116 protein-coding genes (1 of these 116 cut by a window edge) are annotated in these 107,605 nt (G+C 71.4%); 54 read left to right on the forward strand and 62 right to left on the reverse strand.

Annotated features, from left to right (window positions below; translation table 11 throughout):
- Positions 1-266: 266 nt before the first annotated feature.
- Positions 267-806, reverse strand: coding sequence for an SMI1/KNR4 family protein (locus HTZ77_RS40280; protein ID WP_175595053.1), 540 nt, complete (start codon positions 804-806; stop codon positions 267-269).
- 84 nt (positions 807-890) lie between these two features.
- Positions 891-1,085, reverse strand: coding sequence for a hypothetical protein (locus HTZ77_RS40285; protein ID WP_175595054.1), 195 nt, complete (start codon positions 1,083-1,085; stop codon positions 891-893).
- Between the two features lie 242 nt (positions 1,086-1,327).
- Between HTZ77_RS40285 and HTZ77_RS40290 the strand changes: the two genes are divergently transcribed.
- Together HTZ77_RS40290 and HTZ77_RS40295 are read left to right on the forward strand one after the other, a co-directional pair.
- Positions 1,328-1,918 carry a hypothetical protein gene (locus HTZ77_RS40290; protein WP_175595055.1) on the forward strand — a complete coding sequence of 197 codons (591 nt, stop codon included), beginning with the start codon at positions 1,328-1,330 and terminating at the stop codon, positions 1,916-1,918.
- A gap of 86 nt (positions 1,919-2,004) precedes the next feature.
- On the forward strand, positions 2,005-2,667 hold the full coding sequence (locus HTZ77_RS40295; protein WP_205304571.1) for a histidine phosphatase family protein: 663 nt from the start codon (positions 2,005-2,007) through the stop codon (positions 2,665-2,667).
- Between the two features lie 18 nt (positions 2,668-2,685).
- Here the strand turns inward: HTZ77_RS40295 and HTZ77_RS40300 are convergent, their stop codons facing one another.
- Both HTZ77_RS40300 and HTZ77_RS40305 read right to left on the reverse strand, forming a co-directional pair.
- Complete coding sequence (locus HTZ77_RS40300; RefSeq protein ID WP_175595056.1) at positions 2,686-3,273, reverse strand: hypothetical protein; 588 nt, start codon at positions 3,271-3,273, stop codon at positions 2,686-2,688.
- A 117-nt stretch (positions 3,274-3,390) separates the two neighbouring features.
- Entirely contained in the window at positions 3,391-3,942 is a 552-nt protein-coding gene (locus tag HTZ77_RS40305) for a winged helix-turn-helix transcriptional regulator (protein WP_205304572.1), read from the reverse strand.
- Between the two features lie 73 nt (positions 3,943-4,015).
- On the opposite strand from HTZ77_RS40305, the gene HTZ77_RS40310 reads away from it, so the two are divergent.
- Positions 4,016-5,365: a M20/M25/M40 family metallo-hydrolase gene (locus tag HTZ77_RS40310; RefSeq protein ID WP_175595057.1), complete on the forward strand. Its 1,350-nt coding sequence runs from the start codon at positions 4,016-4,018 to the stop codon at positions 5,363-5,365.
- Positions 5,362-6,648, forward strand: a complete 1,287-nt coding sequence (locus tag HTZ77_RS40315) for an MFS transporter (RefSeq protein WP_175595058.1) — start codon at positions 5,362-5,364, stop codon at positions 6,646-6,648. The genes HTZ77_RS40310 and HTZ77_RS40315 overlap by 4 nt, the downstream gene beginning before the upstream one ends.
- On the opposite strand, the gene HTZ77_RS40320 is transcribed toward HTZ77_RS40315, so the two are convergent.
- Both HTZ77_RS40320 and HTZ77_RS40325 read right to left on the reverse strand, forming a co-directional pair.
- Positions 6,617-7,096: a MerR family transcriptional regulator gene (locus HTZ77_RS40320; RefSeq protein ID WP_175595059.1), complete on the reverse strand. Its 480-nt coding sequence runs from the start codon at positions 7,094-7,096 to the stop codon at positions 6,617-6,619. The two genes, HTZ77_RS40315 and HTZ77_RS40320, sit on opposite strands and share 32 nt — an antisense overlap.
- 9 nt (positions 7,097-7,105) lie before the next feature.
- On the reverse strand, positions 7,106-7,882 hold the full coding sequence (locus HTZ77_RS40325; RefSeq protein WP_205304573.1) for an SDR family NAD(P)-dependent oxidoreductase: 777 nt from the start codon (positions 7,880-7,882) through the stop codon (positions 7,106-7,108).
- A gap of 125 nt (positions 7,883-8,007) precedes the next feature.
- Between HTZ77_RS40325 and HTZ77_RS40330 the strand changes: the two genes are divergently transcribed.
- Complete coding sequence (locus tag HTZ77_RS40330; protein WP_175595060.1) at positions 8,008-8,703, forward strand: class I SAM-dependent methyltransferase; 696 nt, start codon at positions 8,008-8,010, stop codon at positions 8,701-8,703.
- On the opposite strand, the gene HTZ77_RS40335 is transcribed toward HTZ77_RS40330, so the two are convergent.
- On the reverse strand, positions 8,658-9,935 hold the full coding sequence (locus HTZ77_RS40335) for an MFS transporter (protein WP_175595061.1): 1,278 nt from the start codon (positions 9,933-9,935) through the stop codon (positions 8,658-8,660). The genes HTZ77_RS40330 and HTZ77_RS40335 overlap by 46 nt on opposite strands.
- A gap of 123 nt (positions 9,936-10,058) precedes the next feature.
- Between HTZ77_RS40335 and HTZ77_RS40340 the strand changes: the two genes are divergently transcribed.
- Entirely contained in the window at positions 10,059-11,048 is a 990-nt protein-coding gene (locus tag HTZ77_RS40340; RefSeq protein WP_175595062.1) for a LysR family transcriptional regulator, read from the forward strand.
- A gap of 440 nt (positions 11,049-11,488) precedes the next feature.
- Here HTZ77_RS40340 and HTZ77_RS40345 read toward each other — a convergent pair whose 3' ends face one another.
- Positions 11,489-12,037 carry a GNAT family N-acetyltransferase gene (locus HTZ77_RS40345; protein ID WP_175595063.1) on the reverse strand — a complete coding sequence of 183 codons (549 nt, stop codon included), beginning with the start codon at positions 12,035-12,037 and terminating at the stop codon, positions 11,489-11,491.
- Positions 12,038-12,101: 64 nt separating this feature from the next.
- Between HTZ77_RS40345 and HTZ77_RS40350 the strand changes: the two genes are divergently transcribed.
- Positions 12,102-12,728 carry a DNA topoisomerase subunit B gene (locus HTZ77_RS40350; RefSeq protein WP_175595064.1) on the forward strand — a complete coding sequence of 209 codons (627 nt, stop codon included), beginning with the start codon at positions 12,102-12,104 and terminating at the stop codon, positions 12,726-12,728.
- A 44-nt stretch (positions 12,729-12,772) separates the two neighbouring features.
- Positions 12,773-13,324: a 2'-5' RNA ligase family protein gene (locus tag HTZ77_RS40355; protein ID WP_175595065.1), complete on the forward strand. Its 552-nt coding sequence runs from the start codon at positions 12,773-12,775 to the stop codon at positions 13,322-13,324.
- A gap of 33 nt (positions 13,325-13,357) precedes the next feature.
- Here HTZ77_RS40355 and HTZ77_RS40360 read toward each other — a convergent pair whose 3' ends face one another.
- The 5 genes from HTZ77_RS40360 to HTZ77_RS40380 form a co-directional block, all read right to left on the reverse strand.
- The gene (locus tag HTZ77_RS40360) at positions 13,358-13,864 is read right to left on the reverse strand and encodes a pyridoxamine 5'-phosphate oxidase family protein (RefSeq protein WP_175595066.1); all 507 of its coding nucleotides are present in this window, start codon (positions 13,862-13,864) and stop codon (positions 13,358-13,360) included.
- 95 nt (positions 13,865-13,959) lie between these two features.
- Positions 13,960-14,799, reverse strand: a complete 840-nt coding sequence (gene nadE / locus HTZ77_RS40365; RefSeq protein ID WP_175595067.1) for an ammonia-dependent NAD(+) synthetase — start codon at positions 14,797-14,799, stop codon at positions 13,960-13,962.
- A gap of 185 nt (positions 14,800-14,984) precedes the next feature.
- The gene (locus HTZ77_RS40370) at positions 14,985-15,530 is read right to left on the reverse strand and encodes a dihydrofolate reductase family protein (RefSeq protein WP_175595068.1); all 546 of its coding nucleotides are present in this window, start codon (positions 15,528-15,530) and stop codon (positions 14,985-14,987) included.
- Positions 15,531-15,585: 55 nt separating this feature from the next.
- Positions 15,586-16,290, reverse strand: coding sequence for a helix-turn-helix domain-containing protein (locus HTZ77_RS40375; RefSeq protein WP_175595069.1), 705 nt, complete (start codon positions 16,288-16,290; stop codon positions 15,586-15,588).
- Positions 16,291-16,304: 14 nt separating this feature from the next.
- On the reverse strand, positions 16,305-17,105 hold the full coding sequence (locus tag HTZ77_RS40380; RefSeq protein WP_175595070.1) for an alpha/beta fold hydrolase: 801 nt from the start codon (positions 17,103-17,105) through the stop codon (positions 16,305-16,307).
- Between the two features lie 281 nt (positions 17,106-17,386).
- On the opposite strand from HTZ77_RS40380, the gene HTZ77_RS40385 reads away from it, so the two are divergent.
- On the forward strand, positions 17,387-18,769 hold the full coding sequence (locus HTZ77_RS40385) for an alpha/beta fold hydrolase (RefSeq protein WP_175595071.1): 1,383 nt from the start codon (positions 17,387-17,389) through the stop codon (positions 18,767-18,769).
- Positions 18,770-18,837: 68 nt separating this feature from the next.
- Here HTZ77_RS40385 and HTZ77_RS48890 read toward each other — a convergent pair whose 3' ends face one another.
- Complete coding sequence (locus HTZ77_RS48890) at positions 18,838-19,092, reverse strand: MOSC domain-containing protein (protein WP_175595072.1); 255 nt, start codon at positions 19,090-19,092, stop codon at positions 18,838-18,840.
- Positions 19,093-19,512: 420 nt separating this feature from the next.
- Positions 19,513-21,129, reverse strand: coding sequence for an ADP-ribosyltransferase domain-containing protein (locus tag HTZ77_RS40395; protein WP_175595073.1), 1,617 nt, complete (start codon positions 21,127-21,129; stop codon positions 19,513-19,515).
- A 500-nt stretch (positions 21,130-21,629) separates the two neighbouring features.
- Here HTZ77_RS40395 and HTZ77_RS40400 point away from each other — a divergent pair, with 500 nt between their 5' ends.
- The 3 genes from HTZ77_RS40400 (at position 21,630) to HTZ77_RS40410 (ending at position 23,908) form a co-directional block, all read left to right on the forward strand.
- On the forward strand, positions 21,630-22,307 hold the full coding sequence (locus tag HTZ77_RS40400; protein WP_175595074.1) for a macro domain-containing protein: 678 nt from the start codon (positions 21,630-21,632) through the stop codon (positions 22,305-22,307).
- 570 nt (positions 22,308-22,877) lie between these two features.
- A complete protein-coding gene (locus HTZ77_RS40405; RefSeq protein WP_175595075.1) occupies positions 22,878-23,384 on the forward strand; it encodes a hypothetical protein in 507 nt (168 codons plus the stop codon).
- Between the two features lie 122 nt (positions 23,385-23,506).
- The gene (locus tag HTZ77_RS40410; RefSeq protein WP_175595076.1) at positions 23,507-23,908 is read left to right on the forward strand and encodes a hypothetical protein; all 402 of its coding nucleotides are present in this window, start codon (positions 23,507-23,509) and stop codon (positions 23,906-23,908) included.
- A 212-nt stretch (positions 23,909-24,120) separates the two neighbouring features.
- On the opposite strand, the gene HTZ77_RS47060 is transcribed toward HTZ77_RS40410, so the two are convergent.
- Together HTZ77_RS47060 and HTZ77_RS40420 are read right to left on the reverse strand one after the other, a co-directional pair.
- Complete coding sequence (locus tag HTZ77_RS47060) at positions 24,121-24,534, reverse strand: VOC family protein (protein WP_328809059.1); 414 nt, start codon at positions 24,532-24,534, stop codon at positions 24,121-24,123.
- A 122-nt stretch (positions 24,535-24,656) separates the two neighbouring features.
- On the reverse strand, positions 24,657-25,127 hold the full coding sequence (locus HTZ77_RS40420; protein ID WP_175595078.1) for a GNAT family N-acetyltransferase: 471 nt from the start codon (positions 25,125-25,127) through the stop codon (positions 24,657-24,659).
- Positions 25,128-25,237: 110 nt separating this feature from the next.
- Between HTZ77_RS40420 and HTZ77_RS40425 the strand changes: the two genes are divergently transcribed.
- Both HTZ77_RS40425 and HTZ77_RS40430 read left to right on the forward strand, forming a co-directional pair.
- Positions 25,238-25,942, forward strand: a complete 705-nt coding sequence (locus tag HTZ77_RS40425) for a hypothetical protein (protein ID WP_175595079.1) — start codon at positions 25,238-25,240, stop codon at positions 25,940-25,942.
- Positions 25,936-26,562: a shikimate kinase gene (locus HTZ77_RS40430; protein WP_175595080.1), complete on the forward strand. Its 627-nt coding sequence runs from the start codon at positions 25,936-25,938 to the stop codon at positions 26,560-26,562. Before HTZ77_RS40425 ends, HTZ77_RS40430 begins: the two co-directional genes overlap by 7 nt.
- Positions 26,563-26,746: 184 nt before the next feature.
- On the opposite strand, the gene HTZ77_RS40435 is transcribed toward HTZ77_RS40430, so the two are convergent.
- From HTZ77_RS40435 to HTZ77_RS40445, 3 genes are all read right to left on the reverse strand, one after another.
- On the reverse strand, positions 26,747-26,905 hold the full coding sequence (locus tag HTZ77_RS40435; protein WP_175595081.1) for a hypothetical protein: 159 nt from the start codon (positions 26,903-26,905) through the stop codon (positions 26,747-26,749).
- 71 nt (positions 26,906-26,976) lie between these two features.
- Positions 26,977-27,507 (reverse strand): GNAT family N-acetyltransferase, encoded by a 531-nt coding sequence (locus HTZ77_RS40440; protein WP_205304576.1) that lies wholly within the window; start codon positions 27,505-27,507, stop codon positions 26,977-26,979.
- Positions 27,508-27,551: 44 nt separating this feature from the next.
- Entirely contained in the window at positions 27,552-28,091 is a 540-nt protein-coding gene (locus HTZ77_RS40445) for a DinB family protein (RefSeq protein WP_175595082.1), read from the reverse strand.
- 71 nt (positions 28,092-28,162) lie between these two features.
- Here HTZ77_RS40445 and HTZ77_RS40450 point away from each other — a divergent pair, with 71 nt between their 5' ends.
- From HTZ77_RS40450 to HTZ77_RS40485, 8 genes are all read left to right on the forward strand, one after another.
- Entirely contained in the window at positions 28,163-29,074 is a 912-nt protein-coding gene (locus HTZ77_RS40450; RefSeq protein ID WP_175595083.1) for a helix-turn-helix transcriptional regulator, read from the forward strand.
- A 10-nt stretch (positions 29,075-29,084) separates the two neighbouring features.
- The gene (locus HTZ77_RS40455; RefSeq protein ID WP_175595084.1) at positions 29,085-29,606 is read left to right on the forward strand and encodes a GNAT family N-acetyltransferase; all 522 of its coding nucleotides are present in this window, start codon (positions 29,085-29,087) and stop codon (positions 29,604-29,606) included.
- Between the two features lie 234 nt (positions 29,607-29,840).
- A complete protein-coding gene (locus HTZ77_RS40460) occupies positions 29,841-31,223 on the forward strand; it encodes an APC family permease (RefSeq protein ID WP_175595085.1) in 1,383 nt (460 codons plus the stop codon).
- Positions 31,220-31,858, forward strand: coding sequence for a GOLPH3/VPS74 family protein (locus tag HTZ77_RS40465; protein ID WP_175595086.1), 639 nt, complete (start codon positions 31,220-31,222; stop codon positions 31,856-31,858). The genes HTZ77_RS40460 and HTZ77_RS40465 overlap by 4 nt, the downstream gene beginning before the upstream one ends.
- A gap of 321 nt (positions 31,859-32,179) precedes the next feature.
- Positions 32,180-32,452: a hypothetical protein gene (locus HTZ77_RS40470; RefSeq protein ID WP_175595087.1), complete on the forward strand. Its 273-nt coding sequence runs from the start codon at positions 32,180-32,182 to the stop codon at positions 32,450-32,452.
- Between the two features lie 33 nt (positions 32,453-32,485).
- A complete protein-coding gene (locus HTZ77_RS40475; protein ID WP_175595088.1) occupies positions 32,486-33,517 on the forward strand; it encodes a MerR family transcriptional regulator in 1,032 nt (343 codons plus the stop codon).
- Between the two features lie 122 nt (positions 33,518-33,639).
- The gene (locus tag HTZ77_RS40480; protein ID WP_175595089.1) at positions 33,640-34,011 is read left to right on the forward strand and encodes a DUF6247 family protein; all 372 of its coding nucleotides are present in this window, start codon (positions 33,640-33,642) and stop codon (positions 34,009-34,011) included.
- The gene (locus HTZ77_RS40485) at positions 34,012-34,266 is read left to right on the forward strand and encodes a hypothetical protein (RefSeq protein WP_175595052.1); all 255 of its coding nucleotides are present in this window, start codon (positions 34,012-34,014) and stop codon (positions 34,264-34,266) included. It abuts the gene before it with no gap.
- Between the two features lie 14 nt (positions 34,267-34,280).
- Here the strand turns inward: HTZ77_RS40485 and HTZ77_RS40490 are convergent, their stop codons facing one another.
- Positions 34,281-35,489 (reverse strand): MFS transporter, encoded by a 1,209-nt coding sequence (locus HTZ77_RS40490; RefSeq protein ID WP_175595090.1) that lies wholly within the window; start codon positions 35,487-35,489, stop codon positions 34,281-34,283.
- 65 nt (positions 35,490-35,554) lie between these two features.
- Between HTZ77_RS40490 and HTZ77_RS40495 the strand changes: the two genes are divergently transcribed.
- The 5 genes from HTZ77_RS40495 (at position 35,555) to HTZ77_RS40515 (ending at position 41,393) form a co-directional block, all read left to right on the forward strand.
- Positions 35,555-35,953 carry a MerR family transcriptional regulator gene (locus HTZ77_RS40495; RefSeq protein WP_175595091.1) on the forward strand — a complete coding sequence of 133 codons (399 nt, stop codon included), beginning with the start codon at positions 35,555-35,557 and terminating at the stop codon, positions 35,951-35,953.
- Positions 35,953-37,557 (forward strand): serine/threonine-protein kinase, encoded by a 1,605-nt coding sequence (locus tag HTZ77_RS40500; RefSeq protein ID WP_175595092.1) that lies wholly within the window; start codon positions 35,953-35,955, stop codon positions 37,555-37,557. Before HTZ77_RS40495 ends, HTZ77_RS40500 begins: the two co-directional genes overlap by 1 nt.
- Before the next feature lie 35 nt (positions 37,558-37,592).
- Entirely contained in the window at positions 37,593-40,076 is a 2,484-nt protein-coding gene (locus HTZ77_RS40505) for a molybdopterin oxidoreductase family protein (protein WP_175595093.1), read from the forward strand.
- The gene (locus HTZ77_RS40510; protein ID WP_175595094.1) at positions 40,073-40,555 is read left to right on the forward strand and encodes a hypothetical protein; all 483 of its coding nucleotides are present in this window, start codon (positions 40,073-40,075) and stop codon (positions 40,553-40,555) included. Before HTZ77_RS40505 ends, HTZ77_RS40510 begins: the two co-directional genes overlap by 4 nt.
- Positions 40,556-40,622: 67 nt before the next feature.
- Positions 40,623-41,393: an alpha/beta fold hydrolase gene (locus HTZ77_RS40515; protein WP_175595095.1), complete on the forward strand. Its 771-nt coding sequence runs from the start codon at positions 40,623-40,625 to the stop codon at positions 41,391-41,393.
- Here the strand turns inward: HTZ77_RS40515 and HTZ77_RS40520 are convergent.
- From HTZ77_RS40520 to HTZ77_RS40530, 3 genes are read right to left on the reverse strand one after another with little or no spacing between them, the layout of a single operon-like run.
- Positions 41,359-42,177: an FAD:protein FMN transferase gene (locus HTZ77_RS40520; protein WP_328809060.1), complete on the reverse strand. Its 819-nt coding sequence runs from the start codon at positions 42,175-42,177 to the stop codon at positions 41,359-41,361. The two genes, HTZ77_RS40515 and HTZ77_RS40520, sit on opposite strands and share 35 nt — an antisense overlap.
- Positions 42,174-42,611, reverse strand: a complete 438-nt coding sequence (locus HTZ77_RS40525; RefSeq protein ID WP_175595096.1) for an FMN-binding protein — start codon at positions 42,609-42,611, stop codon at positions 42,174-42,176. The genes HTZ77_RS40520 and HTZ77_RS40525 overlap by 4 nt, the downstream gene beginning before the upstream one ends.
- A gap of 29 nt (positions 42,612-42,640) precedes the next feature.
- Positions 42,641-44,002, reverse strand: coding sequence for a ferredoxin reductase family protein (locus HTZ77_RS40530; protein ID WP_175595097.1), 1,362 nt, complete (start codon positions 44,000-44,002; stop codon positions 42,641-42,643).
- Positions 44,003-44,136: 134 nt separating this feature from the next.
- Between HTZ77_RS40530 and HTZ77_RS40535 the strand changes: the two genes are divergently transcribed.
- The 3 genes from HTZ77_RS40535 (at position 44,137) to HTZ77_RS40545 (ending at position 47,431) form a co-directional block, all read left to right on the forward strand.
- Positions 44,137-44,856 (forward strand): response regulator transcription factor, encoded by a 720-nt coding sequence (locus tag HTZ77_RS40535; protein ID WP_328809061.1) that lies wholly within the window; start codon positions 44,137-44,139, stop codon positions 44,854-44,856.
- Positions 44,857-44,890: 34 nt separating this feature from the next.
- Positions 44,891-46,348: a sensor histidine kinase gene (locus HTZ77_RS40540; RefSeq protein ID WP_175595098.1), complete on the forward strand. Its 1,458-nt coding sequence runs from the start codon at positions 44,891-44,893 to the stop codon at positions 46,346-46,348.
- Between the two features lie 69 nt (positions 46,349-46,417).
- Entirely contained in the window at positions 46,418-47,431 is a 1,014-nt protein-coding gene (locus HTZ77_RS40545) for a zinc-binding alcohol dehydrogenase family protein (RefSeq protein WP_235995899.1), read from the forward strand.
- 9 nt (positions 47,432-47,440) lie between these two features.
- On the opposite strand, the gene HTZ77_RS40550 is transcribed toward HTZ77_RS40545, so the two are convergent.
- The 4 genes from HTZ77_RS40550 to HTZ77_RS40565 form a co-directional block, all read right to left on the reverse strand.
- The gene (locus HTZ77_RS40550) at positions 47,441-47,650 is read right to left on the reverse strand and encodes a DUF1918 domain-containing protein (protein ID WP_175595099.1); all 210 of its coding nucleotides are present in this window, start codon (positions 47,648-47,650) and stop codon (positions 47,441-47,443) included.
- Positions 47,647-48,522, reverse strand: a complete 876-nt coding sequence (locus tag HTZ77_RS40555; protein WP_235995900.1) for a universal stress protein — start codon at positions 48,520-48,522, stop codon at positions 47,647-47,649. Before HTZ77_RS40555 ends, HTZ77_RS40550 begins: the two co-directional genes overlap by 4 nt.
- 93 nt (positions 48,523-48,615) lie before the next feature.
- Positions 48,616-49,710, reverse strand: coding sequence for a carboxylate-amine ligase (locus tag HTZ77_RS40560; protein WP_175595100.1), 1,095 nt, complete (start codon positions 49,708-49,710; stop codon positions 48,616-48,618).
- Between the two features lie 112 nt (positions 49,711-49,822).
- Positions 49,823-51,283 carry an aminotransferase class I/II-fold pyridoxal phosphate-dependent enzyme gene (locus HTZ77_RS40565; RefSeq protein WP_175595101.1) on the reverse strand — a complete coding sequence of 487 codons (1,461 nt, stop codon included), beginning with the start codon at positions 51,281-51,283 and terminating at the stop codon, positions 49,823-49,825.
- Positions 51,284-51,494: 211 nt separating this feature from the next.
- On the opposite strand from HTZ77_RS40565, the gene HTZ77_RS40570 reads away from it, so the two are divergent.
- The gene (locus tag HTZ77_RS40570; protein ID WP_175595102.1) at positions 51,495-53,165 is read left to right on the forward strand and encodes a protein kinase domain-containing protein; all 1,671 of its coding nucleotides are present in this window, start codon (positions 51,495-51,497) and stop codon (positions 53,163-53,165) included.
- A 79-nt stretch (positions 53,166-53,244) separates the two neighbouring features.
- Here the strand turns inward: HTZ77_RS40570 and HTZ77_RS40575 are convergent, their stop codons facing one another.
- A complete protein-coding gene (locus HTZ77_RS40575; protein WP_175595103.1) occupies positions 53,245-53,856 on the reverse strand; it encodes a DUF305 domain-containing protein in 612 nt (203 codons plus the stop codon).
- Between the two features lie 183 nt (positions 53,857-54,039).
- Here HTZ77_RS40575 and HTZ77_RS40580 point away from each other — a divergent pair, with 183 nt between their 5' ends.
- A complete protein-coding gene (locus HTZ77_RS40580) occupies positions 54,040-55,710 on the forward strand; it encodes a VanW family protein (protein WP_175595104.1) in 1,671 nt (556 codons plus the stop codon).
- Between the two features lie 80 nt (positions 55,711-55,790).
- Here HTZ77_RS40580 and HTZ77_RS40585 read toward each other — a convergent pair whose 3' ends face one another.
- From HTZ77_RS40585 to HTZ77_RS40600, 4 genes are read right to left on the reverse strand one after another with little or no spacing between them, the layout of a single operon-like run.
- Entirely contained in the window at positions 55,791-58,064 is a 2,274-nt protein-coding gene (locus HTZ77_RS40585) for a heavy metal translocating P-type ATPase (protein ID WP_175595105.1), read from the reverse strand.
- 27 nt (positions 58,065-58,091) lie between these two features.
- Complete coding sequence (locus HTZ77_RS40590; RefSeq protein ID WP_175595106.1) at positions 58,092-59,117, reverse strand: hypothetical protein; 1,026 nt, start codon at positions 59,115-59,117, stop codon at positions 58,092-58,094.
- Positions 59,114-59,329 carry a heavy-metal-associated domain-containing protein gene (locus HTZ77_RS40595; protein WP_175595107.1) on the reverse strand — a complete coding sequence of 72 codons (216 nt, stop codon included), beginning with the start codon at positions 59,327-59,329 and terminating at the stop codon, positions 59,114-59,116. Before HTZ77_RS40595 ends, HTZ77_RS40590 begins: the two co-directional genes overlap by 4 nt.
- Before the next feature lie 50 nt (positions 59,330-59,379).
- Positions 59,380-59,661 (reverse strand): metal-sensitive transcriptional regulator, encoded by a 282-nt coding sequence (locus HTZ77_RS40600; RefSeq protein WP_175595108.1) that lies wholly within the window; start codon positions 59,659-59,661, stop codon positions 59,380-59,382.
- Between the two features lie 175 nt (positions 59,662-59,836).
- Here HTZ77_RS40600 and HTZ77_RS40605 point away from each other — a divergent pair, with 175 nt between their 5' ends.
- From HTZ77_RS40605 to crcB, 3 genes are read left to right on the forward strand one after another with little or no spacing between them, the layout of a single operon-like run.
- Positions 59,837-60,343: a fluoride efflux transporter FluC gene (locus tag HTZ77_RS40605; RefSeq protein WP_175595109.1), complete on the forward strand. Its 507-nt coding sequence runs from the start codon at positions 59,837-59,839 to the stop codon at positions 60,341-60,343.
- A complete protein-coding gene (locus HTZ77_RS47880; protein WP_175595110.1) occupies positions 60,340-60,804 on the forward strand; it encodes a DUF190 domain-containing protein in 465 nt (154 codons plus the stop codon). The genes HTZ77_RS40605 and HTZ77_RS47880 overlap by 4 nt, the downstream gene beginning before the upstream one ends.
- Positions 60,801-61,163, forward strand: a complete 363-nt coding sequence (gene crcB, locus HTZ77_RS40615; RefSeq protein ID WP_175595111.1) for a fluoride efflux transporter CrcB — start codon at positions 60,801-60,803, stop codon at positions 61,161-61,163. Before HTZ77_RS47880 ends, crcB begins: the two co-directional genes overlap by 4 nt.
- Before the next feature lie 21 nt (positions 61,164-61,184).
- On the opposite strand, the gene HTZ77_RS40620 is transcribed toward crcB, so the two are convergent.
- From HTZ77_RS40620 to HTZ77_RS40630, 3 genes are all read right to left on the reverse strand, one after another.
- Positions 61,185-61,610, reverse strand: a complete 426-nt coding sequence (locus HTZ77_RS40620) for a hypothetical protein (RefSeq protein WP_235995902.1) — start codon at positions 61,608-61,610, stop codon at positions 61,185-61,187.
- 135 nt (positions 61,611-61,745) lie between these two features.
- Entirely contained in the window at positions 61,746-62,342 is a 597-nt protein-coding gene (locus HTZ77_RS48565) for a TetR/AcrR family transcriptional regulator (RefSeq protein ID WP_175595112.1), read from the reverse strand.
- A gap of 1 nt (position 62,343) precedes the next feature.
- Complete coding sequence (locus HTZ77_RS40630) at positions 62,344-63,159, reverse strand: oxidoreductase (RefSeq protein WP_175595113.1); 816 nt, start codon at positions 63,157-63,159, stop codon at positions 62,344-62,346.
- Positions 63,160-63,229: 70 nt separating this feature from the next.
- Here HTZ77_RS40630 and rph point away from each other — a divergent pair, with 70 nt between their 5' ends.
- Entirely contained in the window at positions 63,230-65,893 is a 2,664-nt protein-coding gene (gene rph, locus HTZ77_RS40635; RefSeq protein WP_175595114.1) for a rifamycin-inactivating phosphotransferase, read from the forward strand.
- A gap of 111 nt (positions 65,894-66,004) precedes the next feature.
- On the opposite strand, the gene HTZ77_RS40640 is transcribed toward rph, so the two are convergent.
- Positions 66,005-66,919 carry a hypothetical protein gene (locus HTZ77_RS40640; protein ID WP_175595115.1) on the reverse strand — a complete coding sequence of 305 codons (915 nt, stop codon included), beginning with the start codon at positions 66,917-66,919 and terminating at the stop codon, positions 66,005-66,007.
- A gap of 18 nt (positions 66,920-66,937) precedes the next feature.
- Positions 66,938-67,282 carry a hypothetical protein gene (locus HTZ77_RS40645; RefSeq protein ID WP_175595116.1) on the reverse strand — a complete coding sequence of 115 codons (345 nt, stop codon included), beginning with the start codon at positions 67,280-67,282 and terminating at the stop codon, positions 66,938-66,940.
- Positions 67,283-67,962: 680 nt separating this feature from the next.
- Between HTZ77_RS40645 and HTZ77_RS40650 the strand changes: the two genes are divergently transcribed.
- Entirely contained in the window at positions 67,963-68,910 is a 948-nt protein-coding gene (locus HTZ77_RS40650) for a DNA polymerase domain-containing protein (RefSeq protein WP_175595117.1), read from the forward strand.
- Between the two features lie 58 nt (positions 68,911-68,968).
- Here HTZ77_RS40650 and HTZ77_RS40655 read toward each other — a convergent pair whose 3' ends face one another.
- From HTZ77_RS40655 to HTZ77_RS40680, 6 genes are all read right to left on the reverse strand, one after another.
- Positions 68,969-70,108, reverse strand: coding sequence for a hypothetical protein (locus tag HTZ77_RS40655; RefSeq protein WP_175595118.1), 1,140 nt, complete (start codon positions 70,106-70,108; stop codon positions 68,969-68,971).
- Positions 70,109-70,270: 162 nt separating this feature from the next.
- The gene (locus HTZ77_RS40660) at positions 70,271-71,503 is read right to left on the reverse strand and encodes an RNA polymerase sigma factor (protein WP_175595119.1); all 1,233 of its coding nucleotides are present in this window, start codon (positions 71,501-71,503) and stop codon (positions 70,271-70,273) included.
- On the reverse strand, positions 71,500-71,823 hold the full coding sequence (locus HTZ77_RS40665; protein ID WP_175595120.1) for a YciI family protein: 324 nt from the start codon (positions 71,821-71,823) through the stop codon (positions 71,500-71,502). Before HTZ77_RS40665 ends, HTZ77_RS40660 begins: the two co-directional genes overlap by 4 nt.
- 52 nt (positions 71,824-71,875) lie before the next feature.
- On the reverse strand, positions 71,876-72,496 hold the full coding sequence (locus HTZ77_RS40670) for a dihydrofolate reductase family protein (RefSeq protein WP_175595121.1): 621 nt from the start codon (positions 72,494-72,496) through the stop codon (positions 71,876-71,878).
- A gap of 142 nt (positions 72,497-72,638) precedes the next feature.
- Positions 72,639-73,043, reverse strand: coding sequence for a hypothetical protein (locus HTZ77_RS40675; RefSeq protein ID WP_175595122.1), 405 nt, complete (start codon positions 73,041-73,043; stop codon positions 72,639-72,641).
- A gap of 157 nt (positions 73,044-73,200) precedes the next feature.
- The gene (locus HTZ77_RS40680) at positions 73,201-74,109 is read right to left on the reverse strand and encodes a hypothetical protein (protein ID WP_175595123.1); all 909 of its coding nucleotides are present in this window, start codon (positions 74,107-74,109) and stop codon (positions 73,201-73,203) included.
- A 236-nt stretch (positions 74,110-74,345) separates the two neighbouring features.
- Here HTZ77_RS40680 and HTZ77_RS40685 point away from each other — a divergent pair, with 236 nt between their 5' ends.
- On the forward strand, positions 74,346-74,741 hold the full coding sequence (locus HTZ77_RS40685; protein ID WP_175595124.1) for a hypothetical protein: 396 nt from the start codon (positions 74,346-74,348) through the stop codon (positions 74,739-74,741).
- Positions 74,742-74,747: 6 nt separating this feature from the next.
- On the opposite strand, the gene HTZ77_RS40690 is transcribed toward HTZ77_RS40685, so the two are convergent.
- Positions 74,748-76,547 carry an alkyl/aryl-sulfatase gene (locus HTZ77_RS40690; RefSeq protein ID WP_175595125.1) on the reverse strand — a complete coding sequence of 600 codons (1,800 nt, stop codon included), beginning with the start codon at positions 76,545-76,547 and terminating at the stop codon, positions 74,748-74,750.
- 148 nt (positions 76,548-76,695) lie between these two features.
- Here HTZ77_RS40690 and HTZ77_RS40695 point away from each other — a divergent pair, with 148 nt between their 5' ends.
- Positions 76,696-77,325 carry an HAD family hydrolase gene (locus HTZ77_RS40695; RefSeq protein ID WP_175595126.1) on the forward strand — a complete coding sequence of 210 codons (630 nt, stop codon included), beginning with the start codon at positions 76,696-76,698 and terminating at the stop codon, positions 77,323-77,325.
- A gap of 106 nt (positions 77,326-77,431) precedes the next feature.
- Here HTZ77_RS40695 and HTZ77_RS40700 read toward each other — a convergent pair whose 3' ends face one another.
- On the reverse strand, positions 77,432-78,034 hold the full coding sequence (locus HTZ77_RS40700; protein ID WP_175595127.1) for a TetR/AcrR family transcriptional regulator: 603 nt from the start codon (positions 78,032-78,034) through the stop codon (positions 77,432-77,434).
- A 103-nt stretch (positions 78,035-78,137) separates the two neighbouring features.
- Between HTZ77_RS40700 and HTZ77_RS40705 the strand changes: the two genes are divergently transcribed.
- The 3 genes from HTZ77_RS40705 to HTZ77_RS40715 all read left to right on the forward strand — a co-directional run bounded on the left by HTZ77_RS40705 (position 78,138) and on the right by HTZ77_RS40715 (position 80,712).
- On the forward strand, positions 78,138-79,088 hold the full coding sequence (locus HTZ77_RS40705; protein ID WP_175595128.1) for an NAD-dependent epimerase/dehydratase family protein: 951 nt from the start codon (positions 78,138-78,140) through the stop codon (positions 79,086-79,088).
- A 111-nt stretch (positions 79,089-79,199) separates the two neighbouring features.
- Positions 79,200-79,703: a GNAT family N-acetyltransferase gene (locus HTZ77_RS40710; RefSeq protein WP_175595129.1), complete on the forward strand. Its 504-nt coding sequence runs from the start codon at positions 79,200-79,202 to the stop codon at positions 79,701-79,703.
- A 73-nt stretch (positions 79,704-79,776) separates the two neighbouring features.
- Positions 79,777-80,712 carry a ribose-phosphate diphosphokinase gene (locus tag HTZ77_RS40715; RefSeq protein WP_175595130.1) on the forward strand — a complete coding sequence of 312 codons (936 nt, stop codon included), beginning with the start codon at positions 79,777-79,779 and terminating at the stop codon, positions 80,710-80,712.
- Positions 80,713-80,739: 27 nt separating this feature from the next.
- Here the strand turns inward: HTZ77_RS40715 and add are convergent, their stop codons facing one another.
- Positions 80,740-81,714, reverse strand: coding sequence for an adenosine deaminase (gene add, locus HTZ77_RS40720; RefSeq protein ID WP_175595131.1), 975 nt, complete (start codon positions 81,712-81,714; stop codon positions 80,740-80,742).
- A complete protein-coding gene (locus HTZ77_RS40725; RefSeq protein ID WP_175595132.1) occupies positions 81,711-82,685 on the reverse strand; it encodes a nucleoside hydrolase in 975 nt (324 codons plus the stop codon). The genes add and HTZ77_RS40725 overlap by 4 nt, the downstream gene beginning before the upstream one ends.
- Before the next feature lie 78 nt (positions 82,686-82,763).
- On the opposite strand from HTZ77_RS40725, the gene HTZ77_RS40730 reads away from it, so the two are divergent.
- Positions 82,764-83,762 (forward strand): LacI family DNA-binding transcriptional regulator, encoded by a 999-nt coding sequence (locus HTZ77_RS40730; RefSeq protein WP_175595133.1) that lies wholly within the window; start codon positions 82,764-82,766, stop codon positions 83,760-83,762.
- Between the two features lie 24 nt (positions 83,763-83,786).
- Here HTZ77_RS40730 and HTZ77_RS40735 read toward each other — a convergent pair whose 3' ends face one another.
- The gene (locus tag HTZ77_RS40735; protein ID WP_175595134.1) at positions 83,787-85,211 is read right to left on the reverse strand and encodes a wax ester/triacylglycerol synthase family O-acyltransferase; all 1,425 of its coding nucleotides are present in this window, start codon (positions 85,209-85,211) and stop codon (positions 83,787-83,789) included.
- A 163-nt stretch (positions 85,212-85,374) separates the two neighbouring features.
- Here HTZ77_RS40735 and HTZ77_RS40740 point away from each other — a divergent pair, with 163 nt between their 5' ends.
- Entirely contained in the window at positions 85,375-86,154 is a 780-nt protein-coding gene (locus HTZ77_RS40740; RefSeq protein WP_175595135.1) for an SDR family NAD(P)-dependent oxidoreductase, read from the forward strand.
- 12 nt (positions 86,155-86,166) lie between these two features.
- On the opposite strand, the gene HTZ77_RS40745 is transcribed toward HTZ77_RS40740, so the two are convergent.
- Positions 86,167-86,535 carry a hypothetical protein gene (locus tag HTZ77_RS40745; RefSeq protein ID WP_328809062.1) on the reverse strand — a complete coding sequence of 123 codons (369 nt, stop codon included), beginning with the start codon at positions 86,533-86,535 and terminating at the stop codon, positions 86,167-86,169.
- A 192-nt stretch (positions 86,536-86,727) separates the two neighbouring features.
- Here HTZ77_RS40745 and sigJ point away from each other — a divergent pair, with 192 nt between their 5' ends.
- A complete protein-coding gene (gene sigJ, locus HTZ77_RS40750; protein WP_175595136.1) occupies positions 86,728-87,657 on the forward strand; it encodes an RNA polymerase sigma factor SigJ in 930 nt (309 codons plus the stop codon).
- Positions 87,658-87,667: 10 nt separating this feature from the next.
- Here the strand turns inward: sigJ and HTZ77_RS40755 are convergent, their stop codons facing one another.
- The gene (locus HTZ77_RS40755; RefSeq protein WP_175595137.1) at positions 87,668-88,213 is read right to left on the reverse strand and encodes a TetR/AcrR family transcriptional regulator; all 546 of its coding nucleotides are present in this window, start codon (positions 88,211-88,213) and stop codon (positions 87,668-87,670) included.
- A 71-nt stretch (positions 88,214-88,284) separates the two neighbouring features.
- On the opposite strand from HTZ77_RS40755, the gene HTZ77_RS40760 reads away from it, so the two are divergent.
- From HTZ77_RS40760 to HTZ77_RS40770, 3 genes are read left to right on the forward strand one after another with little or no spacing between them, the layout of a single operon-like run.
- Positions 88,285-88,938 carry an FMN-dependent NADH-azoreductase gene (locus tag HTZ77_RS40760; protein WP_175595138.1) on the forward strand — a complete coding sequence of 218 codons (654 nt, stop codon included), beginning with the start codon at positions 88,285-88,287 and terminating at the stop codon, positions 88,936-88,938.
- On the forward strand, positions 88,935-89,249 hold the full coding sequence (locus tag HTZ77_RS40765) for a DMT family transporter (RefSeq protein ID WP_175595139.1): 315 nt from the start codon (positions 88,935-88,937) through the stop codon (positions 89,247-89,249). The genes HTZ77_RS40760 and HTZ77_RS40765 overlap by 4 nt, the downstream gene beginning before the upstream one ends.
- 20 nt (positions 89,250-89,269) lie before the next feature.
- Positions 89,270-89,929: a maleylpyruvate isomerase N-terminal domain-containing protein gene (locus HTZ77_RS40770; RefSeq protein ID WP_175595140.1), complete on the forward strand. Its 660-nt coding sequence runs from the start codon at positions 89,270-89,272 to the stop codon at positions 89,927-89,929.
- 117 nt (positions 89,930-90,046) lie between these two features.
- On the opposite strand, the gene HTZ77_RS40775 is transcribed toward HTZ77_RS40770, so the two are convergent.
- A complete protein-coding gene (locus HTZ77_RS40775; protein WP_175595141.1) occupies positions 90,047-90,901 on the reverse strand; it encodes an alpha/beta fold hydrolase in 855 nt (284 codons plus the stop codon).
- Between the two features lie 71 nt (positions 90,902-90,972).
- Between HTZ77_RS40775 and HTZ77_RS40780 the strand changes: the two genes are divergently transcribed.
- The 4 genes from HTZ77_RS40780 to HTZ77_RS40795 all read left to right on the forward strand — a co-directional run bounded on the left by HTZ77_RS40780 (position 90,973) and on the right by HTZ77_RS40795 (position 94,740).
- Positions 90,973-91,938, forward strand: coding sequence for an ArsR/SmtB family transcription factor (locus HTZ77_RS40780; RefSeq protein WP_175595142.1), 966 nt, complete (start codon positions 90,973-90,975; stop codon positions 91,936-91,938).
- A gap of 68 nt (positions 91,939-92,006) precedes the next feature.
- Positions 92,007-92,549, forward strand: coding sequence for an NUDIX domain-containing protein (locus HTZ77_RS40785; RefSeq protein WP_175595143.1), 543 nt, complete (start codon positions 92,007-92,009; stop codon positions 92,547-92,549).
- Positions 92,550-92,824: 275 nt separating this feature from the next.
- Entirely contained in the window at positions 92,825-94,138 is a 1,314-nt protein-coding gene (locus HTZ77_RS40790) for an AAA family ATPase (RefSeq protein ID WP_175595144.1), read from the forward strand.
- Complete coding sequence (locus tag HTZ77_RS40795; protein ID WP_175595145.1) at positions 94,135-94,740, forward strand: RloB family protein; 606 nt, start codon at positions 94,135-94,137, stop codon at positions 94,738-94,740. Before HTZ77_RS40790 ends, HTZ77_RS40795 begins: the two co-directional genes overlap by 4 nt.
- A gap of 224 nt (positions 94,741-94,964) precedes the next feature.
- Here the strand turns inward: HTZ77_RS40795 and HTZ77_RS40800 are convergent, their stop codons facing one another.
- The 4 genes from HTZ77_RS40800 to HTZ77_RS40815 form a co-directional block, all read right to left on the reverse strand.
- Positions 94,965-95,357: a hypothetical protein gene (locus HTZ77_RS40800; RefSeq protein WP_175595146.1), complete on the reverse strand. Its 393-nt coding sequence runs from the start codon at positions 95,355-95,357 to the stop codon at positions 94,965-94,967.
- A 19-nt stretch (positions 95,358-95,376) separates the two neighbouring features.
- The gene (locus HTZ77_RS40805; protein WP_175595147.1) at positions 95,377-96,774 is read right to left on the reverse strand and encodes a hypothetical protein; all 1,398 of its coding nucleotides are present in this window, start codon (positions 96,772-96,774) and stop codon (positions 95,377-95,379) included.
- Complete coding sequence (locus tag HTZ77_RS40810; protein WP_328809063.1) at positions 96,771-97,835, reverse strand: hypothetical protein; 1,065 nt, start codon at positions 97,833-97,835, stop codon at positions 96,771-96,773. The genes HTZ77_RS40805 and HTZ77_RS40810 overlap by 4 nt, the downstream gene beginning before the upstream one ends.
- 774 nt (positions 97,836-98,609) lie before the next feature.
- Positions 98,610-99,176 (reverse strand): TetR/AcrR family transcriptional regulator, encoded by a 567-nt coding sequence (locus tag HTZ77_RS40815; protein ID WP_175595148.1) that lies wholly within the window; start codon positions 99,174-99,176, stop codon positions 98,610-98,612.
- Positions 99,177-99,249: 73 nt separating this feature from the next.
- Here HTZ77_RS40815 and HTZ77_RS40820 point away from each other — a divergent pair, with 73 nt between their 5' ends.
- Together HTZ77_RS40820 and HTZ77_RS40825 are read left to right on the forward strand one after the other, a co-directional pair.
- Entirely contained in the window at positions 99,250-100,443 is a 1,194-nt protein-coding gene (locus tag HTZ77_RS40820) for an FAD-dependent monooxygenase (protein ID WP_175595149.1), read from the forward strand.
- Between the two features lie 66 nt (positions 100,444-100,509).
- Positions 100,510-101,370 (forward strand): NmrA family NAD(P)-binding protein, encoded by an 861-nt coding sequence (locus tag HTZ77_RS40825; RefSeq protein ID WP_175595150.1) that lies wholly within the window; start codon positions 100,510-100,512, stop codon positions 101,368-101,370.
- Positions 101,371-101,379: 9 nt separating this feature from the next.
- Here the strand turns inward: HTZ77_RS40825 and HTZ77_RS40830 are convergent, their stop codons facing one another.
- The 6 genes from HTZ77_RS40830 to HTZ77_RS40855 form a co-directional block, all read right to left on the reverse strand.
- A complete protein-coding gene (locus tag HTZ77_RS40830) occupies positions 101,380-102,384 on the reverse strand; it encodes an ABC transporter ATP-binding protein (protein ID WP_407940644.1) in 1,005 nt (334 codons plus the stop codon).
- Complete coding sequence (locus HTZ77_RS40835) at positions 102,381-103,379, reverse strand: ABC transporter ATP-binding protein (RefSeq protein WP_175595151.1); 999 nt, start codon at positions 103,377-103,379, stop codon at positions 102,381-102,383. Before HTZ77_RS40835 ends, HTZ77_RS40830 begins: the two co-directional genes overlap by 4 nt.
- The gene (locus HTZ77_RS40840; protein WP_175595152.1) at positions 103,379-104,275 is read right to left on the reverse strand and encodes an ABC transporter permease; all 897 of its coding nucleotides are present in this window, start codon (positions 104,273-104,275) and stop codon (positions 103,379-103,381) included. Before HTZ77_RS40840 ends, HTZ77_RS40835 begins: the two co-directional genes overlap by 1 nt.
- On the reverse strand, positions 104,272-105,330 hold the full coding sequence (locus tag HTZ77_RS40845; protein WP_175595153.1) for an ABC transporter permease: 1,059 nt from the start codon (positions 105,328-105,330) through the stop codon (positions 104,272-104,274). The genes HTZ77_RS40840 and HTZ77_RS40845 overlap by 4 nt, the downstream gene beginning before the upstream one ends.
- Positions 105,327-107,138 carry an ABC transporter substrate-binding protein gene (locus HTZ77_RS40850; protein WP_175595154.1) on the reverse strand — a complete coding sequence of 604 codons (1,812 nt, stop codon included), beginning with the start codon at positions 107,136-107,138 and terminating at the stop codon, positions 105,327-105,329. The genes HTZ77_RS40845 and HTZ77_RS40850 overlap by 4 nt, the downstream gene beginning before the upstream one ends.
- A 118-nt stretch (positions 107,139-107,256) precedes the next feature.
- Positions 107,257-107,605, reverse strand: the 3' portion of a protein-coding gene (locus HTZ77_RS40855) for an ABC-F family ATP-binding cassette domain-containing protein (protein ID WP_175595155.1). It continues 1,292 nt past the right edge of the window; the window shows 349 of its 1,641 coding nt (coding positions 1,293-1,641); its start codon lies beyond the right edge, outside the window; it ends in the stop codon at positions 107,257-107,259.

Here is a 107,605-nt window from a genome sequence, read left to right on the forward strand (position 1 = left end):
TAAGTGGGGCTCGATCAAGGACCATTCCTCGTCGGTGAGGTCTCCACGCGCCATGCCCGATGGCCTACCAGGACCGTCGGCCATACCGCAGGCAATCCCTCTGATCTCAACTCCGTACAGGCCCTAGGAGGGCCGTAGATGGCTGAGGTGGAAGCCTGCTCATTCTGCCCACCATCGACCCGGGACAAGCCGAGCAGACCCCAAGCCCACCCTACGGCTCATCGGCCAGGTATCGCAGCGGGGCCGGCATCGCGCAGGCATTGCCGCTAGTCCCGTGGCTCACAGATCAGGAGATGCTCCTCAGATTCGGGAGCGAACGCCCAGCTGCCGAACCGGTCTCCGGAAGCCCAGCCCACCAGCCACTCGGTCATGGTCTCCTGGACCGGCGCATCCTCGTCATGATGACGAGCGACGATCATGATTGGCCATTCCTCAGGCTTACCTACGGTCATCCAGCCCATGGCGTCACCGTCGATGGTGCTGCCCCACTGGAAGAAGCCGCCTGGCTCCGGCCACATCGCGAGCCGGAAGTCTTCAGGCGAGTCCTCCCGGAGATCTCGGTAGTAGTCCATCCACTCCGGGATACGAGCGAACTGCTCGTCAGTGAGTGTCCGAAAGTCGGAAACCCAGAGCCATCGGGCGAACTCGCAGTCTCCGTATCGTTCGATGAAGGCGATGTAATCGGGCGGAAGGCGGAGATCGAGAGCTCGGAAGACCTCATCCCAACCGCGGGTGCCGAAGATCGGTGAGGCGGGCGGGGGAACGAGGGAGCTGAGGCGATCGAGCGCTGTCGGGTCGTAGGCCATGGGACCGACGGTAACCACGTGCACTGTCAAAACTGTGCCTCCGTCAGTGGCGCTCCAGTGCCGGGATGATCATCGCGCCAGATGTCAGAGCCGTAGGCACCTGAGGCCCGCCGTCAACCCGGGACAAGCCGGGCCGATGGTGATCGAGCCGTCCTTCAGTTCGGTCGTGGTGCCGACGAGGCGGGGCGGTGCCGCCTCCAGGTCCACGTGCCGCCGCCGGAACGCGGCCGACTCGCCCCATCGCAGGCTCGCGAAAGCGGCGACCTCCACCTGTTGCACGCCTCCCCGAAAGGGTCCGGGCGGCCTGCTCGTGCGAGCGCCGACCACATCGCCGACGACCGGCGACACCTCCTGACCGAAGGCATGCAGGCGTACCAAGAACGGCGGTACCGTCACGGCTGCACGATATTGCGCACTGGCGATCTCGAGGCGTGGATCATGGTGTGGAGAAGTCGTGCAAGTGATGTGGAGGTGTGTCGGTAGAGCTGGTCGCGTCTCGCCTACGGCCACAAAATGCCTCCATGCGTCCCGCGGCGAAGAGCACCCACTGGGCCAAGTGGACAGTCATCATGGCATTACTCGGATGGCTTGTGCTGACCATCGTTTCCTACCTGTCGTTGCCGATGTTCCAGGCGATCTGGTGGTTCAGCAAGCTCGTGACCGCGGCGGCCTGGATATGGGCCGCTCTATGGTCCTTCACTGCGATGATGGCCTACCTTTCGCTCAAGGTTCATGTCCGGTCCTTCGCCGTAATGGTGATCATGGTTTTTCTGGGCGCGGTCATCTTCAGGATTGACTGGCAGACCCTCTACATCGACAGTCAGTTCTGGCTGCACCGGGATGAGTTCGCCGCTCTTGTGGCGGAGAACGCGAGCGGCCGGCCACTCACGGTGCCATGGTGGATGGAGTACCTGTCGATAGACGGCCAGGTGCGACAGCAAGGAGAAGTTCTCTACCTCCCTGTGTTCGAAGACTCCTGGCGTTCGGAGAGCGGCAGCGGAATCGCCCATCTACCGGCCCCGCCGACCTCCAGGACAATCGTCCAGACCGCCGCGGGTGACCTCGGCACCCCCGTACGAGAGCTGGGCAACGGCTGGTGGTGGGTGGAATAGAGCAGACGCGGCGGCAGCCTTGCGGATCTTGTTGCGAAGCTCAACGGATCAGTTCGGCCGGGCCGCGCGGGTCGCCTATCCCTGACATGATCCAGCACATGCGAACTCGGCTGTTCTTCGTGCGCCACGGGGATTCCTTCCACAAGGAAGAAGGCGTGATAGGCGGCCCGAAAGGGTGCCGCGGCCTTACCGATGCCGGACGCCGACAAGCCGCACGACTCGGCCGGCAGATCACCGCTGAGATCGGCAGCGACAAGACGACGATCTACTCCTCACCCCTGCCACGAGCCGTACAGACAGCCGCCGCAATATCTACGGCCAGCGGCCTGCCCTCATCACAAGACTGCGGGCTCTGCACATGGCACACGCCGCCAGAGGCGGACGGACTGACCCACGCGGAATTCCGCCGCCTCGACATCGAAGGCGGCGGCATCTACCGCCCTTTCCAGAAAGGCAACGAGAGCTGGGCCGAGATGGTGACGCGTACCAGTCGCACCATCACCGACCTCGCCCATCGTCACCGTGGCGAAACCGTCGTCATCGTCTGCCACGCGGAGACGGTCGAAATCTCGTTCAACGCCCTGGGACTGCTCCCGGTCTACCGATCCTTCGACCTTGAGGTGTTTCCCGCCTCGACAACAGAATGGGTCACCGACCAGGACCCGACACAGTGGCCGCCGCCCAGATGGACACTCGTTCGGTTCAACGAAACCCCGGCCACCGGCGGGGGCGCTTCGGCTGCGGGATGATCGCCGGCCTGCTACGGCTCATGAAAGGCTTCCCCGGACGGGGACGATCCGGTCCGGCTCGCCGAGGCCGGAGGTGTCGATCCAACCCCGGCCGACCACATACCCCGCTTCCACAAGACGGTTGCGTTGACCGGGCGGCGCCAGCTCACGGTTGTACATCCGCGACAGCTTCTCTCCCGTCTGCGAGAAGAGGTAAAGCGACGCATAGACCTGGCCGGCGTGCAGCCATTCATACCGCACGACAGGACAGCCGATGATGGCCTCGAACCAGTCCGCCGCCTTCCCCGCCAGCTCCTCAGGGTCACCTGATGCCTCCATCGCGAGACTGGTGGGAGTCTCAGGCAACGTGAAGTCCTGATGGTCAAGCCTGTCGCCACGAAGACGATCACCTTTGAGATGAACGCCCACGGTCATAAGTCCCAGATTTTCCTGAGGCGCATCAATCACGAGACAGGCGACGAACGGCAGGTCCAGTTCGGGCAACACCAAGCGACTATCGACTGGATCCGCCGCCCACGTCACCGCGCGTTCCCGCAGCACGGTGACAAAAGCATCCTGGACCTCGTCCAGTTCCTCGTCACATTCAAACCAGTCGTACTCTTCCACAGCACTCACCGTAGATCAGCATGTTCTGAACGCACGATCGTCCGCCTGGCGGTGGCTGGTGTGTGGGCTTGCCCTTCAGCGAGCCGACTCAAGAGAACGGAGCGTCACGCGCTCGCCCTACGGCGTGTCCCGCTGCTCGATCGCGTTCCACAGGACGGATATCGGCGGGGCGTCCGGTGTGGATCGGTTCTCGAATTCGTCGAGGAGGGCGTCGATCCGTCGGTCGAGTTCGGCGCGGGTCTCGGCGTCGAGGTGCAGGATCGCGCGCCGGGTGTGCCGGCTGGGGGTCGGGCCGCTCTCGACGAGTTCGGCACGGTGGGCGTCGACGATGGCCAGGTCGATCTGCGCGGTCAGTTGGTCCGCGTCCGTGCCGAGGTCGAGACGCCAGGTCGCGCCGGTGGCGCGATAGGGGCGTTCCCATGCTCCGTGTTCGCCCTGGCGGGGTGGATCGACGGTGAGGAAGCCGGCGTCGGTGAGGGCTCGTACGCGGCGCAGCAGGGTGGCCGGCGAGACGCCGAGCCGCTGTGCGAGCTGCTGGTTGGTCTGTGACCTCTCCAGGCAGAGGCGCAGAATACGCCAGCTCAGCGGGTGTGTCAGGGCGCGCAGATCCTGCGGGGTCGCCCGCCGGCGCGGTTCCGGTTCAGCCATCGACAGCGTTGGGTCAGCCATTGACAGCAGTATAACCGATGTTCATTATTAGGATCGATTTCACTTTGTGGAAGTGATCGCAAAGGACGGTGGCATGTCGATCGAGGACATCAAGGACTATGTGGCGCGTAACCGGGCGCGCCACGAACAGGAGTTGGCCGACTGGGTCGGGGTGCCGAGCGTCAGTGCCACCGGGGAGGGCATGCCGGAGGCGACCGCACACGCCAAGGGATTGCTGGCCGCGAGCGGGCTCGCGCCGCGCGTCGTCGAGACGGGCGGCTGGCCGTTGGTGACCGGTCACGCGGCGGGTCCCGAGGGCGGTCCGCACGTGGTGATCTACGGGCACTACGACGTACAGCCTCCTGGCCCGCTCGATCAGTGGGACAGCCCGCCGTTCGAGGCCGCGATCCGTGACGGCCGGATGTACGGGCGCGGCACAGGCGACAACAAGGGCCAGCATCTCGCGCAGTTGCTCGCCGTACGCGCGCTGCTCGCGAGCGATGAGGGGCTCCCCTGCTCGGTGACCGTGCTGCTCGACGGCGAGGAGGAGATCGGCAGCCCGCACCTCGCGGCCACGCTCGCGGGGATGCGCACGGACCTCGACGCGGACGTCGCCCTGTGGAGCGACGGGCCGGTTCACGACAGCTACGAGCCGACGGTGTTGCTCGGCGTGCGCGGGGTGGTGAGCTTCGAGATCACGGTACGGGGCGCGGACAGCCCGTTGCACTCGGGGAACTGGGGCAACGTCGCGGCCAACCCGGCGTGGGAGCTGGTGTGGCTGCTCTCGACGATGCGGGCACCCGATGGGCGCATCCTCATCGAGGGCCACGACGCCGGCACCACGGCGTTGACCACGGCCGAGCGTGCGGCACTCGACGCGCTGCCCATGGCCCCCCAGGAGCTGCTCGCCGGGGTCGGGCTCGACCGCATGGACGCGTACGGCGATGCCGAGGTCAACGAGCGGTTGGCGTTGCCCACCTTCGCCATCAACTCGCTCACGTGCCTGGACGATCAGGAGCACCTGCCGGTCATCCCGTCGGTCGCGATCGCCCGCTGCGACATGCGGCTCGCCTGCGGACAGCGGGCCGCCACGGTCGTCGACGCGGTGCGCGAGCACGTGGCGGCCCGGCTCCCGCACGCCGAGGTCGTCTTCGGTGCCGCGATGGAGCCCTCGCGCACCTTGCCGGACGCGCCCTACGCGCAGGCGGTGCTCGACGGGGTGAGCGCCACGGCGGACAAGCCGGCGCTGCTCGCGCCCGCGATGGGAGGCAGCCTGCCGATCGCGGGCATCACCGACGGGCTCGGACTACCCTGCTATGGCATTCCGCTGGCCAACGTCGACGAGCGCAACCACGCTCCCAACGAGAACTTCGAACTCTCCCGATTCCATGAAGGCATCGTGACCGCGGCCGCGGTCCTGCGCAGCATCGGTGGTACAAAATGACTGGCAAGTGGCGGCCCGTGGCCGCGGCATCGGTCGGGAACGCGCTGGAATGGCTCAGCTTCACCGCGTACACCCTGGCCGGCAGCACCATCGCGGAACAGTTCTTCCCCAGCAAGGACGAGAAGAGCTCACTGCTCCTGGCATTCGGCACCGTCGCGCTGGCCTATGTCATCCGCCCGGTCGGCGCGCTCGTGCTCGGCGCCTACGCCGACCGCGCGGGCCGGATGCCCGCGCTGATGGCCTCCATCCGCATCATGGTGCTCGCCACACTGATCATCACGTTCCTGCCCGGCTACGACACGATCGGTGTCGCCGCGCCGATCGCCATGGTGCTCGCGATGCTGCTGCAAGGCTTCTCCGCGGGCGGAGAGTTCGGCAGCGCCACGGGCTACCTCGTCGAGCAGAACGCCAACCGGCGCGGCTTCATGGCCAGTTGGCAGGGCGCCAGCCAGGCGTTCGCCACAGTTCTGGCCACCCTGCTGCTCGCGATCACCAGCAGCACCCTGACTGACGCGCAGTTCGCGGCGTGGGGCTGGCGCGTTCCCTTCGCGGTCGGTCTGCTGCTCGGCCCCGTCGGCTACTACATCCGCAAGAACCTCAGCGAGACACCGGAGTTCAGCCAGACGCGCGACACCCACCGGCTCAGGCAGCCGGTGGCGGAGACCCTGCGCTCGCACAAGACCAGGATGGCGCTCTGCATCGGGATCCTGGCCGTGTCCACCGCCTACTCCTATCTGATCACCTACATGCCGACGTACGCCATCCGGCAGTACGATCTGCCCGCCTCGGCCGGCTTCACCACGGTGATCATCACCGGCTCCATCATGGTCCTGATCGCTCCGCTCGCCGGCCACGTCTCCGACGTCATCGGCCGGACCAGGATGCTCGTCATCGCGGCGGTGGGCGTCGCCGTCTCCGGCATCCCGCTGTTCCTGCTCCTCCAGGCCGCGCCGAGTTTCACCACGATGGCCGTCGTCATGACGCTGATGGGGCTGATCAAGCCCTGGTACACCGGGCCCCTCGCCGCCCGCATGGCCGAGCTCTTCCCGACCTCGGCCCGGGGAACCGGCCTGTCGATCAGCTACAACGTGGGCGCCGTGATCTTCGGCGGTCTCACGCCGGTCGCCGTCACCTGGCTGCTCGCAGCCCTCGGCACGCCCCTCGCGCCGGCGTTCTGGCTCGTCGCGCTCGCCGCGCTCTCGCTCGTCTGCGTGCTGGTCAGTAACCGCTACGTCCAGAGGACGAGCCCGATCAATCCGACGAGTCAGCACGAGATGGCGTGAAGGTGGCGGCGCTGCCGGCTCCGGCCCGCGCCGCGCTCCCATCTCGCGCGGCGCGGGTGTAGGCAGGGTGGCGGGCGACGGTGCCGGGTGGCTGCGGCGTCGCGTCGCCGGTCAGGGCCCGTACGAGCCGGTCTCGTACGGCGCTCAGCTCGGCGATCCGCTCCTCCAGGACCGCGACCTTCCTGGTCACCGCTTCCACACTGGGCGGACAGACCGGCCCCAGTGAGACTTCGCCGTCGTCCAGGCAGGGCAGGAAGTCGCGTACGTCCTGAGCGGTGAAGCCGTTCGACAGCAGGAGCTGGATGTTACGGACCTTGGTCACCGCTCCGCCGTCGTACTGCCGATACCCGTTGGAGGCGCGTACCGGCTGCAGCAGGCCCTGCTGCTCGTAGTACCGCAAGGCGCGGACGGTGACGCCGCTCGCTCGCGCCAGCTCCCCGATCAGCACTGTCCGAGTTTATGCCTTCTGCCCCGCCGCCACGGAGAGGCCGCCGTCGACGCGAACCACCGTGCCGGTGAGGTACGCGGCCTCGGGGCGCGCCACGTTCACGATCCACCAGGCGATCTCGGCGGGCTGGGCGACACGTCCGAGCGGGATGCGTTCGACGAGTCCCTCGCCCGCGGCGGCGATCTGCTCCGGGGTGAACCCGGCGTGGGCCAGCACGGGTGTGGCGGTGATGCCGGGGGCCACGGACACGACCCGCACCCCCTTGGGGGCGAGCTCCACTGCCCAGGTGGCCGTCAGGAAGTCGAGGGCGACCTTGGTCGAGCCGTAGACCGAGTTGTCCGGCCAGCCGCCCCAGGGCGGATTGGAGGAAACGTTCACGATCGTCCCCCTCGCCGCGGCCAGGTGCGGCAGAGCGGCCTGGGCGAGGAAGAGGGGAGCGAGGAGATTGATGGCGATCTGTTCTTCGGCGCTGCGGCGATCGATCGTCCCGAGAGCGGCGGGCCGGGTGATCGCCGCGTTGTTGACCAGGACATCGATGCGGCCCAGCCGCCGCATCGCCGCCTCGACGATCCGTTCGGGTCCGTCGGCCGCCGCGCCGTCGGCGGGGAAGGCGCTGATCGAGGGGTGCGCGGCAGCGGTCTCCTCCAGGCGGGCGGGGGTGCGACCGGCGATGAGCACCCGCGCGCCCTCGGCGGCGAACTGGTGAGCCGCGGCACGGCCGATCCCCGTGCCGGCTCCGGTGATGACCACGCCCTTGCCTGCGAAGCTGCCCGAGATGCCGTTCATGAGTGTCCTCTCTCCGTAGGACTCCGTAGGTGAGTGGACGTGAGGCTAAAGGCTGACCTGGGCGTCAAGGTCAAAGGCGAGAAACTCGATGGCGATCCGCTGACGGTCGCCGACATGATGTCCCGATGCACAAGGCAACCGCCTACCACGACGCGCTCGGCGACCATTTCGCCCAGCACGCCGATACGAGCCCCTACAACGCCTACACCGACAGACCCGCGATGCTGGAACTCGCGGGCGATGTCTCCGGGACCAGGATTCTGGACGTCGGCTGCGGGGCAGGCCATTACGCCGCCGAACTCTCGGCCCGGGGCGCCCGAGTGGTCGGGATCGAGGGCAGCGCCACGCTGCTGCGTCACGCACAGGCGCGCGTGAACGGCCACGCGGAACTGCTCCTCCACGATCTGGAAACGCCACTCGACTTCGCCGACGACGCGTCGTTCGACGGTGTGGTCTGTGCGCTCGTGTACGAGCACGTCAGGGATCGGATGCGGCTGCTGGGCGAGTTGCGCCGCGTCCTGCGACCGGGTGGATGGCTCCTGATGTCGACCACTCACCCCACAGCCGACTGGCGCCACTTCGGAGGCTCGTACTTCAGCCACGACTGGCGAGACCTGCCTCTGGGAGACAGCGGGCTCTCGATCCATTATCAGCGCATGCCGTTGGAGACCTTCCTGGGCGAGCTGTTGACCGCGGGATTCGTCCTGGAGCGACTGGTCGAACCCCGCCCCGTCGCCGGCCTGCGGGAGATCGACGAAGCCGCCTACGACAAGCTTCACCGAGCGCCGTCCTTCCTCGCCGTGAGGCTGCGGCGTCCCTGATCACCGTCCGTCCTCACCACCGCCGGATCAGGCATGCGTGGTCCCTTGGGCAGCAGGAGCGGGGTGGCGAGCAAGAGGACGCCGGAGATGGTGATCGCCGTGAGCGGGCTGGTGAGTGTCGCGAGGACGCCCCAGATCGCCATGAGGGCGGCCTGGGCGAGTCTGCTGCTGATGCTCCATGCGGTGAGGACTCGCGCGGTGTGATCGGCGGGAGTGCGTTCCAGGCGCTCCGTCGCGTGGATGGGGTTGAAGACGCCCATGCAGGTGATCAGCAGGCCCTCGACGACGATGACCGTGAGCAGTCCGGGGACGCCCGGTTGGGTGAGGGCGAGGCCGAGCGGGAAGAGGGATCGCAGCCAGCCGGAAACCATCATGACGCGGTGCCGGCCGTGGCGGGCGGCCAGGCGCGCGGAGAGCCGGGCGCCGACGAAGCCGCCGACGGCCGGCACACCGAAGGCGAGGCCGTACTGCAAGGCCGAGAAGTGGTACTGGCCCAGCAGGAGGACGGCCAGGAGCGGGACGGTGGCCATGATCAGACCGCCGACGGTCACGGAGTTGAAGAACAGACCGCGCAGTACGCGGTCTTGGAGGATGAACCGCCAGCCGTCGAGCAGATCGGCCGCGCGCATCCGGGTGGCCGGGTCGCGAGGCGCCGCGACGTCGCCGCCACGGATGCGGAGCACTCCGAGCGCGGACAGCAGGTAGCTGAGGGCGTCCGCCGCGACCGTGACGATCGGGCCGAGCAGCCCGATGAGCGCCCCGCCGAGCGGCGGTCCCGCCGCGGTCGCCACCCACGCCGTGCCCTCGAACCTGCCGTTCGCGACGAGGAGCTGATCGCCGCGAACGAGGTGCTTCAGGTAGGCGCCGGAGGCGGCCGTGAAGGCGATGCCCGCGGTTCCGGTGATGATCGACACGACGAGCAGCTGGCCGTACGACAGCAAGCCGAGGAGGTACGTGATCGGGACGCTCGCCATGGCGACGAAGCGGACCAGGTCCATCGCGATCATCACCGGGCGTTTGGCCCGATGCTCGACCCACGGCCCGAGCGGGACGGCGACGACAGCCGCGACCGCGAGCCCGGCGGCTTCCAGGAACGAGACGGCGAATGCCGGCGCATGCAGAACCTGAACCGCGATGAGCGCGAACGCCCCGAAGGCGATCCACGTGCCGTATGTGCTGACGGCGTAGGCCGACCACAGCCAGCCGAAGCCGGACCCCAATCTCGCGCGCACGTGACTCCTTGGCGACAACCGAATGTTTGGCGGCTCGCATCACACCAGCCACCTGGCCCGCGGATCAAACAACCGATTCTCGGCAAGCCACAACGATCGGTTGGGTACGAATATGCTGGGGCGGTGGACACGGAAGCGGTGCGATCGTTCGTCCGGGCGGCCGAGGTCGGACAGTTCCAACACGCGGCCGACGAGCTGGGCGTGACCCAGCAGGCGATCTCGAAGCGGATCGCCGCTCTGGAGCGCGAACTGGAGGTCCGCCTGTTCACCCGTACCGCCCGAGGGGTCGAGCTGACGCTCGACGGCCAGGCGTTCCTCCCGCACGCACGGAGCATCGTCGCGGGCGTCGATCGCGCCATCACCGCGATCAGGCCGGACTCACGGGCTCTGCGGATCGACGTCCTCGGGTTCCGGAGCGGACAGGCGATCCTCCTCCACGACTATTGGCGGTCGCATCCCGACATCGACCTCGACGTGGTCACCGTGAAGGCCGCCGACCCTCAGGTGGCGGTCGCAGCCATCCGAGCGGGCGACATCGACGCCTCGTTCCGCACCGTCATCGACCCGGCCGGGCTGCCCCGTGACCTCGAGATGATCCATGTCCTCGACTTCCCGCTGGAGCTCCTGGTGGGCCCGAGACATCCGCTCGCCTCCGCGCGCACGCTGACACCGGCCCAGCTGCGCCGGCATCGGATCTGGGTGCCGGGCATCGCACCACGCAGCGAATGGGCCGATTTCTACGACCAGCTCGCCGGCGCCTTCGACCTTCGCATCGACGGGGCAGGCCCGCACTTCGGCGTCGAAGCGCTGCTCGACACCCTCGCGGAGTCCGCGGACGTGGCCACCCTCGTCAGCTCGCGCGACCGCCTCGTCTGGCCGGCGAGCTACGACCTGCGCCGTATCCCGGTCGTGGACCCGGTGATCGTGTACCCGCAGTCGCTCATCTTCCCCAGATCGAATCCGCACCCCGGACTCCGGGCGATCATCGACTACTTCCGGAGCCTGGCGACTGCGCCCGAGACGGCCTGGCTTCCCTCTTGGGCGACGCCGCGCCGCGACGATGGCGACCAGCGGTTCCAGCCGGGAAGCACCGGGTCGTCGCGGCTGTCGTAGTCGCTCGCGCCATGACATGATCCATTGCCGGCGGGCCGGATATGAAGGGGTCTGTTACATGAGTGCAAAGGCGTTGGCGTTCGCCGCTTTCCTGCTGATCGGCTCAGGCATTCTCACCGGCCTCCTCCCCGTCACCTCGGGCGGAAAGGCATGCGGATCGGCTTTCGTCGCGGTCATGCCCGACGAGGAACAGATCGGGACGGCCGGGTGTGACGACGTCCGGAACCTCGTGAGGATCCCGGCGATAGTCCTCATGGCGGCCGGTGGTGCCACTGTCTGCGCTGCGGGTGCGACACGTTGGCGCGTCAGTCTGACAAGAGGCTAGGGCATCCTTTCGCCATGAAAGGCGCATGCAAATCTTGGTCGACTGTTCCGCCTTGGCCGTCTGGATGGCAGTGACGAGGGCGTCAGGGTCGCATGGGACGGTGCGGCGCGGGAGCTCAGGCCAGGTCCGTGGGCAGTTTGGAATAGACGTACATGTCGCGGCGCTGGCCGCCGATCTCCTGCCAACTGCGCAGCAGTCCTTCGCGAACGAAGCCCGCCCGCTCCGCCGCCTTCCACGACGGCGCGTTCCACGGCTCGACATGCAGTTCCAGCCGCGGAATCCTCAGGTGCTCCAGCCCCCATGACGAGATCGTCCGCAACGCCGCGCAGGCGATGCCCCTGCCACGGGCCGAGCCGGCCACCCAGTAGCCCACCGAAGCGCGCCCGTGCGCCCCCGGCCACAGTCCGATCTGGCCCAGAGCACGATCGTCGCCGGCGTCCGCGATCGCGAACGAATACCCCACCCTTTCGACGGCCCTGCTCCACTGCCGGCGGACGAAGGCCGCGCCCTCCGTGTCCGAATAGCTCGACGGCACGCTGCTGATCAAGGGAATGTACGGATCCCCGGCGGCCTCTTCGACCGCCGCGATGTCCGCGAGCCGCCACGGACGAAGCACGAGCCCTTCACGAGCCGGAAGCCGCGGTACTACGAGCGCATGGTCCATGGCCACCCATCCTGCCAGGGAGGACGACCACATCCCCAGTCGTAGGTGGGCGTAGTCTGCCTCGGTGACCACACCAAGGGCCTCCTGGCGCAACACGACGCACGACTGGGCGAGCAGCGTGGACGTCGAGCACCTCTCGCGGATCCGCCGGAACCCGGCCGTGTACGCGCCGGGCGGCGTCCGGCACCTGCTCCTTGAGGTCCTCGCCTACGCGGCTGACGAAGCGGAGAGCAACGACGGGGGGCACTGCGTCGTCACCCTCCACCCCGACGGCTCGGTGTCCGTGGCGGATGACGGACGCGGCACCGACACCCGCGTCGACGATCACGGTCAGGTCGTGAAGAAGCCCGTGATGGCGTCGAAAGACCTGCGCTTCTTCGACACTCCCGACGCTCAGCCGCTGCCCGACGGCCATCCGCGCCGGGGCATGTCCGTCGTCGCGGCGTTGAGCGTCTGGCTCGTCCACACCAACCGGCGCCGAGGCGGGGCCTGGACCCAGCGCTACGAGCGCGGCATTCCCGTGACCGGTCTGACGCCGATCAGCGATGACGGCACGACCGGGACAGTCGTCCATTTCCTGCCCGACGAGCGTCTGGGCGCGTCGAGTGACGATCCGGCCGTCGAGCTGACCGAGATCGCCGGCCGGTGGGGGATGTTGTCGGTCGAGGTGGACGACCGCCGCGCCCGTTGACAAAAGGATGGCGACGCACCTGGGACGCCTGAGATCATCCGATCATGTCGGACGGCGCGTCAGGACGGTACCGAGCAGGAGAGACGGCCCTGCTGGCCGTCGTCAAGGAAGCCGAGCCACTGGTGGGACCCTGGCGGCAGCGTTTCGACTCCTTCGCCGCCTCCGGAGTCCCCGCGCACGTGACCGTGCTCGTGCCGTTCCTGGACGTCGATCGCATCGACGCCGCGGTGACGGACGAGCTCGGAGCACTGTTCGGCCGGCATGCCCCGTTCGCCGTCCGGTTCGACAGCTGCCGGCGATTCCCCGACGTGCTCTACCTCGCGCCCGCGCCCGACGCGCCGTTTCGCGCGCTGACCGAGGCCGTCGTGGCGCGATGGCCCGAGGCTCCGCCCTACGGCGGACAGTTCGCGGAGGTCGTCCCGCATCTGACCGTCGCCCACGGCCGGGAGGCGCACGTGCTCGACGAGGTGGAGGCGGCGCTGACAGCGGGGCTGCCGGTGACCGCCGACGTCACGTCCGTCAGCCTCTTCGCCACCGACGGCGACCGGTGGCATCAGCGCGCCGAATTCCCGCTGCTCGGCCCGACGCCGTTCTGACTCCGGCACTCCTGAACGGCCGGGCCGAGTGGCCTACGCGCGCTTGAGGCGGTGGAGCCCCTGGCCGGGGCGCCAAAGGTCGATGACCATGGCGGATCCCTCGATGTGCGTGAGCACGACCTCGCGGATGTCCGCCCGGAAGAAATGGGAGTCGCGGAAATCATCCGGGCCGAAGCCGCGCCCGGCCAGCATCGGCGCGATCCGGTCGCGGTCGGTGACCTCCACCGCGTACCCGGACAGCTTCGTGTCACCCGCCTTCGTGTCACCCGCAGGGGTGGCGGAGTCGTCGGCGCCGAGGAGCACCGGAGGGCCGTGCAGGGCGAAGCGGGGGTCACGCCGCAGGTCGCGGGCCTTCAAGGCGCCGGGCATCGATCCGAACCACAGGTCGTCGTCGACGATGTACGCCTCGATGCCGCTGACTCGCGGCGAACCGTCCTTGCGCAGGGTCGCGATGGTCTTGTGCTTGTGCGACTCGAACGACTCCCGGACGCGGTCGGCGAACTCCGGCGCCGATTCGGTGACTTCACGCCAGTCGGCCATACAGTCTCCTGCTTTACGGTCTCGGACAACCGGCTCAGCGTGTCATAGGGGACCGACGAAAAGCCGCGCCCGGCGCGCACTCCGGCCGGCGCCGGTCAGCGCCACCAGTCGTCGAGCGGGGTGACCGGGACGGTCCGCTTGTGCCGGGTCGCGAGGAAGACCGACTCCACCTTCGCCGCCAGCTCCGGTGTGACGTCCACACCCTCCAGATAGTCGTCGATCTGGGCGTACGTCAGCCCGAGAGCCACCTCGTCGGGCAGCGCGGGCCGGTCGTCCTCGAGGTCGGCGGTGGGCACCTTCTCCCAGACGCTCGGCGGTGCGCCCAGCTCCTGCAGCAGGGCGGCGCCTTGGCGCTTGGTCAGCCCGGTCAGCGGGGTGACGTCGGCGCCGCCGTCCCCGTACTTGGTGAAGAAGCCGGTCACGGCCTCGGCCGCATGGTCGGTGCCCACGACGAGCAGCCCGAGCTGCCCGGCGATCGAGTACTGGATCACCATGCGTTCACGGGCCTTGATGTTGCCGCGCACGAAGTCCCGCAGGTGGGGCTCGCCGCCCAGCAGCTCCCGCAGGCCGAGCGCCGTCTCGGCGCCGGCGGCATCGGCGCTCGGCTTGACGTTCACCGTGATCGACCGGTCGGGCCGGATGAACTCCAGCGCGATCTGCGCGTCGTGCTCGTCGGCCTGCACACCGTACGGCAGCCGCACCGCGACGAAGGTGGCCTCGTGTCCCTCCGCGCGCAGTTCCTCACTGGCGAGCTGGCACAACCTGCCGGTCAGCGTGCTGTCCTGACCGCCGCTGATCCCGAGCACATAGCCCTTGGACGGGGTCGATCGCAGGTAGTCCTTGAGGAAGTCGACACGTTGCCGGATCTCCTCCTTGGGGACGATGGTCGCCTTGACGCCAAGCTCGGCGAGGATCTGCTGCCGTAGGTTCGCCATCCACGTACTGTACTGACCGGAAAGCGGATGCTTCGGGCCGGGGCCCGCGTTGCGGCGTCAGCCGGTGGGCACGTCCACACCGCTCATCGGCGGGCGTTCCTCCGTTGCGCGTACCTGGATTTCATCCAGGACAGCCGCTCCACGCGCGCCAGCCTGTGGCGCCGCCTTCCGCAGCCGGCGGTCGGTCAGTCGGCGTCCGGGATGTAGGTCAGGTTGAGCACCCCCGTCTGGAACGTCTCGGACCTGACCAGCTTCAGCGGGTGGGTCGGAGTGTCCTCGAACAGCCGCCGGCCGCGCCCGACGGCGATCGGGTGGACGAGCAGGTTCAGCTCGTCGAGCAGCCCGTTGGCCAGCAGCCACCGCACGGTCGTCGCCGACCCGGACATCTGGATGTCGCCGTCGGTCTGCTTCTTGAGGTCACGCAGCCCGGCCGCGACGTCGCCGTTGATGACGGTGGTGTTGTTCCAGTCCGCCTTCTCCAGCGTGTTCGACACGACGTACTTGCGCATGTCGTTGAGTGACCGGGCGACGTCCTGGTCGTCCTCCGCCGTCGTCCAGTACGCGGCCCACTCGTCGTACAGCCTGCGTCCCATGAGCATCGCCGCCGCGCTCTGCATGCCCGCCTCGACCACGGCCCCCATCTCGTCGTTCCAGTACGGGAAGTGCCACTTGTCCGGTGACTCGACCACGCCGTCCACGGAAATGAAGAAGTTCGAAATGATCTTAGCCATCGCTCCGCTCCTCGCTCGTCGGGATGATGCTGAGAGGCTAGGCGGGACCGGACGGTCAGGTCTTGTACAGAAGCGACAGCGGCTCCGCCGCGTCGAGATCCTTCAACCGCGTGGCGGTACGGCCGATGTAGCGGGTCAACGACCTCGCCAGATGCGGCTGGTCGAAGTACCCGAGCCGATGGATCACGTCCTGGGTCGGCACGCCCTCCCGGATCAGGACAGCCGCCCGCCTGGCGCGGTCGATCTGCCGGATGGCGCCGCGGGTGAGCCCGGTCGCGGTCACGAAGCGCCGTTGGAGGGTGCGTTCGGACACGTCCGGCGGCGACGCGTCGTGAAGCGCGGCGGCGACGACCGGATCGCGTTCCACGATGCCCTCGCGCACCATTCGCCGTACGAACGCCTCGGCGTTCTCGTAGTCGGGGAGCCGCCAGGAGGAGCCCTTCAACCAGAACGACCTTGGCGTCACATCGGGGATCTCCGCGGAACCGTCGACGAGCCGGCTGATCGGAAGGTGCGGCATCGAGGTGCCGAGCGAGAAGAGGATGCCGAAGAACGTGGCGCCCTCGGGGACGAGGGCCTGGCTCGCCTTCGACTCGGGGCCCAGCACGGCCACGCTGACCTTGCCGCGGTGCTGCCAGAAGACGAGATCCCAGTGTGCCGCCGCGATCGACGTCATCCGGCTCACGTCGTGGCTGGTGCTGCGCCACACCCGTTCGACGTACGGCGAATCGGACGGTCGGCTCTCGACCTCCAGGCCCATCCGGGTCGTTCCCCTCAGCTCTGCCGGCTTTCGCCGACATTCTCATGATGCGCTCCGGCAGTCGAGCGATGCGCGCTCAGGTGGTTGAGAAGGAGCCGCAGGAGGGCCTCGGGTGCTTCCAGATGCGGATCGTGTCCCGTCGGCAGACACACTTCCCGTACCAGCCGCGACTCTCGGGTGACCTTCTCGAACTGCCGTCGCACCCAGGCGCAATAGGCGTTCCAGGCGGGAACGAGATGGTCGGGGAACACGGCCGCGAAAGCCGTGGCGTCACCGCTGACGACCAGGACCGGACAGCGCGCGGCACGATAGGCGGCGAACAGGTCCAGGGCGTCTATCTCGCGCATGACCTGTAGAAAGGACTCGGGAAGTCCTCGGCCCATCCGCTCCAGGAACGCGGTCATCTCCCGGCACGCCCGCGCCGCCGTGACGTCGTCCAGGCCGGAGAACTGGCCGGGCCGCGTCGGATTTCCGTGCCCGTCGAGGTTGACCGCGAGCGGGCACTCCGGATGTTCTCCGGCCCACAATGTGGCGACCATTCCGCCGAGGGAATGTCCGACGACCGCAGGGCGATGGAGGGCGAATGCCTCCGCGACCGCGGCGACGTCTTCCAGCGCTTTCCGCCATGACCACGGAGCTGCACCCGATTCGCCGTGGCCGCGAAGGTCCATCGACACCGGGCGGAACCCGTTGCCGGCGAGAAGCCCCGCCATGACGTCCCAGTCCCGGCGCGTCCGCCCGCCACCGTGCAGAAGGAGGACGTCCTGCCCCTGCCCTCCGTGGTCTTCCGCCACGATCGGCACGTCACCGATCACGAGCCTTCGGGCCGCTCGCACGTCCGCCCCCCTCACTCCACCGTCCGCTCTCCGTGACAGTGTGGACAGCGCGGCGGGATGCCCGCCACACCTTTCCCTCAAGTCCCTCAGGGTCCCTCAGGCGTTCGGAAGTCGCCGGGCTCGAAGGGCCGCATCGCCTCCGGCATGGGGGAAGCCCTGAGGAACGATCAGGATGACAACCCCAGGTCTGATATCCCACCCCGAGATATCAAACCGTGGTCCGACGCGCCACGCCGACCCCTTCCAGCATCGTGAACGGCATGTTGAAGTCACTCGCGATGGCCCTGGTCCTGGTGAGCTCCGGAGGCGGGACGCACGCCCAGCCCACCGCCGACACCCTCGAGTGGAGCGCCTGCCCCCATGACAAGATCGGCATGAAGTGCGCCGACCTCCAGGTCCCCGTCGACTGGAAGGACCCCGACGGTCGCAAGATCACCCTCAAGCTGGGCCGCCTGGCCGCCACCGGCACGTCGGAGGGCGTCGCCCTGGTCGCCTACGGCGGGCCGGGCGGCCCCGGCATCGCCCTCACCCAGTCGCTGTCGAGCTGGTGGACGGACCTGCGCAAACGCATGGACATCGTCACCTGGGACACCCGCGGCTACGGCGAGCAGTTCCGCGGCCTCAGCACCGGCCTCCCCTGCCTGTGGACCCGCACCCCGATCCCCGACTTCCCGCGCGACGACGCCGACCTCGGCCGGCTGTCCGACACCAACCGCGGTCAGGCGGAGGTCTGCCGCCAGGCCGATCCCGTGCTCTTCGCCACCATGAGCTCCGCCGACCACGCGCGCGACATGGAGGCCATCAGGAAGGCCCTCGGCGGCGCCCAGCTCAACTACTACGGCGCCTCCTACGCCGGCTTCTACGGCCAGGCCTACGCCCGCCTCTTCCCCGACCAGGTGCGCACCATGGTCCTCGACGGCACCTGGAACCACAGCCCGGCCGACTGGAACCACGAGCTGGACGAGATGGCCAAGAGCAACGAACGCTTCCTGACCCGCTTCTTCGACTGGTGCGCCACCAACGGCTGCAAGGACATCCCCGGCACCTGGCGGGCCCTGGTGGCCAGAGCCGATCGCACTCCCGTCCCCGCCACGAAGAACGTCGCCTACACGGGCCGCGACCTGCAAGCCCTCGCCATCGCGTCGGCCCGGCAGGGCAGGACCGCCTGGCCGGCGCTGGCCCAGGCCATCCGCAAGGCCCACGCCGGTGACGCCTCCGCCTTCGTCCCCGCCGGCGGCGCCCGCTATCCCGACCAGGCCACCGGCGTGACCGAGTGCGCCGACTGGCCCCGCCCCGCCGACCGGAAGGAGCTCACCGCGACCGTCACGCGCCTGCGGAAGGTCGCCCCCGATGCGGGCACGGCCGGCACCATAGCGACCGGCACCCTGCAGTGCATCGGCTGGCCGACGCCCGTCACCAACCCGCCCGCCCCGCTTCCCCGGACGCTTCCGCCCCTGCTCGGCGCCGGCGCCTGGGGCGAGTCGGACGCCGTCGCCAGAGCGATCGACCAAGTCCCGGGCAGCGTCACGATCGCCCATGACGGCCCCGGCCACACCCTCTACGGCGTCAACCCCTGCGCACGCGACCACATCAACCGCTACCTCACCGACAAGACTCTCCCGCCCAAGAACACGACATGCTGACCCCCGGCGCCCCCTACGGCCTCCCGCCTCCGACTCCACGGCCCATGGCGCAACCTTCCGACCGCAGATCATCGAGCGCTGACCGGATCCCCCACCCGGATCCGGCCCAGCTCCAAGGGCACCAGGCGGATACCGAACCATGTCTTGCCGTCCCACTTGCGGCGCCTGGCCAGGGTTCGTAGCGGTTCCTTGCCCTTGACCTGGGTCTCCGGATCGATCGTGGTCACCGCGCATGACCGCCTCCGCCAGCGAGCGGCCTTTACCTGTTTTAAGCAGGTAAATAACGATTTGATCAAGAAACATGGCCGCAGCTTATGTGACATAGCAGCCGCTGCATATAGGCGATTAACGCATTAGCGCATACCTGTATAGATGAGCTTCATTAGCGCCTATCTAACCGAATAACGCACCTACCCCGACATGCCCATGCCTCCCTGCGCGACCGCGAACACGGCCATACCCGAGGCTGCGTTCGCGAAGAGGGCCGCGCCTGAGGCTGCGCGACCGCGAGCACGCTTACACCCACTGCCGCGCGACCGGAGCACGCCGCCTCGCCCCCCTCTCCTCCTCACTCACATGCACATTCGCCGGCCGCACCCCCCGCCCCCTTGGCCCCCGCACCGCGTGCTTGCAAGCACCCGCCTCGCAAGCACGCCACGGCGGCCACGAACACCTAGCCCACCCAGCTGGGCCGTATCAACCGACCAGGAGAGCCCCGCGCACCATGACCGCCTCCGGCGCGCTCACGCCACCAGGTACTGCTCCTCCGACTCCGCGAGTCTCACAGTGCACAGACCGCCGCGTTCGACCTGCACATCCGTCACCTTGAGCTGCGTACCGGGAGCGAGGATGTACTCCTCCTCCCCCGTGAACGCCGAGAACCTGCGGATGCCCACGGCCCTCGCCGGCAGCACCTCGAAGAGGGTCCGCTTGCCGCGGCGGCCGAGGAACGCCTGGGCCACGCTGAGCTTCGACGTGCACGAGGACACGCCCCACCAGGTCACGGTCCGGCCGAGCGGGTACTGCGCCCGCAGGTCCAGCGACACCCCGCGCCACAGCGGCTCCTTGCGGGCCGGCAGACGCGACACGGCCGAGAACAGGAGCCGCAGGTACGGCAGGTACGGGACGACCTGGCCGCGGTCCGGGTTACGGAGGGTCGCGTTGATCTGCCGGTAGAAGGCCGACTCGCACGTGTAGAGGTAGAGCGCCGCGATCTCGTCGGCGGTCAGCTCACCGGGCGCGCCGGCCGCCTGCTTCGTACCGAACTGGTGCGACTGTTCGGCGTGCCAGTCGAGTCCGGACAGCAGCTTGGCCACCGGGCCGATGGCCTCGCGGAAGTCCATGAGCGGGGTGTCGAACACTCCGGTGATCGCGGGAAGGACCAGTCCCTCGTCTTTGACGCTGGCGAGTCGTTCGAGGTAGAGCTGGTGCAACTCCATCGTGGAGGCGATGAAGGCTCCCATCCGGTCGGCGGTGTCCGCGTCCGGTCCGCCGTCCTGGGCGGTGGGCTTGTTCCACCCCTTGCTGGGCAGCCAGTCGATCTCGTCGGCTCCGAGCTCCCTGAGCGCCTCGTTGAGCGTGCCGAAGTGGTCGCCGTCGCAGAAGATGTCGCCCTGGGCGGCGGGGTTGGGGTGGTCGATGTGCCGTACCTCCACCTCGGGGTACTTCTTCTGCAGCCGGAGGACGACCTGCTTCAGGCTGCGGGCGTGCACCCCCCACCACGCGAAGACCACCCCGCGGTCCTGCTCCTCGGCGCTCTGCTTGGCCCTGAGGATCTCCTCGACGATCTTCTCGACGGCCGGCCGCCAGAACGCGGTGTGCTGGTCGGTGCTCATCGCCCCGTCGCTGCTGGCGGTGAGGGCCGCGTTCAGCAGCAGGACGCCCTGGGTGAGCATCGCCTGGAACCACTCCGGCGGCAGCACGGTGTCGTGCTGCTTCAGCAGGGCGCGGATGTCGGCGATGGGCGTCTTCTTGGGGATGCTGTGCTTCCACATCGCCGCGGCCTTGATGATGCAGCGGATGCTGACCACCTTGCCGAACTGGCTGTCCTTCCAGTCGTGGAAGGTGTTGTCGAACATGGCGATGCCGGTGGCGCTCTCGGCCCGGGGATACGGGTTCTGGCCGAAGACGACGACCTTCCACTTGTGCGGCGGGTTCGGCTTGAGCGCCTGGAAGGTCAGCTCCCGGACGGGAACGACCATCGGGCTGCGTCCTGGGCCGATGAACGTCGCCGCGGCCGGCTGTGCCTCGATGACCGGCTTCAACAGCGGTAACCACGGCTCGCCGCCACCGTTGAAAAGCTCGGTGAGGGCCAGGGGGTCGTTGGGGCCGGGCGGGGTGGCGGCGCTGCTGTCTCTCATCATGGGCTCCGTATGGCGAGCCGTGCCGCTGCGGGGCACGGGGGACATGGGGTGGGGGAATTGTGCCGCGTGAAGATCCCGTGCGCGATCTCGGAGCCGGCGTCTCGTTCCTCCGGGAGGCGCCGCTTCGCCGTACAGCCTGGTCCGCGCAGGTCCGTTCAGAGTCGGGGGCGCACGAGGTGAACGCGCGAGCATGGGGGGTGCTGGAACCCGGGGTGCACACGAGCCTCGGCGACGGTCGGAGCCGGGGTGCACACCAGCCTGGGCAACGCTCGGAGCCGGGGCATGGACCAACGTGGGTGTCGCGCGGAGCTGGGGCGTGGACCAACCGGGGTGTCGCTCGGAGCCGGGGCGTGGACCAACGTGGGCGGCGCTCGGAGCCGGGGCGTCCAGGAGCGCGGGCGTCACTCCCCCCGGCCGCGGCCAAGATCTGTTCTGTCGGTGCGCGACGATATCTTCGTCGACGTCGGAAACCCCCATCCCCGCGACCGGAGTGAACCATGATCGTCGACCGTGTGAAGCCGCAGCTCAAGGTAGTGCTGGCGGACGTCAACGCGGAGGTGGTGCAGTCATGGCGGGCGGCGTTCGCCGACACCCCCGACATCGAGATCCACCAGGGCTCGATCCTCGACCAGCACGTCGACGCGTGGGTCAACCCGACCAACTCGCGCGGCCGAATGGACGGCGGGGTCGATGCCGTCATCAAGCGGCACCTCGGGGCTGGGATCCAGCTGCGCGTCCAGCGGGCGATCCGTGACCAGTTCGGGGGGACGCTGCCGGTGGGCAGCGCCGTGTGCGTGTCGTCCGGAGCGGTCAACCCGAAGTTCCTGATCTCGACGCCGACGATGGTGCAGTCGGCGCAGAACGTCAGCGAGACGCTGAATGTGGCGCTGGCGTGCGCCGCCGCGTTCCAGGCCATCCACATGCAGAACGAGAAGGAGCCGGGCAGCATCACGTCGGTGGCGCTGGTCGGCATGGGCGCGGCGACGGGCCGGGTGCCGGCGCGGGTGTGCGCGAACCTGATGTGGACGGGCTACACGCTGTTCAACGACTACTCGTTCCAGGACTACGACGACCTGCGGAAGACGATCAACGAGCAGCTCGACGACCTCGAGGCCCAGCCCGAGGAGACGCGGGTGCGGATCACGCCGCCGGAGTCGCCCCGCTCGCGCGGCTGAACACCCTGACGTCAGCCGTCAGCGAAGCAGTCGGACGCCACACCGGAGTGGCCGGACTTCACCGGAACGGCCAGATGTCGACGGACCGGTTGGAGGCCGGCGGAACGGCCGGATGTCGACGGACCAGCCGGAGGTCGACGGGCCGGCCGCCGAACGCCGGCGGGACAGCCGAAGGTCGACGGGCTGTCCCGCCGAACGCCGGCGGGACAGCCGGAGGTCGACCGACCGTCCCGCCGAACGCCGGCGGGACGGTCGGATGCGCCCGGCATGCGGGTCAGGCGAGCCCGGCCTCGGCAGGAGGTGTGCGTGCCTTTCCCGCGTGCCGGTTGAGGGCGCACGAGCGAGCCCTGCGGGGCGGGCTTGTTCAGGTGGACGAGTCCTGCGAGCGAGCGGGACTTTCGGATGGGCGGGACCCGCGAGCGGACCTTCTTGCCTGCGGCGGCGGACTTGCCACGGCGGGTCTGGCCTCGTGCGTCTGACCTGGCGGGTCAGACCTGGCGGGTCAGACCTGGCGGGTCAGACATGACTCGTTCGACCTGACGGGTTCGACTCGGCGGCTCTGACCTGGCGATGATCCGGATCAACATCGAGGAGACGACGATGGGCGCGAAGGCGCAGCAGGACCCACCACCGAGCGACGCCGAGACCGCCGCGCACATGCGCGACCTGGCCGAGCTGTTCGTGGAGCATTCGCGCGCGGACGGATACTCCTTCGACTGGGACCCGGCGTTCATACACCACCTCGACAACTACTGCACCGAGTTCGTCGCCGCCAAGCCGTCGCCCGAGGTCACGCACAGCGTGATCTTGAGTGCGGGTGCGTACCTGGGTGAGATGATCGTCCGCACTTGCGGGTGGCGATGGGTGTACTGCACCAACGAGAAGGCCGCCGCCGTGGAGAGCCCTGACGGAGTGCGCGGTTATCCGCACAACAAGGTCGCCAAGCGGATCCACGAGGGGACCACGCACGACCTTGAGGCGTTCTTCAAGTACGCCGCCACAGGGGAGGCACCTCGCGGGAGCGCTGCTCGCGTCACCAAGCCTTCGTGGTGGCGACGACTTCGATCACGATCTTGATCGCCACGCCTTCCGCCCAAGGCATCGAGAGGACGGCCGCGGCGCATTCGGCTGCCGAAAGAGAATATTCGCAACGCTTGAATCTTCGAGCCGGTTAAAACGTGCATGCTACGGTTCGAGGTGTGACGGAGTCGACGTTCTCCAGCTCGGATACCGCTCGTCATCGTCGCACGATTTTATGGGCGGACACCGTCGCCCTGTTCTTGCTCGCCGGAACCGGGGCGTTATTATTGCTGAGCCGCGAGACAATGACCGGTGGCATCCTGTCGGCATTGGCGGGCCTGTTCTCGCAGGCATGTGCGGCGGGTGCCGCGGTTGTCCTGGTCGCGGGACTCTGGCGACGGCCCGGCGCACAACCGTCGGGGTTCAGGCTGGCTCCGGCGGACCGTGAATCGCTTGGGCAATGGGCCGCGCGACGGGTCCTGCTGGCACTTTTCTGGAAACTGATGGCGCTCCGCACCGCGGTCAGCATTATTCTTCTCCAAGCAGCCCTGCTGGGCGTTTCCGTGCTCGTTCCCTGGTAGGCGGGCCGCACGGGCATAGCGCCGCACGCGCTGCGCACTGGATTGCGTACGAAGCCCGGAGAATGCCCGGTTGCCGACCTGTTTCTCTGCATCGGGCCATGACAACGTGAGGTCCCCGCGTTCCCCCGCAATCGCGACCGTGTGGCGCGCGGTCAACACGCGGGTGATGGATCAGTTGCCCGACGCGCCGCACGTCCCCCTACGAGGCCGGGTCAGGATTGGCCGGAAGCGACCAGCTCCACCTCGAAACCGTCCCGATCCTCCAGGTAGGCGGCATAGTGCTGCTCCCCACCGGCGTACGGATGACGATCGGCGAACATCAGGGTCCAGCCGTGCGCCGGCGCCTGCTCGACCAGGGCATCGAGCCGGGCACGGCCTTGCACATGGAAGGCCAGGTGGTTCAGTCCGGGGCGGCAGCGGTCGTGCCGGTCGGCGCTGAGCGCGGGTGACTGCTCCATGACCAGATAGGTGTCACCCAGACGCCAGCTTCGTCCCTCGCTCCAGTTCTGGAACTCGGTGTAGCCGAGGGCCGTCAGCAACCATTGCCAGCCGGCGACGGCCCGGGGCAGGTCGGGGACCCAGATCTCGACGTGGTGCAGTGTCCCGGTGACGGGCCCGCCGTCCACAGGTCCGCCGTCCACAGGTCCGTCGTCAGCAGGTCCGCCGTCCACAGGTCCGTCGTCAGCAGGTCCGCCGTCCGCAGGTCCGTCGTTGGCAGGTGTGCCGTTCATCTCGCTCCCCATCGCGATCAGAGGTTCGTCAGGTCCAGTACGCCGACCGTCTGGCCGCCGCTCGTCTCGCCGGTGAGCTGGAACCCCAGTTTCCGGTAGAAGCCCTCCGGCCCGTCCTCGGCCGGCTCCCACGTGACGTACATCTGCCTACCGCCACGACGCCTGACTTCGGCGGCGACCGAGGCGACGGCGAAGCGGCCGACTCCGCGCCCCTGCGCGTCGGGTGTCACGTTGAGACGCCACAGGCCGGACCGGAAGTCGACTCCCTTGCCGTTCCAGTCGATGTCGAGGAACGCCATGAGGAAGCCCACGGGGCTCTCACCGTCGAGGATGAGACGCGGCCAGGCCACCTCCGGGTGGACATAGGCCTCGGCCAGCGACTTCGCCACCGGCGAGACGAAGCGTTCCTGGTCGGGACGGACCTTCACGTCGAGGGCGGCATCGATGTTGGCGGCGGTGATGGGCACGAGCCGGAGGCTTTTCGTCATGACGAGAACGGTAGGGAAGTCACGGGCGAGCGCGCACGTAACTTTCGACAGGGGGGTGGTCGACGATCGGCGGATGACCCGTCCCTGCCGCCGGTGACAGGTTCGCCGTCATGGATACATACTTTCCCGGACGCTGGATCGGCGGCGTCACCCTCGTTCTGGGACCGGTCGTCATGGCGGCCGGATATCTGCTGCGCCAGATGAGCACCATCGTCACCCTCACCCCGCAGCAGCAGGCGTGGGCAGAGGGGCAGCCGTTCGCCGCGTACGGCCAGCTCCTCGCCTACACCTCGGAGCCCGCGCTGCTCACCCTCGCGTACGCGGTGTTCGCGCTGGGGGCGTTGCTGCTCTTCCCCGCCTTCGTCGCCCTCGCCCAGCAGGTGGGGGGGCGCCTCGCCTTCTGGGGCGGCACGTTGCTGGTCGCCGGGCTGTTCGCCCGCCTGTACTTCGCCGGCGCCGACCAGACCGCCTTCCAGCTCACCGAGGCCGTCGGGCTGGACCAGGCGACGAACGCGATCATGAAGGAGTACGTCGACATCGCGTACGGGCCGTGGAGGGTACCGGTCTGGGCGGCGGTCGGGCAGTACGCGGGGTCCCTGCTGCTGGCCGTCGCCGCCTGGCGTTCGCGCCTGTTCGGCGTCGCCCGCGCCGTGATGCTCCTGCTGGCGGGCGGCACCTGGGTGGGGGTGCTGAAGGGCGCCTCGATCCCGGACGTCCTGGTGACCGTCCTGCTCTGCGTGGCGCTGGCGCCGCTGGGGGTGCGGATGCTGCGTGGTCTTCCGCCGGACCGCGGCGCGGCGTCCAGGTGGTGGTGATTCCGTACAGGCCTCCGCAGAATGGCCGGGTGACGGATACGCCATGGATGGTTCTCATCGGGCCGGCGGCGGCAGGAAAGAGCACGCTGGGAGCTCTGCTCGCCGCCTCCACGGGACGCCGGTTCGTCGATGTCGACGAGGTCGGCGGGGCCTACTACGCCGAAGCCGGCTGGACCATGGCCCGGTTACGCGAACGCATTCAGGCCGTCGGCCGGGTGGCCGCCGAACGCGAATGGGAGCCGGCGCGGGCCCACGCCGTGCGGCGGGCCCTGGCGGCTCATCCAGCGGCGATCGTCGCTCTGGGCGCCGGGCACAGCCACTACACGGACCAGGAGTTGTTCGAGGCCGTGCGATGCGCGCTCGCCCCCGTCCCGCACGTGATCCTCGTTCTGCCGTGCGCCCGTCACGACCGGTCGGTGGAGGTGCTTCGCCACCGCAGCATCAGCGTCAAGGGAACCGACTGGATCAATGGGGACGGGCACGATCTCCTCGACGAATGGGTGCGCTGGCCGGGCAACGCGCTCCTGGCCACCGCAACGGTTCACACCGACGGCGAGAAGCCCGTGGAGACCGTCGATCGGCTGCTCTCGATGTGCGGCGCTCACCCCGAGGTGGCTTGATGGCGCGGCGCTTCACGTGGCACAGGCGGCCGAGGCGAAGGCTCATCGTGGAACCGGAGGGCCTGACGTTCGCGTGCCGGCTGGACGGGCGCTGTCCGACCCTCGCGGAGCTCCTGACCTGGCTGGGGCCGACGGTGGAGGGCTACCGGTGGCGGCTGGTGATCGAGGAGATGCTCAGCCCCCGCTACGAGGAGATCGTCGCCACCGCGGAGATCTCTCTCGTGGAGACCGAGTGGCTCGTCGCGATGTGCGGGGACGACACCCAGCTCATCGACGGCGAGCTGATCGCCCACGACGAGGCCGGAGCGCCGGTCGGCCTGACCGTTCTGGCGTCCGACAGCACGTGGTGGACCGTGGAGACGAGGCGGCGAAAGATCCTGGACAGGGTTCGCCGCCTGGTCCGAAAGCGCGGTCTTAAGCGAGCGGCGCGGGGTCGCTGCGCAGCCTGCTGTAGACCCAGCCGTCCCGCCACTGCCCGGCTCGGAACTCGATGGCGCGCAGCACGCCCTCCAGCCGGAACCCCGCCTTCTCCAGCGACTTCTGCTCCGCGATGTTCTCCGGATGCGTGCGCGCCTCGATCCGCTCGACCGGCGTGTGCGTGAACAGGTAGTCGCACAGCATCGTCTGCGCGCGCCAGCCGATGCCGCGGCCGCGCCAGTCGGGCAGGAGCGCGATGCCGATCTCCCAGTACGTCGCGACGCCGACGACGGTCTCGTGCCAGTCCACGAAGCCCGCCGCGGTCTCGCTCCCCTCCACCGCCACCATGAGCCGGCCGTGTTCCTTGCCGAGGTAGCCGTCGGTGGCGAAGCGCCGGGCGGCGGCCTGGGCATCGCGGAAACCGGTCCAGTCGAGCCCGATCAGGCCCGGTTCCGTGGCGAAGCGCCGGAACAGGTCGAGGTCGGCCTCGGTCACCGGCCGCAGCCGCACCACCATGTCACTCGTCATCGAAGGTCACTCGTCATCGAAGCCTCCCGGAAGATCCCACGCCTTCACTCCCCCGTCAGCCCGTCCACCGACTCGCGGATGAGGTCGGCGTGGCCGTTGTGCCGGGCGTACTCCTCCACCAGGTGCAGCAGGATCCAGCGCAGGCTCGGGGCGCGGCCGTCGGACCAGGTGCGGCGGGCGAGCCGGTCCGGGCCGCCGTCGGTCAGCGCCTGCGCCACCAGGGAGCGCGAGCGGTCCACCGCCTCCCGCCAGATGGCGTGGAGCTGCTCGGGGGTGTCGTCGGCGGCCGAGTGCCAGTCCCAGTCGGGGTCGGCCTTCCAGTCCACCGTGTCCCACGGGGGCTGCCGGTCCCGCCCGTGCAGCCAGTACGTGGACCATTCGTCCTCGACGTACGCGAGGTGCTTGAGCATCCCGCCGAGGGTCATCGAGGAGGCGCCGGTGGTCGCCCTGAGCCCGTCGGCGTCGAGTCCCGCGCACTTCCAGGCGAGGGTCGCCCGCTGGAAGTCCAGGAAGCCCAGGACGGTGGCGATCTCGTCGGCCGCGAGAGGGGGCTCGGGGCGGCCCTGGTCGTCGAGGGTCGGCATGGGGGGTGATCATACCGGCAGGGCACCCACCGCATCGCGCCGCAGGTCAGAGGGCTGACACACTGGACGGCATGGCACGTGAGCAGCGCAAAGCCGGCGGCGACGGCTCGGAGCTGGGGCGCTTCCTTCGCGCCCGCCGCACCCAGGTCACGCCCGAGGAGGCCGGCCTCAGGGTCGGCCCCGGTCTGCGCCGCACGCCGGGACTGCGGCGCGAGGAGCTGGCCACGCTCGCCGGCGTGAGCATCGACTACTACATCCGGCTCGAACGCGGCAAGGAGATCCGCCCCAGCCCGTCCGTGGTGGACGGCCTCGCCCGGGCCCTCCAGCTCGATCCCGCGGGACACGAGCACCTGCGCGACCTCGCGATGCGCGCGGTGCGCCACGTCTCCGAGGCGCCGGCGGCGCCCAGCCGTGCCGTGCGGCCCGGGATCGGGCTGCTGCTGGAGAGCCTGCGGCCCAACCCCGCCCACGTGGTCAGCCGTACGACGGACGTGCTGGCCTGCAACCCGGCGGGGCTGCGGCTGTTCGCCGGGATGGAGGCGTGGCCGGCCGCGCGGCGCAACATCGCGCGGTACGTCTTCCTCCATCCCGCGGCCCCCGACCTGTTCGACGACTGGGACGAGCAGATCCGCGCCTGCGTCGGCCGGCTGCGCGCCCTGGCCGGCACCGAGCCGGACGCGCCGGACCTGACCGAGCTCATCGACGAGCTGCTGCTCAAGAGCCCGGACTTCGCCCGCCTGTGGGAGCGGTACGACGTGCGGGCGCACACCCACGGCCGCAAGACCTTCCACCATCCCGACGTCGGCGACCTCACGCTCGGCTACCAGTCCATGCAACTGGAGGGCACGCCCGGCCACCGCCTGGTCGCCTACCACGCCGAGCCCGGCACTCCCGCGTACGACGCGATGGTGCTGCTCGACATGGCCGCGCACGAGGAGTCCTCCTCCCGGGGCCGTGAGGGGACGCCGGTCCGGGACAGCTAGGGTCGGGATCATGGTGGATTGGGTGCGCCTGCGACTGGATGTGGACGGGGTCGACGACGTGGCCTTCGAGCCGTACCTGGAGCGCGCGCACGAGGCGGGCATCGGGCTGACGACCATGGCGGAGCTCGGCGGCGACACCGAGGACCACCGGCGCGCCCTCTACGAGCTCAACAGGACGTGCTCGGCCGACATCCCGGAGCGGGGCGAGTTCTTCGCCTACGAGGAGTTCGTCGCCAGGCGCTTCGACTCGCCCGGCTTCCACCCCGGCGGTGTCGTCCTGGCGGTGCACGACGGCGTGTGGGTCGGGATGTCCGCGACCTCCCTGCACCCGGCCGAGGGCTACGCGTTCAGCGAGATGACCGGCGTGCTCGCGCCGTACCGGGGGAAGGGGCTGTCGCTGGCGCTGAAGCTGCTGGCGATCCGTTTCGTCCGCTCGTCCGGGTACGGGCTGCTCAGGACGTTCCACCACCCGCTCAACGCGTCGGCGATCGCGATGAACCGGCGCCTCGGCTTCACCGACGACCCGGCCTGAAGCCCGCCGTACCGCGCGGGGACGCCTTCGCCGGTTTTCGGCGGGGATTTCGGTCACCTTACGATCACCTTGCGGCCACAACAGGCACTCAATGCCCGTTTGCACCTTCCGCCCCTTGCGGCGCGACCCTCCGCTACGGGAGGATCACTCGTTGAAATACCGCGATGTCCGTGACCCGTCCGGACCGGCGGCCACCCCCCGCACACCGGTGCATGACGACTTGGAGAGACTGTCGTGCAGCCTCAAGAGCAGATCGAGCAGTTCGGCTATCGGCAGGAACTGCGGCGCGGCGTCGGAGCGGCCGACCTCGTGTTCTACGGCCTCAACTTCATGGTGCCGATCGCCCCCTTCGCGATCTTCGGGCTCGTGTACTACCGCTCGGGCGGCATGCCGGTCCTCGCGTACCTGGTCGGCATGATCGCCCTGCTGTTCACCGCGGCCTCGTACGCCCAGATGGTCAAGGCGTTCCCGCTGTCCGGATCGGTCTACAACTACGCCAGCCGCGGCATCAGCCCGGCCGTCGGGTTCATGACGGGCTGGGCGATCCTGCTCGACTACCTGCTGCTGCCGAGCCTGCTCTACCTGGTCGCGTCCCTGGCCATGAACGAGACCGTGCCGCAGGTGCCGGTGTGGGGCTGGCTGATCATCTTCGTGGCCGTCAACACGGTGATCAACCTGCGTGGCGTCCGCATGACGATCAGGCTCACGCGGGTGATGATCGCCGCCGAGCTGGTCGTGCTGGTGCTGTTCCTGGGGGCCGGCATCTGGGCCCTGCTCCAGGGCGCGGGCCACGGGTTCAGCCTCTCGCCGCTGTTCAACCCGGACACCTTCTCGTGGCCGGTGATCTTCGCCGCGGTGTCGGTCGCGGTCCTGTCGTTCCTCGGCTTCGACGGGATCAGCATGCTGGTCGAGGAGTCCACCGGCGGGTCGGCGCAGGTGAGCAAGGCCATGCGGTTCGCGCTGATCCTGGCCGGTGTGCTGTTCATGGTGCAGGTGTGGGTCGCCGCCCTGCTCGTGCCCGACCCCGCCACGCTGCTGAACCACGACACCGGCACCGCGTTCCAGGACGCTGCGGCCGTCGCGGGCGGCGAGTGGCTGCGCGAGCTCACGTCGAACGCCACCGCGATCTCCTGGGGCGTGGCCAACACGCTGGTCGCCCAGGTGGCCGTGTCGCGCCTGCTGTACGCGATGGGGCGCGACCGCCAGCTCCCGTCGTTCCTGGCCAAGGTGTCGGTCAAGAACTCGGTGCCGACCAACGCCATCCTGCTCGTCTCCGCGCTGTCCATCGGGCTCGGGCTGTGGATGTCCTCCCTTGAGGACGGCGTCGACCTGCTCGGCAGCCTGATCAACATGGGCGCGCTGGTCGCCTTCATCATGCTGCACGTGTCGGTGATCGTGCACTACGTGATCAGGAAGCGCTCGGACAACCTGTGGGCGCATCTGATCTCGCCGCTGATCGGGATGGCGATCCTCATCCTCGTCGTCATCAACGCCCACGTCCTGGCGCAGGTGACCGGCTTCGTCTGGCTCGTCGTCGGTGCGATCTTCCTGGCCGGCATGTACGCCACGGGACGCCGGCCCGTTCTGAGTGGCCTCGACGCGAAGGAACCGGTGTGAACCGGCTGCCGCTCCACCAGGACCTCTACCTCATCGCCCACAGCGAGGCCGGCAAGCTGCTGACCCACCAGTCGTCGCTGGCGCTGGGGCTGGCGGGGGCGGTGCTGGCCGAGCTGCTCCTGGACGACCGTGTCGCCGTCGTCCAGGGCCGGGTCACCGTCTTCGAGCGCAGCCGTACCGGTGACCCGATCGCCGACGCCATGGTCGGCCTGATCCCCCAGGACCGGGGGCACGAGGACGTCAAGTTCTGGATCAAGACGGCGGCGAAGGACATCTACGAGCGCACCCGCGACGACCTGGTCGCCAAGGGTGTGCTCGCCCCGGTGACCAAGCGTCGCATGGGCATGCTGCCGTACCTGCGCTACCAGCTCACCGACATCACCTGGGCCGTGCGCGCGTCGTCGGGGGTGCGGGCGGCCGCCGAGAGCTGGAAGGAGGCGGACACGCGCTGCGCCGTGCTGTGCGGCCTGGTGTCCGTGCTGCGGGTGGAGGCGGAGCTCTACCTCAACCAGCCGACCGGCCGGCTCATCGAACGGCTGCGCGCCATCGCCGATGAGGACTCCCCCGAGGCCAAGCTGGTCGTGGACCTCGTGGACACGCTGGTCGCCGAGGCCGCGGTCGCCGTCTACCGCTGACCCCGCGGCGCGTCAGAGGGGCTGCTCCAGGAGGCGCTTCATGGGCCGGAAGCCGACCGCCTCGTAGAACGAGCGGGCTCCCTCGTTGAAGTCCCAGACATCGGTGACCATGCGCCTTCGCCCTCCTGGAGTTCGGCGACGAAGATCCGTGCGGTGTCCTGCCGGAGCTGCCCGGCGAAGCGCGCCGTGAGCTGCTCGACGTCGGGGACGCCCTGGAGCGACGGCACCTCTCGTGACGGGCGTCCACAGGCTGTGGACCGGGCGGCCGCGGCCGGCCGTGCGACCATGGGCACACCGGACGACAGACGGGACGGACGAGCTATGACGGACAAGCAGCCTACGACGATAGGCCGCTGCTACGGCTGTGGCCGCACGTTCGCCTACGACCCCGCGACCGCCACGATGTTCGCCGTCGACCCCGAGACCGGCTTCCCGCCCGGGATGACGGCCTTGGGCTCCGTCCGCGAGCCGAGCCCGGAGGCCGTGGCCCGCGCGGTCGAGAAGCCGGTCTGCCCGACGTGCGTGGAGCAGGCGAAGCGGTTCCTGGAGGACGCCGACGCCCCGCCCCCGCTGAAGCCCTGGCACCGCCCTTGAGTCTCCCGTCAGGGGAGACGGCAAGGTGGGGGCATGGACGGCGACGCGCGCTACTCGATCGGTGACCTGGCCCGGCGGACCGGGCTGACGGTCAAGGCCATCAGGTTCTACTCCGATCAGGGCATCGTGCCGCCGATCGGCCGCACCCCGGCCGGTTACCGCCAGTACGGCGTGGACGCCGTCGCGCGGCTGGATCTCGTACGGACGTTGCGTGAGCTCGGACTGGACCTGCCCACGGTGCGCCGGGTCGTGGACCGGGAGGTCGCGCTGCCCGAGGTGGCCGCGGCGCACGCCGAGGCGCTGGCCGTGCAGATCCGGACGCTGCGGCTGCGGCGCGCGGTGCTGACGGCGGTGGCCAGGCGCGGGTCCACCCCGGAGGAGATGGAGCTCATGCACGCACTGGCCAGACTGTCGGAGGACGAGCGGCGGCGGCTGGTCGAGGACTTCCTCGACGCCGCGTTCGGCGGCCTCGGCGAGACGGACGCCACCGGGACCGAAACCGGGACCAGGGACGGAGACGGGGACGCGACCGGGACCGGGGCCGGGGCCGGCACCGCCGTGGGGGCGTTCGCCGGGATCAGGCGGTCGATGACGCCCGAACTGCCCGACGACCCCGAGCCCGAGCAGGTGGAGGCGTGGGTGGAGCTGGCGGAGCTCTCCCGCGACCCCGATTTCCGCGCCGCGATGCGCCGTGTCGCCGAGGAGCACGCCGCCGGGACGGTGCCCGGCGCCGTGCCCCGGCCGCACGCGGTGGCGGTGGTCCGCCAGGAGGCGGGGCCCGCGGTGGCGGCCGGCCTCGATCCGGCGTCCGAGGAGGCCGGCGCGGTCGTCACCGCGATCCTGACCCGATATGCCCGGCTCTCCCCACCGCCTGGTCCAGCCGCGGAAGAGGACGACGGGCGGCTCCGGAGGCGGCTGCTCGGCCACCTGGAGGCGGTGAACGACCCGCGCCGTGAGCGCTACCTGCGGCTGCTGGCCGTCGTCAACGGCTGGCCGCCGCCCGAGAGCCTGACGCCGCCGCTCGACTGGACCGTACGCGCCCTGCGCGCCCACACACCGGACTGACCAGGTCGAACTCCGCGCGAATTCCGTCCGGGAAAGGCGACCCGGCAGCTAAGCTCGAAGACGCATCCGCGTCCGGCCGACTCCCCACGCGGGACGGCCTGTCAGCGCAAGGAGGGGGCGACATGACCGCCGAGCCACACGAATACGTCAGCGCCCGGACTCCGGAGCAGACCCTCCAGTCGCTCAAGGTCGATCGCAGTCCTCGGAACATCCGCGCCTGTCTGCCCCCTGAGGACCGGGAGAGCTTCGACAGGGACTATCGGCAGGCCATGGCCCGGGCGACGGACGAACTGGACCTGACCCCTGTCAACGATCTGCTGGCCCACTGGTGGCACATGGCGCGAATGAAGGCTACGGGCGAGTACGAAGAGATCGTGCGGCATGCCGCTCTCGTGCAGGAGCATATCGAGCGCGAAGAACACGTCTCTGGACGCCCGCTGCGGGAGGTCCTCGCCGAGCGGGCCGCCGAGCTCGGCGTGGAGCTGGACCTCTAGATGTACACGGTCGGCCATGGCAAGCAGGTCGACGAGCCGGTCGCCGCCCTGCCTGCCGAGGCGCTCGCGGCGTTCCACGAGGTGACGGTGTTCCTTCAGGTCGCCCCGTGGAACGGGCACCCGTTCATGAGGGAGCGTCCCGACTCGCCGATGCGCACCCGAACGTTCGGGGAAGGCGGAGCTGGAATGGTGACTTACCTCATCGTGGAGTACCGCCGCCTGGTGGAGATCATCCACGTCGTCTGGTACGCCTGACGCCGCCGCCGTCCTCAGGTGACGCGGCGGGGCGGGAAGGCGTGGCGGCGGGCCAGGAGGACGGCGGCCAGGGTGGGCACCAGCAGGGCCAGGGTGGTCCACGCGAACGCGCCCGTCCCGAAGAGGTCCAGCAGGACGCCGCCCACCGCGCCGCCGGCCGCCATGGCGGCGTTCCACAGCGTGACCAGCGCCGCCTGCGCCGTGTCGGCCGCCTCGCCGCCCGCGTCACCGGCCGCCGTCTGGAGCAGCGTGGGGACCCCGCCCCAGCCGAGCCCCCACAGCGCCGCCGCCGCGTACACCAGCGCGGGGTTGCGCGCGGCGATCGCCAGCACGAAGGCCGCCACGGCGACCAGGATCGCGGCCGTGATCGTCAGCGGGCGCAGGCGGCGGTCGATGTTCGCCCCGACGAGCCAGATGCTCACCAGCGAGGCGACACCGAAGATCAGCAGCACGAGGTCCACGGCTCCGCCGAGGCCGTTGGCGTTCAGGAGCGTCGCGACGTACGTGTAGAGGATCGTCTGCGCCAGCACGAACAGCAGGGTCACCAGCAGCACGGGCGTGACGCCCGGCACGGCGAGCGTGCGCAGGAGGGCGGGACGGCCGCCGGCGGGTTGGCCGGGGTGGTCGGGGACGAGCGCGGCGATCCAGGCGAGCAGGACGACGGCGATCGCCGTCATCGCCCAGAACGTCACCCGCCACCCCAGCGCCGCGCCCGCGAAGGTGCCCGCGGGAACGCCCAGCGACAGCGCCGCCGGTATGCCCGCCATGACGATCGCCATCGCCTTGCCCTGCAGGTGGACGGGGGCCAGCCGGCGGGCGTACCCGGCGAGCAGCGCCCAGACGACCCCCGCGGCCACCCCGGCGACGAAGCGCCCCGCCAGCGTCAGCGGGAAGGACGCCGAGACGGCGGTGACGGTGTTGGCCAGGGCGAACCCCGCCACGCCGCTCAGCAGCAGGCGCTTGCGCGGCCAGCCGGCCGTGGCGGCGGACAGGGGGATGGCGGAGACGGCGGTGCCGATCGCGTAGACGGTCACGAGCTGTCCGGTCGCGGACTCGCTCACGCCCAGGCCGGCGCTCATGGCGGGCAGGACACCGGCGGGCAGGGTCTCGGTGAGTACGGTGATGAAGGCGGCCGTGGCCAGCGCCAGCAGCGCCCCCAGGGGCAGACGTTCCCCCGGGATCGCGGTGCGGGGCGGGGCGGGCCGCGTGATGCGGTCACTCATGCTGCGTATGCTCGAACCATCACATAGATGTGAGGGTCAAAGCGACGACATGTGAGGTCGGTCACGTGCGGATCGGAGAGCTGGCGGAGCGCACCGGCACGCCGCGGCGGCTGCTGCGATACTACGAGGAGCAGGAGCTGATCATGCCCACCCGGTGCGCGAACGGCTACCGCGACTACGACGAGAGGTTCGTGGACCGGGTCGTGCAGATCCGGGGGCTGCTCGACGCCGGGCTGCCCACCCGGATCATCAAGCAGATCCTGCCCTGCCTGGACAAACCCCGTGTGATCCACTTCAAGGACGCCACGCCGGAGATGCTCGCCACCCTGGAGGGGGAGCTGGACCGCATGAACCACCGCATCGCCTGCCTGACCCGCAACCGCGACGCGATCGAGGAGTATCTGGGAGTCGTGCGGCAGGACAAGGCATCCGGGCCGTCCGCGCAGTCGCCCGGCGGCCGCTGATGCAGCCGCTGCGACCGCTCCGCTCCACGGATCCCCGGGAGATCGCCGGGTACGTGCTGCACGGCCGGCTGGGCGAGGGCGGGCAGGGGACCGTGTTCTTCGGCACGTCGCCGGCCGGGGTGAAGGTGGCCGTCAAGCTGCTGCACGACGGGTTCGGGTCCGGCTCCGAGATGCGGCGCTTCTTCGACCGGGAGCTCGCGGCGCTCCAGCGGGTGGCGCCGTTCTGCACGGCCCGCGTCCTGGCGGCCGATCCCGGCGCCGATCCGCCGTACGTGGTCAGCGAGTACGTCGAGGGGCCGTCGGTGCTGCAGGCCGTGCGCGAGCGGGGCGTGCTGAGGGGCGCCGACCTCGACCGGCTGGCCATCGCGACGGCCACGGCGCTGGGCGCCATCCACGCGGCCGGGGTGGTGCACCGCGACTTCAAGCCCGCGAACGTCCTGCTCGCCGCCGACGGCCCGCGGGTCATCGACTTCGGCATCGCCCGGCCGCTCGACGCCTCCTCCGCCACCGTCAGCGGCGCCGTCGGCACGCCCGCGTACATGGCGCCCGAGCAGCTCTCGGGCGATCCGGCGGGGCCGCCGATGGACATGTTCGCCTGGGGCTGCACGATCGCGTTCGCCGCCAACGGCCGGCCGCCGTTCGGGCACGAGCAGCTCCCGGCCGTCATCTACCGCATCATGCACGCCGAGCCGGATCTCGGCGCGCTGGGCGGGAGGTTACGGGAGTACGTGGCCGCCTGCCTGGCCAAGGACCCGGCGCGGCGGCCGAGCGCGCAGCAGGTGCTGCTGGGGCTGATGGAGGACCGGCCGGGCGGGGCGGGCTCTCCGTACCTGATGACACCCCCGCGCCCGATGGCGCCTCCGCAGCCCCAGGGGGCCGTGAGCACCCCGCCGCCTGGGAGGAAGGACACAACCCGGCCGGGGCAGGAGCGGGCCCGGACCGTCGTCCGGTCGGTCGTCGTCGTCGCAGCCGCCGCCGCCCTGGTCGTGGCGGCGGTCTTCGTCACCACGAACCTCGGGCGAGGCTCCGGCCCGACCCCGTCCCCCACCCCCTCGACGGCCACGACGCCCGCCGCCTCGGCCGCCGGCCAGCTCAGCCGCACGCCGCGCCTCGGGCTTGAGGTCTGGCAGGACGGCGCCGCGAGCCCGCTCAGCCTGTCCGACCTGGACCGGCCGGTCACCACCGTCGCGATGAAGCGGAGCCCGTTCGAGCTGCGCTTCCCCACGCTGAAGAAGGACGAGGCGCTCCAGGTCTGCGCGTGGACCGACGACTCGGTCTTCTCGATCACCGACGGCGGCAAGGTCGCCGACCATCCCTGTTTCCGGCCCGGCACCGGGATCGCCGACTACGAGTACGGCTCCGGACGGCTGTACCTGAACAACGAGGGCCACAACTACCTGGTCGGCACCCGCGTCTCCCACCAGTCCGACACCCAGGACAAGGTCTTCGTCTCCCGGTTCTTCCGCGACAAGGCGGACACGGCGGTGGCGGACCAGCGGCAGGACGTGTACCTGACCGTATTTCGCGACCTCGACGGCGACGGGACGTTCAAGCGGGCCGGCGAGGGCGAGTACGAGTACGTGATCCTGCATTTCCCCACGTGACGCGTGTCCCCTCGCGTACGGGGTAGCGGTGCGGGATGCCGAGAGTCGACAGGATCGCCGAACCGTGGGGCACGCGCACGCCGTACGGGGCCGGGGACGAGTGGCCGGTGCGCGTGGACCGCTTCCTCCAGGAGGGGGTCCGCGAGGAGGACGTGGAGCGCTGGGCGCAGAGCGCGTCGATCCTGCACAGCAACGGCGACGCCCTGGACATCGCGGTCAGCGACGGCCGCATCGTGGGGGTCCGGGGCCGGGCCGCCGACCGGGTCAACCGCGGCCGGCTGGGCCCCAAGGACCTGTACGGCTGGCAGGCGAACCACTCGCCGGACCGGCTGACCAGGCCGCTCGTGCGCGAGAACGGCCGGCTGGTCGAGGCCGACTGGGACACCGCGATGGAACGCGTCGCGGGCCGGGCCAAGGAGCTGCTGGACGAGCAGGGCCCGAGCGCGCTCGCCTTCTACACCACCGGCCAGCTCTTCCTGGAGGAGTACTACACGCTCGGCCTCATCGCGCACGGCGGCATCGGCACGAACCACGTGGACGGCAACACGCGGCTGTGCACGGCCACGGCGGCGGCCGCGCTGAAGGAGTCGTTCGGCAGCGACGGCCAGCCGGGCTCGTACGCCGACGTGGACCACGCCGACGTGATCGCCCTGTACGGCCACAACGTGGCCGAGACCCAGACCGTGCTGTGGGCGCGGATCCTCGACCGGCTCGCCGGGCCGAACCCGCCCGCGCTGATCTGCGTCGACCCGCGCGAGACGCCCGCCGCCCGGGCCGCGACCGTGCACCTGGCCAACCGCCCCGGCACGAACGTCGCGCTGATGAACGGCCTGCTCCACGAGATCATCGCCAACGGCTGGATCGACGAGGACTACCTGCGCGACCACGTGGTCGGCTTCGAGGAGCTGCGCGAGCGGGTGGCGGACTGCCCCGCCGAGGAGGCGGCGCGGATCTGCGACGTGCCGGTCGGCAGGCTGCGCGAGGCCGCCCGGCTGATCGGCACCGCCGACCGGCTGCTGTCCACCGTCCTGCAGGGCTTCTACCAGTCGCACCAGGCCACCGCCGCGTCGGTGCAGGTCAACAACGTCCACCTGGTACGCGGCATGCTGGGCAGGCCCGGCTGCGGCGTCCTGCAGATGAACGGCCAGCCCACGGCGCAGAACACCCGCGAGTGCGGCGCCGACGGCGACCTGCCGGGCTTTCGCAACTGGTCCAACGACGCGCACGTGGCGGAGCTGGCGCGGATCTGGAACGTCGACCAGCTCGCCATCCCGCACTACTCGCCGCCCACCCACGCCATGCAGATGTTCCGCTACATCGAGGAGGGGTCGATCCGCTTCCTCTACGTCTCGGGCACGAACCCGGCCGTGTCGATGCCGGAGCTGCACCGGATCCGCTCGATCCTGGCCCAGGAGCGGTTGTTCCTGGTGGTTCAGGACATCTTCCTGTCGGAGACGGCCGAGCTGGCCGACGTGGTGCTCCCGGCCGCGACGTGGGGCGAGAAGACGGGCACGTTCACCAACGCCGACCGCACGGTCCACCTGTCGGAGAAGGCCGTGGACCCGCCCGGCGAGGCCCGTCCCGACCTCGACATCTTCCTCGACTTCGCGCGCCGCCTCGACCTGCGCGACAAGGACGGGGCGCCGCTGGTGAAGTGGAGCGACCCGGAGGGCGCGTTCGAGGGCTGGAAGGAGTGCTCGCGCGGGCGGCCGTGCGACTACAGCGGCCTGTCGTACGAGAAGCTGCGCGGCGGCAGCGGCGTGCAGTGGCCGTGCGACGACGCCCACCCCGACGGCACCGAGCGGCTCTACGCGGACGGCGCGTTCTGGAGCGCGCCGGAGGTCTGCGAGGACTACGGCCGCGACCTCGTCACGGGCGCGCCGCTGTCACCGACGGAGTACAAGGCGCTCAACCCGGACGGCAAGGCGGTCGCCAAGGCGGCCGAGTACATCCCGCCGCACGAGCCGCCGGACGACGAGTTCCCGTTCGCCCTGACGACGGGGCGCACGCTCTACCACTTCCACACCCGCACCAAGACCGCGCGGGCCCCGCAGCTCCAGCGGGCCGCTCCCGAGGTGTGGGTGGAGATGTCGGCGGCGGACGCCGAGCGGCTCGGCTTCGCCGAGGGCGACCTGCTGGAGGTGGCGACGCGGCGGGGCGGCGTCCAGGCGCGGCTGCGGGTCGGCGGGATCCGCGACGGCGTGGTGTTCCTGCCGTTCCACTACGGCTACTGGGACCGGCCGGACGCGTACGACCCGGAGAAGGGCCCCGACAAGGGCATGGGGCGGGCGGCGAACGAGGCCACGGTCACCGACTGGGACCCCGTCTCCAAGCAGCCGCTGTTCAAGACCGCGGCGGCGCGTGTCTCGCTGGTCGAGCGCGGCAGGGGGCTGCCCGCTCCGGCGCCGACGACCACCGCGTCCCGGCCGGCCGGGCCGGAGGGCGCGGTGCCCGCCACGAGCGGCGGGGCCGAGGCGGAGGCCGAGGAGTCCGTGGCGGCGTCGGGAGGGGCGCGATGAAGCTCGACCTGGTGATCAAGGAGCTGCACCGCTCCGAGAACGAGCTGGCCCACGTCCTGCTGCGGCTCTCGGAGCGGCACAAGACCGACCACGAGACGTACCACGTGGCCCGCGACCTCGTCCGGTGGTGCCACGACCACGTGCGGGAGCTGGCCCGGATCGGCGAGGACTACGGCCTGAAGCTCGACGCGGAGCCGGCGGGCGAGTCCACGGTGGCCGAGCGGGTCCGGGAGAAGGCCGCCGAGTGGCTGGGCCGCCGCAAGGAGCCGGGGCTGCTGCTGCTGGCCGACCTGCGCCACCTGTACCGGGTCGCGTCGGGGGTGTCGCTGGACTGGGAGCTGCTGGCCCAGGCGGCGCAGGGCGCGCGGCGGAAGGAGCTGCTGGAGCTGGCCGAGCGGTGCCATCCGCAGACGCTGCGGCAGGTGCGGTGGGCCAACGCCCGGCTGAAGGAGTCGGCCACCCAGGCCCTCGTGAGCTGATCAGGCCGGGGAACGGGCGGTCCGGCCGCGACGTTGGGACGGGGAAAGGCGGGACACGGACGAGTGGGTGAAGGACTTGGGGCGGGTGCACGTGGACGAGCGCTGGGACGGTGCCGGAGGGCCGCGGGTGCGCAGTCTCGAAACCGGACGGGAGAATCCCGATCGCCGGACCGTGGTCGTCGTCCCCGGGCTCGGAGCCCTCGGTTACCTGTTCGACACGCTGGCCGGGTGTGGCCCGTGGGCGCGCTCGTTCCTGCTGGACGTGCCGGGGTTCGGGCGGCGCCCGCCGTGGTCGTGCGCTCCCGAGCTGCCCGCCGTGACGAAGCTGGTCACGCGGTGGCTGGAGAGCGTGCCGGCCGGGCCGGTGGTGCTGGCCGGGCACTCCACGGGGGCGCAGGTCGCGCTCCGGGTGGCCGCCGAGCGGCCTGATCTGGTCCGGGCGCTGGTCCTGCTCGGGCCGACGTTCCCGCCGAGCCTGCGCACCGGCCCCGGCCTGCTGCTGCCGTACGTCCGCACGACCGGGAACGAGCCGGCGGGCCTGCTCAGGGCGACGATGCCGTACTACCGGAGGGCGGGGCTGAAGGCGCTGGCCCGTTTCGTGCGCACGGCGCAGGAGGACGAGCCGGAGAAGCTGGCGCCGGCCGTGTCGTGCCCGATGGTCGTCGCCCGGGGCGTCCATGACGCGTTCTCGCCCCAGCCGTGGGCGGACCGGCTGGCCGCGGCGGCCGCCGACGGGCGGTCGGTGACCGTGCCGGGGGCGCACGCCTTCCCGTACCAGCACGGCGGGCTGACGGCCGCGCTCATCAGCGGGGCGGCCAAGCGGGCAGGAATCCTCTGAACTCTGGCGGCACGTGGCGGTGGAAGCCGCTGGTCCGCCACGTCTCCCCCGCGGCCGTGACCGCCAGCGCCTCCAGGTCGTCCATGTCCTCCACCCAGTCGCGGGCGGCCTCGCCCATGGCGAAGGCGGCGGTCGCGTAGGCGTCCACGGTCGTGAGGCGGGGGCCGACCAGGGTGACGGAGGCGAGGGCGGTGGCGGGGCGGCCGGTGTGCGGGTCCACGATGTGGTGACCGCGCTCGGCCGTGCCCGAGGTGGCGACCGCCAGGTCGGATCCCGCGACCACGGTCGCCAGCGCACCCCGCGCCGGGCGGCCGGCCGCCGTGGGCGGGGCGGCGACGCCGACGCGCCAGGGACGGCCCGGCTCCGCTTCGGCGCCGAGCCGGACGTCTCCTCCGCCGTTCACGGTGTGCCGGGGCGCGCCCGCGGCCGTGAGCAGGCCGGAGGCGCGCTCGATCGCCCATCCCTTGACCAGTCCCGACGGGTCGAGGCCGGCCCCGGGGGGCCGGGCGGTGAAGTACCCGCCGGTGTCACGCTCGACCCGCGCGCACAGGTCGAGCACCTCGGCCACCTCGGCGGGGCAGTCCGCGAGGCCGAGCTCGCCGCGGCCGAGCCGGCTGACGGGGCTGTCGTCGCGGTAGGTGGAGAAGACGGCGTCCACGTGGTGCAGCCAGGCGACCGCCCGGCCGACGCCCTCCGGGTCGTCCGTCCCCCGGACGTCGAAGGAGAACACGGTGCCCATGACGTGCTCGACGTGCCGCGTGGCGGGGGCGGCGCCGGCGGTCACAGGCCCGCCTGGTCGATGGCGCTCTGGAGGGAGGCGACGTAGCCCTCGCTGGTGTACGTGGCGCCCGAGACAGTGTCGATCCGCGCGCTCTGGGCGGACAGCGTCTCCTGCCGGAGGACGGGCAGGGCGCGCTCGTTGATCTCGATGTCGCGGTGGTTGGTGTCGGGCGCCTGGAGCACCTCGATGCGGGTGATCTTCTTGTCGGCGACGGTGATGCGCACCTGCACCGGGCCCCACCGGGTGTCGGCGGCGTCACCGGTGTAGGTCTGCCCGCCGGAGGCGGCGGTGTCGCCGGACGTGCCGGAGCGGCCGGCCGGGGCCTGGGCGACCGCGGCCGGAGGCGTGCCGGCGCCGGTGATCTGGTGCGGTTTGAACGACAGCAGCAGCACCAGGCCCGCGGCCGTGACGACGATGGCGAGCAACGCCCTTCGCATCGGGACTCCCCCTGAACTCCTGGAACTTCCTAGAACGTGAACGACTCGTGGTGGACGCGACGGGCCGGCACCCCGGCGGCGCGTACCGCGGCGATCGCGGCCCGCGTCATCGCGGGCGGCCCGCACACGTACACGTCGTGGTCCGGCAGGCCGGGCGCCAGGCGGGCGAGCACGGCCGGGTCGAACAGCGGCTCCGCGTCGTCGCGCGGCCCGGTGGAGAAGAACAGCCGGGCGCCGCGGGCGACCGCGATCCGCTCCAGTTCCTCCCGCAGCACCAGGTCGGCTTCGGTGCGGGCGCGGTAGAGCAGGGTCACCTCGCCGGGCAGCGTCTCGAACAGCGCCCGCAGCGGCGTGATCCCTACCCCGCCGGCGATCAGCAGCGCCTTGCCGCTGCGGCGCAGGCGGCCGGTGAGCCCGCCGTACGGGCCCTCGATGACGACGGGGGTGCCGGGCCGCAGCCGGGTGAGGGCGGCGCTGTGGTCGCCCAGCGCCTTGACCGTGATCCGCAGCGTCCCGCCCGGCGCGGCCGACAGCGAGTACGGGTTGGCCGACCACCACAGGTCCCGGGTGAGGAAGCGCCAGCGGAAGAACTGGCCCGGCTCGGCCCGCAACCGGTCCAGGCCCCGCCCGGCGAGGTGGACGGACACCACGTCGGGCCCCTCACGGGTCACCGCGGCGACGCGCGGCCGGTGCCGCAGCGACAGCCGGACCGGTCCGAGGAACCGGTACCAGACGACCAGCGCCGCCACCCCGAGGTAGAGCGCGTACCAGGCGGCCCGGGCCACCGCGTCGCCCGTGAACTCGGCCCCGGTGGCGAGCTGGTGCCCGAACGCCAGCCAGGCGACCAGGTAGGTGGAGAAGTGCAGGTGGTACCAGGTCTCGTAGCGCAGCCGGCGCCGCGCCGCGCGGGCCGAGACGATCCCGGTGCCGACGAGCAGCAGCACGGCGACGGTGGCCTTCAGCATGTCGGGGAAGGTCAGCACCATCGTGACCGTCTCGTCCACCACGCCGGTCCAGTCGGCCAGCGCGTACCCCCAGACGACCGTCAGGGTGTGCGCGACCGCGAGCCCGACGACGTACCTGCCGCCCATGGCGTGCCAGCGGGTGAGCCGGTCGGTGCCGACGCCGTGCTCCAGGGCCGGCACCCTGGCCATGAGGCCGATCAGGACGGCCAGCGCGTACCCCGCGAGCAGCCCGGTGACGCGGGCGCCGTTGGTGAGCCAGCCGTCGGCGCCCGCCACGTACGGCGTGTCGCGCCACCACAGCGCGACGACGGCCAGCGCGCCCAGCCCGATGAGGGCGAGCACCGGTCCGGGGCGGGCCACGACGGCGCGCCGGGGCGCCGGGGCCGGCGGCCCGGACACCCGGGCGGGGGCGTAGGCGGTGGTCACGGATCCTCCTCGCGTCGCTCGCACGCTGCTCGCGTCGGTCCGACCGTGCCAGCCGAACCTCTGAAGCTCCTCTGAAAGACCCCGTGCCAGGACATTTCAGAGGAGTCTCAGAGGCGGCACATATGTTGTGGGGCGTGGGGGTGAAGATGACGACGATGACGCGTCCGGACGGCGCGCCGATCCGCGTGCTCGTCGTGGACGACGAGCCCGACATCGTCGAGGTTCTGGAAGAGGTGCTGCGCCAGGAGGGGTGGGAGGTCCGCTCGGCCGGTGACGGGCCCTCGGCGGTGCGGGCGGCGGACGGCTTCCGTCCCGACGCCGTCGTGCTGGACGTGATGCTGCCCGGCTTCGACGGGCTGGAGGTGATGCGCCGCGTCAGGCGGGACGCCCCCGAGGTCTGCGTGCTGTTCCTGACCGCGCGCGACGCCGTGGAGGACCGGGTGGCGGGCATCACGGCGGGCGGCGACGACTACGTGACCAAGCCGTTCAGCCTGGACGAGGTGGTGGCGCGGCTGCGCGGGCTGCTGCGCCGCGCCGGGATGGCCCGCGCCGGCAACGGCAGCCGCCTGGTGGTCGGCGACCTGGTGATGGACGAGGAGGCGCGGGAGGTGACCAGGGGCGGGACCCTGATCGACCTGACGCCGACCGAGTTCGAGCTGCTGCGGCTGCTCATGTGCAACCCGCGCGTGGTGCTCAGCAAGGCGCGGATCCTCGACGACGTCTGGTCGTACGACTTCGGCGGGCAGGCGCACGTGGTGGAGCTGTACATCAGCTACCTGCGCAAGAAGATCGACGCCGGCCGCGTCCCGCTCATCCACACCGTGCGCGGCGTCGGCTACGTGCTCAAGCCATGAGCGTGACCCCGTCCGGGAAGGCGGAGCGGCGGCCGTGAGGAGGCTGACGCCGCGGACGCTGCGGGCACGGCTGATCGCGGGGCTGCTGGTGCTCCTGGCGCTCGCCTGCGCGGCCGTCGGCGTCGCCACCTCCCTGGCGATGGAGCACTTCCTGCTCGAACGCGTGGACCAGCAGCTCGTCAGCGCGGGCGGCCGGTTCCCCGCGAGCCTGGAGCACCAGGAGGAGTCCAGGGGCCGGGGTGACACCCGGGGACAGGCGCGCGGCACGCTGGGCGTCCGGCTGCTGAACGGCACGGTCACGGACGCGGCCGTGGTCTCCTCCAGGTACGGGGCCGAGCCGCGCCTCACGGCGGAGGACCAGGCGGTGCTGCGGGACGTACCGGCCGACGGGGTGCCCCGCACGGTCGACCTCGGGGTGCTGGACGACTACCGGGTCCTCGCGCTGCCGGGCGCGGACGGAGACGTGCTGATCACCGGGCTGCCGCTGCACGAGGCGGAGGAGACGCTGCACCGGCTGCAACTGTTCGAGGCCATGCTGTTCGCCGCCGCGCTGGCCGTCACCGGCGTGGCCGGGGCGGTGTGGGTACGGCTCGCGCTGCGCCCGCTCGACCGGGTGACGGCGACCGCGCGCCGGGTGGCCGAGCTGCCGCTGGCCAGCGGGGAGGTGACGCTCGCCGAACGGGTGCCCGACACCGACCCGCGCACCGAGACGGGCCAGGTGGGCGCGGCCCTGAACCGCATGCTGGGGCACGTGGCCGACGCCCTGGGCCGCCGCCACGCGGTGGAGCAGCGGCTGCGTGCCTTCGCCGCCGACGCCAGCCACGAGCTGCGCACCCCGCTGGCCGCCATCCGGGGGCACGCCGAGCTGGCGCTGCGCGTCACCGAGCCCATGCCCGGCCCCGTACGGCATGCCCTGGACCGGATCGACGCCGAGTCGGTGCGGATGGGCGAGCTGGTGGAGGACCTGCTGCTGCTCGCCCGCCTGGACGCGGGCCGGCCGCTGGCACGCGGCGAGGTGGACCTGACCCGCCTGGCCATCGAGGCGACGGGCGACGCCCGAGCCGCCGGACCTGACCACCGGTGGCGGCTGGAGCTGCCCCAGGAGCCTGTCACGGTCACCGGCGACGCGCCCCGCCTCCACCAGGTCGTGGCGAACCTGCTGGCCAACGCCCGCCTCCACACGCCCGCGGGCACCACCGTGACGGTCGCCGTGCGTCCGCTGCCGGACGGCGCCGAGCTCACCGTCGCCGACGACGGGCCGGGCATCCCGGCGGAGCTGCGGGAGGAGATCTTCGAGAGGTTCTCCCGGGCGGACAAGGACCGCTCGCGCGCCTCCGGCGGCACGGGGCTCGGGCTGGCGATCGTGCGCGCGGTGGTGTCCGCGCACGGGGGGACGGCCGGGGTGGACGGCGAGCCGGGCCGCACGGCCTTCTGGATCCGCCTCCCCGCCGAGCCGCCCGCGGTGGAGGCGGAGACGGCCCCGCCGTCGTGACCGGCCCCGCCCTCGTGAGCGGGACCCGCGTGCGGTGGGTCGCGGGGCCGGTCGTGTGACCATGGAGGTATGGCGGAGACGATGACGGCATGGGTGGTGGCCCGGCCGGGACCCATGGCCGGCGGCCCTCTGGAGCGCGTGCGTCTCCCCGTTCCCGAGCCCGGCCCCGGCGAGGTGCTGGTCAAGGTCGAGGTGTGCGCCGTCTGCCGCACCGATCTCCACCTGGCGGAGGGCGACCTGACCCCGCGCCGCCCCCGCACCGTCCCCGGGCACGAGGTCGTGGGCCGGGTCGCGGGCCGCGGCCCCGGCGCGGACCTGCCCGACGGCGCCCGCGTGGGCGTGGCGTGGCTCCGCTCGACCTGCGGCGTCTGCCGGTACTGCCGCCGCGGCGCCGAGAACCTGTGCCCGTACTCCCGCTACACCGGCTGGGACGCCGACGGCGGCTACGCCGAGTACCTGACCGCCCCCCAGGACTTCGTCCACCCCCTCCCCGCCGAGCCGCCGGCCGAGAAGCTGGCGCCGCTGCTCTGCGCGGGCATCATCGGCTACCGGGCGCTGCTCCGCGCCGAGCTGCCGCCGGGCGGGCGCCTCGGCGTGTACGGGTTCGGCGCGTCGGCGCACCTGACCGCCCAGGTGGCCATCGCCCAGGGAGCGACCGTGCACGTGCTGACCCGCGCCCCGGAGGCCCGGCGGCTGGCGCTCGACCTGGGCGCCGCCTCGGCGGGCGACGCCTACGACGCCCCGCCGGAGCCGCTGGACGCCGCCATCCTGTTCGCGCCCGTGGGCGACCTGGTGCCGGTGGCGCTGGCCGCCCTGGACCGGGGCGGCACGCTGGCCGTGGCCGGCATCCACCTGAGCGACATCCCGTCCCTGAACTACCAGGAGCACCTGTTCCAGGAGCGCACGCTGCGCAGCGTCACCGCCAACACGCGCGCCGACGGCCGCGCCCTGCTGGAGCACGCCGCCCGCAGCCCGCTGCACGTCACGACCATGCCGTACGGGCTGGACGAGGCCGGTCAGGCCCTCGCCGACCTGGCCGCCGACCGGATCACCGGCGCGGCCGTCCTCCACATGGACGCCTGACGCCCCGGCTCACCTGAACGAGCGGTCACGCTCGCCCTTGGGCACCACGTGGGCGTCCGGGCCGGGGAAGACGAGCGTCTCGTGCTCGGCGTCCATCCAGCGCACCACGTACGGCGGTGTGCCGTCGAGGTTGCGCAGCTCGACGATGACGCCGATCTTGCGCGGCTCTCCGCCGTAGGTGTTCTCGACGACCAGCCGGTCGCCCACCGCTGCCTTCATGGTGTCCTCCTTGGAGCCGGGACGACCGCCACCGGACAGGACGCGTGCTCGGCCATCGCCGGCACGACCGCGCCCAGGTGCGCCGGGTGCCGGCTGCGCGCGCTGCCCAGGACGAGCAGCGTCGCGCCGTCCGACGCGGCGTGCAGCGCCTCCCTCGGCGCGGCGACGACGGTCCGGCGCTCGACGGTGACCTCGGGATGGCGGGCGGTCCACGGCTCCAGCCGCTCGTCCATGCCCTTGCGCGCGGCGGCGGCCAGTCCCTCGACGTCGGGCTCGGGCGCCATGCTGACGCCCCAGGCCATCGGCAGCGGGTGCACGGCGTGCACCACCACCAGGCGGAGCTGCCGCAGCGCCGCCTCGGCCAGGGCGAACTCCAACGCCTCGTCCGGCGTGCCCTCGCTCAGCCCGAGCACCACGGGCCCGGGATCGGCCGGGGCCGGGATCGGGCCGGGCCCGCGCACGACGATCACCGGGGCGTGCGCGTGCGCGGCGACGTAGGCGGTGACGGAGCCCACGACCGATCTGGCCAGCGCGCCGAGCCCGCGGCAGCCGAGCACCACCATGTCCGCCTCGGCCGACAGCTCGACCAGCCGCTCGGCGGGCGACCCCTCGTACAGGTCGGTGGCGACGTCGCCGATCGTGCTGGAGGAGCGGGCGCACTCCGCGCCGTGGTACAGGACGTGCTCCGCGGCCTTGCGCAGGTGTTCCTTGGCCTCCTCGGGGGCCTCGCCGTACGGCCAGCGCCACGCGTGGGCGACCGTCAGCGGCAGCTTGCGCAGCTCGCATTCGTCCATGGCCCAGTCGAGGGCCTGCATCGAGAAGTCCGAGCCGTCGTACCCGACGACGATCCCGTACGCTCCGGTCATGGTCATGGCTCTCACCCCGCTCCATCGTCAGGGCGGCGCCCCGGGCGCCGTCAGAGCGGAACGACCCGCGTCGGCGGGACCAAAGACCTGGGACGGGACTCACGAGACCGTGGCCTCGGCCAGCAGGCGGGCGAACTCCTGAGGCGTCTCGGCCGCCGCCCACAGCACCCGCTGGCGCGCGGCGCCCGTGCCCCGTTCGCGGGCGCGCCGGAGCAGGCCCTCGATCAGGTCGGCGTCCGGGATGCGGTCCAGCAGCGTCTCCAGCATCCGCTCGTGGTTCACCACCCGGCCCGTGTACGGGTGGCGGGTGGGGGCCGCCAGGCCGTGGTGGGCGGCCGCGTTCAGCGCGGCGGCGATCCGCACGTCGCCGATGCGCCTGATCGGCACATCGGCCCGCAGCTCGGCGACGGCCAGCCCCACGATGGCCCGCGCCAGGCTGGTGACCAGGACGGTGTCGTCCACGGACAGGCAGGCGTCCATGATGCGCAGTTCGATCGTCGGGTAGCGGCACGACAGCCGGGCGTGGAAGTACACGCCGCGCTCGTCGATCGCGTGCCCCCGGCGGATCAGCCTGCTCACGGCGGCGTCGTAGTCGCCGGCCGTCCGCCAGGCCCGGGGGGCCATGGCCGAGGGCCAGCGGGCCCAGCGCCGGTACCGCTTGCTCTGCCACCCGGTGTCGCGGCCGTTGGCGATCGGCGAGTTGGCGCTGACGGCGAGCAGCGTGGCCAGCCACGGCCGCACCCGGGTGAGCACCTGGACGCCCAGCTCGCGTGAGGGCATGCCGACGTGGACATGGCAGCCGCAGGTGCCGGTGCAGGCCAGCAGCGCGCCGAAGCGCCTGGCCAGCTCCCGGTAGCGGGGGTCGGGGGTCACGGCGTACGCGCCGGGCATGCGGCCCGGGGCGGCGCCGGAGGCGACGAGGTGGCAGCCGTTCTCGGCCGCGGCCCGGGCGGCGCGGCGGCGGAGCGTCCGGAGCTGGCCGCCCGCCTCCTCCGGGCATCCGCACACGCAGGTGACGGTCTCCAGTTGGTAGCGCATGGCCTCGGGTTTGACGTGGTCGTCGTCCAGGAGGTCGATGAGCCGGGGCGCGAGCAGCGCCAGTTCGCCGTCGGCGCGGTTCATGAGGAGGAACTCCTCCTCCACGCCCACGGTGAGCGTCCGGTCCGCGGCCCGGACCGCCGCGGTGGTGACCATGGCGTCACCTCCTCGCCCGTCACGCCGGTTGCGCCGGAGGGGGAGTCCGTGTGGGGTAACTACCCTCTCCGGCGGCTTCTCACGCGGCGTCCTCCCAGGTCGACATCGGGTTTCACAACGCGACGACCCGTACGGACCTGACGGTGGTGTCCACGGCGTCCGGGACGACCATGCCCGCGTCCACCCCCGAACGCAGGTACTTCAGCACCTCGTACGTCAGCCGCTCCCCCGGCACCACGGCCGGGACGCCCGGCGGGTACGGCGTGAGCATCTCCGCCGAGATCCGCCCGGCCGCCTGCTCCACCGGCACCTGCTCGGTCCTGGCGAAGAACGCGTCGCGCGGCGACATGACCTGCTCCATCCGCATCCGGGACGGCGAGGGCAGCCGCACCGCGGCCCTCGGCAGCTCGTCCACGTGCTTGACCAGGTCGCGCAGCCCATTGAGCAGCTTCCCGGTCGACTCCTCGTCGTCGGCGTGGGTGAGCTGGGCGCTGATCCGCAACTGGTCCGACAGGTGCAGGTTGACCTGGTGGTGCTCGCGCATCCAGTCGTGCATGGCGTACCCCGGCGGCAGGTACCCGCTCACGTCGATGATCACCTGGAGGGGGTCCATGTCGGCCGCCAGGCCGGAGCCGACGAACTCGTCGCGCCCGTACACGTGCAGGCCGTCGATCTCCTCGACGGCGGCGCGCACCCGCTCGGCCAGCGCCAGCGTGCGGCCGTACAGGGCGCGGCCGTGCTGCACCATCTGCCGGCGCCAGCCGTCCAGCGCCGCGTACACCAGCACCGAGGCGCTCGTCGTGGCCAGCAGGTCGGCCCGCGCCTTCAGCACCGCGGGATCGACCAGGTCGCCCTGGAGGTGGAAGACCGAGCTCTGCTCCAGGCCGGAGCCCATCTTGTGGACCGAGGTGACGCACAGGTCGGCGCCCGCGTCCATGGCCCAGGTCGGCAGGTCGGGGTGGAAGGGGAAGTGGGCGCCCCACGCCTCGTCCACCACCAGGGGCTTGCCGTGCTCGTGGCACAGCCTGGCCAGGCCCTCCAGGTCGCCGCAGGTGCCGTACGGGGTGGGCGTGGTCACCAGCACGCCCTTGGCGTCGGGGGCGACGGCCAGGGCCTCGGCGAACGCCTCCACGGACGGCGGGTGGGCCAGGTGCAGGCCGGCGTCCCATTGCGGATCCACCCAGATCGGCTCGACCCCGGACAGGATCAGGCCGGCCACCATGGACTTGTGCGCGTCACGGCCGAGGATCAGCTTCTCGTGCGGGCCCGCGACGGCCAGCATGGCCGCCTTGACCGACAGGGAGCTGCCGCAGGTCGAGAAGAACGTGTGCTCGGCGCCCACGGCGTCGGCCATCAGCTCCTGCGCCTTCTCCAGGACACCGCCGGAGGAGGAGCGGTCGTCCAGGCCGGCGCTCGCGAGCACGTCCGAGCGGAAGACCCCCTCGCCCAGCACCTCGACCACCCGCGGGTCGGCGCCGCGCCCCTGCTTGTGGCCGGGCGGGCTGAACGGCGTCTGGCCGGTGCGGTGGTAGGCCTCCAGCGCCTCCAGCACGGGCGCGCGCGAATGATCCATGGTCGACGGCTCCTCCAAGTCTTCCTCGATGCCGGCGCGACGCCCGGTGTCCCCCTCGGCGCCGGGCGTCGCGCCGGCGTTCATGGCCGGACCGCGGAAGCCCTCTTTCCAGCCCGCCAACGGTCAAACCACACGAGACCCGGACGAACCTCGCGAACCACCGTGTATGGCATTGAGGAGATCATGTCGGCAAACGCTAGGGTGAGATCTTGTGCAGCCGCTCACGCCGGACGATTTACGTCAGATCGGCCCATATCGGCTTGCTGGTGTCCTGGGGCGGGGCGGCCAGGGAACGGTTTACCTGGGCCAGGGGTCGTCCGGCGAGCAGGTCGCGGTCAAGGTGTTACACGCTGGAGCCGCGGCGGACGAGGACGCACGCCGCCGGTTCCTGCGCGAGGCTGAGGCGGCTCGCCAGGTTGCCCCGTTCTGTACTGCCCGAGTGCTGGACACGGGCTTGGCGGGCGGCCGGCCGTACATCGTCAGTGAGCACATCCCGGGACCATCGCTCGACCTGCTGGTCAGGACCGAGGGCCCGCGTTCGGGCAGCGGGCTGGAGCGGCTCGCGGTGGCCACGCTCACCGCGCTGGCGGCCATCCACCGGGCCGGGATAGTCCACCGTGACTTCAAGCCGCACAATGTGATCATGGGTCCGGAAGGGCCTGTGGTGATCGATTTCGGGATCGCCAGGGTGACCGCCCAGACGGCCACGCACAGTGTGGTGGGCACCCCCGCCTACATGGCGCCGGAGCAGTTCGGCGAAGCGCCGATCACCCCGGCGGCCGACCTGTTCAGCTGGGCGACCTCCATGGTCTACGCGGCCACCGGGCAGCAGGCCTTCCGCGGAGACGCCCTTCCCGTGATCATGCACGCCATTCTGACCCGCGAACCCGACCTGTCGTCCGTGCCGCGGGAACTGCGCCCGGCGCTGACCGCCTGCCTGGCCAAGGACCCCACGGCCCGGCCGAGCGCCGCCGACCTCCTGCGCCGCCTGACCGGCGACGAGCCTCCCGGCTCGGCGGAGCCGCATGGATCACCTGGACGGGGCGCCCCTCCCCCGCCTCCGCCCGGTGGGGGCGGACGGTCGAAGAAGATCGGTCTGGCTGTCGGCGCCGGAGTGGTTGCTCTGGTGCTGGCCACGGTGGGCGTACGGGCCATGGTCAAGAACGCGGTCCGGGGAGCGCTGTCGGGCGGCCAGACCTCCGCCTCTCAGCCCGCCTCCGCCTCTCAGCCCGCCTCCGCCCACTCCCCCCAGCCGATCGCTTCCTCCACACCCCCGCCGGCGCCTTCGCGGACAGCGTCCGAAGAGCCGACCGCGGATCCGTTCAACCCCGCGGACCTCGACAAGGAGAGCACGGACCCGACCCCGATCACGGCCGACGCCCTGCTGCCATTGTCCTTCACGAGTGCCGAGGGGGTGCGTTTCAGCCGTAAGGCGGCCGGGGTGGAGGACTGCCCGAGCCCGTGGCCCGACGCCAGGGTCAAGTCCGCCCTGCGCAAGGCACGCTGCGACAACATGGCCGTGGGCGCCTATGTCAGCTCGGGCGCTCCCAAGGGGCGCATCATGGTGACCGTCTGGGTCGTTCCGCTGAGGGACTCGGGCAGGGCCGGAACCGCGTACTCACGGCTCAAGGACGTCTACGTGCAGGACTGGGGGATCCGGTGTCCCCTGACGGGCCCAGGATCGACCGGCATCTGCTACACGTCGAACTGGTGGAACGTACAGCTGTACTCGTGGATCGGGCAGAGCGGCCGATATGTGATCCGCACCCTGGCCGTCTACACGAACCTCACCAGAGACGCCGGCGCGGCCAAGTGGCTCAGGGACGCCTCGCGCGCGGCGTACAAGGAGTCAGGCCCCATGGTCTACCAGGACGGGCAGTGAGGACCGCCGAGAGATGGCTCCCCTGAGCCCGCAGCCGGTGACTGCTCGGAAGCGGTGAAGGATCGGCGGCGGCAGCGGGTCAGAGGCGGTCGAGGATGCGCCTCAGCTGCTCGATCTCGTCCCGCTGCGACGTCTCGATGCTCTGGGCGAGCCCCTTGGCGTCGGCGCTCTCGCCCTCCAGCCGCTCCTTCTGGGCCATCGTGACCGCCCCTTCGTGGTGGGCGATCATCAGCCGGGCGAACTGCTTGTCGAAGATGTCACCGCTGACCGCTTCGAGATCCTCCAGGTCGTCGGCGGACAGCATGCCGGGCATGCCGTGCCGCAGGTGCCCGCGGGTGGACTCGGGCATCCCCCACGCCCGGAGCCAGGCCCGCAGGGCGGCGATCTCCGGCTCCTGAGCGGCCCTGATGCGCTCGGCCAGCTTCTTCACCTCGGGGTCCTCGGCGCGCGCGGCGGCCAGGCCGGCCATCCGGACGGCCTGGAGGTGATGCGGGATCATCATCCGCGCGAACATGACGTCGGCGTCGTTGTGCTCCTTCGAGGGCTGGGCGTCGGTCTGCCGCGCGGCGGGGGCCTCGGCGGTCGAGCCGCCGGCCGGGGCCTGGCCGCCGCTCCCCCCGCAGGCCGTGAGCAGGCCGAGGGCTCCGATGGCGGCGATCACGATGCGGGCGGTCGTGCGGTGCGCGAGCATGACTGATGTGACTCCTGGTGACGGTACGTGCGTTGACCGTAATCGTGGATTCGGCGGACCCGCGCGTGCGGCACCGACACGCGGGCCGCTGCGGCCGGCTCCCGACCCGGCCGCCGGCGGGCCCGCCCGCGTATCTCCCATCGGCGCCGGCACCGTGGCGGCGCCCGGGCAGGAGGCACGCGCATGACCGCACGGCGCAGGATCGTTCGCCCCCGGGCAGGACGGATCGCGGCTGTCGCCGCCGTCCTCGTCGTGTCCGCGTACGGGGTGCCGGCGGTGGTGCTGGCCGGCGAGGTGCCGCCGCGCACGACGGCCGCGGGCGTGGACATCGGCGGGCTCTCGCCGGCCGGGGCGCGGGCCCGCCTGGCGGAGGCGTTCGCCCGGCCCGGCCGGATGGCACTGGCCGCGCCGGGCAGGACCGTCACCGTGGCGCCCGCCGACCTGGGCCTCGCGCTCGACGCCACGGCCACGGTCGCGGCCGCCATGGACGGCGTGAGCACGCCCGCCGGAGTCGCCCGCGGCCTGTTCGGCGGCCGCGCGCTGCCCCCGCGGGTCCGGGTGGACGAGCGGCTGCTGGCGCGGAAGGTCGCCGCGCTGGCCCGGGCCGTGGACCGCGCGCCCCGGGAGGGCGGCGTCCGCTACGTGGGGCTGGAGCCGCGGCCGGTGCTGCCCGAGGCGGGACGCGCCCTCGACCGGGCCGCCGCGGCGCGGGCCATCCGCGACGCCTTCCTCGCCCGCCGGTCGAGGGTCACGCTGCCGGTCCGCGCGCTCGCCCCGTCGGTGACGGCGGAGAGGGCGCGCGCCGCCGCCGGCTCCGCCGCCCGCGCGGCGGTGGCGGCGCCGCTGACGCTGACGGCGGGCGGGCGGCGGGCCACCCTGTCGCGGTCGCGGCTGGCGGCCCACCTGCGGTTCGTGGCGGACGGGCGGGGCGGGCTGCGGCCGTCGTTCGACGCGCGGGAGGTCGCCGCCGAGCTGCGGGAGACGCTGGTCCCGGCCGCCGAGCGCCCCGAGGACGCCGCGTTCAGGATCGCCAAGGGTCGCCCGGCGGTCGTGCCGGGCCGGGCGGGCAGCGGCCTCGCCCCCACGGCGGTGAGCGCCGCGGTGTCGGCCGCCCTCGCGTCGGGGACCCGCACGGCCGCAGTCGCCCTCACCCGGGTCGAGCCCGCCCTGACCACCGAGCGGGCGCGCGCGCTGGGCGTCAGGGAGAAGGTCGGCTCCTTCACCACGCGGCACCCGTGCTGCGCGCCCCGCGTCACGAACATCCACCGCATCGCCGACCTGGTGGACGGCCATGTGGTCCGGCCGGGCGCGACGTTCTCGCTGAACGGGCTCGTGGGCAGGCGCGACCGCGAGCGCGGCTTCGTGGCGGCGCCCATGATCCTGGACGGCCGGTTCGTCGACGACGTGGGCGGGGGCGTGTCGCAGTTCGCGACCACGATGTTCAACGCGGTGTTCTTCGGCGGGTTCGAGGACGTGCGGCACACGCCGCACCAGTTCTTCATCTCCCGGTATCCGGCGGGCCGCGAGTCCACGGTGTCGTTCCCGCAGCCGGACTTCCGCTGGCGCAACGACTCGCCGTACGGGGTGCTGATCAGGACCTCGTACACGAACACGTCCGTCACGGTCGAGCTCTGGAGCACCAAGCGGTACGACGTCGAGTCCCGCAGCTCCGCCCGCTACGCGGTCAAGGACTTCCCCGCCCTCACGGACTCCGGGCCGGACTGCCTGCCGATGGGCGGGGCGCCGGGCTTCGCGATCGACGTGTGGCGGATCTTCCGGAAGGACGGCCAGGTGGTGCGCAAGCAGAAGTTCCACACCGTGTACGCCCCCGAGCCGCGTCTCACCTGCACCTGAGCGGGAGACGAAAGAGCCGAGGCGGCCGGGACCCTCTCGTCACCGGCCGCCTCGGCCGCTCTCGGGCTGCCGCGCGCGGATCACTTGAACCCGCGCAGCCGCAGGCTGTTGCTGACCACGAAGACGCTGGAGAACGCCATCGCGGCGCCGGCGATCATGGGGTTGAGCAACCCCATGGCGGCCAGCGGCAGGGCGGCCACGTTGTAGGCGAACGCCCAGAACAGGTTCCCCTTGATCGTACGCAACGTCCGGCGCGACAGCCGGATCGCGTCGGCCGCCACGCGGAGGTCGCCCCGCACCAGCGTCAGGTCGGACGCCTCGATGGCCACGTCGGTGCCGGTGCCCATGGCCAGGCCCAGGTCGGCCTGGGCGAGCGCGGCGGCGTCGTTGACCCCGTCGCCGACCATGGCCACCGACCTGCCCTCGGACTGGAGCCGCTTGACCACGTCCACCTTGTCCTGGGGCAGCACCTCGGCGATCACCTCGTCGATGCCGACCTCGGCGGCCACGCTCCGCGCGACGGCCTCGTTGTCGCCGGTGAGCAGCACGGGGGTCAGGCCGAGCGCGCGCAGCCGCCGGATCGCCTCGGCCGAGGTGGGCTTGACCACGTCGGCCACGACCAGCACGGCGCGGGCCTTGCCGTCCCAGCCGACGGCGACGGCCGTGCGGCCCGCCTCCTGCGCCTTCTCCAGCGCCCGCTCCAGGTCGGCGGGCAGGTGCTGGGACCACTCGGCCAGCAGCCGGGGCCGGCCGACGAGCACCGCGTGCCCGTCCACGACGCCCTGCACGCCGAGCCCCTCGACGTTGGCGAAGTCCTCGGGCGTGGGCAGCTCACCGGCCCGCTCGACGGCGCCGCGGGCGACGGCCCGGGCGATGGGGTGCTCGGAGGCGTTCTCCAGCGCCCCGGCCAGGCGCAGCACCTCGACGGGGTCCTCGCCGTCGGCCACGTGCGTCTCGACCAGCGTCATGCGGCCCTCGGTGACGGTGCCGGTCTTGTCCAGCACGACGGTGTCCACCCGGCGGGTCGACTCCAGCACCTCCGGCCCCTTGATGAGGATGCCGAGCTGGGCGCCGCGGCCCGTGCCGACCAGCAGCGCGGTGGGCGTGGCCAGGCCGAGCGCGCAGGGGCAGGCGATGATGAGCACGGCCACCGCGGCGGTGAAGGCCGCCGCCGGGCCCGCGCCCGCGCCGAGCCAGAAGCCGAGCGTGCCCAGCGACAGCGCGATCACGATGGGCACGAACACGCCCGAGATCCGGTCGGCCAGCCGCTGCACCTGCGCCTTGCCGGTCTGCGCCTCCTCCACGAGCCTGGCCATCTGGGCGAGCTGCGTGTCGGAGCCGACGCGGGTGGCGCGCACGACCAGCCGGCCGCCCGCGTTGACGGTGGCGCCGGTGACCGCGTCGCCCGGCCGCACCTCGACGGGCACGGACTCGCCGGTCAGCATCGACGCGTCGACCGCGGACGTGCCCTCCTCGACCACGCCGTCCGTGGCGATCTTCTCGCCCGGCCGGACGACGAACCGGTCGCCGACGGCGAGGCGGGAGATCGGCACGCGGACCTCGGCGCCGTCACGCAGGACGGCGACGTCCTTGGCGCCCAGCTCCATCAGCGCCCGCAGGGCCGCGCCCGCCCGCCGCTTGGAGCGGGCCTCGAAGTAGCGTCCGGCCAGGATGAACGCGGTCACCCCGGCGGCGGCCTCCAGGTAGATGTTGCCCGAGCCGTCGGTGCGGGCGATCGTCAGCTCGAACGGGTGCGTCATGCCGGGCATGCCGGCCGTGCCGAGGAACAGCGCCCACAGCGACCACCCGAGCGCGGCGATCGTGCCGAGCGACACCAGCGTGTCCATGGTCGCCGCGCCGTGGCGCAGGTTGGTCCAGGCGGCCTTGTGGAAGGGCCATCCGGCGTAGACCACGACCGGCGCGGCCAGCGTGAGCGACAGCCACTGCCAGTACGTGAACTGCAGCGCCGGCACCATCGCCATCGCGATCACCGGGACGCTCAGCACCACGGCCGTGATCAGCCGGGAGCGCAGCGGCCCCAGCTCGTCCGGGCCCTCGCCGCGCTCGCCGCGCCCGGCGCCGGGCTCCTCCTCGGGGGCGGGCGGCTCGGGCAGGGCGGCGCTGTAGCCGGCCTTCTCGACCTCGGTGACCAGCACCTTCGGGTCGAGCCCCTCGGGGAAGATGACCTTGGCCTTCTCCGTGGCGTAGTTGACGGTCGCCGTGACGCCGTCCAGCTTGTTCAGCTTGCGCTCGATGCGGTTGGCGCAGGACGCGCAGGTCATGCCGCCGATCGCCAGCTCGACCGCGCCGTGCGGCCTCTCCCCGGTGACGGGGGTCTCCGTGATGGGGGACATCACCTCTCCTTTCGTCGCGTCCCGCGATCAGTGGGCGTGCGCGCCCTGATCGTCGTGGTCGGCCGGGCCGGCGCTCGGCGTGCCGGCGGGCGTGCCGCTCGGCTCGGGCGTCGCGCCGGTCGAGCCGGCGTGGACGGTGAAGGCGGCGGTGCGGACCTTCCCCTCGTGCTGGAAGTCCAGGAAGAGGCGGTAGTCGCCGCCGCTCGGCGCCTGCGCGTAGAAGACGATCTCGGGACCGGCCTTCGTGACGCCGTCGCCGGGCGTGCCGTCGGGGTGGACGTGCAGGTATGCCAGGTCGCCGCCGCGCAGGGCGACGAGGTGCCCGTACGCTCCAAGATACGGCTGCAGGTCGGTGACCGGCTCACCGCCCTTGCTGACCTTGAGCGCCAGGCGGCTCGACCGGCCGGGGACGAGGTCGCCGGCCAGCTCGACCGTGTAGCCGTCCACACTGGCCGTGCGGGCGGCCGCGGGCAGCGGGCGGGGGGTGTAGCCGCCGGCGACGAACACGTCGGCCCCGAGCGTCAGCGCGGGCCCGCCGGTCGGCGCGAAGTCGGCGAAGGCGCGGTAGGGGCCGGCCTCGGGCAGGGTCAGCTTGACGGTCCAGACGCCGTCGGCGGACATCTCCGGGTGGACGTGCTGGAACGTCGTCAGGTCGCGCGAGGTGACGATGAGGTGGAGCCGCTTGTCGTGGCGGGTCTGGAAGTCCGTGACGTTGCCCCCGCCGGGGCCGGTCACGGCGAAGCGGAAGTCTGCGGGCTGACCGGGCTTGATCTCGCCGGTGAGCGGGACGAGGGTGTAACCGTTCTCTGACACTTGAAGCCCCCCGGGGGTATCTTCGGAGCCTGCCTGTGCCGCGTCGCCGTGGCCCTGGGCGTCCTGCTGACCATGGTCGGCCTGCTCGCCGTGCGCGCCGGCGGCCGCGTGGGCGGCGGGGGACTTCGCCCCCGCCGTCACCGCGCCGGCGTCGCCCAGCGCGTTGCCCGCGCCGAGCGCGCCGCCGAACACCACGGCCAGCCCCAGGGCGTAGAGCCCGAGCCTGCCTGCCGTGTTCACGACGCGCCCGCCACGCTGTAACCGGCCTCCTCGACGGCGGCCACGATCGCGGCCTGCTCGACCGGCTGCTCGCTGGCCACGGTCAGCAGGCCGCTCTGCAGGTCGACCTCGACGCCGGTGACGCCCGGCACCTCGCCGACCTCCTCCTTCACGGAGCTGACGCAGTGGCCGCAGGTCATGCCCTTGACGGTGTAGGTAGCGGTGGTGGCCATACCGATCACTCCTCGAAACAGCGGTAACGGAACGAAACTCAACGGTCGGGTCACGAGCGCACGAGCCGCGCGATCGCGTCGGAGGCCTCCTTGACCTTGGCCTGCGCCTCGGGCCCGCCTTCGCGGGCGGCCTCGGCGACGCAGTGGGCCAGGTGCTCCTCCAGCAGGGACAGGGCGAACGACTGCAGGGCGCTGGTGGCCGCCGACACCTGGGTCAGGACGTCGATGCAGTACTTGTCGTCCTCGACCATGCGCTGAAGCCCGCGGACCTGCCCCTCGATCCGGCGCAGCCGCCGGCTGTGGTCGTCCTTGCGTGCGGAGTATCCCGCCATCGCCGATCCTCCTCTCCCTTGCCGTACACCCACCCTAACACGGTACCCCCCTATGGTATTTCCGACCTGTCGGATTTTTTCGCCCGCCGCCCCCGGGAAGCGGCCCACCTCGCGCGATCCCCCGGACCGGGGAGGGGTAGCGTCGCTACCAGAGGCACAGTCCGGTAGGAGGGACATGTCCGACGCCCGCGCGTCCGGCGCGCGCCGCCCGGCCGGCTCCGGCGCGGGTCCGCGCCCGGCGCCGCGACCCGAGCCGTGGGTGCGGCGCGCCCCCTGGGCCACGCTGGGCGCGATCTCCGTCGGCGGCGCGCTGGGCGCGCTGGCCCGCTTCGGCATCACGCTCGCCCTCCCCCACCCGCCCGGCGGGTTCGCGTGGGCCACGTGGCTGATCAACGTGACGGGGTGCCTGCTGATCGGCCTGCTCATGGTCGCCATCACCGAGACGTGGCGGGTCCACCGGCTGGTGCGGCCCTTCCTGGGCATCGGCGTGCTCGGCGGCTACACCACGTTCTCGACGTACGTGGTGGACACGCAGAAGGCGCTGGAGGCCGGCGCGGCCCGCACGGCGCTGGCCTACCTGGCCGGCACCCTGGTCGCCGCGCTGCTCGCGACCCACGCGGGGGAGCGTCTGGGCCGTCTGGTGTTCGTCACCTGGCGCTCGCGAGGGGAGGAACGGCGATGAGACTCAAGGGCCCGGCGTTGCGCCTGACCGTCTACGTCGAGGAGGACGCCTCCTGGCACCACAAGCCGCTCTACCACGAGATCGTGCACCGCGCCCGGCAGGCGGGGCTGGCGGGCGCCAGCGTGATCCGCGGCATCGAGGGGTACGGCGCCTCCAGCGAGCTCCACACCGCCCGCATCCTGTCGCTGTCGGAGGACCTGCCGCTGGCGATCGTGATCGTGGACACCCCGGACCGGATCCGCGCCTTCCTGCCGCAGCTCGACGAGTTGGTCAGCGAGGGGCTGGTGATGGTCGACGAGGTCGAGGTGATCCGCTACGCGGGCCGCGCGGCCGGGGACCCGGGCGAGACGGACTCCAGGGCCGGGGACCCGGGCTCCGGGGCCGGGGACCCGGGCTCCGGGGCCGGGGACTCCGGCGGCGCCAGGCCGGTGGACACGGGCGGGGGCGGACGCGACTCGTGACCGTGCTGCTCGTCGCACTCGGGGCCGCCGTCGGGGCTCCGCTGCGCTACCTGGTCGACCGGGCCGTGCAGTCGCGGCACGACACCGTGTTCCCGTGGGGCACCCTGACGGTCAACACGGTCGGCTCGATGATCCTGGGTTTCCTCGCCGCCGCGCCGGTGTCCGGGCCCGTCATGACCCTGCTGGGCACCGGCTTCTGCGGGGCGCTGACCACGTACTCGACGTTCGGGTACGAGACCGTGCGGCTGGTGCGCGACGGCGCCACGACGTACGCGGTGCTCAACGCGCTGGGCAGCGTGGCGGCCGGGCTGGGCGCCGCGTGGTGCGGCATGGCCGTGGCGCTGGCCCTGGCCCCGTGACCGCCCGCCGTACCGGCCTCCTCAGAGGAAGGCGTAGCACTCCACCTCCGAGCGCCGGTAGGAGATCCCTCTGGCGACGGAGTCCCGGACGCAGGCGCGTTCGGAGGGGCCCAGCATGATCTTCCCGCACACCGTCACCCCCGAGTAGGTGCGGCAGTCGAGCGACGGGTTCGCCGCGCCGACGTGGTAGGTCTGCCTGACGTCGTCGCGGCACCGCGTGCGCGCCGCCGCCGTGTTCGCGTACGAGCACTGGTGGAGCAGGATCTGGTACTGGCGCCTGCTGACGTCCTGGCCGTCGCCGTTGGCGCCCGCCGAGGCCAGGCCGCGGTTGTCGCCGTCGGCGCTCGCCGACCCCAGATCGCGCAGGTCGCCGTCGGCCCGCGCCGAGGAGGCGCACAGGCCCAGCATGACCACCACCCCGAGACCAGCGGCAACGATCTTGTTCATGGCTCCCCCCACAAGCGGGATACCGCCCGCAATACCCCCCAAAACCCCACAATTCGCCTTCCCCGAGGGGACTCGGCGTGTCGCGCCGCGAGCCCCCGGCGGGGCCGGGGACCCCAGGGGGTCACGGTGCTGTCGTTACTCCTGGGGCCGGTAGCCCGTCTGGCGCAGGAGGGTGACCAGGTACGCCTTGACCTCCCCGGCGGTCACCGTGTCCGGACAGGCCCCCAGGTGATGCAGGACGGCTCCCCCGAGGATCTGCTGGAGGGCGTCGAGGTCGGCGTCCGGAGACAGCTCGCCGCGCTCGCGCGAGCGGGCCAGCGCGGCGTGCTCGGCCGCCGCCCGGCGCGCCCCGTGCGAGTCGCGGTAGGCCCGCAGCAGCTCCGGATGGTCGTCCACGGCGCCGTAGAGGCGGCGGAGCATGCGGCGGTTGCGCGGCACGCTGAGGTAGAGAGCCCAGTCGTCCAGCATGGGGTCGATGCCCGGCCAGTCGATGGCGCCCGGGGCGTGGTCCTGGTGGACCGACTCGATGGCCTGGATGAGCAGCGCGGTCTTGCCCGGGAACCTGCGGTAGACCGTGGCGCGGGTCACCCCGGCACGCTGGGCGACCTGCTCGATGCTCGTCTCGCTGGCGCCGCGCTCGATCAGCAGGTCGAGGGCGGCAGCGAGGACGGCCTCGTCCACCTGCTGGCTGCGAGGCCGCCCCGGCGGGCGCGGCACGCGGGTGGTGGACACGTCACCCGATCCTAGTCACCATGCGGTCGAACAGGCGGTCCGGTGTGAGCCCGGCGAAGGCGAGGATCGACCGGGCCAGGTGACCGGTCGGGTAGCGCAGCCTCGGCCGCCGCGTCTCCACGGCCTTGCGGATGGTCCGCGCCACCACCGCCGGATCGGACATCCCGGCCGCGGCCGCCCCCTCGCTCCTGCGGGCCATGGCCTCGGCCAGCCGGTGGTAGGCGCCGCTTCCGGAGAAGGCGCGCAGCTCGCGCGCCGCCTCCTGCTCGAACTCGGTCCTGACCAGGCCCGGCTCGACCACCACGACCTCGATGCCGAACGGCCGGACCTCCTGGCGCAGCCCGTCCGAGAACGCCTCCAGGGCGTGCTTCGAGGCGTGGTACCAGGCGACCATCGGCAGCGAGAACCGGCCGGCGATCGACGAGACGTTGACGATCCGGCCCGAGCGCCGCTCGCGCATGCCGGGCAGGACGAGCTGGGCGAGCCGGGCCGCACCGAAGAGGTTGACCTCGAACAGCCGCCGGGCCCGCTCGACCGGGACGTCCTCGATCGCGCCGTGCAGCCCGGCGCCGGCGTTGTTGACGAGGACGTCGACGCGGCCCTGCTCGTCGAGGATCGTGCGCACTGCGCGCTCGGTGTCGGCCTCGCTCGTGACGTCCGCCCGCAGGACGTGCCCGCCGGCGGCGCGGATGGCCTCCATCCGCTCCACGCGGCGCGCGGCGCCGTAGACGACGTGGCCGGCGCGCAGCAGCTCCAGCGCGGTCGCGTGGCCGATGCCCGACGACGCGCCCGTGACGAGGCAGATCCTGGTCGCCATGGAAACCTCCAGTCCGGATTCAAATACAGAGGTGTACTGTATTTTAATCAAGCAAGAGATGGGATCTGCCATGAGTGCCTATGTACTCGGTTTCCACGAGATCGACCGGACCGCACTCCCCCGGGTCGGCGGCAAGGGGGCGAACCTCGGCGAGCTGTCCTCGATCGAGGGCGTCCACGTACCCGGCGGGTTCTGCGTCACCACCGAGGCGTACCGGGCGGTGGTGGAGAGCGACCCGGCCGTCAGCGGCCTGATCGACGACCTCGCGGGCCTGCGGGCCGACGACCGCGCCGGCATCGCCCGGGCGGCCGGGCGGCTGCGCGGCACGGTCAGGGCCCTGCCCGTGCCGGAGGAGATCGAGAAGGACGTCACCCGCCGCCTCGCGGACCTCACCGCCGAGGCCGGGACCGGCGGCGACGTGGCCTGCGCCGTGCGCTCCAGCGCCACCGCCGAGGATCTGCCGTCCAGCTCGTTCGCCGGCCAGCAGGACACCTACCTGAACGTCCGCGGCGAGCGGGCCGTCGTGGACGCCGTACGGAGCTGCTGGGCCTCGCTGTTCACCGACCGGGCCGTCGCCTACCGCGTCCAGAACGGCTTCGACCACCGGGCGGTGCGGGCCTCGGTCGTCGTGCAGCGCATGGTCTTCCCCGACGCGGCGGGCATCATGTTCACCGCCGACCCGGTCAGCTCCAACCGCCGGGTGGTCTCGATCGACGCCGGGTTCGGCCTCGGCGAGGCGTTCGTCTCCGGGCTCGTGGACGCCGACAACTACCGGGTGCGCGACGGCCGGATCATCGGCAGGCGCATCGCCACCCAGAGCATGGAGCTGCGCGCCTCCGCCGACGGCGGCACGGAGGAGCGGCCCGTCGAGGAGGCCCGCTGCCAGGCCCAGACGCTGGACGACGCGCGGATCCTGCGGCTCGAACGCCTCGGCAGGCTGATCGAGGCGCACTTCGGCCGCCCCCAGGACATCGAGTGGGCGCTGTCGGACGGCGAGTTCCACGTGCTGCAGAGCCGCCCCATCACCACGCTCTACCCCGTGCCCGAGGCGGACGACGACCGCAACCACGTCTACATCTCCTACGGGCACCGGCAGATGATGACCGACGCGTTCGCCCCGCTCGGCCTGTCGATGTTCGAGCTGTTCCACCAGAAGCTCGGCCGCACCGCCGGGACCGTGGCCGGCGACCGGTTCTACAAGGACCTGTCGCCCGAGCTGTCGTCGCCCTTCACCCGGGCCGCCACGCTCAAGAGCCTGGGCCAGGTGGACGTGCTGATGGCCGCCGCCCTGCGCACCGTGCTGGCCAGGAAGGACTTCGTCAAGGACCTGGCCGGGGGGAAGACCTCGCTGACGGACGTCGGCCCGGGCGGCCCGCTGCCCCTGGCCCGCCAGTACCTCAAGCTCTCCCGCGAGGACGACCCCCGCGTCGTCCCCGACCTGATCGCCAAGACCGAGGCGACGGTCGAGGAGCTGCGCCGGGGGATCGCGGGCATGTCGGGTGACGCGCTGTTCGCGTACATCGAGAAGGACCACGACGTCATCGCCGACCTCACCTTCGACCCGCGCAGCGTGGCGGCGGCGCTCATCGGCATCCAGTCGGTGAACTGGGTCAACAAGCACATCGAGGAGTGGCTGGGCGTCAAGAACGCGGCCGACCCCGTCTCGCAGTCCGCCGACCACAACGTGGTGGCCGCGATGGGCCTCGACCTGCTCGCGGTCTCCGACGTGGTCCGCGAGCACCCGGAGGTGGTCGCGTACCTGGAGACGGCCGAGCGCGACACGTTCCTCGCCGGGCTGGCCGGGGTCGAGGGCGGCGAGGCGGTCCGCCGCTCCCTGGAGGACTACCTGCGCGCGTACGGCATGCACGGCCAGGGCGACATCGACATCACCCGGACGCGGTGGAGCGAGGACCCCACGCTGCTCGTCCCGCTGATCCTGTCCAACGTCCGCACCCTGGCCCCCGGCGAGCGCGAGCGCAAGGCGGAGCGGGGCCGCGCCGAGGCCGAGCGGACGATGAACGACCTGCTGGAGCGGATCAGGAAGCTGCCCGGAGGCGCCCGCAAGGCCGCGAAGGCGGCCCGCAGGATGAGCCTGATCCGGCACTTCATCGGCTACCGCGAGTACTCCAAGCACGCCCTGCTCCAGCGTTACGAGCTGTACAAGCGGGCGCTGCTCGCCGAGGCCGGGCGGCTGGTCCTCCAGGGCGTGATCAAGGAGCCCGAGGACGTGTACTTCCTGTCCTTCGAGGAGCTGCGGCAGGTGGTCGGCACCGGACGGCTCGACTACACCGTCATCACCGAGCGGCGCGAGGCGCACGAGACGTACCGGAGGATGACGCCGCCCCGCGTCATCACCTCCGAGGGCGAGGTGATCGACGGCGAGTACGACACCGGGAAGCTGCCCGAGGGCGCGCTGGCCGGCATCGCGGTGTCGTCCGGTGTCGTCGAGGGCCGGGCCCGGGTCGTGCTCGACATGGCGGACGCCGAGGTCGAGGAGGGCGACATCCTCGTCACGGTCTTCACCGACCCGAGCTGGTCGCCGCTGTTCGTGTCGGTGAAGGGGGTGGTCATGGAGGTCGGCGGGGTGATGACGCACGGCGCCGTGGTCGCCCGGGAGTACGGCCTGCCGTCCGTCGTGGGCGTCGAGGGCGCGACGCGGCGCATCCGCGACGGGCAGCGCATCCGCGTCAACGGCTCCGAGGGATATGTGCAGGTGTTGCCTGACGAGGCGTGAGGCGGGCAGGGTGGAGCGCGTGAGCAGCGATGAGACGCGCGACGGGACGTGACCAGGCACAGCCGTCGATAGGGGGTGGAATCGACTGCGCGAATGTCGCTCGGTTCGCTGTCAGTCGATCTTCGTCGGCGGATCACGGTCGATGATGCGAGCCCAGTCGACATGGCGGCTGTCAAGCATCTTCATATGGACCTTGCTCCGCGCTTCAGAGATGTAGCCGTAAACCAATCCTTGCTGGGACCACCGTCTCAGCTCAGAGAGACTGAGTCGGAATCTGCGGAGCAGGCGATCATCGTCGGGCTCGAGTCGGGACACCCAATAACGGAACTCTTCGAGCTGGTCACCTTCGATCTCGCCACCCGCCCCCATCAGTTCCCTGACCTCATCGCTCCAGTCCCATCCAATGGGCTTGACGTTGTGTCGCAGGAAATTTCCCGCATTCGACTCGGTACCGAAAGGGCTGAAAAACACCACATCCGCCGCCGCCAGCCGGCCATCGTTGGAGTTTCTTTCGACCAGCTCCCTGTAAGTGTCCCACGGAATGCCTTCCTTGAAGCCGACCACCAGCCCATAATGGGCATCAGGATGCTCCTTCAGCAGTCCCCGCACTGCCTTGATCGGAGTCTCATGAAAGGTGGCAGGATTAGAGATGATGCTCGAAAGGTACGTCTCCTTCACCCTGGGGCCGACCAGGGATCCGTTCAGCTCCAGTTCCACGCTCGCATTCTTGTAAAGCCACGCCTTTCGTGCGTCATATCCAAGAGGCTGGAGAGAGAAGCTCATCTTTCTGCTCTTGTCCATCAGACCCAAGCTGGCTCGGCAGGCACTGGGCGAATAATCCCCCACTTCGTGAATATTGTAAGCAGGATTGGTCACCTTGACCGATCCGATCACCGCGAACTTGGTATGGTCGAAGTCGCTGTCACAGCTCCATGGCCCCGGCCACAGGATCCAAGAGAGGCAGGCAGCCGCAAGAGTCAGTGTGAACAGTATCGCCAATTTAGGTCGAGCTCCACGTTCGAGCACTTATAGTCTCCTCAGACGTCATGCGCCCAGCAAAATCGAACTATCAACAGGCGCCAAACATGAGTGACCCTCCGAGCTTCCATCGGAACGGTCATTCTTGGTCTCCACGCTCCTCTTGACCTTGGCTTCACGGCCCGGCTGCTTGTCCGTGGTGGTGGCCGCGGCGCCGTCCCACATCCGGGGCGCCGGCGCGGACAAGGCAGTCTTGCCCTTGGTGTTCTTCAGCGCCAGTCCGCCGCCCTTGGCCATGGAGAGCGTCAACCCGTCGGCCTGCACGGGCAGACGGAACTCCACTGGCACGACCTGGCCCCATCTGCCATCGGGCTGCTTGAGCTGCACCGGCCGCCCGCAGCGGTACGTCATGATCCTGGGGCTTGGAAAGGTCGTCATCGACGGCGGAGCGGGCGTTGCGGCTGGAGCCGGCTCAAGGCGGCGAGGTGGGGTACCGCCAAACCTCGCCGCGCTGACCAATTTGTTCACTGACACCTCTGTCTGCTGAGGGGTAAATAGCAAACAAGCTGTACCTCTGGCCAAGATCGCAGAGCAATATGATATGAATCACCATAAAATGGACATGAATCGGCGTAACAGCCTGGAGCTCCAGAACGATGACGGCAGTCAGATGCAGCGATCTCGAATTGTCGTGAAACGCCGGGCCGGCAGTTGTGTCAACGACGGCCGAATTGTGGATCTGGCACAGGCTCCCCGAAGGGCTCCCTGAATCGGCACGTTTGCGTAGCAGGTGGGCGCCGGCTAATTCATGCATTCTGCCGCTTGAGCATCTTTCGCGGCTGGCATGTCCCCCAGCGGGCCGGGGCTGTAGGGGCAGACTCGCACAGGCTGCGGTGGATCACGACGCAGACCCGTGACAGAGAGCACAGCTCGGCCGGTTCGTCAGCCGGCTGCGGGCCATCGCCCGCGAGAGCCTGCTGGTGGTCCAGGACGTCGTCACGGTCGTCGAGACGCTCGTCGCCGAGGCCGCCATCGCCGTCTGCCGCTGAGATCGTTGACCCGACCGGCGCGTACCGGGCATCGTGGGGCGGATGAGCGGCGATGAGACGCGCGACGGCGTGACGCTGACCAACCTGGACCAGCCCCTGTTCGACGGGGCCGGCGCGACCAAACGCGACCTCGTCGACTACCTGGACGCCGTACGCACCCGCATCCTCCCGGCCCTACGCGGGCGCGCGCTGTCGGTGCTGCGCGTACGGCCGGGCCAGCAGCCGTTCATGCAGAAGAATCTGCCCACGTACGCCCCCTCCTGGATCAGGACCGTCTCGGTCTGGGCCGAGGCCTCGCGCCGGCAGGTGTCGTACGCGCTCTGCGACGACCGGCGCACGCTGCTCTGGTTCGCCAACCAGCGGGCCGTCGAGTACCACCCGGCGCTGGGCCCCGCCGGCGGTGACGCCACCCATCTGGTGCTCGACCTCGACCCGCCGGAGGGCGGCGCGTTCGACCTCGCCGTGCGGGCGGCCCTGCTCGTCCGGCGGGCGCTCGCCGACGCGGGCCTGGCGGGCGCGGTCAAGACGAGCGGCGCCAAGGGGGCGCACGTGTTCGTGCCCGTGGAGGCGGGCGTCCCGGTGGAGGACCTGGCGGCGGCGACCCGCGCCCTCGGCGCCCGCGCCGCGCGCCTCGACCCCGGCCTCGCCACGACGGCGTTCATCCGGGAGGACCGCCAGGGCAAGGTGTTCATCGACTCGACCCGGGCGGGCGGGGCGACGGTGGTGGCGGCCTACAGCCCGCGGGTCCAGCCGGGCGTGCCGGTGTCGTTCCCCGTGGCCTGGGACGACCTCGGCGCGGTGAGCCCGGGTGACTTCACCGTGCACACCGTGCCGGCGCTGCTGGACGGCCGCGACCCGTGGGCGGAGCTGATGCCGCCGCCGCAGCGGCTGCCCGCCGACCTGGTCGAGGAGGGGCACACGATCCCGGTGGCGCGGGTGCAGGCGATGCACGCGGGCAAGCGCCGGGCCCGCGCCCGCCGCGGCGAGTAGCTTTCCGCGGCGGACGCGGCGTGTAGCTTTTAGCGGCGGGCGCGGCCCGCTGCGGGCCTTACTGGATCCGCTCGAACGGGGTCGGGGTCTGGCCGGTCCAGCGGTGGAGCTGGGCGACGCCGGTCTGCTTGGTCACGCCGCCCTCCGTGATCTTGCCGTCCTTGGCCAGGTAGAAGCGGCCGTCGTCGAGGGAGACCAGGCCGTACTGACCGCCCGACTCCCAGCCCCGGACGCCGGTCGCGTCGTGGTGCAGGCCCTGGTCGAGCAGCGGCAGCAGGGTGCCGCTCTCCGGCTTCGGCTGTCCCTCGATCGGCCCCTCGACCGGGCGGGCGGAGCCGTCCACGACGAACAGCGAGTAGTTCGGGAACTGCGGCTTGACGCCCTTGTAGACGGCCATCAGCCAGTTGCCCGAGCGCTTGTCGTACTCCAGGTTCTGCACGCCGTAGGTGGTGTTGCCGGTGCGGACGAAGTACTTGCCGGCCGCCTGGTCCGGACCGGCCGTGTGCGGCTGGGACTGGGTCAGCGGGCGCTCGTACGTGCGCCAGTCGCGGATGTCGTACTGCAACAGCACCTGGTGGTCGTTGTCGGTGCGCGTGGTGTTGGCGTAGACGCCGTAGGCGACGGTCAGCTTCTGCTGCCCGCCGCGCCGGCCGAACTCGGGGCCGAAGGCGACGCCGTCGATGCCGCTGCAGCCGTAGCGGTGGTCGGGGGTGTTGGCGACGTTGCCGTCGAAGACGCCGTCGCCGTTCATGTCGGCGGCGTAGTCGTCCACCACGTCCTTGAGGTAGACGGCGGTCACCACGTCGGACCCCTCGGCGTTCATGTCGAGGCTGGTGATCCGGTCGACGTCGAAGATGGCGATGTAGAACGCCTTCGCGTCCTTGTACTCCAGGGAGCCGTAGACGCGGCCGTCCTTCTCGTTGAAGTCGAGGTCGCCCAGGTGGCCGGTGAACCCGGTGACCGAGCCCACCGGGTTGCCCTGCAGGTCGGTCTTGACGAGGAGGTTGGTGAAGGAGAAGTACATGTACCCCTTCTTCCGGTCCAGGGCCATGCCCTGCACGTGGCCCGACGGCCAGGCGCCGCCGTTCACCTCCGCCGGGAACCGCGCCGGTCCCGCCTCCGCCGGCGCCGCCAGGGCGGGGCCGGAGCCGAGGGCGGTGGTGAGAGCTGCCGTGAGCAGTACGTGTGCGACCCGCATGTTCTTCCGTGTGCCTTCCGAGGGGGAAAAGTACTCCGGAAGATCCTTACAGACCGTGTCCGGCGCGTCCATGGACGGCGGTCAAACGCCGCGCGACGCGCGCCGGAACGATTCGGCCCCGGGCCACCACCGGATCTCCCGGGCGGGACGCATCTGTGGGCGCTACCGCAGTTGGTCGCGGCGGCGGGTCAGGTAGGCGGTCTCGGCGGTGTTGCCCGCCAGGTCGATGGCCCGGTCGTAGGCCGCGCGCGACTCCTGACCGCGGCCCAGCCGGCGCAGCAGGTCGGCGCGGGTGGCGTGGTAGGCGTGATAGCCGGCCAGCCTGGGTTCGAGACGGTCGACGGCCGCCAGTGCCACCTCCGGGCCGTCGAGCTCGGCGACCGCGATGGCCCGGTTGAGGGCGATGATCGGCGAGGGGTCGAGGCGTACGAGCTGGTCGTAGAGGGCGAGGACCTGCGACCAGTCGGTGTCGCGCATGTCGCGGGCGGAGGTGTGCACGGCGTTGATCGCCGCGAGAATCTGGTAGCGACCCGGAGCCACCCCGGCGGCGAGGCGCTCGCGCACCAGCCGGTGCCCCTCGGCGATCAGCGCCGCGTCCCAGGCCCCGCGGTCCTGCTCGTCGAGAGCGACCAGTTCGCCGCCGGCCGAGACCCGGGCGGCGCGGCGGGCCTCGGTGAGGAGCATCAGCGCCAGCAGCCCGGCCACCTCACCGTCATCCGGCAGGAGGGCACGGATCAGGCGGGTGAGCCGGATCGCCTCGGCGGTCAGCTCGTGACGTACGGGATCGGTGTCGGGGCCGGTGGCCAGGTAGCCCTCGTTGAAGACGAGATAGAGGACGGCGAGGACGCCGCGGACGCGCGCCGGGAGATCCTCCGCCGACGGCACCCGATAGGGGATGCGCGCCGCCTTGATCTTGGCCTTCGCACGGGTGATCCGCTGCCCCATGGCGCTCTCGGCCACCAGGAAGGCGCGGGCGATCTCGGGCATGGTCAGGCCGGCGACCATGCGCAACGTCAGCGCCACGCGGGCCTCCATCGCCAGCGCCGGGTGGCAGCAGGTGAAGATCAGCCGGAGCCGGTCGTCGTCGATGGCGCCGGCAGGCTCGGGCGGGGCGTCGTCGTGGACCATCTGAGCCTCCTTGTGCTTGTCGTCGCGCTTGTTCTCGCGCCGGAGCCGGTCGATGGCCTTGTGGTTGGCGGTGGTGGTCAGCCAGGCGCCCGGATTGGGGGGTACGCCGTCGGCCGGCCACCGCTCGACGGCGGTCGCGAACGCCTCGGCCGCCGCCTCCTCGGCGATGTCGAGGTCACCGAAGCGCCTGGTCAGGGAGGCGACCACGCGTGCCCACTCCTCACGGTGCGCCCGGGTGATCACCTCACGGACGTCGATCCCGTTCACAGGAACGGCCGCACCTCGACTTTCCGGTTGCAGGCCCTCGACCCCTCGGCGGCGAGCTTGAGCGCCACGTCGAGGTCGGCGGCCTTGATGATCCAGAAGCCGATCAGGTACTCCTTGGACTCCAGGAAGGGCCCGTCGGTGACCATCGCCTCCCCACCCCGGTTGTCGATGACGGTGGCCGCGTCGGGCGAGGCGAGGCCGCCGGCGAAGACCCAGTGGCCCTCGGCCTGGAGCCGGTCGTTGAACACGTCGATCGCGGCGTCCTCCTCCGGGGTGGCGAGGCCGGGCCGGTCGTGGATCACGGAAACCAGATACCGCATCTGAAGATCATCTCCTGTGGCGTCGGACAGTGGGGCATACCGGTCAGGGACTTCAGGGCCTCGCGTACTGCGGGCGCCCGGCCGGCCGGTAGACCTGGATCGTCACGCCCTTGGAGTCGACTCGCGACTCGACCAGGTCGAGGGCGAGATCCGGGCCCGCGTCCGGGAACAGCCGCGCCCCCTGGCCGAGAATGACAGGAACGACGATCAGCGTCATCTCGTCGACCAGATCGTTCTCCAGCAGCCACCGGGTCAGGGTGCCGCTGCCGTGCACCTGCAGCTCACCCCCCGGCTCGGCCTTCAGGTCCGCGACGGCGGTCGCGAGGTCGTCGGGCAGGACGGTGGTGCCCGACCACGCCGGACCGGCGAGCGTGGTCGACGCCACGTACTTGGGCCGCGTGTTCAACGCCCGCACGACGGGCTCCCAGCCCGGGGCGTCCTGGACCGTCATGGACCCCCACGAGCCGGCGAACAGCTCGTAGGTCCGCCGGCCGAACAGGAACGCGTCGGCGCGCTGGTAGGTCTGGTTGATGAACGCGCGGGTCTCGTCGTCCCCCCTGCCCAGGGCCCATCCGCCGCGCTCGAACCCGTTCCTGCGGTCCTCGTCCGACGCGCCGCCGTTTCCCTGCATCACGCCGTCGAGGGTGACCTGAGTGATGGTCGTCAGCTTCATGATCGGGGTTCCTTCGCCTTGGCGCCGCTCCCTTGCGGGCGGCCTCACCCCTGCTACGAACGCCACCGTCCCGATCCGACACCGCCTCCCCGGATTTCTTGGCGAATTTTCCGGGACCCCCGAAAAGCAGCGGCTTGGTTCGCTACCTCACCCAGATCCACGTCCACATGCCCCGCTGACGGTGGTGGTCCACCGGACACCACAGCAGGTAACGGCCCTTCTTCAGGGCCACGGTGAGCGATGTCCTCCCCCCGGGCGGCATGACCGCGGAGGTGCTGCGGACTCCGGGCCCGGCGACCGACAGCGCGTGCCGGTGCCAGCCCACGTTCTTGATCCTGAAGTTGACGGTGCCCGCCCTGAAGCCATGCCTCGGGAGCGCGATGAAGAAGCTCCCCTCCCTCACCGGGACGGCAACTGTGCCGCTGGTACCGGCGGGGACTTGAGGCGTCGCCATCGCGGCGGGAGCGCCGACCGTCAGCGTCAGCGCGGCGGAGGCCAGCACCGCCGCCAGACGGGTCATCGGCGCGGAACGAACTGAAGTGAACATGATCGTCACTCCTTCATCGCTGTCCTACTGATGTCGGCCATGGCGAAGGCCGCTTGCACGCCCTACATACGCGGCGGTCGTCCCACGAGAGCCTTTTGCGGTCCTACAGCGTTCGCCATTTCGGGCCGGGCATCGGCTGTTGACCGTCATGAAGACCTCAGCTGCCGTACTCCTCGGCGATCTTCGCATCGACGGCCTCCGCCTTGGGGGTGTAGACCCGATAGAAGTCCTTGCCGCATTCCAGGTCGTCCAGGGCGGCCTTGACCTCCTTGGCCAGGTACGGCTTGGCCTGGGCGGGCGTGAGCCTGGCTCCGAACCTTCGCACGGGCTCGCCCTTCTTGGCGGGCGACGGCACGTCGGGAACGTCGTCGCGCTGCCCGCGGCCGATCGCGTCCTCCTGGTCGAGGAACGCGAGCCAGCCGCGTGCCGACAGTTGCGTCGGCCTGGTGCCGGAGACCTTGTATCCCTTGCCCGTCAGGCACGTGGCCATGCTCGTTGCCAGCCCGACCAGTTCGGCGTCACCGTCGAGTTCGCGCTCAGCCGCCTTGTCCGAGGCATCGGCGAGCTGCTCGAACAGGTCCGTGCCGGACGTCACCGTCTTGCCGAGGACCTGCTTGGCCGCGACGACGACGCAGGCGTTCAGGGCCTTGTAGTAGCTCCTGCGCTGGGCCGGGGAGAGCTTCGACGGGATGTCCCCGTTGGGGTCGGCCCCCGAGAGGTCGGGCATGTTCTCGGGGCCGTCCGCGGCCTTCGGGTAGACGTAGGACGAGAAGACCCCGAAGCCGTACTTCGCCCGCTGGGCCTTCAGCGCCTCATAGTCGCCGGCTTCACGCTTGCGCTGGTCTTCGGTGGCATCTTCCTTCGGCACGTAGGCGATGTACTTGAAGCCCTTCTGCTTCATGCAGTCCGCCTTGACCGATTCGAACTGGCGCCTCTTCTCCTGTGCCGTCGCGGCCGACTTCGCGGAAGGTGAAGCGCTCTTCCCGGCCGGCTCGGCGTCGCCCCCGCAGCCGCCGAGCACGGCTGTCACGGCCAGGGCCAAGGCCGTCTTTCTGAAGGTGTTCATGGTCGGTCTCCCGTGTTTCGACGTCATGCGCGCACGCGACCGCCGAGGCACCTGTACGGCTCGCGAGTGGATCTTCCTGGCGCGCCCGGCAACAATACTCCGTTTAATGAAGCATGACTACTCCTGGCGGCCTCCCACGCGGCGCCGAAGAAAGGACGCGACAAGGAGACGACACGGGACTCGCGGGGGGCCGGTGAGTGCCCGGGGGGCTCGCGACGGTTACCGTGGGTGAGCGTATGAGTCGATTCCTGTTCACAATGCGGCCGGGCGCGCTCCGCTGGGTGTCCCACGGCCTGTTCGGGCTGCTGCTGGTGTCCGCCCTGATCGCGACCGCCGGCGCCGGCGGCACGGCCGTGGCCGCCGGCGGCGCGCTGCTCGGCGGCCTGTACGTCGCCTGGACGCTCCTCGAGGCCGAGCTGGTCCCGGCGCGGCCCGGCCTGGCGCTGCTGTGCCTGCTCCCGGTCGTGCTGGCGTGGGCCGTGCTCGCGGCGGCCGCGCAGCCGTTCGTCTGGCTGGTCTTCCCGATCGCCCTGACCTGCGCGCGGGCGCTGCCTCCGTGGGCGGGGGCGTTCACCGCGAGCGTGCTGGCCTGCGCCTCGGCCATGCTGCTGATCAGCCACGCCGGCCTGTGAAGCCGGTCAGGGCGTGACCACCGGGAAGTCCGGCATGGCGTCGTCCAGGAGCGCCACCAGGCGGCGCAGCGCCCCGACGTCGCCCTCCCGCTCGACCCCCTCGGCCCCCTTGCCGCAGAACAGCGCGATGAGCTGCTGGCGGGTCAGCCGCAGCGTGAGGTCCACCGGCCCGTCCGGCGGGTCCTGCTGCTGGACGAGCGCGCCGTTCGACAGCGTCGTGCGGTGGCGCTCCCCCAGGTCGGTCAGGTGCCAGTCGATCGACAGGCTCTCGTTCCAGGCGCGCGGCCCGTGGAGCCGGATGGCGACCGAGTCGAAGATCCGTTCCACGGGGAGCGCCGCGACCAGGTCCGGGCACGGCGCGGCGGGCACCGCCGGCACGATCCCGTCGGCCAGCTCCAGCGCCCCCGTCAGGTAGACGTTGCGCCACGTGGCGTTCTCCGCCCCGCGCCCGAGCCGGGTGTACACCTCGGCGAGCAGGTCCCGCGCCTCCTTGTTGCCCTCGTCGGCGAAGACGGCGTGGTTGAGGAGCTGCGCCGCGAAGCGCAGGTCGCCCTGGCCGATGTAGCCGCGCGCGAACTCCACCACGGCGCCCCCTCCCCCCAGGCACTTGACGTACCGGATGGCGCTCTCGCGCGGCGGGTGCTCCCACAGGTGCGCCGGGTTGCCGTCGAACCAGCCGAGATAGCGCTGGTAGACGGCCCTGACCTGCTGGCTGAGCGCGCCGTGGTAGCCGCGCGCGTGCCACGCCTCCTCCAGTTCCGGCGGCAGCGGGAGCGTCTCGGCGATCTCGGACGCGGTGAGTCCCTTGTTCATCAGACGCACCGTCTGGTCGTGCAGGTACGTGTGCAGGTCCCGCTGCCGGGTCAGCAGCCGTACGACGTCGTCCGCGCCCCAGACGGGCCAGTGGTGGGAGGCGAGCGCGACATCGGCCCGGCCGGCGCACAACGTGATCGTCCCGGTGAGGCGGCGCGCCCACGCCCGGGGGTCACGGACCGCCGCCCCGTGCAGCGGCAGCAGGTCGTGCTGGTCGCGGGTGACGTTCTCGGCGAGGAAGAGGGCGCGGCGGCCGGGGAGGACGAACGTCATCTGCGCGGGATCACCCGGCCCCGCCACGAGCTGGAACTCCATCGTCACGCCGTCCACGACCTCCTCCTGGCCCGTGCGCGTGATGGCGATCGTGGGCGGGATCAGCGAGATCGCGCCCGTGGAGACGGCCAGCCCGAGGCCCGCGCCGATCTGGCCGAGCGGTGAGCGTTCGAGCGCCTGGCCGTAGGTGTAGACCGAGCGGCGCGTCACGGCGGCGCGGGCGTGGACGCGCTCCGAGACCGCGTGCTCCATGAACCCGGCCGGCGCGAGGATCGGCACGCCGCCGCCGGTGACGCCGCGCACGCCGCCGAAGTGGTCCACGTGGGAGTGCATGTGGACGACGCCCGTGACGGGCCGGTCGCCCCGGTGCGCCCGGTACAGGCCGAGCGCCGCCGCCGCGCACTCGACCGAGCCGAGCGGGTCGATCACCACGACGCCGGTGTCGCCCTCGACGAGGGTCATGTTCGACAGGTCGAGCCCGCGCACCTGGTAGACGCCGTCGGTCACCTCGTACAGCCCCTGGCGGGCGCAGCGCCGGCCCTCGCGCCAGAGGCCGGGATGCGCGGTGCCGGGGCACTCCTCCTGGAGGAAGGCGTAGGAGTCGCCGTCCCAGACGACCCGGCCGTCGGCGTTCCTGATCACCGCGGGGTCGAGCCGCGCGACGAACCCGCGGTCAGGGTCGTCGTGGTGGGTGTGATCGTGGAGTGGAAGGTTGGACATGCTCCCCTGCATGCCCGTCATCCGGTACGGACACGGTCAACGGAGTCTGGCAATACGGACAAACCCCTACCGGCAGCGAGGGCGCGTGGCGCGATGTGATTGGCTGGAGGGCGACTGATCGCCTGGGGGGTTCGCGGTGGAAGCGTGCGTGTTCGACCTCGACGGCGTGCTCGTCGACTCCGAACCGGTATGGGAGGAGGTGCGCCGGGCGTACGTCGCCGACCACGGCGGCACCTGGCGTCCGGAGACGCAGTCCCGGCTCATGGGCATGAGCACCCAGGAGTGGGCCGCGTACCTGCACGAGCTCGGCGTCCCCCTGCCGCCGGAGGAGATCGCCCGGCAGGTGGTGGACGCCATGGCCGCGCGCTACCGCGAGTCCATCCCGTTCATGCCCGCGGCGCGGGAGGCCGTCCGCCGGCTGGCCGAGCGCCACACCCTCGGGCTGGCCAGCTCCTCGCCCCGCAGGCTGATCGACGTCGTCCTGGACGCCGCCGGCCTGAACGACTGCTTCGCCGCCACGGTCTCCACCGAGGAAGTGCCCCGAGGCAAGCCCGCGCCGGACGGATACCTGGAGGCGGCCTCGCGCCTCGGCGTCGATCCGCGCGCCTGCGTGGCCGTGGAGGACTCCAGCAACGGCCTGCGCTCGGCGCACGCGGCCGGGATGCGGGTCATCGCGGTGCCGCACCCGCGCTACCCGCCCGCGCCCGACGCCCTCGAACTCGCCTGGCTCATCATCCACGACCTGAGCAAGCTCACCCCGGAGACCTTCCCATCCTGACCGGGTCTCCGTCCTACGGCGGGACGGCCCGCCCCGCACCCCCTCGCTGACCGCCTCCGCCGGCCGGCTGCCGGAACGCACGCCCTGGCGGCGTCGGACGTCGACGTCACGGCGCCGCGGTGCGGTGGCCGCGGAAGGAAGCCTCCAGGGCGATGCGCCAGTGGCGGTCGGCCTGATCGCGGTCGCCCAGGGCGCCCCGCAGTTCCAGGCTCGCCAGCCCGTGCACCAGGGCGTTGAGGTGGACCGCGACATCGTAGGGGGCGGAGGGGGCGAACCGCCCCGCGTCGATGCAGCGCGCGACGGCGCCGACCAGGGTGTCGAACGTCCCCTGGATCTGTGCCAGAGCGGCCTCGTCGGGCTGGAAGTCTGCGATGGGCCGCCCGAACATCAGCTCGTACAGGTGAGGGTTGGCCAGAGCGGCGGCCCGATAGGCGTATCCGAGGGCCATGAGGTCGGCCTCCGGGTCGCCGTCGCGCGGCACGGCGGCGAACTCCTGGGCGAGCCGGGCGAACCCTGCCAGGAACATCGCGCGCAGCAGGCCGGCCTTGTCGCCGAAGAGGTTGTACACGGCCGTCGTGGAGGTGCCGACCTCCTGGGCCACTCGTCTGGTGCTCAGCGCCTGCAGGCCTTCCTGGGCGAGCAGTCGCCCGGCGGCGTCCATGAGGTCTCGGCGCAGTTCGTCGTAATCGCGTGTGCGAGGGCGGGCCATTTGACAAGCATACAATAACGATGTTTCATAACAGTATTACGAAACAGCTTCTCCGCTGTGGCCGGCCATGCGGCCCCAGGGAGAACCACTTCAGGAGGCCCCTGTGCCCGCTGCAACAGACCTGCACGTCGTTCTCGGCGCCGGAGGCGCCGTCGGCAGCTCCGTGGTCCGTGAGCTCGCCTCCCGGGGACACCGCGTCCGCGCGGTCAACCGCAGCGGCCGCGTCCCGGCACTGCCCGGCGTCGAGGCCCGCAAGGGGGACATCACCACGGCCGCCGGCGCCAAGGCCGCCTGTGACGGTGCCCAGGTCGTCTACCACTGCGCCGCTCCCGCCTACGACCGGTGGGTGCAGGAGTTCCCCGGGATGACCGACGCGGTGCGCCAGGGCGCGGCGGCCTCGGGCGCCAAACTGGTTTTCGCCGACAACCTGTACATGTACGGCCCCGTCAGCGGGCCCATGACCGAGGACATGCCCTACGCCGCCGAGAACCCCAAGGGCCGCGTCCGCGCCGAGATGGCTCAGGCACTGCTGGCGGCACACCGCTCCGGCGAACTGCGCGTCGCCATCGGCAGAGCCTCCGACTACTACGGCCCCGGCGGCGTCAACACCAGCGTCGGTGCGACGGTGTTCGCCGCCGCGCTGGGCGGGAAGACCGCCCGCTGGGTCGGCGCCCTCGACCAGCCCCACTCGCTCAGCTATCTGCCCGACATCGCCAGGGGGCTCGTGACCCTCGGCGAGGACGCGCGGGCCGACGGCCAGGCGTGGCACCTTCCGGCGGCGGAGCCCGTGACCGGCAGGCAGTTCCTCGACCTGGTGTTCGCCGAACTGGGCCGTCCCGGCAGAATGGGAACCCTCGGACGCCCCATGCAGCGCGTCCTCGGACTGGTGAATCCCACCGTCCGCGAACTCGGCGAGACCTGGTACCAGCGCGATCGCCCCTTCGTGAGCGACACCTCGATGTTCACGCGCACCTTCGGCCCGCTCGCCGTGACGCCGCATTCCGACGCCGTCGCCGCGACGCTCGACTGGTACCGCGCCAACCCCAGGCCGTAGTGAGATCATGGCCGCATGCGGGTCGTCGCGGTCCCGCACCCGCGTCACCCTCCCGCCCCCGAAGCCGCCGAAGCCCGCGAAGCCTCCGGAGACCCAGGAGACCCAGGAGCAATGACCCGTCCCCCGGCTCTGGTCCGTCCCAGGACCGACGACGACCTCCCCGCGTGCGTGCGGGCGCTGGCCGAGGTGCACGCCGCCGACCGCTACCCGGTGGACTGGCCCGGCGACCCCGCCGGCTGGCTCACGCCCGACGACCTCGCCCAGGCGTGGGTGGCCGTGGACGACGACGGGCGGACCGTGCTCGGCCACGTCGGGCTCACCCGCCCGGACCCGCACGTCACGCGGCTCGTCGGCGTCAGCGTCAGCGCGGTCGTGTCGCGCCTGTTCGTCGTCCCGCGCGCCCGCGGCCGGAGCGTCGCCGCGGGCCTGCTCGCCGCCGCCCGCGCCGCGCACCCCTCCGACGGTCCGCCTCTGACGCTGGAGGTCTCCAGCGAGGGCCGCGCCGCGATCGCCTTCTACGAACGGAACGGCTGGCGGCGCGTGAGCAGCAGCCGGGGCGACTGGCTGAACGCCGCCGGCGAGCCCGCCCTGCTCCACCACTACGTGAGCCCGTAGGAACGCGCTGCTCCGGCGCTACGCGAGCCCCTGGGGACGGCCATGCGAACCCTGGGGATATCCTCTGGAAATCGTGCGTGACATCACGGTTTTCAGCGGCTCCGCCCATCCGCAGCTCGCCGAGGAGATCTGCGCCCATCTCGGGACGCCGCTCCACCCGGTGGCGATCAACCGCTTCGCGAACGACGTGCTGGAGGTCCAGCTCCAGGCCAACTGCCGCGAACGGGACGTCTTCCTCATCCAGCCGCTCGTGCCGCCGGTGCAGGAGCACCTGGTCGAGCTGCTGCTGATGCTCGACGCCGCCCGCGGCGCCTCGGCCGCCCGCACCACCGTGGTCCTCCCGCACTACGCCTACGCGCGCAGCGACAAGAAGGACGCCCCCCGCATCTCGATCGGGGCGCGGCTCGTCGCCGACCTCATGGTGTCCGCCGGCGCCAGCAGGGTGCTCGCCATGACGCTCCACTCGCCGCAGGTCCACGGCTTCTTCAGCGTGCCCGTCGACCACCTGCACGCGCTGCGGGAGCTGGCGAACCACTTCCAGCAGTACGACCTGTCCAACACCGTCGTCGTCTCCCCCGACCTGGGCAACGCCAAGGAGGCCGCCGCCTTCGCCCGGCTGCTCGGCACCGGGGTCGCGATGGGCGCCAAGCAGCGCTTCAGCGACGACCGCGTGGTGATCAGCTCGGTCATCGGCGACGTCGCCGGCAAGGACGTGATCATCCTGGACGACGAGATCGCCAAGGGCAGCACGGTCATCGAGCTGCTCGACCGGCTCCGGGAGCGCGGCGTCAACTCGGTGCGCGTGGCCTGCACGCACGGCCTGTTCTCGGGCGGGGCGATCGAACGGCTGAGCGCGCTGCCCGAGGTCGAGGAGATCGTCTGCACCAACACCGTCCCGCCGCCCACGCCGAGCGACAAGCTCACGGTCCTGTCGATCGCGCCGGCCCTGGCCGAGGCCATGCGCCGCATCCACGACGGCGAGTCGGTGAGCGCCCTGTTCAGCACCTGACGCGCAGAGCGGATTCGGCGGAGTCGTTCACGGAGCCCGGTCGTGCGGCCGGGTGGCCGTGTCGGCGAACGCCGCGCCGGCCGCGTGTGCCTGCGCCTGCCGCTCCTGCCCGGCGGACCAGCCCAGGCGCGCGAACTCCCGGTCGAGGGTGGTCGCCGAGGTGGTGCGGGTGTCGGTGCTGACGGTGACCGCGAGCCCTTCGGCCAGGAGCCGGGTGGCGGGGTGCGCCTCCAGGCTGGGGACCGCCCCGGTCTGGACGTTGCTGGTCGGGCACATCTCCAGGGCGATCCCGTCGCGCCGCAGCCGCTCCAGCAGCGCGCCGTCGCCCGCGCATCGGACGCCGTGGCCGATCCGGCGCGCCCCGAGCACGTCGAGCGCCTCCCACACGGCGGCGGGTCCGGCGGCCTCGCCGGCGTGGACGGTGCACGGGAGTCCCGCCCGGTGGGCGAGGTCGAACGCGGGACGGTGCGGCTCGGCGCCGTGAAGCCGCTCGTCGCCGGCGAGGTCGAGCCCGGCCACCTGGTCGCGGTGCCGCAGCGCCGTCTCGGCCACGGCGAGGCTCTCGTCGGGCGTCTGGTGGCGCAGGCAGCACAGCAGCAGCCCGGTGCGCACGCCGGTGGCCCGCCGCCCCGCCGCGAGCCCGTCGGAGACCGCCCGGACCGCCTCGTCCATGCTCATGCCGCGGCGGGTGTGGAGCTGGGGCGCGAAGCGGGCCTCGCCGTACACCACGCCGTCGGCGCTCCAGTCCTCGACCAGCTCGCGGGCCACGCGGTGGAGGGCGTCGGGCGTCTGGAGCACCTGGAGCGGCACGTCGATGTAGGCGAGGAACCGGCTGAGGCTGCCGCAGCGGGGCGGCGCGGTGACCAGGCGCTCGACGGGGAGGTCCAGGGTGAGGCCCTGGGTGCGGGCCAGGTCGGCGACCGTGCCGGGGCGCACCGAGCCGTCGAGATGGCAGTGCAGCTCGTGACGCGGCGCGGGCACGGGGGTGGGGCGAGGGCTCATCGCGCTCCCTCCGATCGGGGGCCGGGCGGGACGGTACGGGCGCAGGTGTCGAAGAGCAGCCGCTTGAAGCCGCTCTCGCTGACCCGCCGGACCAGCGTCAGGTTGGGCGCCGGAGCCGAACGCCGGCGGTCGATGACGAGCTGACCGCGGGTCTCCTCGCCCAGGGCGACGTCCACGTACGCCTCCTCCCGCTCGACGACCAGGTCGGGGCGCAGCGCCACCGCCATGGCGACGGGGTCGGGCAGGTCGTACCCGGCCAGGCCGGTGACGTCGCGGGCCCAGTCGGCGACGGTCCGGTTGACGCGGTGGGCGAAGGTCGCCATGGGCGTGCCCAGCCGCTCCAGCCGGAGCTGGTCCTCGGGCGTCATGACGGCGTCCTTGCGGGAGACGTCCCAGCCGATCCAGGTCACCCTGTCCGGCGTGGCCGCCCCCAGGACGACCCGGGCGGCCTCGGGGTCGGCCCAGACGTTGAACTCGGCGGTGGGCGAGATGTTGCCGCGCAGGTCCGCGGCTCCGGCCATGCAGTACACGTGCCGGTACCGGCTGAGCAGGTCACGATCGCGGAGCAGGGCGGCGGCGACGTTGGTGAGGGGGCCCAGCGTGACCAGCGTCAGCGCGCCGGGCTCGCGGCGCGGGGCGGACAGCAGCACCTCGACCGCGTGCTCCCGCTCGGCGGCCCGCAGCGGGTCGGGCAGCCCGATGTCGCCCATCCCGTCCTGGCCGTGCACGTGCTGGGCGGTGGACGGCGTACGGGTCATCGGCCGGTCGCACCCGGGATGGACCGGGACGTCGCCGCGCCCGGCCGTCTCCAGCGAGACGAGCGCGTTGCGGGTGGCGGTCGCCACGGGCACGTTGCCCGCCACCGTGGTCACGGCGCGCACGTCACCGAGGTCGCCGGCGGCGGCCAGGAGCAGCGCCACCGCGTCGTCGGAGCCGGTGTCGGTGTCGATGACCAAAGGGATGCCCGGCATGCCCTTCTCCTCTCCGTCGGAGGTCTAATCGTTTAGACACTGCTATCTAAACGATTAGATGCGATGATGTAAACCGTCATGACGAAACGCGCGGACAAGCCGATCACGCTGGCCGACGTGGCCCGCCGGGCCGGGACCTCCACGGCGGTGGTGAGCTATGTGATCAACAACGGGCCCCGTCCGGTCGCCGCCGCGACCCGCGAGCGCGTCCTCGCCGCGGCGGCCGAGCTCGGCTACCGCCCCAACCGCATCGCCCGGGCGCTGCGCTCCCGCACCACGGGCGTGGTCGGGCTGGTGCTGGCCGACGCCTCCAACCCGTACTTCGGAGCCCTCGCCCGGCACGTCGAGCAGGCTCTGGAGAGGCGTGACCGGCTCACGCTGATCGGCAACGCCGGCTACTCGGCGGACCGCCAGCGCGACCTCGTCGACCGGTTCCTCGCCGCCCAGGTGGACGGGCTGGTGATCGTCTCCGCGGAGGGCGGCGACGACGTGACGGACCGGGCGGAGGCCGCGGGCGTGCCCGCCGTGTACGTCCACCACGGCCCGTCCGACGGGCGCGCCCGGGTCGTCGCGGCCGACAACCACGACGCCGTACGCGAGGCCGTCGCCCACCTGCGCGGCCACGGGCACCGGCACATCGCCTTCCTGGGCGGCGCGCACGACGCGGGTCCGGTGGCGGCGCGGCGGACGGCGTGGGAGGCGGCCGTCGCCGGCGACCCCTGGGCGGCCCTCCTGCGCTGCGACTACTCGCGCGCCGCCGCCGACTCCCTGACCCGCCGCCTCGCCGCCGACGACGCCCTGCCCCGCGCCCTGATCACCGCCACCGACGAGCAGGCCATCGGGGTGCTGTCGGGGGCGTGGGCGAGCGGGGTCGCCGTCCCCGGCCGGCTCGCCGTGATCAGCCTCGACGGCACCCCGGAGAGCGCCCACACCGCCCCGGCCCTGACGGTCACCCGGCAACCGCTGGAGGCCATGGCGGAGCAGGCGGTCGAGCTGCTGTCCGGCCGGGATTCCGGCGCGCCCGGCGTGCACGCGCCTCTGGTGATCAGGCGTAGCTGCGGATGCGATGAGGACTGACCTTCCTCACCGCGTCGAAGCCGTTCAGCCGCGCGTGCCGGCCGCCTCCGGGGTGCTCGCCCGGGTCTCCGCCCAGGCGCGGCGCATGCCGTCCGCCAGGACGTCCACGTCCGGGCAGGCCCGCCGGTCGGCGAGCACCGTCAGGCCGAGCCTCCCCCGGTACGACAGCGCCGCCACCGCGAGCGTCAGGTTGCCGGTGATGCCGGTGACCGGCACGGCGTCCACGACCTGCGCGCCGAGCAGGTAGAGGGGCCGTTCCGGGCCGCGGACGTCCGAGACCTGGAAGTTCATGGCCCGCTGTCGCCCCTCCAGGTCCAGGCCGAGTGCCGACAGGCCGCCCAGCAGCCCGTACATCACCGTGGACGTCTCCCGCGACAACGGCTGCGCGGCCTTGGCCGCGCGGGTCGCGGCGGCCACGAGGGCGAGCCGTCTCACCGGGTCGGACTCCCCGGCCGGCAGGCGGCAGTACAGGGCGCCGACCGCGTTGCCGAGGTCACGGGACCGTCCCGGATCCCGGATCGTCGCCGGGACCACGACGCTCAGCTCCAGGCCGTCCACGGGCTCGCCCCGGCCGAGCAGCAGGTCGCGCACCCCGCCCATGACCGTCGCGAGAACCACGTCGTTGACCGTGGCCCCGTGGGCGTGCGCCACCCGCCGGGCCTCGTCCAGGCCGAGCCGTACGACCCGCAGCAGGCGGCCCTGTCCGCCGGTGGACGCGTTGAGCGAGGTGCGGGGGGCGACGTTCACGGCCGACAGGACGCCGGCCGCTGCCGAGACCGTGCCGAGCAGCGTCCGGACGGAGCCGGCCGGATCGGCCAGGACCGACGCCGCCCGCGACAGGCGGTGACGCGCGTTGTCCAGGAACAGGTCCAGGGCGGAGGGCGGCGGCGCCGGACGCCAGGCCGGTACCGGCGGATCGGGGGCCTCGGGGTCGGCGTCGAGGAAGGCGGCGGCCAGCGCCACCGCGGCCAGGCCGTCCACGAGCGCGTGGTGCACCCGGAACAACAGCCCGACGCGCGCGACGCCGGGCTCGGCGGGGCCGTCCGTGAGGCCGGTCAGCAGCCAGAGGTCCCAGAGCGGGCGCGACCGGTCCAGCGGGTCGCGGAGCAGCCGCTCCGCCGTCTCCAGCAGCGCCGCCTCGTCCCCCGGCACCGCCACCCGGGCCGTCCGTACGTGGTGGCCGATCGCGAAGCCGGGGTCGTCCACCCACAGCGGCGGCCCGCACAGCGGCGGCGCGTACCGCAGCACCTGCCGTAACTCGGGCACCCGGACCAGCCGCCGCTCCAGCCGCTCCCGGATCGCGCCGAGCGCGAGGTCGCCGTGCCCGTCCAGCAGCGGGCCCGCCTCCACCACGCACAGCCCGGCGACGTGCTGCGGCGCCGACGGCCGCTCCAGACGCAGCATCGCCAGGTCCACCACCGACAGCCTGCGGCATCCGGCTCCGTCCACGACCCACCTCCAGGTTCGGCGCGCATCCCGGCCACGGCGGCCCCGCCTCGGGCGTCCCGCGTGAGTCCCACGATGGCGGCCGGGTCGCCGTCGCGGCAGGGCCGAAGGTCCCCACCTCGGCCCCGGCGCCCGCTCCGGCCGGCGCCCCTGGCATGCTGGCGGGATGCTCGACACGGGACTCGCCGATCAGGTCGTGCTGGTCACCGGGGCCGGACGCGGCATCGGGGCGGCCATGGCCCGCGCCTTCGCGCGGGAGGGCGCCCGGGTGGCCGTCCACGGGTTCGCCGGCGCCGCCCCGCCCCCGGGCGTCACGTGGGAGCACGTCACCCCGCCGCCGGACGAGGCCGAGGCGCTGGCGGCCGAGCTGGGCGGCGGCGCCGTCGCCGTGCGCGCCGACCTCATGGAGCCGGACGCCGCCACACGCCTGTTCGACGAGGTGGAGAGCCGGCTCGGGCCCGTGGACGTCCTCGTGAACAACGCCGCCCACTGCGAGAGCCCCGACACGTTCGAGACCGTGACGGCCGCCGGGCTGGGGCGCGCCTACCAGGTGAACGCGGTCGCGCCCGCCCTGCTCATCGCCGAGCTGGCGCGCCGCCGGCCGCCCGGCCGTTCGCCCTGCGTGGTGAACGTCTCCACCGACGCGGCCCGCGCGTTCCCCGGGCAGGTGGGGTACGGCACGTCGAAGGCGGCGCTGGAGGCGCTGACCCGGGCGGCGGCGCTCGACCTGGCCGCCGCCGGCATCAGGGTCAACGCGGTGGCGCCGGGACCGGTGCAGACGGGCTGGATGGACGCCGCCATGGAGGAGCAGGTCCGGTCGCTCGTGCCGCTGGGACGGGCGGGCGAGCCGGACGACATCGCCGACGCGGTGGTGTTCCTGGCCTCGCGGCAGGCCCGGTGGATCACCGGCCAGGTGCTCCAGGTGGCCGGCGGCCATGCCCTCTGAGCCCTCCAGGCGTCAGGAAGGGCTGGACACGACATACATGCGGCGGCCCGAAGGGACCCGGCTGAGCTGGAGGACGCTCAGGCCGAACAGGAGCACGCCCAGCGGGACGTGGACCGTCTTCACGTGCGCGATGCCCAGCGCCACCTGTGCCGACGTGAGCACGAACATCACGGCCGCGTACAGGATGGGCCGGGGCGAGCCGCCGCCCGGCCGCCACATCAGGATCGCGACGATCAGGTGCACCAGCGTCACGATGAACACGGTGTACGCCGAGGCGCTGTGCAGGGTGTGCCCGCTGGGCGTGGACAACAGCAGTCCGGCGGTGACCGGCGCGGCGAAGAGGGCCAGGGTCTGCAGGATGATCGCGACACGCAAGAACACGAGTGACTCCTTGGACGGGTGGGAGAGGGTGCGGACCCCGATGACGAGGCCGTACGCCCGCGCCTGGATCGGCGTCTCGCACTCTGACGACGCAACCGCCGGGAGTGTGAGGCGACGTGACCGACCTCACACTCCGGCGCGCCGTCTTGTCGTCCCGGTGAGGGCAGCCGTACCGAGGGAGCCGACGACACCATGACCACACCATCCGAGCCGGGAGACGCCCGGCCCGATCCGACGCTGGACGCGATCATGGGCGAGCGGCGCCACCTGATCAACCTCGCCTACCGGCTGCTCGGCACCCTGGCCGACGCCGAGGACGTCGTGCAGGAGACCTACGCCCGCTGGTACGCCATGTCCCCCGAGGAGCAGCGGGCCATCGACTCCCCCGGCGCCTGGCTGACGACGGTGGCCAGCCGCATCTGCCTCGACGTGCTCGGCTCGGCGCGGGCCCGGCGGGAGCGTTACGTGGGTGAGTGGATCCCCGAGCCGCTGCCCGACCGTACGGAGTGGACCTGCGGCCGTCCCGGCGGGGACCCGGCCGACCGGGTCACACTGGACGAGTCGGTCAACATGGCGTTCCTCGTCGTGCTGGAGTCGATGACCCCGGCCGAGCGGGTGGCGTTCATCCTGCACGACGTCTTCCGCTACTCCTTCCCCGAGGTGGCCGAGATCGTCGGCCGCAGCCCGGCGGCCTGCCGCCAGCTCGCCTCCTCGGCCCGCCGCCGCGTCCGCGACGCGCAGGCCCCGGCGACCTCCACGGCCCGGCGCGCCGGCGTCGTCAGGGACTTCAAGCAGGCGTGGGAGGCCAAGGACATCGACGCCCTCATCGGCCTCCTCGACCCCGGCGCCACGGTCGTCGCCGACGGCGGCGGGCTCGTCAGCGCCCTGCTCCGCCCGATCGAGGGCCCCGAGCAGATCGCCCGTTACGCCATGACCATGGCCGACATGGCGTCCGACCTGACGATCCTGGAGCGCACGGTCAACGGCCAGCCCGGCCTGGTGGCGCAGCGGAACGGCGTCGTCGACGCGGTGATGGCGTTCGAGGTCGCGGACGACCGGATCATCCGCATCTGGACCGTGCGCAACCCCGAGAAACTCCGGCCCTGGACGGCGGAGCGGTAGCGGACCGGAGTCACAGGACGCGGGTGAGCCTGGTCAGCGCCTCGACGATCTCGTCCATGCCGAGGCCCAGGTCGGAGCGCTGGAAGACGTACACCTCGGGGGCGAGCGGCGCGAGCAGCGTGTCGACGAGCGCGTCCGGCCGCGGTGTGCCGGCGGCCACCAGCAGCGAGCGGACGTGCGCCCGCCAGAAGCCGTAGGCGCCGGTCTGGAACCGCGTGCGGCCGACCTCGCTGCCCAGCACCAGGTGGGCGTGGTCCTCCAGCAGCCGCACCATGGCGGCGTAGAAGGCGGCGAGCCGCTCGGCGGGCGGCGCGCCGGGACCCAGGGGCGGGTCTCCGCGCAGCAGTCGTTCCTGCAGCTCACGCTCGTGCTCGTCGAGCAGCGCGACGGCGATGGACGCGCGGTCGGGATAGCGGCGGTAGAGCGTGCCCCTGCCCACCCCGGCGGCCTTGGCGATGTCGTCCATCGTCACTTCGTGCGGCGGCCGGGCGGCGAACAGCTCGGCCGCCGCCTCCAGGATCCGGGCGCGGTTGCGCGCGGCGTCGGCTCTCTCCATGCGCACCAGTGTAGGTGGACACGCCGTCCGGATATGCTTAAATGGACAACGTGTCCGCTTAGTGATCGGAGATGTCCATGCTGCTCCACCTCGACGCCAGTGCCCGCCGTACCTCGTTCTCCCGCACACTGTCGCGGGCGTACGCGGACGCCTGGCTCGCCGCGAACCCCGGCGCCGGGTACGTCCACCGCGACCTGGCCGCCGACCCCGTCCCGCACATCGGCGAGGCGTGGACCGAGCTGTGCGACCACGTCCTCGAAAACGAGATCACCGACATCGCCCGCTACGAGGAGGCCGTCCTCACCCCCGCCCGGCGTGAGGCGTGGGCGATCGTCAAGCCGCTGCTCGACGAGGTCGTGGCGGCCGACGTGGTGCTGATCGGCACGCCGATGTACAACTTCTCGATCCCGTCGTCGCTGAAGGCGTGGATCGACCAGATCACGTTCCCGAAGATGTCGCTCAAGGGCCGGTCGTTCGTGGTGACCGGCGCCCGGGGCGGCGCGTACGGCCCGGGCACCCCGCGCGAGCCGTACGACCACGAGGAGCGCTACCTGCGCGACTTCTTCAAGGGCCACTTCGCGGTCGAGGACGTCACGTTCGTCCACGCCGAGCTGGTCAACGCGCGGATCGACCCGGCGCTGCGGCACCTGCGCGACAAGCACGAGGAGTCGCTCGCCACGGCCCTGGAGACGGTGTCGTCACTCGGCTCGGAGACCCGGTCATGAACTGGCTGACGCTGGTCCTGGCCGGGCTGGTGGAGGTGGCCTGGTCGCAGAGCATCAAGCCGACGCAGAACTTCACCCGCCCGGTGCCCACCCTGATCAGCCTGGTCCTCATGGCCGCCGCCGTGTGGCTGCTGTCGCAGGCGATGAACACGCTGCCCGTCGGCACCGCGTACGCCGTCTTCACCGGCATCGGCGCCGTGGGCGCGATCACCCTGGGGATCGTGCTCGGCGGCGATCCCGTCTCGGTGGGCCGGATGGCGGCCTTGAGCCTGATCGTCGGAGGGATAGTCTTGGCCCGAATCACGACATAGACGGAAGGGGCCGGATTCTCATGGGGGAAGTCGGAGAGTCCTACCGGGTGGTCAGGGAGTCGTACCTGACGGCCGCGGAGTCGGCGGTCGCCCTGCTGGGCGCTCCCGCCGTCGCCGCCGCCTGGGACAAGCCGAGCGCGCTCACCGAGTTCAGCGTCGCGGGCCTGGCCGGGCACCTCGGCCACCAGCTCGTACGGGTGGACGGGCTGCTGGCCGCCGAGCCCACGCCGGGCGCGGAGCCGATCGGCCTCCTGGAGCACTACGCCAGGTCCACCTGGGTCGAGGCCGGCCTCGACCACGAGACCAACGTCGGCATCCGGCGCGCCGGCGAGGAGTCCGCCGCGGCCGGCCCGGCCGCCCTGGCCGCCACCACCGCCGAGCTGCTGGAACGCCAGCGCGCCACCCTGCCCACCGCGCCGGCCGACCGCGTCCTGGATCTGCCCTCGGGCTGGTCGCTGCTGCTGGACGACTTCCTCATGACCCGCATGATGGAGCTGGTCGTCCACTCCGACGACCTGGCGGCGAGCGTGGGCGTGGAGACCCCGGCCCTGCCCGCGCGGGTCGTGGACCCGGTGATCGACCTGCTGGCCCGGCTCGCGGTCCACCGGCACGGCGCGACGGCGGTCATCCGCACCCTGAGCCGCGCCGAACGCGCCCCCGCCACGATCAGCGCGTTCTAGGCCGGCCCGTTCCAGATCGGCCCGTTCCAGATCGGCCCGTTCCAGTTCAGCCCGCTCCGGACCAGCCCGTTCCGAAGCGGTGCTCGCGCCGATCGCGCAGCGGGACGGCGACGGGGGTCAGCGGGCGGTCAGGAACTCCGCGACGGTGGACACGAACCGGTCGGCGTCGTCGAGCCACGGGAAGTGCCCGGCTCGGGCCTGGACGACGAGCTCGGCGTTCGGGAACAACCCGGCGAACTCGGCCACGGCGGGAGGAGGCGCCCCCGGATCGACCTCTCCGGCGAGCAGCAGTACGGGCGGCGTGAACCGGGCGAGCGCGGTGCGCGTGGCGTCCGGGTCGAAGGCGCCCTCGGCGCCGAAGGCCGCCATGACCTCCGGGACCTCCCGCTCCGCCTCGGCCGCGTCATGGGCCTGCGCCGCCTCGTCCCACCGGCCGTAGGAGAACGGCACGATGGCCTGCCAACTGTCGTTCGTGGCCTTGCCCGCCACGATCGCCTCGAAGGCCGCGAACGCCTCCGGGAACCACGGCTCGTCCCGGCGCAGTCGAACCGTCTCGCGCCGGAGGTCGCCGTCGATCGTGATGCCGACGGCCCGGACGCTCGGTGTGATCAGCGCGAGCCTGCCGACGCGCCCCGGATGGCGGGCCGCGTACTGCACGGCGACGTTCGCGCCGGCGCAGTGCGCGAGCAGGTCCATCCGGTCCAGGTCCAGGTGCGCGCGCAGGGCCTCGACGTCGGCGACGAGCCGGTCGCAGCGGCAGGACGTGATGTCCTCGGGGGTCGCGGACTGCCCGGTGCCCCGCGGGTCCAGCATGATCAACCTCCGGCGCGCGGACAGGCCGCCGAGGTCGCCGAGGTAGGCGGAGGCCGTCGGCCCGCCGGGCAGGCAGACCACCGGCGCACCGTCCCCGCCTCCGCTCCCGGCCACGTGGTAGGCCAGCTCGGTGCCGTCGTACGAGGTGAAGAACTCCATGCCCGGCAGTCTGAGGGGGTGACGGCGGCAGAGGCTATCGTTTAGCCACAGCTACATGATGGGTGGCACGGATGGCGGTCGAGATCAGGTTCACCGCGGCGTCGGTCGCCAAGGTGCGGTTCGCCGTCTCGCCCCTGGGGGAGACGGTGCTCGCGCTCCGGATCCTGTTGGGCACGGGCGGGCACGCGGTGCACCGGCCCTGGGTGCGCGAGGCGCGTCCGCTGATCGCGGACGAGCCCGAGCTGCCGCTGCTGCGGGCACTGATCGCCGAGGCCATGCCGTCCTTCCTGTTCCCCGTGCCGCGGGAGCGGCTGCCCTCGATGGCGACCGAGCTGGAGCTGCTGCGCGCCACCGGAGAGCCCTTCTACCGGCGCGAGTACGGAGCGGTTCTGGGCGTACCGGCCGAGGAGGTCCCCGAGCCGGCGGCGGTGCTGCCGCGGCTGGCGCGGGCGCTCCACCGTTGCCACGAGCTGCTGATCGCCCCGCAGTGGGGCCGGATGCGCGCGGTGCTGGACGCGGACATCGCCAAGCGGGCGCTCACCCTGGTGGACGGCGGAGTGCAGGCGCTGTTCGCCGAGCTGCACCGGGACGTCGCCTGGGACGGCGGCCAACTGGTCGTGCACGGCCGACGCACCCCGCACGCCGTCCACACGGTGGACACCGGCGGGCATGGCCTGGTCCTGCTGCCCGGCGTCTTCAACTGGCCGAACGTGGGCGTCGACAAGTCCCCGGTCGCCGCCGCGTCGATCCGCTATCCGGCGGTGGGCGTCGGCCTGCTCTGGGAGCCGCCCCCTCCGGAGCTGTCGGGACTGGCCCCGGTGCTGGGCCACACGAGGACGGCGCTGCTCGCCGCCTTGGCCGAACCCCGGACGACCGCGGCTCTGGCCACCCGCCTGGGCATCACGCCGAGCGCGGTCTCGCAACATCTGGGCGCACTGCGCGGGGCGGGTCTGGTGGCGACCCACCGTACGGGCCGAACGGCGCTCCACCTGCGCACGGAACGAGCGGACCACCTGCTGGACTTCTCCGCCTCCTGAGGTTCTCCGGTCCGGGCTTGTAACGTGGTGGTGCCGAGATCAGCCGTCCACGCCGGGAGCGAACCGCGATGCGCTGGCAGATCCACTCCGAAGAACCGCTCTACTCGGACTACTGGCTCGACATACGCGTGGCGGACGTGGAGCTGCCCGACGGCAGGCACCTGGACCATCGGCTCATGCGCATGCCGCCCGGAGCCGGAGCCGTGGTGCTCGACGACCGGCGGCGCGTCCTGCTGATCTGGCGGCACCGCTTCATCACCGACACGTGGGCGTGGGAGATCCCCATCGGCCGGATCGAGAGCGGCGAGGAGCCGCGCGAGGCGGCGGCCCGGGAGGTCGAGGAGGAGACCGGCTGGCGTCCCGGCCCGCTGCGCCCGCTCCTCGACGTCCAGCCCAGCAACGGCATCTCGGACTCCGTGCACCACATCTTCCGCGCCGACGAGGCCACCCACATCGGCCCGCCGACGGACACGTCCGAGGCCGAACGCGTCGCCTGGATGCCGCTCCCGGACGTGCGCCGGCTGATCAGTGCGGGGCACATCGTCGGCGGCACCAGCATCGCCGCCCTCCTCTACACCCTGACCGAACCTCCCCCTACGCCCGCCCCCTGAGGCGCGTCGGTTCCCGCAGGGGCGTCCGCCGGGTTGACGGCCAGGACGCAGGCGACCGGCGGGTCCAGCGGGAGGATCTCCGTCCGGGCCCGGGGCGGCCGGCGCGGTCACAGGTCGGCGGCTTGCGACACCTCTCAGAGCCGTACGCCCTGGCGATGGACAGCCCCGCGGATGCGCCGGTATAAGTACACGGAGGACGCAGTTTCACGTCGATAATTGCTCAAGATCGCCTCATATGGGCGCGAAACTGCATCGAAGGCACCGGGGAGGCCATCGTGCTGTTGCGGTTCCGAGTCGCGAACCATCAGAGCATCCGGGAGCTCGTGGAGCTTTCCCTGGTGAGCACCCGGCTGACCGGCGCCAAGCCGGCCGACGACGACTGGGTCTCGGCGACGACCCGAGTCGCCGGCATCTACGGGGCCAACGCCTCGGGCAAATCCACAGTGCTCGACGCCCTGCACTTCCTTGTCCTGGCCGTCGGCAAATCGGCGACCGCATGGGGCGACCGCGAGTACTTCCCCCACTACCCTTTCGCCCTGGACGACGAGTCCGGGGAGCGATCATCACTGTACGAAACAGACATCGTGCTGAATGACGTACGACTCACGTACGGCTTCGAGTCCTCTTCCCGAGGCATCCACAAGGAGTGGCTCTACTCCTATCCGACCGGCCGCAAGAGAGTGCTTTTCGAGCGTCACGGCCCCGACGGCTCGGATATCGACTTCGGGCGCACCCTGCCTGGCGAGAACGTGCGCATCTCGCGACTGCTACGCCCTACCGCCCTCTATCTGTCCACTGCTGCGAACAGCAATCATGAGTTCCTCTCGGGGGTCCACCGCTGGATTTCCCGGCACATCCAGTACGCCCAGTACACCGAGACGAACCGCAAGGCACGCATCAGATGGGTCAGGAACATCCTGGAGAACGACAAGGTGCTGGCACAGGCCGTCGGCCTGCTCCGGTTCGCCGACCTGGGAATCACTCGCATGGTGCTCGACGTCGAAGAGTTCGACGAAAAGGTCGTCAGCATGATCAAGCGCGTGATGGACACGATCGACGACGGATCACAGGGACCCATCGACAAGGGCCAGATCATAGAGGACCTGAAGAAACGCATCCGGTTCGAGCATTCCGGAAGCGGTTCCGGGCGCACCTTCTCCCTCCCCCTGGAGAGCGAGAGCAGCGGCACCATCGCGTGGCTGGCGCTCGCGGTGCCCGCCCTGGCCTGCCTCAGGAACGGGGACGTCTTCGCCGTGGACGAACTCGACGCGAGTCTCCATCCACGCCTGGCGGCCGCCCTCATCGGGATGTTCAAAGACCCCGAACTGAACCCCCTGGGCGCCCAACTGCTCTTCACCTCGCACGAAACGGCGTTGCTCGGCCAGACACCCGAGGTCGGGCTCTCCAAGGACGAAGTCTGGTTCACGGAGAAAGGCACCGACGGAGCCACCGACCTCTTCGCGCTCGCCGAGTTCCCGGTACGCCCCACCGACAACTTCGAGAGAAGGTACCTGCACGGCCGCTACGGAGCCATTCCCATGGTCTCCCAGGAGGAGCTGCGCGCGGCCGTACTCCAGGACGGGCCGTGAGCGGGCGATCCCGGGGAGGCAGTGACCTGCGGCGACGCCGCAACACACGCCGTGAGAAGCCGCGCATTCTGATCGTCACCGAAGGGGAGAACACCGAGCCGCAGTACTTCAACGGCCTGGCGCGAGAGCTCCGCGCCAGCGGTGTCGAAGTCTTCCGTCTACAGGTGGAGGGAATCGGCCGGGACCCCGGACGAGTCGTCCGCCGGGCCGCCGCCGCGCGCGCCGACGCACAGCCGGACGACGAATACGATCACGTGTGGTGCGTCGTCGACGTGGACGAGCACGAAACTCTGGCGGCGGCCCTTCGGACGGCCGAACGCCTCGGCATTCAGGTGGCCGTCAGCAATCCGTGCTTCGAGATATGGATCCTGTGGCATTTCATCGAGCATCGGGCGCACATCGACAAGAAGGCTCTGGGCGAGAAGCTGAAAAGGCTCGGGATGACGGGCAAGAACCTGCCGAATCATTTTCCCTTCGCCGCGTACTCCGCCGCCGTCACCCGGGCGGAGCCTCATGGCGGGACCGGTGAGTACGAGGTGGCGGGCAACCCTTCCAGCTCCGTGTGCCGCCTCGTCAAGATCCTGACCCGGCGATCACAGTGAATCGAGGCATCCCTTTGAGCTTCCCTCCAGCCGACCAGGTCCCGGCGTAGACGGCCCAGGCCGGGGGTCCGGGGGCTGGGAAGCCCCCGGCAAGGGGGCGTGGGGGAGCTCGGCTCCCCCACTGTCACAGCCCGAGCTCTCCCGCGCGAAGCGCGTGCCCGTCGGCGAGGACCGCGCTTTTCAGCCCACCCGAAGGCAAAGCCTCCCGGTCCGTGAGTGAGTGTCTACTTCGCGATCAGCGTTTTGACGGCGAGTTGCTCCTCGCCCGCGGGGCCGTCGAGGCGGATCGACAGCTCCCAGACGCCGCTCATCGGGAACAGCTCGCCCACGGCCACGAAGCGGCCGGGCTCACGCCTGGTGGCGGAGATCTCGGGGGTGGAGTGTCCCATCTCGGCCATGACCGCCGACAGGGCCACGGTGTCGGCGTTCCCCTTGCTCACCGTGACCTCCACGGTGACCCGGCCGGGCACCGGGTCCGCGATGCGGACGGTGGCGGCGTAGCGGGTGCCCGTGGTGGTCAGGTTGATGGGTTCGGCCGCCGCGCTCCTGTTCACGACGTACAGCGCCACCGCTGCGGCCACGAGCGCGGCCGCGGCCACCGCGTGCCACCTCTTCATCGCCGGGCCTCCGAAGTGATCACTGGGTCTCCGATGTGGTCACTGGGTCTCCGATGTGGTCACTGGGCCTCCGATGCGGCCACTGGGCCTCCGATGCGGTCACGTTCACGGTGAAGGGGACGGTCACGATGCGGTCGGCCGTGGCGTACTGGATCCAGGCGAGGTACCGGCCCGGTGCGGGGAAGCTGAAGGTGAAGCGCGCCCGGGACCCCGGGGCGCCCATCTCGTGCACGTGGCCGAAGAATGCGCCGTCCTGACTGCGGATGAGCAGGTGACCGGTCATGCCGAGCCAGGTTCGCACGCCCGCGGGGGTGTCCAGCTCGATCATCGTGGGGCGGCCCGCGACGGGCACGGCGGGTTGCAGGCGCGGCGCGACGGTCGTACCGGCCTGCGCCGATACGCCCGTGCTGCCCGTTGTCTCGGCCTTGTCCGACGCCTTTTCCGACGCCATGTCCGACGCCTTGTCCGATGCCGTGGCCGTCTCTCCGACGGTGAAATCCGCGGCGACGAGCTGCCCGCCTGAGTCCTCTCGTTCGAACTCGGTGTGCGCGAGGTACCGGCCGGGGCGGTCGGCGCTGAGTCTGACCTCCAGGCGGCCGGGTGCCGTGCGCAGGGGGTGCACATGGCGGAAGTAGCGTCCGTCCTCGCTGGTGACGACCAGGTGCGCGAGCGCTTCGTGGTGCGCGGTGAGGTCGTCCACGGGCCGCCCGGTGTTGCCGTCGACGAGATCGACGCGCAGGGTGAACGTCTCTCCCGCGTCCGGCCGGGCCGGGACCGTCTCCATACGGGCCTGCGCGTACGGCCGCCCCGCCGCGGCCGATGTCGTGGGGGTCGGTGCGGCGCCGGCGGGTGGGGGCGCCGGCACCTGCGATTCGAACGCGATGACCATGGCGGCGACCGTCACCCCGGCCGCGGCGCCCGCGACCAGCGCCATCGTCCGTCCCGGCCGGGCCGTCGCCCCGGTGAGCAGGCCGCCCACCAGCAGGATCGCGGCCACGAACAGGCCGCCGTAGATGAGGAGCTCGCCCGCCGATCCGCGTTCGACGAGGACGCGGAACGGGATGACGGCGGTCTCGTTCCCGGCGCTCAGTTTCAGCTCGTGCGGTCCGGTCCGTTCCACCTGGAGCTGCGTGTACTGCGGGTTCGCCGTCGCCTCGGCGGTGCCGGTCACCGTGTGGCCGTCCTCGACGGAGCGGACTTCGAGGCCGAAGCGCAGGCCGGACACCGGCTGGTAGGCGACGACGCCGATCCGCAGCGGGCCCGGCACCCGGGTCGTTCCTTTGATCACCACTGTGACCTCGGCGCCGGCGATGGTCTGGGCGATCCGCAGGTCCGCCCCCGCCGTGACGTTGTGCGCCGCGGCGGGGGTGGCCAGCACCAGCACGAGGGCGGCGGCCAGGCACAGGACTCGGATCATGCCCGCTCGGCGTCGGCCGCGCGGGGGCGGGCCGGCTCGGACGTGACCGCGTTGGGCAGGAGCAGCGCCCCGAGCGCCAGCCCGATCAGCCCGGCGATGACCGGCGCGCCGGTCCACAGTTCGGGCACGGCGGGCAGGCCGCCCCCTGTCGCCGAGGCGACCCCGATGTACAGCGACCAGGTGGCGAAGGCCGACAGCCCGGCGAAGGCCCAGTAGGCGGCGCGCCGCTCACCCGACGGCCGCAGCCAGCGGATCAGCAGGTCGCTCACGAGCCCGGCGACCACGAACGACAACAGGATCGGCACGTTGCGGAACTGCGTCTGGGCGCCCGGCATGAGCACCATGATCGCGTACATGACGGTCACCGAGCCGAACGGCAACAGCCAGCGGCGCACCAGGAGCAGCACCGGGCTGAACATGACGACGTTCGTGACGACCATCGCGACGGCTACCCGGTCGGCGCCCGGGCCCACCGGTCCGCGGCCGGGGCCGCCCGAGTCATCCAGCATGGAGAACGCCTGGACGATCGACTCGGGGCGGTACTGCATGGCGTCGCCGTACGACAGGAACAGCGACACCAGCGTGGTGGCGAACGCGAGCCCGACGAGGGCGGGCAGCAGACGGCCGAGCGACGGGCGGGCGCCGATGTCGGGGGCGTTCCACGCGGAGCGCACCGGGGTCGTGATGATGAGCATCATCGTCACGATGAGGCCGAGGTGCGACGGGCTGAAAAGGATGTTGATGGTCGTCTCGATGCCGAGGATGGTGTGCCACATCATGTCGGCGAATCCGAAGGCGGCGAACGCGGGAATCGCCACCAGCCCGGCGAGATAGCCGTTGGGGACGGCCGCCAGCCCTTGCCGCCCGGCGCGCACGTTGCGCCACACCTGCCAGATGATCCAGCCGGACACCACGGCGAAGCCGGAGTAGAACACCGCGTGCCATGGAGTGAAGAAGGTCTCCAGTTCCGTCAGGTTGGTGTGCGCCCAGGCGTCGATCATCAGTCCGACCCCGAACCAGATGCCGAGCAGCGCCATCACCTGGTCTGTCCTCGGGGACACCCATGCTCGGGGTTCCCCTGTGTCCACCAATAATCGCCGGACGCCGGCGGGGACAGCTGCCACTTCGTGCTCCCTTTCCATCAGACCGGATCTCCTTGTTCGGACGGCAGTGGGCCGGCTGCCTCCTTGGGCACAGGCGGCTTAGGCGGATGACCATATGCGGGTCCTGCCGTCACTGAGACAGTCAACGCGATACAACGGGCGTCAGGGTTCCTCGTCTTCTTCCGCCTCCCACTCCACCCCCTAACGGTTAGCCAATAGATAGCGATCATCCTCACGGGATGTCAAAGCGCCAGGCCCGGCGCCCCCTCGGCTCGCCGCGTTGCAGGCGGAGAATAGGGCGCAGGTAGGTCGGCCGACGGCCGCCACAGAGTGCCATCGCCTTGAACTGGGATGCTCAGACATTGCCCGCCGCGACAACCGGACGCCGAACTTCGACAGAACAGAGGACGAGCGAAGCATGCTCGCCTCAGGCGGAGGGCTTCCCTCTTCCGCCCCTGATCCCTGTCGCGCTGCCTCATCACGATGCGCGATCGATCCTGGCGAAACGAAATCTCTGCGCTCCGCTCGAAATTCTTCGATACGGATGTGCTGAAGCCCGACAGGATCCCGACGGCCCAGGCCGGGGGGTCCGGGGGCTGGGAAGCCCCCGGCAAGGGGGTGTGGGGGAGCTCGGCTCCCCCACAGTCACAGCCCGAGCCCTCTCGCGCGAAGCGCGTGCCACCGAGCGAGGACCGCGCTTCTGAGAGCCCACACCGAACGAGGACCGCAGGGTCAGGCAGTGACCAGGCGGAGGGCCTGGGCGACCTCCGAGCCCTTGAGGGCCGTGGACGGGTCCAGGAGCCACTGGGACAGGAAGCCCGTCAGCATGGCCTGGTAGAGCGAGCCCACCAGCCGGGCTCGCTCCGGGTCGTCGGCCGGGTCGATGCCCGCGAACAGCTCCGCCAGCCCGTCCCGCGCCGCGTGCAGCCCCTGGACGAGGTGCTCACGCACCTCCGGCAGGTGGTCGCTCTGCCCGATGAGCTCGAACTGCGTGACCCACAGCGGCCGGAGCCGGTCGAACGACTCGACGACCCGGTCCCAGGCCACCTCGAAGCGCCGCAGCGGCGTGGCGTCGGGCTCCACCGAGCCGGCCAGCGTGGCCGCCAGCTCGTCGCCCCACTCCCTCATCGCCTCGAACAGCGCCTCGTTCATCAGCGCGTCCTTCGAGCGGAAGTGGTAGCCGATGCCCGCCAGGCTCACTCCCGAGGCGCTCGCGATGTCGCGGGCGGTGGTGCGGGAGTAGCCCTTGTCCATCAGGCAGCGCTTCGCCCCCGCCAGCAGGTCCTCACGATTTCCCATGACCCGAGGCTAACACAGACGTCTCACACATTCGTTCTGGACAAGCGTCTCACACGCTTGTACCGTTCTCGGCATGACGAACATCCTGATCTCCGGGGCGAGCATCGCCGGCACCACGACCGCCTACTGGCTGCGGCGTCACGGCTTCACGCCGACCGTCGTCGAGCGGGCGCCCGCCATCCGCACGGGCGGCTACAAGGTGGACGTCCGCGGCGCCGCGCTCGACGTGATCGAGCGCATGGGCCTGCTGGAGGCGGTCCGCGCACGCGGCACGGACATGCGCCACGCGACCCACTACGACGCCGCGGGCCACCCGGTCGCGACCATGGACGCCGACCTGTTCGGCGGCCGCACGGGCGACGACGCCGAGATCATGCGCGGCGACCTCAACGAGCTGCTGTACGACCTCACGCGCGACGACGTCGAGTACCTCTTCGACGACACCATCACCGGCATCGCCGAGGACGGCACCGTGACGTTCGAACGCTCCGCGCCGCGCCGGTTCGACCTGGTCATCGGGGCCGACGGGGTCCACTCGGTCACCCGGCGGCTCGCGTTCGGCCCGGAGGAGCGCTTCCGGCGCGACCTCGGCGCCCACATCTCGATCTCCACCGTCCCCAACCACCTCGGCCTCGACCGCGAGGAGGCCGTGCACGCCGCGCCCGGCCGCACCGCGAACGTCTACAGCACCCGGCAGGACCCGACCGCCAAGGCGCTGTTCATGTGGTCGTCGCCCGCCCTCTCCTACGACCATCGCGACCCGGCCCGGCAGAAGGAGCTGCTGACCGAGGCCATGGCGGGGGTCGGCTGGGAGGTGCCCGCGCTGCTGGAGGCCGTGCGGCGCTCGGACGACTTCTACTTCGACTCGGTCAGCCAGATCCACATGGACCGCTGGTCGCGCGGCCGGGTCGTCCTGGTGGGCGACGCGGGCTACTGCGCCTCGCCGGCCTCCGGACAGGGGACGAGCCTCGCGCTGGTCGGCGCGTACGTGCTCGCCGGCGAGCTCGCCCGCCACGGCCTCGAAGGCGGCGCGCTGGAGCGGTACGAGAGCGCGATGCGGCCGTTCGTCGAGGCCAACCAGAAGCTCGGCCCAGCCAACCTCAAGGGCATGGTGATGGGATCACGGCTCGCCATCCGCTTCCAGCTCTTCATGATCCGGCTGCTCCCGCACCTGCCCGGTCGCGACCGGATGATCGAGCGGGTCGCCGGCGCCATCCACCGCGCCGCCGACGCCATCACGCTGGAGGACTACAAAACTGTGGAATGAATCGTTCCGTTCTGATAGTCTGTAGAAGAACAGAGCGTTCCGTTCCCAGACTGCAAGGGAGTCCCCATGACGATCCTCGTGACCGGTGCCACCGGAACCGTCGGCCGCCTCGTCGTCGACGAGCTCGTCCGCGCCGGCCGCCAGGTCCGCGCCCTGACCAGGGACTCGGCCCGCGCCTCCGAACTCCTGCCCGCAGACGTCGAGGTGGTGGCCGGCGACCTCGCCGACCCCGGCAGCCTCGTCGCGGCCTTCGACGGCGTCACCGCCGCCCACCTCATCACGTTCGCGGGAGACGACTACGCCCCGCTGAAGCGCGGCGACGAGATCGTGGAGCTGGCCGTCAAGGCCGGCGTGCGCAAGGTGAGCGTGCTGGGCGGCCGGGCCGACGGGCCGCTGGAGCGGGCCCTCGCCGCCGCGGGGAAGCACGCCACGGCGGAGCACGCCACGGGCCTGGAGTGGACGCTGCTGAACCCCGTCGAGTTCATGTCCAACACGCTGCGCTGGTGGGCCGGCTCGGTGAAGGCCCACGGCGTGGTGCGCGAGCCGTTCGGCGACCGGCTGAGCGCCCTGGTCCACGAGGCGGACATCGCGGCCGTGGCGGCGGCCGTGCTGACCGGGGAGGGACACGGCGGCCGCACGTACACGCTGACCGGCCCCGAGGCGCTGACCACCAGGGAGAAGGTGCGCGTCCTCGCCGAGGCGACCGGCCTGGACATCACGTTCACCGAGCTCACCGAGCAGGAGGCCCGGGCGGAGTGGCGCTCCCACGGGATGGGTGAGGAGACCGTCGAGTTCCTCGTGCAGGCCCTCGGCAACACGCCCGAGGTGGGCTACACCGTGGTGCCGACCGTCGAGCAGGTCACCGGGCGGCCGGCGCGCCCCTTCGCCCAGTGGGCCGCCGAGCACGCCGCCGCCTTCCGCCCCTGAACAGGCCGCTCAGTCGGTGACCGCCGCGTAGTGGCAGGCCGCCTGCGCCGTGGGCACCGCCGGGAGCACCGACAGCGGCTCCGTCCGGCACCTGCCGTCCACCCCCGCCTCCGCCGCCCGCCCCGAGGCGAGCACCTGGCAGCGGGCGTGGAAGCGGCACCCGCCGGGGATCCGCGTCGGGTCCGGCGGCTCGCCCGTGAGCACGACGCGTTCCGGCGACTCGGGCAGCACCGACAGCAGGGCCTGCGTGTACGGGTGCCGGGGCGCGGTGAGCACCTGCTCCACGGGACCCGACTCGACGATCCGGCCCAGGTACATGACCGCCACCCGGTCGGCGATGTTCCAGGCCAGGCCCAGGTCGTGGGTGACGACCAGGGCCGACAGGCCCAGCTCGTCGCGCAGCCGGAGCAGCAGGGCCAGGATCTCGCCCCGCACCGAGGCGTCGAGCGAGGCCACCGGCTCGTCGGCGATCAGCACCTTGGGCTCCAGCGCGAGCGCCCCGGCGATGACCACGCGCTGGCGCTGGCCGCCGGACAGCTCGTGCGGGTAGCGCAGGAAGAACCGCTCCGGCGGCCGGAGCCCGGCGCGGGAGAGCGCCGAGGCCACGATCTCCTGCTCGCCGGCCAGGCCGTGGATGCGCGGCCCCTCGGCGACGGCCTCGTAGACGGTCTGGCGCGGGTTGAGCGAGCCCATCGGGTCCTGCAGGACGAGCTGCACCTCCCGGCGGTACGCCTTGAGCGCCTTGGAGCCGTACTCCAGGGCCGTGCCGCCGTACAGGACGGAGCCGGAGGTGGGGCGTTCGAGGCCGAGGAGCGTGCGGGCCAGGGTGGTCTTGCCGCAGCCGGACTCGCCGACGAGCGCCACGATCTCGCCCTCGCCGATCGCGAGGTCCACGCCGTCGACCGCGCGGGCGGCGCGCCCGCGCGAGGGGAACTCCACGTGCAGGTCGCGGGCCTCCAGCAGGGTGGGCCGGGCCGTGCCGACAGCCTCCACCGGCGCTTGTGTCTCGGTCACGACACCTCCAGGGTGGTCTCCGCGGGCTCGGCCTGCTCCGGCCGTACGTGTACGCACGCGGCGCGGCGTTCGGGACCGGCGGGCCACAGCTTCACGTCGAGTGTGGGGCACTCGTCCAGCGCGACCGGGCAGCGCGGGTGGAACGAGCAGCCGGGCGGCAGGTCCATGGGGTCGGGCGGGTCGCCGCCGAGGCCCTTGGGCGCGAGCCGCGAGACCGGGTCGCCCACGGTCGGGAACGCGGCGGCCAGCGCGGCGCTGTAGGGGTGCTTGGGGTCGTGGAACACCTCGCGCGAGGGTCCGTGCTCGACCACCCGCCCCGCGTACATGACCGCGAGCCGGTCGCAGACGTCGGCGAGGACCGACAGGTCGTGCGAGATCATGATCAGCGAGATGCCGCGCTCCGCGAGCAGCTCCTTGATCAGCGTGAGGACCTGGGCCTGGACCATCACGTCCAGGGCGGTCGTCGGCTCGTCGGCGATGATCAGCCGGGGCGAGCAGGCGAGCGCCATGGCGATCATGATGCGCTGCCGTTGCCCGCCGGACAGCTCGTGCGGGTAGCTGCGCGCCCGCCAGGCGGGCAGCCCGACCTGCTCCAGCAGCTCGGCGACGCGTCCGCGCGCGCTGTCGGGCTTGGCCAGGCCGTGGACGAGCAGCGGCTCGGCGATCTGGTCACCGATGCGCTGCACCGGGTTGAGCCCGTGCTGGGCGCCCTGGAAGACGATCGACGCCTCGGCCCAGCGGACGGCGCGCAGCCGGCCCCACTTCATGGCGAGGACGTCGTCGCCGTCGAGCAGGATCCGGCCACCGACGCGGGCGTCACGCGGCAGCAGCCGCAGCAGCGCCATGGCCAGCGTCGACTTGCCGGACCCCGACTCGCCGGCGACCCCGAGCGCCGTACCCGCGTCGAGCGTGAGCGACACCCCCCGTACGGCGGGCACCTCGCCGGCCGCGATGCGGTAGGTGACGGAGACGTCGTCCAGTTCGAGCAGAGCCATCAGCCCGCCTTCCTGAGTCGCGGGTTGAGCACGGCCTCCAGCGCCCGGCCGCACAGCGTGAACGCCATGACGACGGCCAGGATGCACAGGCCGGGGATGATGATGTACCACCACGCGCCCGCCGTCGCCGCGCCGAAGTCGTAGGAGGCGCGCAGCATCGTGCCCCACGAGGTCTTGTTCGCGCTGACGCCCAGGAAGGCCAGCGTCGACTCGGTGACGATGGCGCTGGCGACCTCCAGCGTGGTGCTGGCCAGCAGCAGGGGCGCGACGTTCGGCAGCACGTGGCGGGTGGTGATGTGCCAGTGCCCGCCGCCGAGCGCCTTGGAGCGCTCGATGTACGGCCGGGCCTCCACGGCGAGCGTCTGCGCGCGGATGAGCCGGGCCGTGGTGGCCCAGGTGGTGACGCCGATCGCCACGATGATGGTGAACGTGCTGCCGCCCAGGATGGCGGCCAGCACCATGGCGGTGATCAGCGAGGGCAGCACCAGGAACCAGTCGGTGATCCGCATGAGCGTGGCGCCCAGCCAGCCGCGGAAGTGCCCGGCGGCGATGCCGACGACCATGCCGATCACGATGCTGAGCAGCGCGGCGAGGAAGCCGATGAGCAGCGAGGTGCGCGAGCCCCACCAGACCATGAGCAGGACGGAGCGGCCGGACTCGTCGGTGCCGAACGGCGCGGCGAGGCTGGGCGGCGCGAAATCGTCGCTGGTGCCGGACACCACGCTCGTCACGCTGTCGTCGATGAACAGCGGCGCGACCAGCGCCAGCACCACGGCCACGACCAGCGCCAGGAGGCCGACCATGCCGCCCCGGTGCTGCCGGAAGTCCCGCCAGAACCGGTCGAACGCCAGCCGCCTGCGGCTCCAGGCCACGGACCCCGTCGCGACGGCGCTCACGCGGACCTCACCCTCGGGTCGAGCATGCGGTAGACCACGTCGGCCAGCGTGTTCATGAGGATCACCGCGACGGTGATGAGCATGAACGTGCCCTGCATGAGCGTGAAGTCCGGCACCCTGATCGCCTCGTAGAAGAGCTGCCCGAGCCCGGGCCAGCTGTAGATCGTCTCCACGGTGACCGCGCCGCCGACGACGAAGCCGATGCGCATGAACACCAGCGTCACCGTGGGCAGCAGCGCGTTGGGCACCGCGTGGCGGCGCCGTACCTCGTCGTCGCGCAGGCCCTTGGCGCGGGCCACCGTCACGTAGTCCTGGCTGACCTCCTCCAGCAGGGAGGAGCGCATGACCAGCAGGTACTGGGCGTAGACCACGGCCACCAGCGTCAGGCACGGCAGCACCATGTGCGAGGCCACGTCCAGCACGTACGCGAACCCGTCGGGCGCGTCCACGCTCTCGATGCCCCGGGTCGGGAAGATGCCCGGGATCGGCCCGATGCCGACGCCGAAGACCATGAGCAGCAGCAGGCCGAGCCAGAACGTCGGCACCGACCACAGCACCAGCGAGACGCCGGTCGAGACCCGGTCGAAGCGGGAGTTGTGCCGCCAGCCGGCCCGCGTGCCCTGCCAGAGGCCGAGGCTGACCGCGATGACCAGGCCGACGCCGGCGAGCAGCAGGGTCGGCCCGAGCCGCTCACCGATGAGGTCGAGGACGGGCCGCTTGTACTCGTACGACGTGCCGAGGTCGAAGCGGAGCGTCTTGCCCACGAAGTCGACGAACTGGTCGAGCATCGGCTTGTCCAGGCCCAGCCGGTGGCGCTCCAGGGCGAGCTGGGTCGGCGTCATGTTCCGGCCCTGCGCGAGGTTGCGCACGGGGTCGCCGGGCAGCAGCCGGAACACGAAGAACGTGCCGATGATCACCATCGCGATGCTGAACAAAGCCCCACCCGCCTTCGACAGCGCGTACTGCAGCGTGCCGCGGTGGGTGGGGCGTTCGTCACCGGGGCCCGCCGCCGCCTGGACGGCGGCGGGCTCGGCTGCTTCGAGCGGTGCGGTCATTCGCGCTCGTCCGCGGCGCTCTTGCGCCGCCTGGTCACGAGGAACGCGACCAGTCCGAGGACGACCACGCCGCCGACCACGCCGAGGATGAGACCGGTGTTGGAGCCGCCGCCGGAGGCCGAGCCGCCGGCCGGGGCCGCGACCGTGTCCACGGTGTAGAACGGCCAGTAGCCGCTGCCGCCGTAGAGCAGGCCGTTCTCCTCGGGGATCGAGGTGATGCTGGTGATGCGGTCCTTGCGGTAGCCCTCAAGGTCGTTCGTGTAGTAGATCGCGATGATCGGGGCCTCGGTGTAGAGGCGCTCCTGCATCTGCTTGATCAGGTCGGCGCGCTTGGTGCGGTCGAGCTCCTTGAGCTGCTCCTGGTAGAGCTTCTCGAAGGTCGGGTCGCAGTAGAACGACTCGGTGCCGCCGCCCTCACCCTTGGGGGTCGGCCGCCGGCTGCACAGGTGCGTGGCCAGGACCTCCTCCGGGTCGGGGTTGACGGACCAGCCGCTGATCGCGATGTCGTAGTTGCCGGTGACGCCGGTCTCCTCCGAGAACTTGCTGGAGTCGAGCTTCACGGTGGTCAGCGTGACGCCGATCTCCTTGAAGAAGCCGGTCAGGTACTCGCCGAGCTTGTCCTCGATCGGGGTGTCGGCGTGGATCGTGAAGCGGAACTCCAGCTTCTTCTTGCCGTCGGGCATCGTGCGGACGCCGTCGGCGCCCTTCTTGTAGCCCGCGTCGTCGAGGATCTTGTTGGCCTTGGCCGGGTCGTAGGTGACCTTGGTGTCGCCGGTGGCCTCCCAGAAGAAGTCCTTGTACATGGGCGGCACGATCGAGCCGTCGGCGGGCTTGGCCAGGCCGCTCTGCACCTCGTCCACGAGCTTCTGCTTGTCGATCGCGTAGTGCAGCGCCTGGCGGACCTTCACGTCCTTCAGCGCGGGGTGGCCGTCGCCGACCGGCTTGTTGTCGGTCGTCGTGGCGCCGGGGTTGACCTCCAGGTACGCGGCGCGGCGGCCCTGGTTGTTCCACGCCACGATGTTCGGGTCGTTCTGGATGGCCTGGAACTCCGGCGGCGCGAGGCGGCCGATGAGGTCGATGTCACCCTTCTTCAGGCCGGCGATGGCGGCCTGCGGGTTGTCGTAGAAGATGACCTGGAGCTCGTCGATCTTCGGCTTGCCCCGCCAGTAGTTGGGGTTGGCCTGCAGCTTGACGTACTGGTCCTTCTTGTGCTCGACCGCGATGTAGGGCCCGCTGGAGACGGTCGGGTAGGTGTCGGCCTCGTAGTTGGCGAGGTCGGTCACCTTCTCCCAGACGTGCTTGGGCATGATCGGGATCGGGTTCTCCAGGATGGAGGCCTGGGGCGCCTTCAGCTTGATGACGAGGTCCTGGCCGTTGGCCGTGACGCTCTCGTAGTTCTCGACGGCCGGGCCGTTGGCGGTCTTCGCGGCGTCGTCGGTCATGATCTTGTTGAGCGTCCAGGCGGCGTCGTCGGCCGTGATCGGCTGGCCGTCGGACCACTTGGCCTGCCGGATCTTGAACGTCCAGGTGAGTCCGTCGTCGGAGGACGTCCAGGACTCGGCGAGGTCCGGGCTGGGCTGGAGGGTCTTGCTGTCGGGGACCGTCAGGAAGCCGTACATCCACCGGTGGATCGAGGTGGAGACGAGGCGGACCGCCAGGAAGGGGTTCATCGAGTCGACGGCCTGGGTGGCCCCGACTCGGAGTACCTTCTTCCCCGCCGCAGGTTCCTGGGCATGGGCCACCTGGCCCTGACCTGCCATTAACAGCGCGACGCCCAGCACAGCCAGGCGTGCGATCCATTTCCTCATATGTGCCTCACCTTCAGGCGGGGATTCCTGTGTAGAGAAAGGCACACCATACGAACAGGGCGTGTCAACGAGCTACGGAAAATTGTTTCATCTTCGTTTCCTGATCCGGTGTAAATTTTCAGTCGGCCTCGATGACCTTGCCGTCGTCCACCCGCAGCCGCCGATCCACGTGGACGGCGTCCAGCATCCGGCGGTCGTGCGTGACCAGCAGCAGCGTGCCCGGATAGGAGGCGAGCGCCGACTCGAGCTGCTCGATCGCCGGCAGGTCGAGGTGGTTGGTCGGCTCGTCCAGCACCAGCAGGTTGACGCCCCTGGCCTGGAGCAACGCGAGCCCGGCCCGGGTGCGCTCGCCCGGCGACAGCGTCGAGGCCGGCCGCAGCACGTGCGCCGCCCGCAGCCCGAACTTGGCGAGCAGCGTGCGCACGTCGGCGGGCACCATGCCGGGCACGTGCCGCGAGAACGCGTCG

This window comes from Nonomuraea montanisoli (genome assembly GCF_013363975.1).
Lineage (GTDB): Bacteria > Actinomycetota > Actinomycetes > Streptosporangiales > Streptosporangiaceae > Nonomuraea > Nonomuraea montanisoli.

What these genes read in the sequence shown, in the direction of transcription:
- HTZ77_RS40280 (WP_175595053.1), bottom strand. Translation starts at nt 806, where the DNA reads ATGGCCTACGACCCGACAGCGCTCGATCGCCTCAGCTCCCTCGTTCCC.
- HTZ77_RS40290 (WP_175595055.1), top strand. Translation starts at nt 1,328, where the DNA reads ATGCGTCCCGCGGCGAAGAGCACCCACTGGGCCAAGTGGACAGTCATC.
- HTZ77_RS40295 (WP_205304571.1), top strand. Translation starts at nt 2,005, where the DNA reads ATGATCCAGCACATGCGAACTCGGCTGTTCTTCGTGCGCCACGGGGAT.
- HTZ77_RS40305 (WP_205304572.1), bottom strand. Translation starts at nt 3,942, where the DNA reads ATGGCTGACCCAACGCTGTCGATGGCTGAACCGGAACCGCGCCGGCGG.
- HTZ77_RS40310 (WP_175595057.1), top strand. Translation starts at nt 4,016, where the DNA reads ATGTCGATCGAGGACATCAAGGACTATGTGGCGCGTAACCGGGCGCGC.
- HTZ77_RS40315 (WP_175595058.1), top strand. Translation starts at nt 5,362, where the DNA reads ATGACTGGCAAGTGGCGGCCCGTGGCCGCGGCATCGGTCGGGAACGCG.
- HTZ77_RS40325 (WP_205304573.1), bottom strand. Translation starts at nt 7,882, where the DNA reads ATGAACGGCATCTCGGGCAGCTTCGCAGGCAAGGGCGTGGTCATCACC.
- HTZ77_RS40330 (WP_175595060.1), top strand. Translation starts at nt 8,008, where the DNA reads ATGCACAAGGCAACCGCCTACCACGACGCGCTCGGCGACCATTTCGCC.
- HTZ77_RS40345 (WP_175595063.1), bottom strand. Translation starts at nt 12,037, where the DNA reads ATGGACCATGCGCTCGTAGTACCGCGGCTTCCGGCTCGTGAAGGGCTC.
- HTZ77_RS40355 (WP_175595065.1), top strand. Translation starts at nt 12,773, where the DNA reads ATGTCGGACGGCGCGTCAGGACGGTACCGAGCAGGAGAGACGGCCCTG.
- HTZ77_RS40360 (WP_175595066.1), bottom strand. Translation starts at nt 13,864, where the DNA reads ATGGCCGACTGGCGTGAAGTCACCGAATCGGCGCCGGAGTTCGCCGAC.
- nadE (WP_175595067.1), bottom strand. Translation starts at nt 14,799, where the DNA reads ATGGCGAACCTACGGCAGCAGATCCTCGCCGAGCTTGGCGTCAAGGCG.
- HTZ77_RS40370 (WP_175595068.1), bottom strand. Translation starts at nt 15,530, where the DNA reads ATGGCTAAGATCATTTCGAACTTCTTCATTTCCGTGGACGGCGTGGTC.
- HTZ77_RS40375 (WP_175595069.1), bottom strand. Translation starts at nt 16,290, where the DNA reads ATGGGCCTGGAGGTCGAGAGCCGACCGTCCGATTCGCCGTACGTCGAA.
- HTZ77_RS40385 (WP_175595071.1), top strand. Translation starts at nt 17,387, where the DNA reads ATGTTGAAGTCACTCGCGATGGCCCTGGTCCTGGTGAGCTCCGGAGGC.
- HTZ77_RS48890 (WP_175595072.1), bottom strand. Translation starts at nt 19,092, where the DNA reads ATGTCACATAAGCTGCGGCCATGTTTCTTGATCAAATCGTTATTTACC.
- HTZ77_RS40395 (WP_175595073.1), bottom strand. Translation starts at nt 21,129, where the DNA reads ATGAGAGACAGCAGCGCCGCCACCCCGCCCGGCCCCAACGACCCCCTG.
- HTZ77_RS40400 (WP_175595074.1), top strand. Translation starts at nt 21,630, where the DNA reads ATGATCGTCGACCGTGTGAAGCCGCAGCTCAAGGTAGTGCTGGCGGAC.
- HTZ77_RS40405 (WP_175595075.1), top strand. Translation starts at nt 22,878, where the DNA reads ATGATCCGGATCAACATCGAGGAGACGACGATGGGCGCGAAGGCGCAG.
- HTZ77_RS40420 (WP_175595078.1), bottom strand. Translation starts at nt 25,127, where the DNA reads ATGACGAAAAGCCTCCGGCTCGTGCCCATCACCGCCGCCAACATCGAT.
- HTZ77_RS40425 (WP_175595079.1), top strand. Translation starts at nt 25,238, where the DNA reads ATGGATACATACTTTCCCGGACGCTGGATCGGCGGCGTCACCCTCGTT.
- HTZ77_RS40440 (WP_205304576.1), bottom strand. Translation starts at nt 27,507, where the DNA reads ATGACGAGTGACATGGTGGTGCGGCTGCGGCCGGTGACCGAGGCCGAC.
- HTZ77_RS40445 (WP_175595082.1), bottom strand. Translation starts at nt 28,091, where the DNA reads ATGCCGACCCTCGACGACCAGGGCCGCCCCGAGCCCCCTCTCGCGGCC.
- HTZ77_RS40450 (WP_175595083.1), top strand. Translation starts at nt 28,163, where the DNA reads ATGGCACGTGAGCAGCGCAAAGCCGGCGGCGACGGCTCGGAGCTGGGG.
- HTZ77_RS40455 (WP_175595084.1), top strand. Translation starts at nt 29,085, where the DNA reads ATGGTGGATTGGGTGCGCCTGCGACTGGATGTGGACGGGGTCGACGAC.
- HTZ77_RS40470 (WP_175595087.1), top strand. Translation starts at nt 32,180, where the DNA reads ATGACGGACAAGCAGCCTACGACGATAGGCCGCTGCTACGGCTGTGGC.
- HTZ77_RS40475 (WP_175595088.1), top strand. Translation starts at nt 32,486, where the DNA reads ATGGACGGCGACGCGCGCTACTCGATCGGTGACCTGGCCCGGCGGACC.
- HTZ77_RS40480 (WP_175595089.1), top strand. Translation starts at nt 33,640, where the DNA reads ATGACCGCCGAGCCACACGAATACGTCAGCGCCCGGACTCCGGAGCAG.
- HTZ77_RS40485 (WP_175595052.1), top strand. Translation starts at nt 34,012, where the DNA reads ATGTACACGGTCGGCCATGGCAAGCAGGTCGACGAGCCGGTCGCCGCC.
- HTZ77_RS40490 (WP_175595090.1), bottom strand. Translation starts at nt 35,489, where the DNA reads ATGAGTGACCGCATCACGCGGCCCGCCCCGCCCCGCACCGCGATCCCG.
- HTZ77_RS40500 (WP_175595092.1), top strand. Translation starts at nt 35,953, where the DNA reads ATGCAGCCGCTGCGACCGCTCCGCTCCACGGATCCCCGGGAGATCGCC.
- HTZ77_RS40505 (WP_175595093.1), top strand. Translation starts at nt 37,593, where the DNA reads ATGCCGAGAGTCGACAGGATCGCCGAACCGTGGGGCACGCGCACGCCG.
- HTZ77_RS40510 (WP_175595094.1), top strand. Translation starts at nt 40,073, where the DNA reads ATGAAGCTCGACCTGGTGATCAAGGAGCTGCACCGCTCCGAGAACGAG.
- HTZ77_RS40525 (WP_175595096.1), bottom strand. Translation starts at nt 42,611, where the DNA reads ATGCGAAGGGCGTTGCTCGCCATCGTCGTCACGGCCGCGGGCCTGGTG.
- HTZ77_RS40545 (WP_235995899.1), top strand. Translation starts at nt 46,418, where the DNA reads ATGGCGGAGACGATGACGGCATGGGTGGTGGCCCGGCCGGGACCCATG.
- HTZ77_RS40550 (WP_175595099.1), bottom strand. Translation starts at nt 47,650, where the DNA reads ATGAAGGCAGCGGTGGGCGACCGGCTGGTCGTCGAGAACACCTACGGC.
- HTZ77_RS40555 (WP_235995900.1), bottom strand. Translation starts at nt 48,522, where the DNA reads ATGACCATGACCGGAGCGTACGGGATCGTCGTCGGGTACGACGGCTCG.
- HTZ77_RS40560 (WP_175595100.1), bottom strand. Translation starts at nt 49,710, where the DNA reads ATGGTCACCACCGCGGCGGTCCGGGCCGCGGACCGGACGCTCACCGTG.
- HTZ77_RS40565 (WP_175595101.1), bottom strand. Translation starts at nt 51,283, where the DNA reads ATGGATCATTCGCGCGCGCCCGTGCTGGAGGCGCTGGAGGCCTACCAC.
- HTZ77_RS40575 (WP_175595103.1), bottom strand. Translation starts at nt 53,856, where the DNA reads ATGCTCGCGCACCGCACGACCGCCCGCATCGTGATCGCCGCCATCGGA.
- HTZ77_RS40580 (WP_175595104.1), top strand. Translation starts at nt 54,040, where the DNA reads ATGACCGCACGGCGCAGGATCGTTCGCCCCCGGGCAGGACGGATCGCG.
- HTZ77_RS40585 (WP_175595105.1), bottom strand. Translation starts at nt 58,064, where the DNA reads ATGTCCCCCATCACGGAGACCCCCGTCACCGGGGAGAGGCCGCACGGC.
- HTZ77_RS40595 (WP_175595107.1), bottom strand. Translation starts at nt 59,329, where the DNA reads ATGGCCACCACCGCTACCTACACCGTCAAGGGCATGACCTGCGGCCAC.
- HTZ77_RS40600 (WP_175595108.1), bottom strand. Translation starts at nt 59,661, where the DNA reads ATGGCGGGATACTCCGCACGCAAGGACGACCACAGCCGGCGGCTGCGC.
- HTZ77_RS40605 (WP_175595109.1), top strand. Translation starts at nt 59,837, where the DNA reads ATGTCCGACGCCCGCGCGTCCGGCGCGCGCCGCCCGGCCGGCTCCGGC.
- HTZ77_RS47880 (WP_175595110.1), top strand. Translation starts at nt 60,340, where the DNA reads ATGAGACTCAAGGGCCCGGCGTTGCGCCTGACCGTCTACGTCGAGGAG.
- HTZ77_RS40620 (WP_235995902.1), bottom strand. Translation starts at nt 61,610, where the DNA reads ATGAACAAGATCGTTGCCGCTGGTCTCGGGGTGGTGGTCATGCTGGGC.
- HTZ77_RS40630 (WP_175595113.1), bottom strand. Translation starts at nt 63,159, where the DNA reads ATGGCGACCAGGATCTGCCTCGTCACGGGCGCGTCGTCGGGCATCGGC.
- rph (WP_175595114.1), top strand. Translation starts at nt 63,230, where the DNA reads ATGAGTGCCTATGTACTCGGTTTCCACGAGATCGACCGGACCGCACTC.
- HTZ77_RS40645 (WP_175595116.1), bottom strand. Translation starts at nt 67,282, where the DNA reads ATGACGTACCGCTGCGGGCGGCCGGTGCAGCTCAAGCAGCCCGATGGC.
- HTZ77_RS40650 (WP_175595117.1), top strand. Translation starts at nt 67,963, where the DNA reads ATGAGCGGCGATGAGACGCGCGACGGCGTGACGCTGACCAACCTGGAC.
- HTZ77_RS40655 (WP_175595118.1), bottom strand. Translation starts at nt 70,108, where the DNA reads ATGCGGGTCGCACACGTACTGCTCACGGCAGCTCTCACCACCGCCCTC.
- HTZ77_RS40665 (WP_175595120.1), bottom strand. Translation starts at nt 71,823, where the DNA reads ATGCGGTATCTGGTTTCCGTGATCCACGACCGGCCCGGCCTCGCCACC.
- HTZ77_RS40670 (WP_175595121.1), bottom strand. Translation starts at nt 72,496, where the DNA reads ATGAAGCTGACGACCATCACTCAGGTCACCCTCGACGGCGTGATGCAG.
- HTZ77_RS40675 (WP_175595122.1), bottom strand. Translation starts at nt 73,043, where the DNA reads ATGTTCACTTCAGTTCGTTCCGCGCCGATGACCCGTCTGGCGGCGGTG.
- HTZ77_RS40680 (WP_175595123.1), bottom strand. Translation starts at nt 74,109, where the DNA reads ATGAACACCTTCAGAAAGACGGCCTTGGCCCTGGCCGTGACAGCCGTG.
- HTZ77_RS40685 (WP_175595124.1), top strand. Translation starts at nt 74,346, where the DNA reads ATGAGTCGATTCCTGTTCACAATGCGGCCGGGCGCGCTCCGCTGGGTG.
- HTZ77_RS40690 (WP_175595125.1), bottom strand. Translation starts at nt 76,547, where the DNA reads ATGTCCAACCTTCCACTCCACGATCACACCCACCACGACGACCCTGAC.
- HTZ77_RS40700 (WP_175595127.1), bottom strand. Translation starts at nt 78,034, where the DNA reads ATGGCCCGCCCTCGCACACGCGATTACGACGAACTGCGCCGAGACCTC.
- HTZ77_RS40710 (WP_175595129.1), top strand. Translation starts at nt 79,200, where the DNA reads ATGACCCGTCCCCCGGCTCTGGTCCGTCCCAGGACCGACGACGACCTC.
- add (WP_175595131.1), bottom strand. Translation starts at nt 81,714, where the DNA reads ATGAGCCCTCGCCCCACCCCCGTGCCCGCGCCGCGTCACGAGCTGCAC.
- HTZ77_RS40725 (WP_175595132.1), bottom strand. Translation starts at nt 82,685, where the DNA reads ATGCCGGGCATCCCTTTGGTCATCGACACCGACACCGGCTCCGACGAC.
- HTZ77_RS40730 (WP_175595133.1), top strand. Translation starts at nt 82,764, where the DNA reads ATGACGAAACGCGCGGACAAGCCGATCACGCTGGCCGACGTGGCCCGC.
- HTZ77_RS40740 (WP_175595135.1), top strand. Translation starts at nt 85,375, where the DNA reads ATGCTCGACACGGGACTCGCCGATCAGGTCGTGCTGGTCACCGGGGCC.
- sigJ (WP_175595136.1), top strand. Translation starts at nt 86,728, where the DNA reads ATGACCACACCATCCGAGCCGGGAGACGCCCGGCCCGATCCGACGCTG.
- HTZ77_RS40755 (WP_175595137.1), bottom strand. Translation starts at nt 88,213, where the DNA reads ATGGAGAGAGCCGACGCCGCGCGCAACCGCGCCCGGATCCTGGAGGCG.
- HTZ77_RS40760 (WP_175595138.1), top strand. Translation starts at nt 88,285, where the DNA reads ATGTCCATGCTGCTCCACCTCGACGCCAGTGCCCGCCGTACCTCGTTC.
- HTZ77_RS40765 (WP_175595139.1), top strand. Translation starts at nt 88,935, where the DNA reads ATGAACTGGCTGACGCTGGTCCTGGCCGGGCTGGTGGAGGTGGCCTGG.
- HTZ77_RS40770 (WP_175595140.1), top strand. Translation starts at nt 89,270, where the DNA reads ATGGGGGAAGTCGGAGAGTCCTACCGGGTGGTCAGGGAGTCGTACCTG.
- HTZ77_RS40775 (WP_175595141.1), bottom strand. Translation starts at nt 90,901, where the DNA reads ATGGAGTTCTTCACCTCGTACGACGGCACCGAGCTGGCCTACCACGTG.
- HTZ77_RS40780 (WP_175595142.1), top strand. Translation starts at nt 90,973, where the DNA reads ATGGCGGTCGAGATCAGGTTCACCGCGGCGTCGGTCGCCAAGGTGCGG.
- HTZ77_RS40785 (WP_175595143.1), top strand. Translation starts at nt 92,007, where the DNA reads ATGCGCTGGCAGATCCACTCCGAAGAACCGCTCTACTCGGACTACTGG.
- HTZ77_RS40800 (WP_175595146.1), bottom strand. Translation starts at nt 95,357, where the DNA reads ATGAAGAGGTGGCACGCGGTGGCCGCGGCCGCGCTCGTGGCCGCAGCG.
- HTZ77_RS40805 (WP_175595147.1), bottom strand. Translation starts at nt 96,774, where the DNA reads ATGATCCGAGTCCTGTGCCTGGCCGCCGCCCTCGTGCTGGTGCTGGCC.
- HTZ77_RS40815 (WP_175595148.1), bottom strand. Translation starts at nt 99,176, where the DNA reads ATGGGAAATCGTGAGGACCTGCTGGCGGGGGCGAAGCGCTGCCTGATG.
- HTZ77_RS40820 (WP_175595149.1), top strand. Translation starts at nt 99,250, where the DNA reads ATGACGAACATCCTGATCTCCGGGGCGAGCATCGCCGGCACCACGACC.
- HTZ77_RS40825 (WP_175595150.1), top strand. Translation starts at nt 100,510, where the DNA reads ATGACGATCCTCGTGACCGGTGCCACCGGAACCGTCGGCCGCCTCGTC.
- HTZ77_RS40835 (WP_175595151.1), bottom strand. Translation starts at nt 103,379, where the DNA reads ATGGCTCTGCTCGAACTGGACGACGTCTCCGTCACCTACCGCATCGCG.
- HTZ77_RS40845 (WP_175595153.1), bottom strand. Translation starts at nt 105,330, where the DNA reads ATGACCGCACCGCTCGAAGCAGCCGAGCCCGCCGCCGTCCAGGCGGCG.
- HTZ77_RS40850 (WP_175595154.1), bottom strand. Translation starts at nt 107,138, where the DNA reads ATGAGGAAATGGATCGCACGCCTGGCTGTGCTGGGCGTCGCGCTGTTA.